General features: G+C 61.4%; 88 protein-coding genes, 1 tRNA gene and 1 riboswitch (2 of these 90 only partly in view). Of the genes, 55 read left to right on the plus strand and 34 right to left on the minus strand.

Annotated elements, in window-relative coordinates; all coding sequences use genetic code 11:
* From ACQK2L_RS28565 to leuS, 8 genes are all read right to left on the minus strand, one after another.
* On the minus strand, positions 1-410 hold the start of the coding sequence (locus ACQK2L_RS28565) for a protein kinase domain-containing protein (RefSeq protein WP_425400457.1). Its footprint begins 2218 nt before the window's first position; the window shows 410 of its 2628 coding nt (coding positions 1-410); its start codon is at positions 408-410; the stop codon falls past the left edge of the window.
* Positions 411-506: 96 nt separating this feature from the next.
* Positions 507-1082 carry an ECF-type sigma factor gene (locus ACQK2L_RS28570; protein ID WP_425400458.1) on the minus strand — a complete coding sequence of 192 codons (576 nt, stop codon included), beginning with the start codon at positions 1080-1082 and terminating at the stop codon, positions 507-509.
* 411 nt (positions 1083-1493) lie between these two features.
* On the minus strand, positions 1494-3704 hold the full coding sequence (ppk1, locus tag ACQK2L_RS28575) for a polyphosphate kinase 1 (protein ID WP_425400459.1): 2211 nt from the start codon (positions 3702-3704) through the stop codon (positions 1494-1496).
* A 252-nt stretch (positions 3705-3956) separates the two neighbouring features.
* Positions 3957-4283 carry a Dabb family protein gene (locus ACQK2L_RS28580; protein ID WP_425400460.1) on the minus strand — a complete coding sequence of 109 codons (327 nt, stop codon included), beginning with the start codon at positions 4281-4283 and terminating at the stop codon, positions 3957-3959.
* 21 nt (positions 4284-4304) lie between these two features.
* Entirely contained in the window at positions 4305-6566 is a 2262-nt protein-coding gene (ftsH, locus tag ACQK2L_RS28585) for an ATP-dependent zinc metalloprotease FtsH (protein ID WP_425400461.1), read from the minus strand.
* A 187-nt stretch (positions 6567-6753) separates the two neighbouring features.
* Complete coding sequence (locus ACQK2L_RS28590; RefSeq protein ID WP_425400462.1) at positions 6754-7614, minus strand: toxin-antitoxin system YwqK family antitoxin; 861 nt, start codon at positions 7612-7614, stop codon at positions 6754-6756.
* A 180-nt stretch (positions 7615-7794) separates the two neighbouring features.
* Positions 7795-9090, minus strand: coding sequence for a glucose-1-phosphate adenylyltransferase (locus ACQK2L_RS28595; protein WP_425400463.1), 1296 nt, complete (start codon positions 9088-9090; stop codon positions 7795-7797).
* Positions 9091-9128: 38 nt separating this feature from the next.
* Complete coding sequence (leuS, locus tag ACQK2L_RS28600; protein ID WP_425400464.1) at positions 9129-12065, minus strand: leucine--tRNA ligase; 2937 nt, start codon at positions 12063-12065, stop codon at positions 9129-9131.
* A 247-nt stretch (positions 12066-12312) separates the two neighbouring features.
* On the opposite strand from leuS, the gene ACQK2L_RS28605 reads away from it, so the two are divergent.
* From ACQK2L_RS28605 to ACQK2L_RS28625, 5 genes are all read left to right on the plus strand, one after another.
* A complete protein-coding gene (locus ACQK2L_RS28605) occupies positions 12313-13605 on the plus strand; it encodes a homoserine dehydrogenase (protein ID WP_425400465.1) in 1293 nt (430 codons plus the stop codon).
* A gap of 57 nt (positions 13606-13662) precedes the next feature.
* Positions 13663-14892 carry a cofactor-independent phosphoglycerate mutase gene (locus ACQK2L_RS28610; protein WP_425400466.1) on the plus strand — a complete coding sequence of 410 codons (1230 nt, stop codon included), beginning with the start codon at positions 13663-13665 and terminating at the stop codon, positions 14890-14892.
* A gap of 81 nt (positions 14893-14973) precedes the next feature.
* Positions 14974-16773, plus strand: a complete 1800-nt coding sequence (locus ACQK2L_RS28615; protein ID WP_425400467.1) for an aspartate kinase — start codon at positions 14974-14976, stop codon at positions 16771-16773.
* A gap of 592 nt (positions 16774-17365) precedes the next feature.
* Positions 17366-17764, plus strand: a complete 399-nt coding sequence (locus tag ACQK2L_RS28620; protein ID WP_425400468.1) for a hypothetical protein — start codon at positions 17366-17368, stop codon at positions 17762-17764.
* Between the two features lie 46 nt (positions 17765-17810).
* Entirely contained in the window at positions 17811-18134 is a 324-nt protein-coding gene (locus ACQK2L_RS28625; protein WP_425400469.1) for a hypothetical protein, read from the plus strand.
* Between the two features lie 12 nt (positions 18135-18146).
* Here the strand turns inward: ACQK2L_RS28625 and ACQK2L_RS28630 are convergent, their stop codons facing one another.
* The 3 genes from ACQK2L_RS28630 to ACQK2L_RS28640 form a co-directional block, all read right to left on the minus strand.
* The gene (locus ACQK2L_RS28630; protein ID WP_425400470.1) at positions 18147-19475 is read right to left on the minus strand and encodes a tRNA modification GTPase; all 1329 of its coding nucleotides are present in this window, start codon (positions 19473-19475) and stop codon (positions 18147-18149) included.
* Between the two features lie 8 nt (positions 19476-19483).
* On the minus strand, positions 19484-21829 hold the full coding sequence (locus ACQK2L_RS28635; protein ID WP_425400471.1) for a YidC/Oxa1 family insertase periplasmic-domain containing protein: 2346 nt from the start codon (positions 21827-21829) through the stop codon (positions 19484-19486).
* Positions 21830-21958: 129 nt separating this feature from the next.
* Entirely contained in the window at positions 21959-22711 is a 753-nt protein-coding gene (locus ACQK2L_RS28640) for a metallophosphoesterase family protein (RefSeq protein WP_425400472.1), read from the minus strand.
* 220 nt (positions 22712-22931) lie between these two features.
* Here ACQK2L_RS28640 and tsaB point away from each other — a divergent pair, with 220 nt between their 5' ends.
* Positions 22932-23630 (plus strand): tRNA (adenosine(37)-N6)-threonylcarbamoyltransferase complex dimerization subunit type 1 TsaB, encoded by a 699-nt coding sequence (tsaB, locus tag ACQK2L_RS28645; RefSeq protein WP_425400473.1) that lies wholly within the window; start codon positions 22932-22934, stop codon positions 23628-23630.
* A 5-nt stretch (positions 23631-23635) separates the two neighbouring features.
* On the opposite strand, the gene hemL is transcribed toward tsaB, so the two are convergent.
* Positions 23636-24931 (minus strand): glutamate-1-semialdehyde 2,1-aminomutase, encoded by a 1296-nt coding sequence (gene hemL / locus ACQK2L_RS28650; RefSeq protein ID WP_425400474.1) that lies wholly within the window; start codon positions 24929-24931, stop codon positions 23636-23638.
* A 40-nt stretch (positions 24932-24971) separates the two neighbouring features.
* Positions 24972-26759, minus strand: coding sequence for a serine/threonine protein kinase (locus tag ACQK2L_RS28655; protein ID WP_425400475.1), 1788 nt, complete (start codon positions 26757-26759; stop codon positions 24972-24974).
* 192 nt (positions 26760-26951) lie between these two features.
* Here ACQK2L_RS28655 and ACQK2L_RS28660 point away from each other — a divergent pair, with 192 nt between their 5' ends.
* On the plus strand, positions 26952-28184 hold the full coding sequence (locus ACQK2L_RS28660) for a hypothetical protein (protein ID WP_425400476.1): 1233 nt from the start codon (positions 26952-26954) through the stop codon (positions 28182-28184).
* Between the two features lie 47 nt (positions 28185-28231).
* Here ACQK2L_RS28660 and ACQK2L_RS28665 read toward each other — a convergent pair whose 3' ends face one another.
* Positions 28232-29509: a hypothetical protein gene (locus tag ACQK2L_RS28665; RefSeq protein ID WP_425400477.1), complete on the minus strand. Its 1278-nt coding sequence runs from the start codon at positions 29507-29509 to the stop codon at positions 28232-28234.
* Positions 29510-29748: 239 nt separating this feature from the next.
* On the opposite strand from ACQK2L_RS28665, the gene ACQK2L_RS28670 reads away from it, so the two are divergent.
* Positions 29749-30627, plus strand: a complete 879-nt coding sequence (locus ACQK2L_RS28670) for a hypothetical protein (protein WP_425400478.1) — start codon at positions 29749-29751, stop codon at positions 30625-30627.
* A gap of 215 nt (positions 30628-30842) precedes the next feature.
* On the plus strand, positions 30843-32882 hold the full coding sequence (locus ACQK2L_RS28675; protein ID WP_425400479.1) for a hypothetical protein: 2040 nt from the start codon (positions 30843-30845) through the stop codon (positions 32880-32882).
* A 151-nt stretch (positions 32883-33033) separates the two neighbouring features.
* Here ACQK2L_RS28675 and ACQK2L_RS28680 read toward each other — a convergent pair whose 3' ends face one another.
* Positions 33034-34413 carry a hypothetical protein gene (locus ACQK2L_RS28680; protein ID WP_425400480.1) on the minus strand — a complete coding sequence of 460 codons (1380 nt, stop codon included), beginning with the start codon at positions 34411-34413 and terminating at the stop codon, positions 33034-33036.
* A 182-nt stretch (positions 34414-34595) separates the two neighbouring features.
* On the opposite strand from ACQK2L_RS28680, the gene ACQK2L_RS28685 reads away from it, so the two are divergent.
* The 3 genes from ACQK2L_RS28685 (at position 34596) to ACQK2L_RS28695 (ending at position 40110) form a co-directional block, all read left to right on the plus strand.
* Positions 34596-35717, plus strand: coding sequence for an FHA domain-containing protein (locus ACQK2L_RS28685; RefSeq protein ID WP_425400481.1), 1122 nt, complete (start codon positions 34596-34598; stop codon positions 35715-35717).
* 46 nt (positions 35718-35763) lie between these two features.
* Positions 35764-38070, plus strand: a complete 2307-nt coding sequence (locus tag ACQK2L_RS28690; protein WP_425400482.1) for a protein kinase domain-containing protein — start codon at positions 35764-35766, stop codon at positions 38068-38070.
* Positions 38071-38625: 555 nt separating this feature from the next.
* Entirely contained in the window at positions 38626-40110 is a 1485-nt protein-coding gene (locus tag ACQK2L_RS28695) for a hypothetical protein (protein WP_425400483.1), read from the plus strand.
* 201 nt (positions 40111-40311) lie between these two features.
* On the opposite strand, the gene ACQK2L_RS28700 is transcribed toward ACQK2L_RS28695, so the two are convergent.
* From ACQK2L_RS28700 to ACQK2L_RS28710, 3 genes are all read right to left on the minus strand, one after another.
* Positions 40312-41490 carry a PEP-CTERM sorting domain-containing protein gene (locus tag ACQK2L_RS28700; RefSeq protein ID WP_425400484.1) on the minus strand — a complete coding sequence of 393 codons (1179 nt, stop codon included), beginning with the start codon at positions 41488-41490 and terminating at the stop codon, positions 40312-40314.
* Positions 41491-41558: 68 nt separating this feature from the next.
* On the minus strand, positions 41559-42590 hold the full coding sequence (locus ACQK2L_RS28705) for a DUF1559 domain-containing protein (protein WP_425400485.1): 1032 nt from the start codon (positions 42588-42590) through the stop codon (positions 41559-41561).
* A gap of 111 nt (positions 42591-42701) precedes the next feature.
* On the minus strand, positions 42702-43625 hold the full coding sequence (locus ACQK2L_RS28710) for a PEP-CTERM sorting domain-containing protein (RefSeq protein ID WP_425400486.1): 924 nt from the start codon (positions 43623-43625) through the stop codon (positions 42702-42704).
* Between the two features lie 443 nt (positions 43626-44068).
* Here ACQK2L_RS28710 and ACQK2L_RS28715 point away from each other — a divergent pair, with 443 nt between their 5' ends.
* Together ACQK2L_RS28715 and ACQK2L_RS28720 are read left to right on the plus strand one after the other, a co-directional pair.
* Entirely contained in the window at positions 44069-45313 is a 1245-nt protein-coding gene (locus ACQK2L_RS28715) for an ADP-ribosylglycohydrolase family protein (RefSeq protein WP_425400487.1), read from the plus strand.
* Between the two features lie 239 nt (positions 45314-45552).
* Positions 45553-46407 (plus strand): hypothetical protein, encoded by an 855-nt coding sequence (locus ACQK2L_RS28720; protein WP_425400488.1) that lies wholly within the window; start codon positions 45553-45555, stop codon positions 46405-46407.
* A gap of 9 nt (positions 46408-46416) precedes the next feature.
* On the opposite strand, the gene ACQK2L_RS28725 is transcribed toward ACQK2L_RS28720, so the two are convergent.
* Together ACQK2L_RS28725 and trxA are read right to left on the minus strand one after the other, a co-directional pair.
* On the minus strand, positions 46417-47910 hold the full coding sequence (locus ACQK2L_RS28725) for a hypothetical protein (protein ID WP_425400489.1): 1494 nt from the start codon (positions 47908-47910) through the stop codon (positions 46417-46419).
* A 217-nt stretch (positions 47911-48127) separates the two neighbouring features.
* Positions 48128-48451: a thioredoxin gene (trxA, locus tag ACQK2L_RS28730; RefSeq protein WP_425400490.1), complete on the minus strand. Its 324-nt coding sequence runs from the start codon at positions 48449-48451 to the stop codon at positions 48128-48130.
* A gap of 251 nt (positions 48452-48702) precedes the next feature.
* On the opposite strand from trxA, the gene ACQK2L_RS28735 reads away from it, so the two are divergent.
* Complete coding sequence (locus ACQK2L_RS28735) at positions 48703-49281, plus strand: thioredoxin family protein (protein WP_425400491.1); 579 nt, start codon at positions 48703-48705, stop codon at positions 49279-49281.
* Between the two features lie 97 nt (positions 49282-49378).
* Complete coding sequence (locus ACQK2L_RS28740; RefSeq protein ID WP_425400492.1) at positions 49379-50131, plus strand: hypothetical protein; 753 nt, start codon at positions 49379-49381, stop codon at positions 50129-50131.
* 298 nt (positions 50132-50429) lie between these two features.
* On the opposite strand, the gene ilvE is transcribed toward ACQK2L_RS28740, so the two are convergent.
* From ilvE to ACQK2L_RS28760, 4 genes are all read right to left on the minus strand, one after another.
* A complete protein-coding gene (gene ilvE / locus ACQK2L_RS28745; protein ID WP_425400493.1) occupies positions 50430-51287 on the minus strand; it encodes a branched-chain-amino-acid transaminase in 858 nt (285 codons plus the stop codon).
* A 471-nt stretch (positions 51288-51758) separates the two neighbouring features.
* On the minus strand, positions 51759-52775 hold the full coding sequence (locus tag ACQK2L_RS28750; RefSeq protein ID WP_425400494.1) for an AAA family ATPase: 1017 nt from the start codon (positions 52773-52775) through the stop codon (positions 51759-51761).
* Between the two features lie 128 nt (positions 52776-52903).
* A complete protein-coding gene (locus ACQK2L_RS28755; RefSeq protein ID WP_425400495.1) occupies positions 52904-55984 on the minus strand; it encodes a VWA domain-containing protein in 3081 nt (1026 codons plus the stop codon).
* Positions 55985-56101: 117 nt separating this feature from the next.
* Entirely contained in the window at positions 56102-57061 is a 960-nt protein-coding gene (locus ACQK2L_RS28760; RefSeq protein ID WP_425400496.1) for a hypothetical protein, read from the minus strand.
* Positions 57062-57223: 162 nt separating this feature from the next.
* Here ACQK2L_RS28760 and ACQK2L_RS28765 point away from each other — a divergent pair, with 162 nt between their 5' ends.
* The 3 genes from ACQK2L_RS28765 to ACQK2L_RS28775 all read left to right on the plus strand — a co-directional run bounded on the left by ACQK2L_RS28765 (position 57224) and on the right by ACQK2L_RS28775 (position 60405).
* Positions 57224-58375 carry an L-threonylcarbamoyladenylate synthase gene (locus ACQK2L_RS28765; RefSeq protein ID WP_425400497.1) on the plus strand — a complete coding sequence of 384 codons (1152 nt, stop codon included), beginning with the start codon at positions 57224-57226 and terminating at the stop codon, positions 58373-58375.
* A 157-nt stretch (positions 58376-58532) separates the two neighbouring features.
* Complete coding sequence (gene rpiB, locus ACQK2L_RS28770) at positions 58533-58985, plus strand: ribose 5-phosphate isomerase B (RefSeq protein ID WP_425400498.1); 453 nt, start codon at positions 58533-58535, stop codon at positions 58983-58985.
* Positions 58986-59049: 64 nt separating this feature from the next.
* Positions 59050-60405 carry a glycerate kinase type-2 family protein gene (locus tag ACQK2L_RS28775; protein ID WP_425400499.1) on the plus strand — a complete coding sequence of 452 codons (1356 nt, stop codon included), beginning with the start codon at positions 59050-59052 and terminating at the stop codon, positions 60403-60405.
* On the opposite strand, the gene ACQK2L_RS28780 is transcribed toward ACQK2L_RS28775, so the two are convergent.
* Positions 60402-61295, minus strand: a complete 894-nt coding sequence (locus tag ACQK2L_RS28780; protein WP_425400500.1) for a cation diffusion facilitator family transporter — start codon at positions 61293-61295, stop codon at positions 60402-60404. The genes ACQK2L_RS28775 and ACQK2L_RS28780 overlap by 4 nt on opposite strands.
* A gap of 266 nt (positions 61296-61561) precedes the next feature.
* Here ACQK2L_RS28780 and ACQK2L_RS28785 point away from each other — a divergent pair, with 266 nt between their 5' ends.
* Both ACQK2L_RS28785 and ACQK2L_RS28790 read left to right on the plus strand, forming a co-directional pair.
* Positions 61562-62701 carry a prenyltransferase/squalene oxidase repeat-containing protein gene (locus ACQK2L_RS28785; RefSeq protein ID WP_425400501.1) on the plus strand — a complete coding sequence of 380 codons (1140 nt, stop codon included), beginning with the start codon at positions 61562-61564 and terminating at the stop codon, positions 62699-62701.
* Positions 62676-63446, plus strand: a complete 771-nt coding sequence (locus tag ACQK2L_RS28790) for a hypothetical protein (protein WP_425400502.1) — start codon at positions 62676-62678, stop codon at positions 63444-63446. The genes ACQK2L_RS28785 and ACQK2L_RS28790 overlap by 26 nt, the downstream gene beginning before the upstream one ends.
* 73 nt (positions 63447-63519) lie before the next feature.
* On the opposite strand, the gene ACQK2L_RS28795 is transcribed toward ACQK2L_RS28790, so the two are convergent.
* Positions 63520-65037, minus strand: coding sequence for a DUF1598 domain-containing protein (locus ACQK2L_RS28795; protein WP_425400503.1), 1518 nt, complete (start codon positions 65035-65037; stop codon positions 63520-63522).
* Between the two features lie 405 nt (positions 65038-65442).
* On the opposite strand from ACQK2L_RS28795, the gene ACQK2L_RS28800 reads away from it, so the two are divergent.
* Positions 65443-67932 (plus strand): hypothetical protein, encoded by a 2490-nt coding sequence (locus tag ACQK2L_RS28800; protein ID WP_425400504.1) that lies wholly within the window; start codon positions 65443-65445, stop codon positions 67930-67932.
* A gap of 47 nt (positions 67933-67979) precedes the next feature.
* A complete protein-coding gene (locus ACQK2L_RS28805) occupies positions 67980-68357 on the plus strand; it encodes a hypothetical protein (protein WP_425400505.1) in 378 nt (125 codons plus the stop codon).
* 26 nt (positions 68358-68383) lie between these two features.
* On the opposite strand, the gene ACQK2L_RS28810 is transcribed toward ACQK2L_RS28805, so the two are convergent.
* Positions 68384-69103, minus strand: coding sequence for a hypothetical protein (locus tag ACQK2L_RS28810; protein ID WP_425400506.1), 720 nt, complete (start codon positions 69101-69103; stop codon positions 68384-68386).
* A gap of 282 nt (positions 69104-69385) precedes the next feature.
* On the opposite strand from ACQK2L_RS28810, the gene lysS reads away from it, so the two are divergent.
* From lysS to ACQK2L_RS28950, 28 genes are all read left to right on the plus strand, one after another.
* Complete coding sequence (gene lysS / locus ACQK2L_RS28815; protein WP_425400507.1) at positions 69386-71050, plus strand: lysine--tRNA ligase; 1665 nt, start codon at positions 69386-69388, stop codon at positions 71048-71050.
* A 14-nt stretch (positions 71051-71064) separates the two neighbouring features.
* Positions 71065-71463 carry a DoxX family protein gene (locus tag ACQK2L_RS28820; protein ID WP_425400508.1) on the plus strand — a complete coding sequence of 133 codons (399 nt, stop codon included), beginning with the start codon at positions 71065-71067 and terminating at the stop codon, positions 71461-71463.
* A 124-nt stretch (positions 71464-71587) separates the two neighbouring features.
* Entirely contained in the window at positions 71588-73105 is a 1518-nt protein-coding gene (locus tag ACQK2L_RS28825) for an ABC transporter permease (protein ID WP_425400509.1), read from the plus strand.
* A 63-nt stretch (positions 73106-73168) separates the two neighbouring features.
* Positions 73169-73894, plus strand: coding sequence for an ABC transporter ATP-binding protein (locus ACQK2L_RS28830; RefSeq protein WP_425400510.1), 726 nt, complete (start codon positions 73169-73171; stop codon positions 73892-73894).
* 175 nt (positions 73895-74069) lie between these two features.
* Positions 74070-74249, plus strand: coding sequence for a hypothetical protein (locus tag ACQK2L_RS28835; protein WP_425400511.1), 180 nt, complete (start codon positions 74070-74072; stop codon positions 74247-74249).
* Positions 74250-74302: 53 nt separating this feature from the next.
* Positions 74303-75196: a DUF58 domain-containing protein gene (locus ACQK2L_RS28840; protein WP_425400512.1), complete on the plus strand. Its 894-nt coding sequence runs from the start codon at positions 74303-74305 to the stop codon at positions 75194-75196.
* 70 nt (positions 75197-75266) lie between these two features.
* Entirely contained in the window at positions 75267-75671 is a 405-nt protein-coding gene (locus tag ACQK2L_RS28845; RefSeq protein WP_425400513.1) for a DUF4259 domain-containing protein, read from the plus strand.
* Between the two features lie 71 nt (positions 75672-75742).
* Entirely contained in the window at positions 75743-77899 is a 2157-nt protein-coding gene (locus tag ACQK2L_RS28850; protein WP_425400514.1) for a vWA domain-containing protein, read from the plus strand.
* A gap of 230 nt (positions 77900-78129) precedes the next feature.
* Positions 78130-79458: a Gfo/Idh/MocA family protein gene (locus ACQK2L_RS28855; RefSeq protein ID WP_425400515.1), complete on the plus strand. Its 1329-nt coding sequence runs from the start codon at positions 78130-78132 to the stop codon at positions 79456-79458.
* A 94-nt stretch (positions 79459-79552) separates the two neighbouring features.
* Positions 79553-79634 (plus strand) — tRNA-Leu (locus ACQK2L_RS28860).
* Positions 79635-79717: 83 nt separating this feature from the next.
* Complete coding sequence (locus tag ACQK2L_RS28865) at positions 79718-80149, plus strand: hypothetical protein (RefSeq protein WP_425400516.1); 432 nt, start codon at positions 79718-79720, stop codon at positions 80147-80149.
* Positions 80150-80239: 90 nt separating this feature from the next.
* Entirely contained in the window at positions 80240-80794 is a 555-nt protein-coding gene (locus tag ACQK2L_RS28870) for a methyltransferase family protein (RefSeq protein ID WP_425400517.1), read from the plus strand.
* Positions 80795-81046: 252 nt separating this feature from the next.
* Complete coding sequence (locus ACQK2L_RS28875) at positions 81047-81799, plus strand: flagellar hook-basal body protein (RefSeq protein ID WP_425400518.1); 753 nt, start codon at positions 81047-81049, stop codon at positions 81797-81799.
* Positions 81800-81848: 49 nt separating this feature from the next.
* The gene (flgG, locus tag ACQK2L_RS28880; protein WP_425400519.1) at positions 81849-82652 is read left to right on the plus strand and encodes a flagellar basal-body rod protein FlgG; all 804 of its coding nucleotides are present in this window, start codon (positions 81849-81851) and stop codon (positions 82650-82652) included.
* Between the two features lie 35 nt (positions 82653-82687).
* The gene (gene flgA / locus ACQK2L_RS28885) at positions 82688-83878 is read left to right on the plus strand and encodes a flagellar basal body P-ring formation chaperone FlgA (protein WP_425400520.1); all 1191 of its coding nucleotides are present in this window, start codon (positions 82688-82690) and stop codon (positions 83876-83878) included.
* Positions 83879-83923: 45 nt separating this feature from the next.
* Entirely contained in the window at positions 83924-84640 is a 717-nt protein-coding gene (locus ACQK2L_RS28890; RefSeq protein WP_425400521.1) for a flagellar basal body L-ring protein FlgH, read from the plus strand.
* Between the two features lie 63 nt (positions 84641-84703).
* Positions 84704-85828, plus strand: a complete 1125-nt coding sequence (locus ACQK2L_RS28895) for a flagellar basal body P-ring protein FlgI (RefSeq protein ID WP_425400522.1) — start codon at positions 84704-84706, stop codon at positions 85826-85828.
* Positions 85829-85864: 36 nt separating this feature from the next.
* Positions 85865-86272: a rod-binding protein gene (locus ACQK2L_RS28900; RefSeq protein ID WP_425400523.1), complete on the plus strand. Its 408-nt coding sequence runs from the start codon at positions 85865-85867 to the stop codon at positions 86270-86272.
* Between the two features lie 67 nt (positions 86273-86339).
* Complete coding sequence (gene flgN / locus ACQK2L_RS28905) at positions 86340-86861, plus strand: flagellar export chaperone FlgN (protein WP_425400524.1); 522 nt, start codon at positions 86340-86342, stop codon at positions 86859-86861.
* A gap of 149 nt (positions 86862-87010) precedes the next feature.
* Entirely contained in the window at positions 87011-88714 is a 1704-nt protein-coding gene (gene flgK / locus ACQK2L_RS28910) for a flagellar hook-associated protein FlgK (RefSeq protein ID WP_425400525.1), read from the plus strand.
* A gap of 127 nt (positions 88715-88841) precedes the next feature.
* The gene (locus ACQK2L_RS28915; RefSeq protein WP_425400526.1) at positions 88842-91184 is read left to right on the plus strand and encodes a hypothetical protein; all 2343 of its coding nucleotides are present in this window, start codon (positions 88842-88844) and stop codon (positions 91182-91184) included.
* 186 nt (positions 91185-91370) lie between these two features.
* Positions 91371-91799 (plus strand): flagellar assembly protein FliW, encoded by a 429-nt coding sequence (gene fliW, locus ACQK2L_RS28920; protein ID WP_425400527.1) that lies wholly within the window; start codon positions 91371-91373, stop codon positions 91797-91799.
* Positions 91800-92108: 309 nt separating this feature from the next.
* Complete coding sequence (csrA, locus tag ACQK2L_RS28925) at positions 92109-92330, plus strand: carbon storage regulator CsrA (RefSeq protein WP_425400528.1); 222 nt, start codon at positions 92109-92111, stop codon at positions 92328-92330.
* A gap of 585 nt (positions 92331-92915) precedes the next feature.
* Positions 92916-95858, plus strand: coding sequence for a flagellin (locus ACQK2L_RS28930; RefSeq protein ID WP_425400529.1), 2943 nt, complete (start codon positions 92916-92918; stop codon positions 95856-95858).
* A gap of 270 nt (positions 95859-96128) precedes the next feature.
* Positions 96129-99233, plus strand: coding sequence for a flagellar filament capping protein FliD (gene fliD, locus ACQK2L_RS28935; protein ID WP_425400530.1), 3105 nt, complete (start codon positions 96129-96131; stop codon positions 99231-99233).
* Positions 99234-99275: 42 nt separating this feature from the next.
* On the plus strand, positions 99276-99761 hold the full coding sequence (gene fliS / locus ACQK2L_RS28940) for a flagellar export chaperone FliS (RefSeq protein ID WP_425400531.1): 486 nt from the start codon (positions 99276-99278) through the stop codon (positions 99759-99761).
* Positions 99762-99859: 98 nt separating this feature from the next.
* Complete coding sequence (locus tag ACQK2L_RS28945; RefSeq protein ID WP_425400532.1) at positions 99860-100723, plus strand: menaquinone biosynthesis family protein; 864 nt, start codon at positions 99860-99862, stop codon at positions 100721-100723.
* A 680-nt stretch (positions 100724-101403) separates the two neighbouring features.
* Positions 101404-101481: riboswitch (cyclic di-GMP riboswitch) on the plus strand.
* A gap of 467 nt (positions 101482-101948) precedes the next feature.
* Complete coding sequence (locus ACQK2L_RS28950; RefSeq protein ID WP_425400533.1) at positions 101949-102575, plus strand: hypothetical protein; 627 nt, start codon at positions 101949-101951, stop codon at positions 102573-102575.
* A gap of 5 nt (positions 102576-102580) precedes the next feature.
* Here the strand turns inward: ACQK2L_RS28950 and ACQK2L_RS28955 are convergent, their stop codons facing one another.
* From ACQK2L_RS28955 to ACQK2L_RS28970, 4 genes are all read right to left on the minus strand, one after another.
* Positions 102581-103033: an ATP-binding protein gene (locus ACQK2L_RS28955; protein WP_425400534.1), complete on the minus strand. Its 453-nt coding sequence runs from the start codon at positions 103031-103033 to the stop codon at positions 102581-102583.
* 147 nt (positions 103034-103180) lie between these two features.
* A complete protein-coding gene (locus tag ACQK2L_RS28960) occupies positions 103181-103534 on the minus strand; it encodes an STAS domain-containing protein (protein WP_425400535.1) in 354 nt (117 codons plus the stop codon).
* Between the two features lie 164 nt (positions 103535-103698).
* Positions 103699-103983, minus strand: coding sequence for a hypothetical protein (locus tag ACQK2L_RS28965; protein ID WP_425400536.1), 285 nt, complete (start codon positions 103981-103983; stop codon positions 103699-103701).
* 188 nt (positions 103984-104171) lie between these two features.
* Complete coding sequence (locus ACQK2L_RS28970) at positions 104172-104489, minus strand: hypothetical protein (RefSeq protein WP_425400537.1); 318 nt, start codon at positions 104487-104489, stop codon at positions 104172-104174.
* Positions 104490-104725: 236 nt separating this feature from the next.
* Here ACQK2L_RS28970 and ACQK2L_RS28975 point away from each other — a divergent pair, with 236 nt between their 5' ends.
* Positions 104726-108289, plus strand: coding sequence for an acyl-[ACP]--phospholipid O-acyltransferase (locus tag ACQK2L_RS28975; RefSeq protein ID WP_425400538.1), 3564 nt, complete (start codon positions 104726-104728; stop codon positions 108287-108289).
* A 29-nt stretch (positions 108290-108318) separates the two neighbouring features.
* Here ACQK2L_RS28975 and ACQK2L_RS28980 read toward each other — a convergent pair whose 3' ends face one another.
* The 3 genes from ACQK2L_RS28980 to ACQK2L_RS28990 form a co-directional block, all read right to left on the minus strand.
* Positions 108319-110682: a hypothetical protein gene (locus ACQK2L_RS28980; protein WP_425400539.1), complete on the minus strand. Its 2364-nt coding sequence runs from the start codon at positions 110680-110682 to the stop codon at positions 108319-108321.
* Between the two features lie 124 nt (positions 110683-110806).
* Complete coding sequence (locus ACQK2L_RS28985; protein ID WP_425400540.1) at positions 110807-111145, minus strand: hypothetical protein; 339 nt, start codon at positions 111143-111145, stop codon at positions 110807-110809.
* Positions 111146-111256: 111 nt separating this feature from the next.
* Positions 111257-112729: a right-handed parallel beta-helix repeat-containing protein gene (locus tag ACQK2L_RS28990; protein WP_425400541.1), complete on the minus strand. Its 1473-nt coding sequence runs from the start codon at positions 112727-112729 to the stop codon at positions 111257-111259.
* A gap of 241 nt (positions 112730-112970) precedes the next feature.
* On the opposite strand from ACQK2L_RS28990, the gene ACQK2L_RS28995 reads away from it, so the two are divergent.
* The 3 genes in view from ACQK2L_RS28995 to ACQK2L_RS29005 are tightly spaced (each overlapping or abutting the next) and all read left to right on the plus strand, a layout consistent with a single transcriptional unit that may run on beyond the window.
* Positions 112971-113366: a GntR family transcriptional regulator gene (locus ACQK2L_RS28995; protein ID WP_425400542.1), complete on the plus strand. Its 396-nt coding sequence runs from the start codon at positions 112971-112973 to the stop codon at positions 113364-113366.
* Positions 113363-114298 carry an ABC transporter ATP-binding protein gene (locus ACQK2L_RS29000; protein WP_425400543.1) on the plus strand — a complete coding sequence of 312 codons (936 nt, stop codon included), beginning with the start codon at positions 113363-113365 and terminating at the stop codon, positions 114296-114298. The genes ACQK2L_RS28995 and ACQK2L_RS29000 overlap by 4 nt, the downstream gene beginning before the upstream one ends.
* Positions 114295-115343, plus strand: the 5' portion of a protein-coding gene (locus tag ACQK2L_RS29005; RefSeq protein ID WP_425400544.1) for a hypothetical protein. The gene runs 364 nt beyond the window's last position; the window shows 1049 of its 1413 coding nt (coding positions 1-1049); the start codon lies at positions 114295-114297; the stop codon falls past the right edge of the window. Before ACQK2L_RS29000 ends, ACQK2L_RS29005 begins: the two co-directional genes overlap by 4 nt.

The raw sequence follows: 115343 nt of genomic DNA on the forward strand, positions 1-115343 counted from the left end.
GCCACATCGCGGTTCAGGCTGCGCTGATACGCGCGATACACGGTACCCATGCCGCCTTTGCCGAGTTCGTCGCGAATCTCGTAGTCGCCGGCCAACAACGTAGTGGGTTGTTCGCCAGCATGAGGACGGCCGAAGCTGGCGCCGCTCACGAAGTCGACCGTGTTATCGTCGGGCGAACGCCGGGCGTCGGAAACGGTGTCTCCCACGTTGCCCGCGGGGAGGGCCGGCGAACTAAGAAAGCCCGCCGCCTCGGCAGCCTGGTAGTCGTGGAGCATCTCGCGCAAGCGAGTCGAGACTCCCTCCGGCTCCTCGTGCGAAGCCCGATCCACAAGCGCCTGCACGTCGCTCTCGGGCAAGTCGATGGCCTCAGCAAAGAGCTGTTTGGCGCGGTCGATTTCCTCGGGCGTCATTGGCTACGGCAGGCGGGGCGAAAACGAACGGAAATTCACTCCAGAAGTATACGAGCCGGGTTTCCGCTGCGAGCAGAAAACAGCGTGCAACTGGCACTAACTGGGCGAGAGTTCGCGGAACAGCCAGGCCTTAGCAGCCGCAAAATCGGCTTTTACCGTGCGAGGCGAAACATCCAACAAGTCGGCCGTTTCTTCCACGGTGTAGCCGCCAAAGTGTCGCAGCTCGACAATTTGCGCCTGGCGACTGTCGATTTCGGCCAATCGCTTCAGCGCGTCGTGCAGCGCCAGCACGTCCTGCTGGATGGCCGCGTTGCGATCGGCGATCTGGCCCACGTCGTCCGCGGTCCGTTGCCGGTCGCCGCCACGCTTCAGCGCTCGGCGGCTGCGAGCGTGGTCGACCAGGATGTGCCGCATCGCCTTGGCCGCCATGACGTAGAAGTGCTTGCGATTGCTCCAATCGATGGCCTCCTCGCGGCCGATCAACTGGATGAACGCATCATGCACCAGGGCCGTAGCTTGCAGCGTGACGCCGGCGTTCTCCTGCCGGAGCCGCTGCTTGGCCATGGCGTGCAGTTTCTGCTCCACCTCGCGGTACAGGTCGCTGCGGGCGTCTTCGTCCCCTCGGCACGCCTTGTGCAGCATCAGCGTCAGTTCCGTGGGTTCTTCACTCATCGGCAGGGTTCCCGCTGTCAGGGCCGGCGTAATCTCGCTCGCCAGTACTCCGATTTTAGCAGTTTGCCGCAATCAATTGAAGCAATCCGATATGGGGGCGACAGCCTCGTCAAATTTTTTCGAGAACCTTTGCCCCTCCGAAGGGCTCTCTGCGCTTGGTTAGTTGATGGGCAACTAACGGACGATAGCACCAGCATAGTAGGACGCAGCGATGACCCGCTGGTATTCCGTACAATCGGGCAAGCCACTTACCCCACGATCGGGGCGGTGGGTAGTCCAACAAGCTGCTCTGGGGGAGGTTCGCCTGGCGGACGTCGTCCAGTTGCGACGCGTACGCCGGTCTGCATTGGTTCGCCGAGCGCCCAGCGCTCGGCGGGCCGATGCTTTGAGCGCTTAATCGCAAGTGCGCGGTCAGGCGCGCTTGCGCGCACGCGACTTCGACTTGGTGTCCTTCTTCGACTTGCCCGATTTACGTGTTTTCGCAGGCTTCGCGGTGGAGTCGGCCAATTTGGGGACCGATGGCTCGCCATCGACCGCCGGCAGTCCCAGCAGTTGCAGTTGGCTGCGACACGGCGTTTCGCCACCGCTGCAAACCACCCGCTGGTAGTTGCCATCGGCCAACAGCGTTCGCGCGCGCTGATTGTCGGCCAGGTAAACCGGCATGATCTCCTCGACGATCCTTTCGCGCGAGCGGGGATCCTCGATGGGGAACATCACCTCCACGCGGCGTTCGAAGTTGCGCGGCATCCAGTCGGCACTCGACGCGAACACCTTTTGCGACTGGCCGCTGCCGAAGATGGCAATGCGGCTGTGCTCGAGGAACCGATCGACGATGCTCCGCACGCGAATGTTCTCCGAGATGCCCGGCAGTCCCGGTCGCAGGCAGCAAATGCCGCGAATCACCAGGTCGATCTCTACGCCAGCCTGGCTGGCGCGATACAGCGCGCGGATTGTGGCCGGATCGACCAGCGAGTTGATCTTGGCCAGGATGCGCCCCTCCTTACCGGCCTTGGCCCGCTCGGCTTGTTCGTCGATCAGTTCAATCGTATGGCGGTGCAAATCGAGCGGACTGATGACCAGCTTCTTCCAGTCGTAGTTCTGCGAGTAACCCGTCAGGAAGTTGAACAGCGCGGTCGCGTCGTCGGCGATGTCCTTATCGGCGGTGAACAGTCCGATGTCGGTGTAGAGCAGCGCGGTGGTGGGGTTGTAGTTGCCGGTGCCCAGGTGGATGTACCGGCGGACCTTCTTGCCTTCCTGCCGCACGACCATCGCCAGCTTACTATGCGTCTTCATCGCCATGAAGCCGTACACCACGTGCACCCCGGCGCGTTCCATCTGACGGGCCCAGGAGATGTTGTTCGCTTCGTCGAACCTCGCCTGCAGCTCCACCAGCGCGGTGACTTGCTTGCCGTTCTCGGCGGCCTCGATCAAGGCCTTGATGATCGGGCTATCGCCGCTAGTGCGATACAGGGTCTGCTTGATCGCCAGCACATCGGGATCGCGAGCGGCTTGCTGGACGAAGCGCACCACCGGGTTGAAGGAGTCGAACGGGTGATGCAGCAGAATATCCCGATCGGCAATCGTGGCGAACAGATCGTTGCCGGTGCCCAAGCCATCGGGCGTGCGCGGCGTGAACGGCGGATCGAGCAGGTCGTCGCGGCTCACTTGTTTGAGCAGCTCGAACAGACCGGTCATATCGAGCATGCCGTCGATGGGATAGACCTCGTCGTAACCGCGCGACTCGATCTGCGAACCGCTGTGGATATGCTCCTTCTCGACAATCATGTTGCGGAGCGTCCGGCTCAGATTGTCGGAAACTTCCAGCCGCACCGCCTCGCTTCGCTGCCGGGCGCGAAGGCGTGCTTCGATCGCCCGCAGCATGTCGTCGCCCTCTTGCTCAAGCAAGTCGACGTCCATATCGCGAGTGATGCGAAAGGTGCCGTACTCTTCGATCTCGTAGCCGCCGAACAACTGCGACAGCCGCGTGCCGATCACGTCCTCCAGCAGGATGAACTCGTTGTTGCTTTCCGGATCAACCGGCACAAATCGCGGCAACACCTGTGGCAACTGCACCACCGCAAACATGCTGGCCGGCCCGATGCCCGCCCGCCGCTTGAGGTTCGCCGCGAGGTAAAGCCCGCGGTTGTGGAACCTGGGCGTGGGGTGGCTGGGGTCGATGGCCATCGGGGTGACCACGGGAAACACGCGCTGTGTGAAGAACTTGTCGAGCGACTTCTGTTGCGCAGCGCTCAGTTGTTTGGTCTTCAGCAGTTTGAGTCCGGCGCGCTCAAGGCTGGGAACGATCGACTGGTTCCAGCAGGCGTACTGTTCGGCGACCAGTTCGCGGGTGCGATAGGCGATGCGGTGCAGTTGGGTGAGCGGCTCCAGGCCATCGGCAGCCACGTCTTGCGGAGCGATGCCGCCGAACGACTGCTCGCGCAGCCCCGCCACGCGGACCATGAAGAATTCGTCGAGGTTCGAGGCGAAGATCGCCAGGAACTTTGCTCGCTCGAGCAGAGGATTCGACTCGTCCTGCGCTTCCTCCAACACGCGCGCATTGAACTCCAGCCAACTCAGCTCGCGGTTGAATACATGCTCCGGAAGAAACTTCGTGTCGCTCATCACCGACGCCAATATGCGTTATCCTGCCCCCGCCGCCCGCAGTGTGATGCGCCGGCGACAACTGTACCTAACTTGTGTCCAACCGAATTCTTAGGGCCTGCGACCTGCGATCAAGCCCGCTCGGTTCGGGCCGGTAAGATCACCCGCCCGAGGAGATTCGACCGTTATAATAACAGTGTAGCCCGCCGAATGGAGCCGGGGGATTTGGGCGAATTTCGCAATTTGGGGCAGATTTGCCGATTTGCCGTCGAGCTACACGACTTCGGCGTCGAAAACGCGCACCTGGGCCCACTTTTCCTTGTTCGTGGAGATGTACGACTGGTGCCGGTCGGATACCTGGTACATGTCGTGGGCCGCGCGGTTCTCGAAAAGCAGGTACAACGCCACGTCGAAGTCGTTGTCGTTCACCGGGCGGTCGAAGCCCGTGCCCAGCACCCCCACGTTGAACGCCAGCACGCCAGGATGGCCGTCCAACTTCTCCTTGCACTCGGCCACCAGCGCCTCGGCGGCCTCCGGCGTGCGTTCGTTGAGCTTGAAGTAGACCGAGTGGCTAACGGGACGTTGCGCAGTTTCCGACATGATTTCTTGGGCTTGGTGGGGTTAAGACTTTTCGCGGGAAGTGGTCGAAGCGGCGGGCGTAGGGGGTTGAATCTCGACGGTCCGCTCGGCGCCTTTGCTGCTGTTGGGCGAATCGCCGAGGATGTCTCCGATTTCGTCCTCGTCCAGCACTTCGCGATCCAACAACGCTTCGGACAACTCCACGAGTTGATCGTGGTACTCCGCCAGGCAGCGTTTCGCGCGGTCGGCGGCGGAGTGCAAGATCTTGGCCACTTCCTCGTCGATAATCTGAGCGGTGTGCTCACTATAGTGGCGATGCTCCTGGACAATCTCGCGACCGAGGAACGGGTTATCGCCGCTTTGCTGGAACGCCACGGGACCGAGCCGTTCGCTCATGCCCCACAGCGTGACCATCCTTCGGGCGAGTTCGGTGGCGCGCTTCAGGTCGTTCTCCGCACCAGCGCTGTATTCGTCGAACATCATCTTCTCGGCCGTGCGACCGCCGAGCGCCATGGCCAGCATGGCGTACATGGCCGACTCGCTCATGTTGTGCCGATCCGCTTCCGGCACGAGCTGCGTGACGCCCAGCGCGCGGCCGCGGGGGATGATGGTCACTTTGTGCACGCGGTCGTTGCCGGGCACTTTCCACGCCACGACGGTGTGCCCCGCCTCGTGGTAGGCGGTAATGCGTTTTTCTTCTTCGGTAAGCACGTCGTCGCGCGGCGCGCCCATCAGCACCTTGTCGCGGGCAAACTCGAAGTCGTCCATGCTCACATTGTTCTTGTTGTGACGCGTCGCCCACAGGGCGGCTTCGTTCGCCAGGTTACGCAGGTCGGCGCCCGTCAGGCCAACGGTCGCCCGCGCCAGGCGGTCGAAGTCGACGTCCTCGGCCAGCGGCATTTCGCGAGTGTGCACTTCGAACAGCTCTCGGCGTGCTTCGAGCGAAGGGCGATCGACCGTAATGTGGCGATCGAACCGTCCGGGTCGCAGCAGGGCCGGATCGAGCACGTCGGGGCGGTTGGTGGCCGCCATCACGATCACGCTGGTGGTGGGCGTGAAGCCGTCCATCTCGCTGAGAATCTGGTTGAGCGTCTGCTCCCGCTCGTCGTGCCCGCCGCCGAGTCCGGCGCCACGCTGCCGGCCGACTGCGTCGATTTCGTCGATGAACAGGATGGCCGGCGCGGCGGCTTTCGCCGTTTTAAACAGGTCGCGCACGCGACTGGCGCCGACGCCGACGAACAGTTGAATGAACTCCGAACCGCTGATCGAGAAGAACGGCACGCCCGCTTCGCCGGCGACCGCTTTGGCCAACAGCGTCTTACCGGTACCGGGCGGGCCCATCAACAGCACGCCCTTGGGCACGCGGGCGCCCAGGCGTTGGAACCGCTCGGGGTCTTTCAGGAAATCGACCACTTCCTCCAGGTCGCGCTTCACCCCTTCCAGGCCAGCGACATCGTCGAAGGTCACCTTGGGACCTTCGCCGCTTTCGTAGCGTCGAGCGGGGCTGCGGGTAACGCTGCCGAGCATGCCGCCGCCCATCATCTGGTCGCGCGTGCGGCGCATGAAGTACCACATGCCAACCATCATGGCGATGAACACGGCAAACCAAATCGCGTACAGCAACGTGCCGTAGTCGGTAGGCTTTTCGGCCCGGACATCCACGCCGTGGTCGAGCCAGAACTGCGCCACGTCATGTTCGATGTAAGGATTCAGCAGCGTAACGACGAACTCCTTGTCGAGTCGTTCGTCGTTCTCGCCTTCCGCAGCCTTCTTCTCCTCTTTGGGAGCATCCTTGCCCGAATCGTCCTGCTTAGGAGCTTCGGTCGACTCCGACTTCTCCGTCTCGCTGGGCTTCTCGTCCTCGGTTGTGGTGTCCTTCTCTGGCTTGGACTCTTCTTCGGTCGCGTCCGGCTCGTCCGCCGGCTTATCGTCGGTTTCAGGGCGGTCGCTAGGCGAGCTTTCCTCTGGTTCGGGCTTCTCGCTACTCTCGGCCTGCTTGGCCTTGGAGGCCTCCAATTCCGACTTCAGCGGCGGGATGCGGAACTCGCCATACGCTTGCTGGCCGCGAACTTCCAGTGTGCGGACGTTGTTCTTCTCGACTTGCTCGTGGAAGAACTGATAGGTGATCTTCGACTGCGACGATCCAAACGGGTTGGCGAGCAGCAGGATGCTGGCCAGCACGAGCACGATCAACAGCCACCCCGGTGGGGGACCGGTTCGGCCGGTACCTTTCCCCTCCGGCTTTTGGCCGGCAGGGCGTGGACCGCCGGACTTGGGGGCAGGCGAGTTGGGCTGTTCCGACATGGGTCAGGGGCTCTGGGCGATTGAAGCGTAGCTGTGGGGGCGATCAATCAGGTCGCCCAAAAACACATGCGGCCCAGGCAATTTTGCCCTGGGCCGCTGTATTGTAGCGCCGATGGGCGTGGGGAGTACACCGGCCACTCCGCCCATTTGTGCTATTTGCGTACTATTTTCGGAACGGCGAGCGAGTTTACTTCTTCAGTTCCTTGCTCGAAACCATCTTGCCGCCCTCGTACTGGCGTTCGAATTCGCGGCCATCTTTGGTCCAGACGTGCATCACGCCTTCGAGCAGACCTTCCTTGAACGAACTCTCCGAGCGCTTGTTGCCCTCGTCGTCCCACTCGATGGCGGTGCCTTCGCGCTTGCCATCGACGAACGGAATCTGGGTGCGTTGCTGCCCGTTATCGTACCAGGCTTGCCAGACGCCGTCCGCCTTGCCTTCGGTGTAGTGACTCTCGAACAGCTTCTGCTTTCCGTCGTCTCCGTAAACGGTCCACTCACCCTGCCGGCGGCCATTGGCGTACGCGCGTTTGGCCTTGAGCGTGCCATCGGCGCGATAGACGTCCACGGCGCCCTCAGGTTGGCCATCTTCGTAGTTCACCACTTTCGCAACGGTGGTTCCGTCGGGGTGATAGTACTTCCACTCGCCAGCCGGCGCGCCCAGGCGGTATTGGCCTTCGACGAACACCTTTCCATCGGGGTAGTATTCCCTGTAGTCCCCATCGCTCTTGATACTGTCGTCCGAGAATCGCACCACGTTGCGAACCACGTAGGGTTGCTTCTTGGTTTCTGGGTCGTAGTAGTCGATGTGCTCCTTCGACTCCACACGCTGCGCGGGCGGGGGCTCGGTCGGCTCGGGCAGGTAGATAGGCGGGCCCTTGTAGGGCTCGATGGCAACGCTTTCCTGCTGGGGAACGACATCGGGCGTATCGTCCGTGGTGCCGTCTTCAGTGGGGTCTTGGGCGATCGCCAGCGAAGCGGCTACGAAGGCAACCGCGAGCGTCGATAGAAAGCTCGCCTGGGGAATCATTCGCGATAACACAATACGCATGGTTCTTTTTGTCTTGGATGGGGACGTAGGAGCGTCGAATAGACCACTCGCGGCGCACCACTCGCGCGTCGCGGCGGAAACCTCTAATATGCCATACGCACTGCGAGGCGTCCACGTTCGCGTCCAACTAGTAGGTTTTGGGAGATTTGGCGCGATTATGCGGCCAGCCGACGACCGTTTTCACCCCGCGATCCAGCCTGGCGGAATCACGGTCTCCTTGGGCACGACCAGGATGCCGTCGCGGACGCAGCAATCGAGGTCGAGATCGACGTCCTTGTCACTCTTGCACGACACCTTGGCGCCCGCGCCGATGCGACAGTTTTTGTCGACAATCGCCCGCTCGACAACGGCTCCCTCGCCGATGCCGAGCCAGGTGCCGCCTTGGTTGGCGTTCTTGGCAACTTGTTCAGGCGTCTCGAAGTAGTCGGCACCCATCACGATCGAGTCGCGGATGGTCACATTCGAGCCAATCTGGCATCGCAGGCCGATGATGCTGTTTTCGATCTTCGCACCCGGGTGGATCGTGCACCCGTCGGCGATCAGGCTGCCTTTGATCTGGGCGCCGTCCGCCCGAGTGGGGGGCAGGAACCGCGGCCGGCTGTAGATCGGAGCGTCCGCTTCCGCCAGGTGAAACGGCGCGTCCGGGCGGCAGAGCGCCAAGTTTGCCTCGTAGAACGAGCCGATCGTACCAATGTCCTCCCAGTACCCGTCGAACGGATGCAACTGCACGCGCCGCTCGGCGATCGCCCTGGGCAGCAGTTCCTTGCCAAAGTCGGAATCGGACGTGGCACCCAAGGCGTCGACCAGCACATCGACCGAGAACAAGTAGATACCCATGCTGGCCATGCACTCGCGGCCGTTGGCGGTAACACCTAGCGAGTCGATCCAGGACGGATCCATCGCCACCTCGTCCAGTTGAGCATCCGTGGTGGGCTTCTCCACAAAACCGTTGATACGGCCCGACTCATCGACCTTCATGATGCCCAAGCCGGTCGCTTCGTGGCGGTGCACCGGTTTGGCGGCGATGGTGATGGCCGCGCCGCTCTCCTGATGCGTCTTCAGCATCTCGCTGAAGTCCATCCGATAAAGCTGATCGCCCGACAGGATCAACACGTACTCGGTGCGATGGTCGGTGAAGTAGCGAATGTTCTTTCGCACCGCGTCGGCCGTGCCCTGGTACCAACTCGAATGGTCTTCGGTGTACAGCGTCTGCTGGGCGGCCAGGATGTCGACCAACCCATTGCTGAAGTTGTCGAACCGATAGGTGCCGCGAATGTGGTTGTGCAGGCTCACCGACAGAAACTGCGTGAGCACGTAACAGCGGTTAATCCCGCTATTGATGCAGTTGGAGATCGGAATGTCGATCAACCGGTACTTGCCCGCTAGCGGCACGGCCGGCTTCGAACGATGCGTGGTGAGCGGCTGCAGGCGAGTGCCTCGTCCACCTCCGAGAATGACTGCCGAGATGCTTTTCATGGTTTGTATCCTTCCTGGCTGTCTGAGACGCCTGCGGGTCAGCCCTTTACTACAAAATTCACGAGCTTGCCGGGCACGACGATCAGCTTCACCAAGTCCTTGCCGCTGATCAATTCGGCCACTTTGGCATCCTCGCGCGCTGCGGCCTCGGTGGTGTCCTTGTCGGCACCGGCCGGGACACTCACCTTGGCTTTGACTTTGCCGTTCACCTGGACGGGAATCTCGACCGATTCGTCCTGAGCGAGCGACGCGTCAAACGCCGGCCACGTTTCATACGCTAGTGTATCTGCGTGGCCGAGCACTTGCCACATTTCTTCGGCGATGTGGGGAGCGAAAGGAGACAACAATAGCACGAATGGCTCGATACAGGTCTTAGGAACCTCCTTCTCTTTGGTGAAGAAGTTGACGAACTCCATCATGCGGGCAATCGCAGTATTGAACGACAACGCGGCAATGTCTTCGGTCACCGCTTTGATCGTCTTATGCAACGTGCGTGCTTGCGCATCGGTTGGCTCGGCGTCGGTGATGTTCGCGGCCACGGCCATGTCGTCGGCTCGCTCGTCGACCACCAACCGCCACGCGCGACCCAGGAAGTTGTACACGCCCGACACGCCCTGCATGCTCCACGGCTTGGTCGCTTCGAGCGGCCCCATGAACATTTCGTACAAGCGGAGCGAGTCGGCCCCGTACTCCTTCACCACGTCGTCTGGATTGATGACGTTGCCGCGGCTCTTGGACATCTTGAAGGCGCGGCTGTCGAGACGAATCGACTCATCACTGGTAAGCACAAACGAGTCGCCCTTCTTGGTCGCGTTTTCGGGCTCCACGCCAACAGCTTGAAGCTGCGACTTGTCGCTCTTGCGGATCGGGTTCTTCTCTTCGTCGTAGCCGACGTCTTTAGCGCTGACCCATTTTCCATCCAGATCTTTAAAACCAGTGAACTCGACCTCGCCGAGGATCATGCCCTGGTTCACAAGCTTCTGGAACGGCTCGGGCGTCGACACCACGCCGCGGTCGTAGAGCACCTTGTGCCAGAAGCGACTGTACAGCAAGTGCAACACCGCGTGCTCGGCTCCGCCGATGTACAAGTCGATCGGCATCCACGCCTTCTCGATTTCCGGGTCGATGGCCGCCTTGTTGTTCTTGGGATCGAGGAACCGCAAGAAGTACCAACAACTGCCAGCCCACTGCGGCATGGTGTTCGTCTCGCGCTTGTAACGCACCCCATCGATCACCGGGTACAGCCATTCCTCGGGCGCCTTGTCCAACGGTGGCTCCGGCCGGCCGTGTGGTTTGAAGTCGTCGAGGTGCGGAAGGTCGACCGGCAGCTCGCACTCGTCCACAGCGATCACGTGACCGGTCTTGTTCCCTTCGTCGTCCAACTCGTGAAGAATCGGAAACGGCTCGCCCCAGAAACGCTGGCGACTGAAGAGCCAGTCGCGGAGTTTGTAGTTCACCGCTTCGCGACCGGTGCCATTCTTTGCAAGCATCTCGATGATCTTCGGTTTGAACTCGTCGGTAGCGAGTCCGTCGAACATGACCGAGTTGATGGCTGTCCCTTTCCCGGAGTAAACCTCCTTGCCAGCCAGTATCTGCTCGCGCTGTTCCGGCGATACGTTCTCTCCAGGATCGACAACCGCCTGGACTTCGATACCGTACTTCTCGGCGAACTCGAAGTCCCGCTCATCGTGAGCCGGCACGGCCATAATGGCGCCGGTACCATAGGTGCTCAGCACGTAGTCCGCAATCCAAATCGGCACATAGAAGCAGTTCACCGGGTTGATTGCGTAGCTGCCAGTAAACACTCCGGTCTTCTCTTTGGAGAGTTCCGTGCGATCGCGGTCGCTCTTCATCGCGGCCGCTTCACAATACGCCTTCACAGCTTCAGCGTTGTCGGGCGTCGTGAGCTTCTCGACGTAAGGATGCTCGGGCGCAATCACCATGTAGGTCGCCCCGTACAACGTGTCGGGTCGCGTGGTATACACCCGCAGAACGTCCTCGCTAGGTTTGTCAGTGAAGCCTCCTGCGGCCTGATTGGGAATTGGCAACTTGGTGCTTACGGCGCCGCCCTGCGCTTCGCTTTCCCGGCGTTGGGCATCGAACCGAAGCTTCTCTTCCCAGTTGGTCGCCTGTCCTTGCGACATGAGCCCGGCAGCAATCTGAAAGTCGACCTCCGCGCCGGTGCTCCTGCCAATCCAGTTTCGCTGCAGCGCCTTGATGCCTTCGGACCAATCGAGCAGTTCGAGGTCCTTTTCCAAACGCTCGGCGTAGGCGGTGATGCGGAGCATCCACTGCCGCAGCGGCATGCGAACCACCGGGTGGCCGCCGCGTTCGCTCTTGCCGTCGATCACTTCCTCGTTGGCCAGCACCGTGCCAAGTTCGGGGCACCAGTTCACCGGCGCCGAGCTTTGATACGCCAGGCGTTGCTCGTCGACCCACGTGCGGGCGAAGTCGTCCCCCATCTCGGCGACGTGCTCCGGCACTTCAAGTTCACCAATCGAGCGGCCCTTCTGCTGCTCTTCGTCAAACCAAGTGTCGTACAGTTGCAGGAAGATCCACTGGGTCCAGCGGAAGTACTCGACGTCGGTGGTGGCAATCTCGCGGTCCCAGTCGTAGCTGAAGCCGAGCATCTTCAGCTGCCGACGGAACGTGTCGATATTCTGCTCGGTCTGCACACGAGGATGCTCGCCGGTCTTGATGGCGTGTTCCTCGGCCGGCAGCCCGAACGAGTCGAACCCCATCGGGTGCATCACGGCCTTGCCCTGCATCCGCGCGGCGCGGCTCATGATGTCAGTCGCCGTGTACCCTTCGGGATGCCCGACATGCAGCCCGTTGCCGCTGGGGTAAGGAAACATGTCGAGGGCGTAGAACTTCTCCTGACCGTCGGCTGGCATCTCCGGCGAGCGGAAGGTCTTGTTCTGGTCCCAAAAGTCTTGCCACTTGGGCTCGATCACTGCGGGGTTATATCGGGGCATGGATGGAGTGCGGTAGGCGGAGTTCGGAATGCGGAATGAACAGCAGCGAGCCGGGTCGTCCTCGACCCCGGTTAGAGTATCCAGTAAGCGACAATCCACCGATTCTACCGGTTCGCCCCCGAAGCGCAAACCGCCGCGCCCGTTGACGTTCGGGCGATGGGCCAACTACCATACAAGGCTGCTCGCGGGCCATCGGCGAGCACCTGGACATGCGGCTATTCTCCCTCCTCAGACCTCGGCTACCATCGTGGAAAAGACCAAAGTAGGCATCATCGGACTCGGCACCGTGGGCACTGGCGTCGCCCAGTTGCTCTTGGACCATGGCGACCGCACCGCTCGGCACGCGGGCCGGGTGTTGTGGCTCGAGAAGGCCGTGGTCCGCGACCTCAAGAAGCCCCGCGACTGCGACCTGCCCGATGGCATCCTGACCGACAGCGTCGACGAGGTGATCAACCACCCCGACATCGAGGTCGTCGCCCAATTGATCGGCGGTATCGAGCCGGCGCGGACCATCATGCTCAAGCTGCTCAAGGCGGGCAAAGACGTGGTGACCGCCAACAAGGCGCTCTTGGCCGAGCACGGCGCGGAGATCTTCGACGCCGCCCGCGAGTTGGGCCGCAGCGTGGCGTTCGAGGCCTCGGTGGCCGGCGGAATTCCGATCATCGCGAACATCGGTCAGTGCCTGAGCGCGAACCAGGTTACCTCGCTGCACGGCATCCTCAACGGCACCAGCAACTTCATCCTCTCGCGGATGCAGGCCGGCGACGACTACGCGGCCGCCGTGGCCGAAGCCCAGCGACTCGGCTACGCCGAAGCCGATCCCACGATGGATGTCGACGGAACCGACGCCGCGCAGAAGCTCTCGATCCTCGCGCACCTGGCCTTCGGCGCCCGGGCGCAGTGGAACGACATCCCCTGCACGGGCATCGACACGCTGGACGTGCAGGATGTCGAATTCGCCAGCGAGATGGGCTACAAGATCAAACTGCTGGCCGTGGCCGACCTGGTGGACGGCGGGCTCGAACTGCACGTGTCGCCCACGCTGCTCAAGGCCGGCAGTCCGATGGCGGAAGTCAGCGGGCCGTTCAACGCAGTGCGGGTCGACGCCGACGCGGTGGGCCGATTGATGTTCTACGGCCCCGGCGCCGGGCAGATGCCCACGGCCAGCGCCGTAGTGGCCGACATGATCGACACGGCCGTCGGTCGCACGAAGCTCACCTTCCAGACGCTCGAACTGTGGTCGAACCGCCCAGCCCGCGTCTCGGCCGCCGACTACGCCAACGCCTGCGGTCGGTTCTACATCCGAGTGAACGTGGAAGACCACCCAGGCGTGCTGGCTCAAATCACCAAGGCCTTGGGCGACCAGCAGATTTCGATCTCCTCGGTCCTGCAACACGAAGCCACGACGCCCGGCGCCGACATCCCGCTGGTGATCATGACCCACGCCACCACCGAAGGCTCCGCTGCCAAAGCATGCGAAGCGATGGCCGCACTGAAATGCGTCAGCGGCCCACCGGTGCGGATGTGGGTGCGAGACTGAGTTTGAGTCTGGCTGTATTCTGATTCCGCGTTCCGCAATCCGAACTCTGCATTCACCATGAAATACATCATCATCATCCCCGACGGAGCCGCCGACGAGGCGCAGGAGGCGCTCGGAGGCAAGACGCCGCTCGAAGCGGCGGCGACGCCCAACATGGACGCCATCGCGGCGGCCGGTGTCGTCGCGAGGGCGTGCCATACGCCCGACGAACTGCCCGCCGGCTCCGAGATCGGCAACCTCAGCCTGCTGGGTTACAACCCGTTCGAGCACTTCACCGGCCGCGCGCCGATGGAAGCCGCCGCGCAGGGCATCGAGCTCGGGCCGAACGACTGGGCCGTGCGGTGCAACGTCGTGACGGTCGGCGATACGGTGGATGGTCAGACGATGATCGATTTCACCGCCGACCATGTGTCGACCGAAGAGTCGACTGCGCTGTTGAAGTCGCTTCAGGAAGAGGTGGCCAGCGATCCGAAGTTCCGCGGGGCATTGGAGTTCGTTCCCGGCGTCAGCTATCGCAACTTGCTCATCTGGCGAGGCGACAAACTGCCCGCGCCGTTCACCGCCGAGACTCGCACCGAAGCGCCGCACGACTGGACCGACCTGGCCATCACCGACGCGTTTCCTCGCGGCCCAGGCAGCGACGTACTGGACGAACTGATGACCGCCTCGGCACGGCTGTTCGACAATCATCCAGCGAACTTCGCCCGACGAAAGGCTGGGCGGCGTCTGGCGACTAACGTTTGGCTGTGGGGCCAAGGCGGGGCGCCGAGCCTCGCGCCTTTTGCTCAAGAATATGGCCCCCGCGGGGCGATGATTACGGCCGTCGACCTGTTGCGGGGTATCGCGGCGCTCGTGGGTTGGGACCGCATCGAAGTGCCCGGTGCGACTGGCTACCTCGACACCGACTACACGGCCAAGGGTCGCTATGCAATCGATGCGTTGGATAAGTACGATATGGTCTGCGTTCACGTCGAAGCTCCCGACGAAGCGTCGCACGAAGGCCGCGTCGAGGAGAAGGTGAAAGCCATCGAGGCGATCGACCGCGAAATCGTCGGCCCGGTGAGCGAGGCACTCCAAGCGCGGGGCGACTGGCGGATGATGATCAGCCCCGACCACCCGACGTTCCTCAGCACCAAAAAGCACACGCACGGCGACGTGCCCGTGGCCATGGCCGGCACCGGCATCGACGCCGACGAATTCACCGCCTACGGCGACACCAACGCCAGCCAGTCGAGCCTGGCCTTCGACCAAGGCTGGGACACCATGCGATGGTTCGTAAAGAAGTAGAACGGACGCGATTCCGTTACCTTGCTTGATCAAAAGACTATCCCTCTCAACCACAAACGGAATAAATTCCGTTCTACGTTTATGTCTCTCATTGTTCAGAAGTTCGGTGGTACCAGTGTCGCGGACGCGGAGAAGATTCGCACCGCCGCGCGGCGTGCAATTCGTGCCCAACAAGCCGGGCACCAAGTGGTGATGGTCGTTAGCGCCATGGGCAAGAACACCGACCTGCTGGTCGACCTCGCCAGCCAGGTGTGCCAAGGCGGTGGTGATCCCCCGGCCCGCGAGATGGACATGCTGCTCTCCACCGGCGAGCAAGTCTCGGTGGCCCTGATGGCCATGGCCGTGCACGACCTCGGCGCGAAAGCGGTGAGCCTGACCGGCGGGCAGATCGGTATTCGCACCGACAGTTCGCACACCAAGGCCCGCATCCGTTCGATCTCCACCGAGCGGATGAAGAAGCTCTTGGACGATGGCAACATCGTCATCGCCTGCGGCTTCCAGGGCATCGACGACGATTGGAACATCACCACGCTCGGCCGCGGCGGCAGCGACACTTCGGCCGTCGCCCTGGCAGCGGTGCTGGGCGCCGATCAGTGCGAGATCTACACCGACGTCGATGGCGTGTTCACCACCGATCCCCGGCAAGTGGCCGAGGCCCGCAAGATGGACCGCGTAAGCCACGACGAAATGCTCGAACTCGCCAGCCTCGGCGCCGGCGTCATGCACAGCCGCTCGATCGAGTTCGGCAAGAAGTTCAACGTGCCGATCCACGTGAAGAACAGCGCGGTGTTCACCGACGAGCCCGGCACCGTGATCGGCCCCGAGAGCGAGTCGGCCGATCGCCCGGTGAGCGGCGCCGCGCTCACCAAGGACGAGGCCCGCATCACCGTTCGCAACGTGCCCGACCAACCGGGTACCAGCTTCGGCATCTTCTCGCGTTTGGCGGCCAAGAACGTGGCGGTCGACATGATCGTGCAGAACGTCGGCGCAGGCGGCACCGCCGACATCAGCTTCACCGTGCCCGAGGGCGACCTGAAGCGCGCCCTCGAAGCCGTGGAAGCGGCCGTGGCCGAACTTGGCGGCGGCGACGTTTCGCACGACTCCGACGTGGCCAAGGTGTCGATCGTCGGTCTCGGCATGGCCACCCAAAGCGGCGTGGCCGACCGGATGTTCCGCGCGCTCGCCGAGGAGAGCATCAACATCACCGCCATCACCACCAGCGACATCAAAGTCTCGGTGCTCGTCGAGCGACCTCGCATGACCGACGCCCTGCGGGCCGTGCATCGCGAGTTCGAACTCGATCGCCCGCCGCACGAGCGTTCGACTTTCGGCGAGCCCACCAAGTCGAGCGCGCCGCCCAAAGTGCACAGCGCGGTGGACGTGGTTGACCGCTTGCAGCAGATGGAAGAACTCACCATCCACGGCATCGAACTCGACCCCACCCAGGCCCGCGTCGCCCTGACCGACGTGACCGACACACCCGGCATCGCCGCCGAAGTGTTCGAAGCCGTGGCCAGCGAAGGCGTGCTGGTCGACATGATCGTGCAAAGCGTCGGCGAGCAAGGGCATACCAATCTCAGTTTCACGGTTCCTCAGGACGATCTGGCAAAAGCGACCGCCACGGTCAAGGAGCTGATCGACCGCGTCGGCGGCACCGTCTCCAGCACCGACAAGATCGCCATCCTCACCGTGACCGGCGTTGGCATCCGCAGCCACACCGGCGTCGGCACCCGCATGTTCCAGGCGCTCAACGCCGCGGGGATCAACGTCGACATGATCTCCACCAGCGAAATGCGGGTGAACGTGGTGGTCGACGCCCCCCAAGGCGACGCCGGCCTCAAAGCGCTGAAACAGGCCTTCGCCGACGTGCTGGAAAGTTAGGGCTTTACCACTAATTTCCGCTGGTGCAGCAACGACTCAGTTTTGTCCGTTTTGGGCCAACACTCGATTCGTTGGCCCAAAACCCCACACGTCTTTGGTCCTCAAAAGACTCAAAAACCCTTTGTTTTCCCGGCCGAACCATTCGGGGGGTGCGACAAAACCCACCACGTTGTTCCCCGCATGTCTTCGGTTGGGGCAAAACCCGATAGTCGCCGTTCGCTCCGCCGAACGAGTGTTCCCCTCCCCCGGACGATTTCGCGCGTGCGCACTCCGACTCGCCGATACTTTATTCGCGAAATCGTTTGGGGGAGGGCTAGGGTGGGGGCTTACTCAGGACCACCCCGCATTCTCCCACAGGTGGTGTAAGAAAACGACAACTACTGGCGAAGATAATGGGAATAATTGGTTGACCAGAACTTTGTGAACAGGAGGGCGCAGAGGGAACAGAGAGGATGGTAACCTTCTCTGTTCTCTCTGTTGCCTCCTGTTTTCAAAACTCACCAAACTGTAGCAAACGACTCTACGTACTCTTCTAAGTATGCGGCGAGAACCAAAGACCAGACGAGTACTAACCCTTGCCGCGCTCATCGCAGTGTCGGCACTACTCTACACTGTGTTCTGGAATTTCCTGGACACCAATCAACGTCGCGTGGGCCAATCAACTGGCTTGCCTTGGCCTGCGTCGTGTTCTGTGGTCGGGAGTGAACACATCGAAACCGGTCCGTTTGGAACCGATTACGTCGAGACGATCCATTTGCAGATGAGTCCTGCGGATGCACAATCATGGATCAACCAGCCACCGTTCGGAGGCAAGGCAGCCTGGAAGACACCTGTTGAGAGTATTGGTCTTATCGACACGGATTTGGTACCAAAAGGACTTGAACATCGCCGTTCGATTTGGGTCGCAGAATCAAAAGCGAATGGAGAAGGTGCTACGGTAGTCGTTGACTCGGCGTCAGGAGACGCGTGGTTTCAGCGCTGGAGCGAGTAGTCGACCTTGGGCAAGCGCGCAGTCATAGCTGAGAAGGATTAGGCATGTGATCATCCAATGCACTACTCATGGTCTTCAAAACGGGCTGTTGACTTCTGCCGATCTCTTGGCAGAGGATTCAAGCAACCTGGAGATTGTAGATCTACTCTACGAACTTGAAGGTGAGATCGCCGCGGCATTCCATGTTTCGCGCGAGTTTGCTGATGCTCATCAATTGCGAGGAGGAACCGAACCGCTACCGGAAGATTACGGCGAGTGGGTACACGAGTTGGCTTGTTGCTGCATGAAGTGTTTCGAGGAACGCCACGGTAGCACGTTCGATGGCAAGCATCGTTGGATTCCCACAGGTGGAGAAGAGGATTCGTGCTAGTTCGTCTCGAGCTCACTTCCCAATACAGAACCGACTAAACACCCGGTCCAGAATATCGTCGGTGTAAACCTCGCCCGCCACTTGCGCCAGTTCGTCGAGCGACACGCGGAGTTCGGTGGCTACGAGTTCTTCCGATTCGCCGCTGGCGGCTAGCGTTTGGGCGGCGGTTACCGCTTCGAGGGCTGCGTGCAGGCTGCCGCTGCTGCGCACGGCGGTGCTGGGGACCAGGTCGCCGTGGCCGGCGGTGAGTCGTTCGGCGATGGAGGTGGCCAGGGTGTCGAGTCCTTCGCCGATTGTCGCGCTGGTTGCAACGACGGCGTGCGAATGGCTAGTATCGCTCGCCAAGTCGCACTTGGTTCTCACGAGTAGTTCGCTTTCACTCTCGGCAAGCGGATGCAACTCGTCGCTACACTGCACGATCAGGTCGGCCGTGTCGTACGCTTCTTGCCGCTTTGTTTGCGCCGCGGAGCGCGGTGAGGCTTTGCCTGCGGTGACTTCCGCGCCGGCGGTGTCGATGAGCGTGCACTCGACTCCTGCGAGCGTGACAATGGCCGATAGATAGTCGCGCGTCGCGCCGGGTTCGGGCGATTCGATCGCCTCGCTGGCGCCTACGCGACCGAACTTTCGCACCAGGGCGTTATAAAGGCTGCTTTTGCCGGCGTTCACGGGGCCTGCGAGCACCACGCGCGGCAGCTCGTCGGCCACGCTGCGACCTTCGAGTTGCTCGACCAGCCGCTCGATCGCGGCCGCCACGGTTTGGAGTCTCTGAGCCAGCACCTCCGGAGCGATGAACTCGATGTCCTCGTCGGCGAAGTCGAGCCCCGCTTCCAAGTCGGCCAGCAGCAGTAGCAGCTCTTCGCGCAGTTCGGCCAGTGGAGTGGCCATGCCGCCGGCCAATTGCGCCAGTGCGGTGTGCAGCGCGCGGTCGCTGCTGGCATCGATCACACCGAGCACCGCTTCGGCCTGCGTCAGATCGATCCGCCCAGCCAGGAACGCCCGCAGGGTGAACTCACCCGGCCGCGCGAGACGCGCGCCGAGCGTCGCTGCGCGGCCGACCACCATCGACAACAGCGGCGGAGAGCCGATTGTGTGAATCTCGACGGTCGGCTGGCGGGTGAAACTCCGCTCGCCCGGCCAGATGAATAACGTCGCGGGCAACTTCCGCTGCGCGTCAAGCGGGATGGCAGCTTCGATCGCGGTGGCGCGCGTCACTTCGGCCAGCGATCCGCCCACCAAGTCGCCCGCGAGCGCCACCGCCCGCGGGCCGCTGATCCGCACCACCCCTCGCGGCGAGCCACCGGTGGCGGAGGCAACAGCCACGATGGTGTCTTCGAGGTCCATGCGGTGCTCTAGCGTTTCTTTTTCTTGTTCTTAGCCGCCTTAATGGCGCTCGCGTTGGGTGTGCTCTTCTTGCGTCGCGAGGATTCCTTCTCCGGTGCGGCCGGCTGGATGTTCACGTTCGGCTTGGGCACCAACTTTCGCTCGGCCATGCCCCACAAGCTCGAAGCAATGAAGTACAAGCACAAGCCCGAGGCGACCTTGAAGAACATGAAACTCATGAACAGCATCATGAACTTCATCACCTTTTGCATCATCTCTTGCTGCTCGTCGGCTGGCGGCGGCATGAACATCTTCTGCTGCAGCAAGAACAGACCCACGGTCACCAGCGGCAGGATATTCAGGTACGGCCCCAAGGCGAACATGCCCTCGCCATTGAGGAACCACTGCGGCCAGATGAAGTTCCTCCAACTCATCAGCATGTCGGGCGCGGCCAGGTTCGAACACCACCGGATGCCAGGAATGAGCGCCGCTTCGCGGAGGTCGACGTCCACCGACAGCGCGCGATACAAGCCGATGAAGATTGGCAGTTGGATGAACATCAACAAACAACCGCCCATTGGGTTGTAGTTGTGCTTGCCCCACAGTTCCTGCTGGGCCTTCATCCGCGCCTGGGGATCGTCCTTATACTTGCTGGTGATGCGATCCATCTCCGGCTTGAGTTCCTGCATCATCGCCATGTTCTTGGCCTGCTTGCGGCTGAGTGGCAGCATGCAGCTTCGCACGACGACCGTCAGCAGGATGATGGCCAGGCCGTAGTTGCGAACGATGGAATAGAAGAACGCCAGAATGGAGACCATCGCCTGCGGAATGCCCAGACTGCCAAACCAGCCGTAGTACACGAACCCTTCGAGGGAGTAAGCTGGCGCGGCGGGAGACTGGTACTCGGCGAGCAATTCGGGGTGTTTGGGGCCGGCGAACAATTGGTTCTTGCGACCCGCGGTGTCGCCTTCCTCGCCAGCGGCCGCGAGTTTGAGCGGGTTGCTTTCGAGCGTGAAGCTGGCGTTCTGGTAGCGCTCTTGATAGCTGCTCTTCGCCTCGAGTTTGGTGCTCCCCAGGCTTGGATCGAAGCTCGTATACCAGCGGTCGTCCACTTCCATCTTTTGCGGAATCATGGCCGCGGCAAAGTACTGCGCGTCGACTCCGATGTAGGCCAGCGACTGCCCATCGCCATAAGGTTTGACGTCGTCGTCGGCAATGTTGCGGCAGGCGTCGTCACTCACGCTGTTGCCAAAAGTGCGCCGCACCACGTCGCGGATGCCATACCCCGACCAACCGCGCCCAACCTTCTGGGCGTACCAGAATCCTTCGATTGGCAGGCCGTTGGGGCCCTGCAGTTCGTAGCTCACCGTCTGCGGGCTCGGCAACAGGTTGCGTACCGACACCTCGACATCGACGTGGTAGCCAGGATAGTCGCGGTCGTCGAGCTGCTCCTCGGGCACCGCGGCGATTGTAAACCGCTTGATCACTTCCAGGCCCAGATCCGGCAGCACCATGCTGAACGTCAGCTGGTCGGCCTGCGTGTCGTCCACAGCCCACACGCCGGTGCGGAGTTGCTCGTTCGCCAGGGCGAGGGCCACTTTGCCAGGCTCGTTGGGCCCCACCGAGGTGAGCGAAATCTCGCAGGTCGGGTGCTGCTCGAAATCGTCCGGCACCTTCTTGCTGTGCAGCAGGATGTTCTCCTGCTCCGGGCGAATCACGTCGAGCGGCTTACGGATCAGCGTGGTCGTGAGCGACTGCTTGTTCCCACTTCGTGTGACCTCGATGGAGACGCTTTGGCCCGGCCTGGTCCGCTCAAGCAATCGCTCGACATCCGCAACTTCGCCAATTTCGACCGCTTCGGAAGTGCCGACCGTGATGGCCGTGATCAGGTCGCCCGGCTCGAGGTTGGCATCCGCGGCGGGGCTGCCGGGCGGGACGACTTGCACTTCGACGCCCGCGGGCTTCGACTCCAATTCAAGTTGGCCCAGGAACCCATGACGTTCATGCAAGTCGCGATATCGCGTGCTGGAGAGTTCCAGTCGGCGAATCGTCGCTCCGTGGCTATCGAAGGTGGCAGCGAACCGATAAGGGCCCTGCGGCGCGATCGAGCCCAGCGTCAGGTAATGGGGAGAGTCGACCACCGGCGCGGCAATCACCGGCGGAGCGGGCGCGGCCTCGTCGCCTTCGTCTTCCTTCTCTTCCGCGGCCGGATCCTGCTGGCCTTCGTCACCAGGGTCCTTCTCATCGCCACCCTCCCCCGCAGCGGCCGCAGCCGGATCTTTCGGCTTCACCGGCACTGGCGGTGGGAACAAGATCTGCCAGATCACGATAATGGCGAACGACCCGGCAAAAAATGCGATGTATTTCCGGTCCACTTGGGTTTTGTCCTGTGAGGGGCAGTTGGTTTGGTGCCGCCGGGGCCGCGAACCGAGGGCGGTCAGCGGGCAGATGTCGAGTCCATCCGCGTGATTCGCTGTGCCAAGGCAGTTCTTGGCCTTCCCGGCTTAGCGGCCTTGCTTGATGCGATCGCCCAAGAAATTGTCGAGATCCGGGATGTCGTAGATCTTCCCCGCCGTGGTGTCGCGGTCGTAGTCGATGCGGTGGAACGTCACCTGGTGAGGCTCCTGCACCACGTAGCACGAACGGTTGTCGCCATCGCGAGGTTGGCCCACCGACCCGACGTTGATCATGAACTTCTGGTCGGTGACGTGATACACGTAGTTGGTTTCTTCGGGCGAGACGAAGTTGCGGCTCTCGGTGAACACGCCTGGCACGTGGGTGTGACCCTGGAAGCAGCCCAGCGTGATCAAGCCGAACAGCTTGTCCATCTTCTTCTGGTTATAAATGTCTTCGGGGAAGACGTACTCGTTCACCGGGTTGCGGGCCGAACCATGCACGTACAGCCAGTTGCCGTCGCGGTGCACCCGGGGCAGCGCGCCAAGGAAATCCCAGCGGGCGTCGGTGGCGTCGCGGCTGCCGGTGCCGTTTTCCAATTGGCTGCGAGTCCAGAAAATGGCCCGCTCGGCGCCGCTGTTAAAACCCTCGGGGTCGAACAGAGCGCCCTGGTCGTGATTGCCCAGGATGCAGACCGCGGTGTTCTCGATCACCAGATCCAGGCACTCGCATGGATTGGGCCCGTAGCCAATAATGTCGCCCAGGCAAAACACCTCGGTGATCCCCTGGCTGCGGATGTGGTCCAGCACAGCCTGCAGGGCCTCGAGATTTCCGTGAATGTCGCTGATGATCGCCCGCTTCATCACGCGTATTGCCTCGCGCCTGTTGGTGCACCATTGGTTTTCCCGCAGACGCAATGCGATGCGGAACAGAACCGTGAATATAACGAATAAACGGCTTTCGCCCTAACCCCAAGAACCTTGATCGGCCATTGGGGACAGACCAGCAGGTGACTGTCGATCGGAAGCCTCGGCGAAACCCTCAAATCTAAGTCTCCATTGGACTTGCGTCAAGCCGCACACCATGAACTACTGCCCGCTACTTGCTGTGGAAACCTCCGGTCGCACCGCTTCGATTGCGCTGTTTTGCAAGGGGACACTCGAGCGACACGTCGCGCTACCAGCCAACGAACGGGTGGCGGTGGCCCTGGTGCCGGCTGCCAAAAACTTGCTGGCCGAGGCCAATGTTGCGCCGGCAGATCTCGTGGCCGTGGCCGTGGCCAGTGGCCCGGGGTCGTTCACTGGGCTGCGTATCGGCATCACGGCCGCCAAAACTTTGGCCTATGCCACGGGGGCCAAGCTGGTGGGCGTCAACACGCTGGATGCCCTCGCCACGCAGGTTCCCACGCCCGACAATAGCAGTGTGTGGGCGGTGCTCGACGCCCAGCGGGGCGACGTGTTTACGGCCAAATACGACAGCGCGGTCCTCGATCAATTGGGCGACGCCGACCGCACCCAACTACTGGCGGGCGCCGATTGGCTCCAGCAACTACAGCCGGGCGATGTGGTCGTCGGCCCGGTGGCTGCGCGGTACGCCAAGCAAATTCCCGCAGGTGTCACCATCGCCACCGACGACCAATGCCAACCGCACGCCCAATCGGTCGGGCAGTTAGGGCTGTCGCTGTTGGGGCGTGGCGAGTCGGCCGATCCGTTCCAGTTGGTTCCTCATTACCACCGCCTGAGCGCCGCGGAAGAAAAAGCACGCGCCCAGCGCCAAGGCTGAGGCTCTCACACCGCCGCCAGCACCTCTTCGGCCGCGGCGATCGTATTGTCGATGTCAGTCTCGGTGTGGGCGGCCGAAACGAACAATGCTTCGTACTGGCTGCACGGCAGGTAGACACCGCGGTCCATCATGCCCCAGAAGTAGGCCGCGAATCGCTCGGTATCGCACTTGGCGGCCGACGACCAGCTGGTGACCGGCTCGCCGGAGAAGAACAACGTCAGCATGCTGCCGACGCGGGCGAGCGTCGTGGGCACGCCCGCTGCTTCGGCTGCCCTCTTGAGTCCCGCTTCCAATCGTGCCGAAAGCCCTTCGAGCTCGTCGTAGGGTGGATCGTCGCGCAGCGTGCGAAGTGTCGTTGCCCCGGCTGCCGTAGCGAGCGGATTGCCGCTCAGCGTGCCGGCCTGGAACACCTTGCCTTCGGGCAGCACTTGGCTCATCACTTCGGCCGAGCCGCCGTAAGCTCCCACCGGCAAGCCGCCGCCAACCACCTTGCCAAGCGTGGTGATATCGGGGTGGATGCCGAGTAGCTGCTGCGCTCCGCCCGGCGAGAGCCGGAAGCCGGTCATCACTTCATCACAAATCAGCAGCGCGCCGTGCTGCTTGGTGACCGCGTGCAGCGCGCGGAGGAAATCTTGCGTAGGCGTCACCACGCCCATGTTGCCGCACACTGGTTCGAAGATCACCCCGGCGATCGTCGCGCCGTGCTCGGCAAACGCGGCTTCCAGCCCGGCCGCGTCGTTGTACTCCAGCACCAGCGTGTCGGCCGAAGCGCCGTCCGTCACGCCGGGCGAGTTCGGCACCGCGAGCGTGGCCGCCGCGCTGCCCGCGGCGACCAGCAGGCTATCGACATGCCCATGGTAGTTGCCGGCGAACTTCACGATACGATCGCGCCCGGTGATGCCCCGCGCCAGGCGAATGGCGCTCATCGTGGCTTCGGTGCCCGAGTTCACCAGGCGGACCTTCTCGACCGACGGCACCAATTCCACGATCAACTCGCACAACTCGTTCTCACCAGGCGTCGGTGCGCCGTAGCTGGTGCCGCCATCCACAGCCTTGTGTAGTGCTTCGACCACGGGCGGGTAGGCGTGGCCCAGAATCATCGGGCCCCACGAGCCGATGTAGTCGATGTACTGGTTGCCATCCAGGTCGTGCAGATACGCACCGGCGGCATGATCAATGAAGATCGGCTCGCCCCCCACCGCGCCGAACGCCCGCGCAGGACTATTCACCCCACCGGGCATCAACTTTTGGGCGCGGGCGAACGCTTCTTGGCTCTGGGAACGATTCACGACGGGTGGCATTCGATGGTCCTTTTCGAGTGGATGCCTAACGTTTGAGTTCTTAAGGTAACGACTCCGCTAACGCCTGCGCACGATCCACCAACTCGGTGGCCCACGCCTGCTCTTCGTACAACTCGATCACCGCGAGGCAAATCGCCTTCGCCTGCTCGGGATTATCCTCGCTCAGCTTTTCGGCCGCGTCGAGCCGCGCGGTCAACGTCGCCAGGTCGGTCTTGTTCTGTTTGGCGACCACGGACTCGAGATTCCCTAGTTGCCGGCGCGCCAGTTCGACCACCGCCGCGGTGCTTTCGCGCTCCGACTCTTCCATTTCATCCGTGCCCGAGCCGAACAAACTGGCGAGGCTCGATAGTTCCTCGGCTGCGGTGCGAGGATCGCTTTCGGCCTTCTGCAACGCCGACAAGTACAATCGCTCGGCAGTTAACAACCCGCGATCATCGCCCCGCCCTCGCGCCATCGCCTCAAAACGGCGCTGCTCGCGGTCGAGCGCCAACTCGTCCTGATACTCCTGCAGCAGATCGGTGCGTGGATCGTCGGGGAACCGGGTAACGAACTGTTCGATTTCGCTCGAGTGCGGGCGGAGTTCGTCGACCGAGGGGCTCTCGCCCTCGGCGTGGATCATCTGGTACAGCGTATCGGCGTCGTACGGACGGGTGATGTAGTACACAAACCACACGGCCGCGACGCCCATCGCCACCAGGCCAATGGCCGCCGCCCACATCGACGGAGTGAATACGGGAAGCGCACTGCCGCGTTCCGCGTCCACGGTGGTGAAGTGCCCGCCAGTGGGTCCCGCAAGGCCAGCGCCGGATGGTTCGGGCGCTTCGGTGCTATCGATCGTCTCGGCGTTGCGAAGCGACGTGGGCACCACGTCGATGTCGATCGAATCGCCCTCGTCAGCTGAGCCTTGTTGCGTGGCGGGCTGCGTCGCGTCAAGCGGCGCGGGCAGAGCCGATTTCGGCTTGCCCTCGGCCTCCTCGCCGGGCATGGGCTGCGATGGATCGAACGGACGGCTGAGCGCCCGACGCATTGCTTCCAGATGTCGCGCCAGCACCATCGTATTGGGAAAACGATCGTCAGGATCCTTCTTCAGCAGTTGCGCGATGCAGTCTTCCAACTGCTCCGGCGCTTCGGGTGCGTAGCGCCGCACTGGTTCGGGCTCGGCGAAGCGTTGCAGCTGCAGCATCTCCGGCAAGCTCTTCGCGCGAAACGGCGGCCGCCCCGCCAAAAGTGCGTACATCACGCAGCCGAGGCTGTACTGGTCGCAACGTTCGTTCACTGGCCGGCCATCGGCTTGCTCCGGCGCCATGTAGTCGGCCGTGCCCAGCACGCCGCCAGCCATGGTGAGTTGCGTTCCGCCGAAAAGTCGCGCGATGCCGAAGTCGGCCAGCTTCACCCGCTCGTCTTTGTCCAGCAGGATGTTGGCGGGCTTGATGTCGCGGTGGATGATGCCGTGATCGTGCGCGTGCTTCAATGCCTTGCAAACCTGGATGGCAACGTCGACCACCTCGCGCCAGGTGAACCGCCGCCCGGCCTTCAGTTCCTCCTCCAAGCTATGCCCTTCCACCAGTTCCATGGCGTAGAACAGCGTGCCCTTGTCCTCGCCGTACCCGTACAGGCGGACGATGCCATCGTGGCGGAGCGTCTTGAGCGACTCGATCTCGGCCTCGAAGCGCTCGCGAAAGCCCTCGCTGGTCGCCAACTGCGGCGCGAGCGCCTTGATGGCGGCCACCTCGTGCGTGTCGACGTTTTCGCCGCGATACACCGAGCCCATGCCGCCTTTGCCCAGGCGGGGGCCAATCTTGTACGGGCCGAGTTGGTTGAATTCCATCAGGCGTAGCGTAGCGTTCGACTTGGGCTGGGCCCTGCACGCTAGCAGCACCCGATTGGTAACTACTTCATCCTACCTGCGATGGGGCAAGCTTGCTAGCAACGCTCGTTGGTCTTGAGCACCCCGACGCGATGCTCTACAAGCCTGCGTGAGTCTCTCCCCAACGCAACTCCCAGAGAGAGTGAGATAGCGATGCGCCCCACGAGCGAATCGAAACGCCCCTTTTTCGTGCTGCTGATCCTGGCCGCCGCGACGACGGTTTCGCAGGCTGAGCCACTCGACAAGCCGTACAGCGTGTGGATCGGCCCCACTGGCGCAAAGGTCTTCAGCGGGCCGGGCGACGACTATTACGCAACGCAGCGACTGCCCGAAGGCACCGAGTGCCAGGTGTACGAGGAGCTTCGCGACGGTTGGTTGGCGATTCGCCCGCCGGAAGGCAGCTATAGCCTGGTGCTGGCATCGGCCTTGGGCGAAGAGAAAGACGGCGTGGCGGAAGTTCGCCGCGACTCGACTCCCTCGCGCATCGGCAGCGTGATCAACGACAGCTACAGCTCCGTGCATGTGCGCCTGGAGAGGGGCGAGTTGGTGCAGGTGCTCGACAAAGCCGCCTCGCGCGACACGCAATGGGCAACCATCGCTCCCCCGGCAGGCGAATTCCGCTGGGTCCGCAAGGTCGACGTGACGCAAACCGCGCCCCGCCGCGTAGCGACCCTGCCCGGCGACGACAGCGGCAACGACTGGCGCGGCATCGAAGTCCAAACGGCCGACGATCCCAACAACGACCAGGAAACGATCCGCGTGGTCGCCCACGACGAGCCCGAAGCTCCGACCACCGACGCGGCGCCACTGCCGCAGCCGCAACCAACTGAAACTCCACTCGCGGCCGATGCCCCGTTCACCAAGAAGCTCGACCGGCTGGAGATCCAACTCTCGCGCCGCGTCGCCGGGCCGGTGAATTTGTGGCGATTCGACGACCTGGAACGCGAAGCGGCCACGCTGCTCAGCCAGGCCACGTCGGCCAGCGAACAACAAGCGGTAACCAGCCTTGCCGGGCGGATGAGCCGCTTTAGCGCGATTGGCGAGCGTTACCGCAACGCCGCGCCCAGCACGAACACCAGCGGCGTGACGCAGAGCATTGCCACGGCCGACGCTCCCATCACGCCGGATCCGGCGCTGGGCCAGTTCGACGCCGTGGGTGTGCTGCGCCCCGTGGTGTCGAAGAACGGCAACGCCCCGCCGTACGCCCTCGTGGACGACTCGGGCCAGGTGGTGACGTTTATCACCCCGTCGCCCTCGCTCAACCTGCAACAACTGCTGGGACAACGAGTCGGCGTGAGCGGCACCCGCGGCTTCCTGCCCGAGTACCGCAGCCGCAACATCCAAACCGCTCGCGTCGCGCCGGTGGATGGAACATTGCGAAGGTAGGCTCTCCACCCGGCGTAGAACCGCCTAAACACGAGGCCTGACGAGGCTCACCTCAACCGCTTCTTCAGCATCTCGGCTTGAATGGCCACGCGAGGATCGGTGTCGTGCAGCGCCAGCTCGAGAGCCTCGGCGATCAACTGGCGGTCGTTCGTTGTGGCGATGCTCAGCATCGCGGCCGCGCGAATTTCGGCCGATGGATCGTGGGCAAGCCGCCACAACCAAGCGCTCGGTTCCAACCGTGGCGAGGTGAGCGACAAGTTCACCAGCGCCAGTCGGTCGGCCATGCTTGCGGAAGTCGCCATGCGGGCGTCGCGGTGGGTAACCAAACCATAGCCGCGCTGTTCGAGTTGCTTGGCCGCCGCGCGTTGCGAAGGCTCGTCGCCGCTGGCCAAAGCGGTAAGCAGTTGGTCGTCGGTGGGAGTTCCGTCGTCAGCAACCTTTTCGCTGGCCGGCGGCTCGCTTTGGCGCTGGGTGCTGGCCGAATGAGCCGGCACTCGCGGCGCAGGACCATCGCGTACTTCACGAAGCCGGCTGGCTACCCAGTCGTCGTTCCACTGGTCGACCGCAGCTTCCGCCGCCAGCTTGTCCTCCAGGGGAATCGCCTCCAGCACGATCATGTTCCGATCGGGTACTTCTTGCTCGCTGACATCCGCTGACTGGGCTGGCTCCGCCGGAAGCTCGGCTGGAGGGAGCGTGAGGTCCACCGACCGCGGCTCGCTCACAAACGCGTCTTCCGGCAGCGGCGAAGTGTTCGGTGGGGCGAGCGTCAAGCGATAATCGACGTCCGACTCGAACGCTAGCGGAGGATCGTCCGCTGGCAAGCTCGAGATTGCGCGGTCGCAGGTCTGCACCAGCGCCAGGCGATGGTCGAAACTCTGTTGTTGGGCAAGGTCCACCAGCGCGACCAATATGCTTCGGGCCCATCGGCGGCCGCTGGCGGTCGATCCCGGCAGTTGTCCTTCGATGGCCTGGGCCAATGGCAGCGCCTGGGAATCGAGCGAGAAGGTCGCCGGGTGCAGGTACGCTTGCTGCTGCCACTCGTCGATCAACTTGTCCACTTCCGCTCGCGCGGCCAGGGCCACGGCCGAGCGCTCGCTGTTGGCCGCGGCCAGCAGGGCGGGATAGGCCGTTTCGCCGAACGTGGCAAGCTCGCGGACCAGGCGTCCGGCAGTGGCGTCGTCGGCGCTGCGAACCCGCGCCGCGAGTCCTTGCACGGCAACCCACTTGCCAGTCAGCGCCACCACTATCACCACGACCACCCCCGCTAGCGTCACCAAAGCGGCGCGGATGTATAGCGTCTCGGCGGGCAGAGCGGACTTAGCCATGGTGCGGGATTCTGGTGGGTTCCGCCTGGGATCGCAAGAGCAATCGCCCACTCCACTGGTGGCGGTGTCGATCGTTGGACGTTGCCTATGCCAGCCGTTGCTCGCGCGCTTGTAGTGCTAGCACGCGAATCTTCCTGTTTCGCCTGACCTTCGCCCCCGCCGCGCGCCGAAATAACCGTTGAGATCGGCAAAGTTTGCCAACGAGGGGCACCGTGCGCCCGATACCTGGGGGGACAGGGATGATACATGTTGGAGTAAGGCTCGTGCGAGTGACCGGCGTCATGCTGATGTGCCTCGTACTCGCGTCGGCGGCCCGTGCCGAAACCGACGCGATGAAGGCCACCGGCGGACGGGCGGCGCGGGACGAGGCCATACGCTCAATCCCCTGGCGGAAACTCGACAACACCCAGCGGCGAGCCGTGGAGTACGTAGTCAACAACGCCACGCTCTATCGCCGGATGCCGACGCGCGTGATCGACTGCGATCCACAAGTGTTCAACTTCCTTGGTCAAAACCCCGAGGTGGTGACCGAACTCTGGAAGCTAATGGGCGTGGCGGATCTCGAACTCGAGAAGGTCGGCCCCGATACCTACCACGCCAAGGACGAGGCGGGCACCAGCGGCACCATGAAGTTCCTTTCGGCCAGTTGGAACGACAACGCCCAGAACACCGTGCTCATCTTCTGCGAAGGCACGTACCACGGATCTCCGGTGCCGGCGCATGTCACCGCGCGGAGCGTGCTGTTGCTGCGCAGCGGTTCGATGATCGAAACCAACGGCCGACCTTACGTCACCGCGCGGCTCGACTCGTTTGTGCTGGTCGACCGCTGGGGCGCGGAGATGGTGGCCAAGACCATCAAGCCCATCCTGATCAACACTGCCGACCACAACTTCACCGAGACCATGAAGTTCGTGGGCACCTTTTCGAAAACCGCCGAGAACAACCCTTCCGGCATGCAGCGTCTTTCCGAGCGTCTGGAGAAGCTCGACGAACCAACCCGCCAGGGAATGGCCCGCGTGTGCGCCGCCACGGCAGCCCGCTACCAGGCCATCGGCCGGGTGCACCAGGACGCCGAGGTCCGCCTCACGGCTCGCACCGAAGAGGCGCGGGGCCGTTAAGACGCTACTTCTTTAGCGTCACACTCTGTGTTGGGGACTCGTTGGCCTCGCGCTGTGCTACGTCACGACTTGCGGTCGTGCCGCTTTTGCGGGTTGCGCGGCCGGAGTGTCTCAATCGACAAGACTGCCACGAAGAGTCCTGTCGAATCGGCACTGTGAGGTAGGCTTTGGCTGGAGAATTAGCCCAGCCATCCCTTCCTCAAGGCACAGCGCCGATGCACACTATCGAGCACTCTGAAACGCTTCCCGCCGAGCATCAAGCGGTGGTTCAACTGGCTGCCAAGAACCGCGGCTCGTTCGAAATCATGACCCGCTCCGACACCCGCGGACCAGCCATCCATGCGGGCCGGGATAAGCTATACGATCCCAACGACCCAGGCTACGCAATGCGCTGCCTGGAGACCATTCCGCAACTAATTGAGCTACAGTTGGTGCGACAGTCGGGTGGACCCAAGCGGTTTGAGCTGACCAATTTTGGCTGGCAACTGAGCCGCAACCTCACGCAGAAACTCAAAGAACAACAAGGGGGAGTGGTGGAGCAATCGCAAGACTCGAGGAACGTAACGGCCCCCATCCAACGCCCACCACAAGCCCCTGCCGAGCCGCCGGAGTCGCTCGAGGGCGCGCTGACCTATGCGCAATCGGCGGTATCCGCTGAATTGGCGGAAGAAAACCAGCGGTCGGTCACTCAGCCGAAACCTGCTGCGGCCGAACAGCAGCGGTATGTGACAGAGCCGATCTCGGCCGCCCCCGAACCGCAACCCATGGTCACCCAGCCCAAGCCATCAGTGGCCGAGGCAGCTCCACCGATGCACGAAGAAGCGCCTCCGGCACGCGACGAAGCGCCGGCGGAGGTCGAAGAGCCGCCGCGCGAGGAACAGTCGTTCGCGGATCGATCGCAGTCGCCGCCTTCGCCGCTGCCACCCGACTTTGGTGGCGGAGCAAAGAAGACCGATAACGGTTTGGTCGCGGCGCTCGGCCTGGACGACGGGTTCTTGCCACCCGAGCCCCGTTCGCTGGAAGAAACCGGCCTGACCGGAGCGATTGTCGAGGACCTGATTCTGAAGACCGTCGCCAACGCCGGCTCGAAGACCGGGCGGCAGATTTCCGAGTCGCTGTGCCTGCCACTGCCGATTCTGGAAGATTGCTTCACCACGCTTCGCAACCGTCAGCACCTCGCGCCCACGGGTTCGGCCATGCTGGGCGACTACGTTTATCAGCTCACCGATCAGGGTCGCGAGCGGGCGCGGCTGGCGATGAAAGAATGCGCCTACACTGGCCCGGCGCCGGTGCCTCTGGAGGACTATGTCGACTCGGTCGAAGCCCAAACCATCCGCACCGAAAAGCCGAAGCGCGATCGGTTGGTGCAGGCGTTTTCCGACATCAACGTCGAGCCGGAGATGCTCGAACAACTGGGCCCCGCCATTAGCGCCGGCCGCGGTATGTTCATTTACGGCCCACCTGGCAACGGCAAGACCACCATCGCCCAGCGAATCACGCGGTGCTTCGGCCAAAACGTGCTGATCCCCTACGCGATCGTCGAAGACGGCCAGATCATCAAGCTGTACGACGCCGCGTGCCACGAACGCGTGGGCTCGCAACTCTCCAGCCTGCTGAAGGACAACGAGCACGACCAACGCTGGATTCGAATCCGCCGGCCAACGGTCGTGGTGGGCGGCGAGTTGACAATGGATAGCCTGGAACTGAAGCACGATCCGGTCAGTCACATCAGCGAGGCTTCGCTGCAGCTCAAGAGCAACTGTGGCAGCCTGCTGATCGACGACTTTGGCCGGCAGCGAATCAATCCCACCGATCTATTGAATCGCTGGATTATTCCACTCGAAAACCGCATCGACTACCTTAGCCTGGCCAACGGCAAGAAGATTCAGGTGCCGTTCGAGCAGCTGATCATCTTCTCGACGAACCTCGAGCCGCACGACCTGGCCGACGACGCGTTCCTGCGGCGGATTCCATTCAAGATCGAGATCGGCGCCCCGTCGCGTGAGGAGTTTATCAAGCTGTTTGGCATGTTCGCCGGCAAGCTGAAGGTCGAATGCCCGCACGACTCGATCGAGTATCTGCTAGCCGCGCACTACGACGCGTGTGGACGGCCCTTGCGTCGGTGCCAAGCGCGTGACTTGCTCGACCAGGCCTTGCACTACTGCGAGTACAACGAACTGCCCATCGTGGCCACTCCGCAGATCCTCGACCACGCGGTACACAACTACTTCACCGCCATGACCGGTCAGGAGTAGGAGAGTCTAACCAGCAGCCGACTCTGGAGTTCCATCGCGCCCTAGCCGACGAGCTATGCCTAGTCGTGAGATGTGATTGCGAGGAGTCCTCCGACGACGCGTAAGTCGTGGGCTGGACTAAGATCTGCTTGAGTACGCTTCAACTCGCGGCTCAGTGCGTAGCCCCCACCGGCTTGGGAGCATCGGCGCGATTCGGCACCACGGGCACCACCATGGAGGCCGTGCACGACTGGCCCGTTTCCACCGCACTGTAGCGGTCCACATGCATCTGGTCGAGCACCAGGCTGGCGAGGCCTTCGCAGGTGAGATAGCCGATGGGGCGTTGCTGCTGGTCGACCACGACCAGGTAGTCGCTGTCGGTGGTGTTGAACGCCTCGAACAGCTCGCTGAGTGGTTGGTGGTACTCGATGGTGTGCGGCTGGCTAGTCCCGCCTGGCAGGCCGAGCTGGACATCGGCAAAGTGCACCACTTTCTGCAGCTTGCCCTCGTCGTCCACGATCGGCAGGCAGGGGAGTTGCAAGCCCGAGGCGGAGAGCGCCGCCTCGTAGCCCGATTCGATCTGGTCGCGAGTGAGGATGGCCGGGAACAGTTCCATCATGTCCTGCGCCACCGCGTCCTCGAACGGCACACCAGCGTCCATGTCGGCACGCCACTCGGCGATACGCCCTTGGACATCGGCTGCCATGGCAATATGGTTGCCGCCGAACCAACGCACCTGCTGGAGGGTTGATTCGCAGCGATCGAGTTGCTCATCGGCCGCCACGTTGGGGTCCCACTCGACGATAATGGCCGACAGCGTCGGCAGCGAGCGGATCTCCCGCACCAGCGTATCGCTCGCAGCGAACGCCGCGGCGACCGAGTCGGCAAACTGCCGCGCGTCGTCGGGGCCGCGGCTCAACGTGGTCAGCAGCACGTTGTCTTCCAGCACTCCACACAATTCCCCGTGCTGCACCTGTTGCTGCATGCAGCGGGCGAGCATCGTTTTCAGGTGGCGGGCGGCGTGGTCGCCGTACTGGCGATGGATCTGGTCGAGGTAGTCGATGCCGAAAACCACGCAGGTGGTCGGTGGCTGGGGCGCTTCGCTGAGTAGTTTGCCAACACCTCGACGGGTGAGCAATCCGGTCAACGCGTCGCGACGCGCACGTCGCGCGAGGCGGTGCTCAAACTCCAACCGGCGGACCCCCGCCCGCAACCGCGTGAGTAATTCGCCGGTGTTCACCGGAAAGCGAATCACGTCGTCCGCCCCATCGAGGCATAGTCGCTCGGCGGCTTCGGGCTTGTCGATGGCAATGCGATACACGTACCCCGGTTCACGGGGCAGCGAAAGCACTTCGGCTGCATTTGGGTTGTCGCGAGTATCCAGCAGCAACAATCCCGGCTGCTTGTTGCGGCGACAGGGGCTCTCGTCGCTGAAGTCGCAGGTTGCGGTAACCTGATACCCGAACAACGAAAGCGTCCACGAGAGATTGCACAGCAACTCTCGATCGGTCGACACGATGGTAACGGACAGATCGGTGGTAGGGGTGCTCACGGCCTGACGGCTCCAGGGAGGAAGAGGAATTCGCTATGGCACTTAGGGAAGTCTAGCATTCATCCGGCCTCGCAGCGCCGCAGGAGGCTCAATGAGCTAGAGTTTTCATGCGGAGGTGATTGCGCAATGGGATGATTGCGCTCTCCAGCAGTCCTACTTTGAAGCTCGACGAGGTTTACCCGGTGTTCTCAACCACCCCCCCGGATGGAGACGTACGACCGCGCTTCGAGTACTACCCACTCGACAGCACGAAGCTTCAGACCGTTGAGATCGACGAGTTTCCGTTCGTCATCGGTCGTTCGGCGTCTGCCTCTTTCCAAATCAACTCGACGTCGGTTTCCCGCGAGCATGCGGAAATCGTGCGCACACCCACTGGGTTTTGCGTTCGCGATCTGGGCAGCACCAATGGCACCTCGGTCAACGGCCGCCCGGTGCGCGAAACCCCAATCGTCGATGGCGACTCGGTGAGCATTGCGGACGTGGAAATGACGTTCGTCTGCACGTCGATGAACCGATTGCAACGAACGCTCACCAAACCACTGCCGCGTAAGAAACCCGCGGCGGAGCTACCCGGCGCGTCGCCCGAACTCTCCGCCACCCGTAGCTTGAGCGAGGCCTTACTGCTGCAGGCGATACCGCTGGAGTGGAGTCACTTGGCCGACACCGCCTCTGGCGAAGTGCTGATGAGTACAGCCCGAGTGATGCCCCCGTTGGACGACCAACTGAGTCAGGCGGACGCAAAGACGCCCACCCGCGTGGCCGCGCGGCTCGAACTCTTGGCCTGGCACCTGGCGGCCGAACAAGTCGACGACCGCCCACAAGCCGAAGGCCTGCTGCTGCGCGTCACGCAGCAAGAGTCGCTCGACCAGCGCCTGCTGAACGCTGTGGATGAAGTGGCGGGAGTACTGGCAGCGCCAAGACCGATTGGTGTGATCGTTAACTGGGAATGGGCCACCGCCACGCCAGACACACTGCGACTATTGAGCCACTTGCAGCAACAGGGACATCAAGTCGTGTACGACGAATTCGCCGGCGGCGGGGGCGGCATCGAGGCGATGGAACTCGCCGTGCCGGACTACCTGGTGCTGTCGAGTCAGATGGTACAAGACGTGGCCAACCAGCCACGGCGGATGCAGCGACTCGAGATCGTTCACGCGGCCTGCTCGGCCCAGCACATTGAGATTGCCCTGCCGGCGAGCATCTCGGCAGCCGACCAGCAAGCGTGCCGCGACCTGGGCATTCACGTTGCCCAACAACGTACTCGCCTTGGTGCCGGTAGCGAACTTCTCGCAGCGGCCCACTGAGACATACAAGAGATAGCTTACTCCCCCGCCTGACACCGATCCTACTATGTCTACTGCCACCGCCAGTTCCCTGCAGCTTCCCGACGGCTACGTCGCTATCGAACGTATCGGCTCGGGTGGCTATGGCGAGGTGTGGCGCGCGACCGCGCCGGGTGGCATGGAGAAGGCGGTGAAACTTGTCTTCGGGCAGTGCGAAGGCGAGCTTGCTGAGCGCGAAATGAAAAGCCTGGAGCGGATTCGCGACGTGCGGCATCCGTTCGTACTGTCGCTCGAACGCTTCGACGTGGTGGGCGGTCGACTGGTGATTGTCACCGAACTGGCCGACATGAGCCTCGACGATTGCTTCCGCAAGTACGTGGCCGATGGCGAGCCGGGCATTCCGCGGGACGAGTTGATCGTCTACATGAAGGACGCCGCCGAAGCACTCGACTGCCTGGTCGAACGCCATTCGCTACAGCACCTGGACATCAAGCCTGAGAACCTGCTGGTGGTGGGCGAGCACGTAAAGGTGGGCGACTTTGGCCTGGTGAAGGAACTGGCCACGCGCACGCTAAACTCGATGATGGGCGGCATGACGCCGCTGTACTCGGCACCGGAAGTGTTTGACGACGCTCCCTCGCCGCGCAGCGATCAATACAGCCTGGCGATCGTGTACCAACACATGCTCACGGGCAAGCCGCCCTTCCCTGGGCGAACCCCGGCCCAACTGGCCAAACAGCACACACAGGCCGAACCCATCCTGCAGGGTTTGTCGGATGGAGATCGGCAAGTGATTCGCAAGGCCCTGGCCAAGCGGCCCGAGCAACGCTTTGCCTCTTGCCGCGAGTTCGTGGCAGCGCTCGACGCCGGGGGCGTACAACCGCCCAAGCCCACAGCGAGCAACAACCCTGCACGTCCGCCCGTGGAAGTGCAGCACAAAGACGACGACACCCAATCGAGCGCCGCCTCGCTGACTCAAGCGGTCGCCCAGTCACCGGTCGCTGCAGCGAAGCCGCAACCTCGAGTCGCACCAACGGACAGCCAGCCGCTGCACTTTCCTTCCGTCTCGGCCGTGGTCGAGGACATGACGTTTCCCGAAGTGGACCTCTCCACCGCAGCTACGACTCCTACGCTGTTCGTCGGCGTCGGCGGACTGGGCATGAAGTTGCTCAACGCCGTGCGTGGAAAAGTGCTGGAGTCGCGGGACGGCGAAACGTGTAGGTCGCATGTCGGCTGGTTGGCGATCGACACCGACCGCGAAGCGTTGAAGGAAGCCGCCAGCCAACTGAAGGAAGACCTGCTGCACAGCGACGAGATGTTGCACATCCCGCTCCGACGCCCGAAAGAGTATGGCGATCGGTCGCGGCAAATGCTGAGCTGGGTGAGTCGCCGCTGGTTGTACAACATCCCCCGATCGCTCGAAACACGCGGCTACCGCCCTCTGGGCCGAATCGCTGCGGTGGATCACGCCGAATCCATACTCAGCAGCTTGTATACCAAGCTGTATCAAATGGTGGAGTCGAACCCCGGCGTCACGACGCTGCGTGTGGTGGTGCTCGCATGCACTAGTGGTGGCACCGGCGGTGGCACGCTGATCGACATCGGCCAAGCGGCCCAATCGCTGGCGGCTGATTTGAACGTTTCGATCGAAGTCGATGCAATGCTCGCCATGCCGGAACGAACCGCGGGCACGACGGAGTCGCTAGCGATCGCCAACACCTACGCGCTGTTAACCGAGCTGGCGCACGCGCAGCGCCATGGCAACGCCAGCCTCAATCCGCCCTCAGGGCCTGCGGCGAGGTACCAGGCCGCCGGCGAACCGTTCGATACAGTGTGCTGGCTGCCGATTCCCCCACGAAATCAAACCACCGACCACGCGCAGACATTCGCCTCGATCGCCGAAACACTGGCGTTCGAAGCATGCGTGCCTGAAGCCGCCCAGTCGCTCAAAGTGTGCCGCGGGAATCGAACCGGCGCCGACTTCCGTCTCCAGTCGTTCGCGGCCACCTTGATCGGTCCGTCCGACTCCGCCGCAGATATCGTCGGGCGCACCAAGCCCGACCTCAGCGGCTACGCCTATCAACGGCGAAGGCTGGCAATTGGTCTGTCGATCGAAACGGTGGCCGACGTACTGCGGAGCGATCTACCCACCCTCGGTACGTGCGAGGCTTCCTCCGCCAGGGCGGTGCTGGTGACCATGGCGTCGGGAATCGACCCGCTTCACATCGCGGCGAACCTGGCCGAGTTCTATCCCGACATTGCTGAAGCCGCCAGTCGACTCCACGCGCGCGACGACATCGAGTGGAGCGACCTTCGCAGCGAGGTTGGCGCTGCGGCGAATTCTACCTCCGGTGTCGACAATGTAGCGCCGTAAAAGGCAGCTTGCGCATGGACATTTCTGCGTCGGAAAGTGTGCATCCGACAGCTCTGTGTTATAGCTTAACTAGCCGTTAACTTCAGGGTTCTCCTAAGGCGAGGTCGTGGCCTCGCGCAAAAAAAAATCTGGGTCGCTTAGCGACCACCCCTAGTCCTCGTCGTAGTAGCCGCGCGTCCGAAATTACCAGTTGCTTTATTGCATTAAACGGCGCTCCTGGTTTAGCGGACGAAACGATCAGAGTTGTATCTGTCGCAGCGCATGCGCCAGTGCACACAATGATGCCTCTGGTGTGTTGTGTTGCGGTTTATCCGCAAGTGCCGCCAATACTAGCTTTGCAGATTGGGTACAGAAAGAGCGGTTATAGGAACGACACTAGGTACTGCTCGGCGTCTCGCCACCTTCCCCCCATTCCATCCTACCTGCAACAGCCGGCGTCCCCCCGTCTTGCCTGTGCCGGTTGCCTTCGTGCGTTCGTTTCCAAAGCGAAGTACGAAGCTGCGCGCCTTTGAGGTGTCGAAGCGTGCGCGGAAACTTCCAACCCAGGGGTAACCAATGAGAACGACTTTACGACTGTCTCGCGGTCTAATGGCCGCGAGCATCATGGTGATATTGCCGACGTGCACATCGGTGAAGGCCGACACGCCGTATTGGCTCAAATCGAATGCGACAACCCAGACGGTGTCGCAGCCAACCATCGCAGACACGACAGAAGACATTGAACCGGAGTTGCCTCTCGATGGAGAGACACCGGTCTCTGAGCCGGTACCAGCTCCGGCAGTTCAATACGACAACGACTCGATCGAGGCCATTCTGCTGCGTCTGGAGGAACTCGAACGCTCCGTCGCCGGAGCCGACGCGCCGCTGCCCCCGGATGGTGCGCCCGGAGCCTGCGGCGAGGCGGTCGACGATTGCTGCGATTGCTCGAAGTGCGCCGGCTATGACAGGGGTTTCTACATCCGCACGATCGACGGCAACTTCAAGCTCAAGATCAACGGCATGATCCAAACCCGGTACTTCGCCAACTGGCGCGAACTGGATCCCGGCGACGGCGATGAATTCGAAGGCGGGTTCGTTCTAGCCCGTGCACCTGTCATTTTTAGCGGTAATATCATCTCGCCCAAGCTGACCTACTGGATGATTCTTCAGAGCGGCCGCGTGGACGGGCATACCTTCATGGAAGAATGCCGCATCAACTACGAGTTCGACAACGGCCTGTTTGTGCAGGTCGGTCGTTTCCGCGACCCGTCGTTCATGCGCGAACTCGACATCAGCTACGCGCGGCAGATGGGTGTCGATCGCTCCTACTCGTACGCGATTTTCTCGACGGGTGTGCAGGAAGGTATCTGCTTCTCCAAGCAGAACGACGACTTCCGCGTGCTGTCGTTCATCACCGACGGACGTCATTCCGGCAGTGTCGCTCGCTCGAAAGACTTCTTCCAGGACAATAGCGACTTCGCCATCTCGTCGGGCATCGACGTGAAGCTCGTCGGCGATTGGACTCAGTACGGCGACTTCGCCTCCTGGTCGGATGAACCACTGGCCGCCTTCATTGGTGCCGACATTCACTACGAAGGCCCCGAAACGGGCGACGACGATCCCGCCAATAACCTTAACGAGTTCTTTGCATGGACCGTCGACGCGACGGTGGAACGTTGCGGCTTCATGGCCTTCGGTTCGGTAGTGCAGCGACACGCTTTGGCCGACACCCAGGACTTCACCCAAACCGGCGTAGAGTTCATGACGGCCTACCAGATCATACCCGACACGATCGAGCCCTTCTTCATCTACCAGTACATCGACTTCGATGGTTGGACCAACGTGGGCTCGGGTGCCACGCCAGTGGCGGACAGTTCGGTCAACATCCTCAGCGCCGGCCTCAACTGGTACTTCAAACGCCACGCCTGCAAGCTCACCTTCGAGGCGTCGCACGCTCTGGATCCGATTCCTGTCGCCGTTCCCTACACTGGATTCCTGCAGGACGTGTCCAACAACTCTGGCCAAACCGTGTTCCGCACGCAGCTGCAACTGCTGTTCTAATGGGTGAAGACGGACCCAAGAGGAAACGCACGAACGCGAAGGGTGAATGACGAGTCTTTTCGGGTAGTGATCTCGGCTGCGGGATTGCTACCCGAAGAGTTCGGCTTGCCTCACAACCGAATGCAAATTGCACGGGGGGTGTAGCGTCGAGGGACTACGTCGCCACACCCCCCAATTTTAATCTGTCGAAACTCGAACGTCTCAACCGTGCCGACGACGCAAGGCGCTCGCCAGCATCAGGCCACCGGCGGCGACAAGTGCCAGGCTGCCCGGCTCGGGCACTTGCGCTCCGGCGACCGCGGCCATTTCGGCTTGGCCAAAGTTGTCTTTCCACACGGTATAGTCACCCGCGTCGATGGTGCCACTGTTGTCGCCATCGGCCGCTTCACCCGGGGTGACCGTCGCGCCAAGCGTGTTCCGCCACACCACGTAGTCGGCGATGTTCACAATGCTATCGCCGTTGTAGTCGCCAACAAGGCCACCGGTATCGGGAAGGATGTCGAAGGTGATGCCGGAGATCGCGGCAACCCTACTATCGGACTTAACTCCCACTGCAAAAATGTCGCCTTCTTGGGCGCCAGTGATGTCGAAGAAATGGATGTCGACGAAGCGATTTCGCGTGACTTCACCCGAGGATATCAGTTGGGTGTCGTCCCACACTCCCACGGTGGAAATCTGGCCCAAGAATACCTCCGTGGGGGCAAACCCGGGAAGATCGAGGCCGTCGGTCATCACTCCTATCCGCATGTTGGCAGGTGGATCTGCACCCACCTGGAAGCCCCACCGGCCCGCGGGCGACGCATCCGGATCAGTGTTGTCCGGAAAATTGCCAAATTGATCCCAGTCGCTCAGGATGCCGATCTTCGTATACGGGGCCTGCCCAGAAGAGGTGGGAGTTTGTGATTGCCCCCAGTCCCAGTCTCGTATGCCTTCGGTCAGCACCGGATCATCTACAAGTGCGTAGGCCCAGCCACCTCCTCGACGGTTTGCTAGGACCTGCGAATCGCCGACAAATTCGGGGAGATCAATGATGTCGGGGTAGTTGTCTGTGAAGAACTCAGAATCCCAGTCGTCATTTGTGCCTGGCGCAAAGTTCGCGTTTGGATAATCGGTTCTGGTACTGAACAGGACATAGCCATCTCGTCCATAGTACCGCTCACCCGGATCGTCACTCGCGCTGAATGTATTTCCAGCACCATCTGTTCGCCAGGGCACCACCACGTATGCACCCACGTCGGCAGGGCCACCTCCGGGGAAAAACGTGCCACCGATGTCGTAATCAGTTCCCGCGTAATTTAGGTCGGCTGCATGAGTTCGGATGCCGCTGAAAGCACAAACCGCAAGTGCGAGCAGGCCGATACCGAGGGAAGAACGTTTCATCTTTTAACCGCCGTGTAAGTGATACTTAATTGGTGAATTCTTCAATGCGACACGCTGCCGCGGATGACTTATTCGAGTGTAACGGTCTCGCCGTTGGCGCGGGTCGAAATCGCCTGCCACACGTCGATGTTTACGTCGTCGTTTACTAACGCCACGTGTCCGTCACAGAATGCCACGTTTACGCCACCCGGATGCTGGCTGCGCGAGGTCTGCGACATGGGACCACGAGGCAGCGCCATGCCTTTCTGACTGCAAGGAGCTTCGGGATACAATTCGCCGTTCGGGTCGTCGGCGCCACCGGGGCCATCGGCGCAGTACTCTAGTTTGTCAGCAGCATCGGAGTTAGGCGCATACTCATGCGAGTACAGACAGCTGGCCAGGTACAGCAGTCCGCGCGAATCCTCGCCCGAAAACTGCCGGCACTCACCCAGCATCACGGTATTGCTAGTCCCATCAGTGATTTGCCGCAGCGGAACGCCCTTGTTGGCAGCGCCGTACACTTTGCCGAACGGCCCCAACTTGTCGATACCGGCTTTAAAGCCAGCATCGCTGTTTCGATAGAACATCCACGTCTGCTCAGGAAGCGCCTGCCACCACACCCACCATCCCTGGTTAGCAAGGTAATTTCCGTGAGCAAAGCATGCTGCATTACCCGTGTGGCTTACCTGCCCATCAGATGGACACTGAAAGATGTCGATATTCGTGTAGGTCCAGGGGGCCGCGTTGGGGCACGATCGTCCGGCGTCCTCCCAGGCCTTGAAGACGGGTACCTCGAAGTCGATCTGATCGTAGATGGCCGTTTGCTCCATGTACGGCAAGATGTACGACGCCCAGGTATGCAACACGTCGTTCGACTGGTACATCGTGAAGCCGGACGGCAAGCGTTGGTTGGTGCTCTCGTGGTTTATACACCCGAGCGATAGTTGCTTCATGTTGTTGGTGCACGCACTGCGTCGGGCCGCCTCGCGGGCGGCCTGGATCGCAGGCAACAGTAGTGCGACCAAGATGCCGATGATGGCGATCACCACCAGCAGTTCGACCAGCGTAAAAGCCGTCGTCCGTGCATGCGTTCTGTATCCGTTACTCTCCGCCGTCCTCATCCTGTCCTCGATTCGTATTACAAGCCTCTTCTATTCGTGAAACGCCGCAGGGGATCCGTGCCCGGCGTCCCCCCTGCGGCGTGCTCAAACTCAGTTTTCAAACAACTATCGTTATCGGCGACGACGCCACAAAGCCGCTCCGCCAAACATGGCCACTCCTACAATGGCGAGGGTGCTCGGCTCGGGTATAGCCTCGAAGGTGAATCCAGCGATACCAGCACTTCCACCACCTGGGTTGGAGGCAAGGAACACGAACTCGTCACCAGCCTGACCGTCAATGATGTCGAAGAAGTGCATGTCGATGAACCGGTTCTTTGCCACGGTTCCTGTGGATACCGGAGCACCCATCGGCACACCGCCAATCGTGTGCTGCATCAACACCTCAGACGGTGCCCAGAATTCCGAATCCAGTCCATCGGTCATCACTCCCACTCGGATCTTCGAAGGAGCATCGGGACCAAGGGCGAATCCCCAACGCTCGGCCGGAGCCACAGTTGGGTCGTTTTGCGTCACGATTCCGGTACCGTCGAGAACGCCCAACTTGACATAGGGAGCCTGGAAGGTCGAAGCGGGTATTTGGGACGCGCCCCAATTGAAGTCGCGTGCACCGTTGGTCAGTTGCGGGTCGTCAATCAGTGCATAAGCCCAACCGCCGGCCTTACGGCTCGAGAGAATCTGGTGACCAGCAACCCAACTTGGTAGATCAATGATGTTAGGATAAACCGAGTTGTCAGTTGGATTGACAAACGCATTTCCGCCCGTGGCGTTTGCGTTGGGATAATCGAACCGCGTTCCAAACAACGCGTAGCCAGCGCTGCCGTACACGTCGTTCCCATCCAGGTCGAGAGTCTTCGCAACGTCGTTGCCACGCCAACCCGCAACGTGGTAGTTCTGTACATCTGCCGGACCACCACCGGGGAAAAACGTTCCGCCGACATCGTACTGGGTGCCCGCGTAACTCATCGTCAGGGCGGATGCTCCGGGTGCTAGGACCACGGCCGCCAAAGTTGCCAATACCAGTTGCCTTACAAACATTAGACGACTCCTGAAGTAACACTAAGAAAAGTACTTTACCACAAGCACTCACAGTTGCTTATACAGCACTAACTCCTGGGGGTCACGAACCCGGGATCAAAGTCGGAGAATAGAAGCCGCCAGACTTCGGTCATCGGTTCGAGAATCACGCCTGCGGTGCTCCGTGCACCACCGGAAGTTTGTCGCGATGTTCGTTACGGACTTGCGAAAGCACGTGAACAAGGCATAAAACTACATTTCTGATTGTCGCGAGGAACCCACTACTTTGTCAATTAACTTTTCAAGTATTTGAGCAGGCCTCAATGCGATTGTATTCAAAGCGGAATCACCTGTCACGGAAAACGGATGCACGGTCTTCCGCACGTCGAGCCCCGGGCCGCCTACTCTTCGGGAGTCCGACCTACGCAAATCACCCTACTTTCTCGGTACATAAGGGCGCCACTATGCGATATCTCACCTGCCTCGCGATTCTCTCCGTTGCCACTTCCACCAGTTGGGCCGAGCCGGCTCGGCAACTAACGACCGCGGAGTATGTTAACCGAATGAAGGCCGGGTGGATTGGACAGATGGTTGGAGTCGGCTGGGGCTTCCCCACCGAGTTCAAGTTCAACGGCCGGATCATTCCCGCGGACCAGATGCCCAAGTGGGAGCCGGCCACGGTTAACCAGTTCCAACAGGACGACCTGTACGTCGAAATGACGTTCCTGGCCACACTCGAAGAGCACGGCCTCGACTGCTCGATCCGCCAGGCGGGGATCGACTTGGCGAATAGTCGCTATCCGCTGTGGCACGCCAACCGGTTTGGCCGCGAAAACCTGCGACGAGGCATCGCACCGCCCGCGTCGGGTCATCCGCAATTCACACAACACTCCGACGACATCGACTATCAGATCGAAGCCGACTACAGCGGCTTGATCGCGCCTGGAATGCCGCAAGTGGCGATCGATCTAGGCGACAAATTTGGCCGCCTGATGAACTACGGCGACGGTGTTTACGGGGGCCAATTCGTCGCCGGCATGTACTGCGAGGCATTCTTCGAACAGGACATTCATCGCATCATCGAAGCCGGTTTGGCCTGTATTCCCGCCGAAAGCCAGTATGCCGAGATGGTCCGCGACGTGGTCGCGTGGCACGCGGAAGACCCCGACGACTGGCAGGCCACGTGGCACAAGGTCGAAGCCAAGTATCACAACAACCCCGAATACAGCCACGGCCTATGCTGCGGTCATGGCGGTGAAGACCACTTCTCCATCGACGTGAAACTCAACGGCGCGTACATCCTGATTGGCATGCTGTACGGCGATCGCGATCCCGATCAGACCATTATCATTTCCACCCGTTGCGGCCAGGACTCCGATTGCAATCCGTCGAACGCGGCGGGCATCCTATTTACCACGATCGGATACGACAAACTGCCCGAGCGATTTACTTCGGCACTCGATACCCAGACGAAGTTCGCCCACACCAAGTACGACTTCCCCAAACTGTGCGAAGTGTGCGAGACGCTGGCCATTCAAGCGGTGGAGCAGTCGGGCGGAAAGGTCGAGGAGATCGGGGGCAAACGCACTATGGTGATCCCCCACCAACCCCCGAAACCCAGCAAGCTGGTGGCAAGCCGCCAGGCCGAACCGACCGAAAAGCTGCGTTTCACGGCAGAGGAGATGGCTCAGATTGAGGTCCGCGAGTAGCAGTGGACCCTCCAAATCGGCAGCGAGTGCCAAAAAGGCCCCGAATTCTGGTGATTCTGGTCTCCAGATGGTCTCCGGCCCCGGCGGCCTGGCAGGGGGGAATAGTTTGGCAGTCGTCGGCCGAGAGATTATGCTAACAGTAGTGCTGTTGGCGCATTCCCGTGCTGGGACTGCGCCGCGGCGCCAATCAACGGAACATCCCCATTTGCCCGCCCAACTCGCCCGCCGGAGCGAAACCCATGCTTTCCACGTTCAGCCGTTACGCCACTCTGCTCGCCCTGCTGTTGTTTGCGAGCAATGCTTCGTTTGCCGATAACGCTGCCGAGGAAGCCGCGGCTCCCGAGGCGAAAGAGAAGGCCGCTCAAGCGGGCGAAGTCCGCGACTTGTTCGAAGCGCGCGACGCCGGCGACATCGAGGTGAAGTTCATCGCCAAGAACGACCACCAGGGCCGCATCCTGATCACCAACAACAAGTTGCCCGAGGGCGTGAAGATTCGCATTCCCGACGCCTTTGTTGGCGATCCGGTATTGGCTCAGAATTTTGGTGGCGGTGGTGGCGGTAACTTCGGTGGCGGCGGTGGCCTCGGCGGTGGCGGTGGCAACCAAAGCGTCGGCGGCGGTGGTGGCGGCTTCGGCGGTGGCGGTGGCGGTGGCAACTTCGGTGGTGGCGGCGCGTTCAGCATTCCGCCCGATCGCGTGACCAAGATCGACGTCCCGCTGTTGTGCCTGGACCACGGCAAGAAAGACCCATCGAGCAGCAACACTTACGAATTGCGCCCCGTGAGCCCCGAGACCGACCGCCCAGAAGTGGTCGAACTGCTCAAGGCGTTCGGCAATGGCGACCTGCAACACAACGCCGCACAAGCTGCGGTGTGGCACCTGAACAACGATCTCACGTGGGAACAGTTGGCGGCCAAGCTCACCGGTACCCGCCGCAACATCAGCCGCTCGCCTTACTTCAGCCGCTTCGAGTTGGAAGCTGCCTACGCGTATGCCAACGAAGCAGTGCGCCGTGGCAAGTTGTCCCAAGAAGAAGCCAAGACCGAGTCGCCCGGCTACACCCAGAGCGAAGAAGCAGCGATCACCGAAGAGTAGCCAATCCGGTTACGCGGCTTCGAGAATTCCCTTCCGCAACTGCGTGAGCAATTGGCGAATCTCGGCGCGGTAGTCGTCGCGTTCCAGACGCCACTTGGCCTCGGTGGCCTCGTAGTGCATTTGCTGGCGATCGAGTTCTTGCTCGCGTGCGATGAGCCTGCCGGCTTGCTGTTCGATTTCCTGCTCGCGCCGCCGCTGCCATTCCTGGAATTGCGTTCGACGCGTCTCTAACTGCACGTGCTGCTCTGAAAGTTCGGCTCGGAACTGCTCCAACTCCTCCCGGCGTTCGCAAAGCTGCTGCGCCTGGTGCTCGTAATGGTCCGACAGCCGAGCACGTGTCTGCGCGATAGATCGCGTGAGCGCCGCTGGTGCCAGCGCACCGGTGAGTTGCGCCCAGGTTTCCTCGGTGGCGAGCCGCATCTCGAGCACCTCACGCTGCGAAGCTTCGAGCTCCAATCGCAAGACGGATAACGACTCCTCGCGTTGGTCGAGTTCGTTTTCGCGCTGATCCATTTGCTTCGTGCGACGCGTGGCCGTCTGAGTGAACGCTTCCTGGTCGGCCAGCAGTTTTTGCCGATCGGTGCGAATCTGCTCCAAAGCAGCGCGATGCTCGTCTTCCAACTCGCCGCGGCGTTTGGTGAGCTTCTGCGTGTCTTCCTTCAACAGTTGTTCGGCCTTGTCGAGATAGCGCGAGCGCGTGTCAAACTCGGCCGCCTGGCAGTCGAGCGCTTCCATCCGCTCCTGCGTTACGCCCAGTTTCTCGAACCGGGCGACGGCCGTCTCGATTTCGTGCCGCCGAAACGCCATTTGGGCTTCGCGGCTACGGAGTTCGGCGTCGCGAGTCTCCAGCTCTTCGGTCCGGCGGTGAAGCTTCGCGCGCCGCTCGTCGAGTTCCTGAATTTGCAGCACCAGGTCTTCCCGCTCGTCGGACATCGACTTGTGCCGCCGCTCGACCGACTGTTCGAACTCCTTGAGTTGCAGTTCGAGGGCTTCGAGCCGTTCGGTCTTCTGCTCGACCTCGATCGATCGCTGAGAGAGTTCCTCAATCTGCTGATAGAGGTCCGCCTGCCGCGTGTCGAGTTCGCGTTGCCGCTTCTCCACGGCTTGCTTTTCCTCTTCGCGCTGCGCGTTGTCTTCAGGCGCAGGGCGGGGCGACTCGAGTGCTTGTTCGCGGGCTTCCAGCTCCCGCTGTTGTTCTTCGATCCACAACCTTGCGTGGCGGACCTTGTTCTCGATCTCCGCTTCTTGCGCAGCGAGCATCGCGGCGCGACGATCGAGATCGGACTGCCGGCGCTGCAACTGTTCGGCAAGCTCTGCCGCGTGACGATCGACCGGCGGCGGAGCCGTTGTGGTGGCTGCAGGCGCTTCGCCCTGTGCGGCGGCCGAACTAGCAGCGACCGCTGCTGGAACAGGAGCACCTTCGTTGCGCGTAGGGCGTACCGCGTGCGGAGCATCGATCCGTGCGGTGATTTCGCTGCTGGGATTGTTGGGGGAGTCGCTCATGCGCCGAGTCCTTCCGCCGCAAAGTTTCGCTGATTGCGATGATCCGTATATTCCCCCTAGACTGCCATCGACCAGTCGGGTGTCCGGACTTTAGGGTCAAGATTAAAGAATGTTGGCAAACGAACAAAAAAACGAGGCCGCCCCCCAACACTGGTGACGGCCTCGTTTGAATACTGTTTGTTAACGCTCTCGATTTGCCAAGTGCTAGCAGAGACCCTTAAGCCTTGGCGGCGTCGATCGCCTGCTGCAGCTTTGCCTTGGGCTGCGGACCGACGAAGGTTTCGACTGGTTGACCATCCTTGAACACCATCAACGTGGGAATGCTGCTCACGCGGTACTGCTCGGCCAGGTTCTGCGAGTCGTCGATATTTAGCTTGGCGATCTTGGCTTGGCCTTCGTTGTCGCCAGCCAGTTCCTCCACCAAGGGAGCAATCATCCGGCACGGGCCGCACCAGGGAGCCCAGAAGTCGACCAGCACAGGCTCGCTGGCATTCAGCACTTCGGCTTCAAAATTCGTATTATCCAGTTCGAGAAGTGCCATGGTTTCTTGCTCCTATGCTCGCGGGGAAGGTGGGTGTATCAGTATTACGCCTGATGATTGCAATTGGTTCGCCGATGGGCGCTGCTGTCTTGCGCGGTTTGCGCAAAGTGTTACGTCGCCAGATTATAGCGCACACCCACACAGTGTCAACGCGGCGGAATTGTGACCGTTGCCAGCGTGTGGGTCATCCGCAATACTTCCTGCAGACGCTGCGAAAAACGACACCCTTCCAACCAGCGAGGTTCCCTCTAATGGCCCGAACTCCAAGCACCATGTTGCCACTGGGCACCGAAGCGCCCGATTTTTCGCTTCCTAACGTCGATGGCAGCACGGTCTCGCTGTCCGAACTCGCCGATGCGCCGGCGTTGGTGGTGGCTTTCACCTGCAACCACTGCCCGTTCGTAAAGCACATTGCCGACGAGTTTGCGGCTTTTGGCAACGAGTACACCGACAAGGGCGTGGCCGTGGTGGCCATCAGTTCGAACGACGTGGAAAACTACCCCGACGACTCGCCAGAGAAGATGGCCGCCGAAGCCCAGGCGCGGGGCTTCAAGTTCCCCTACCTGTACGACGCCACGCAGGACGTGGCCAAGGCCTACGCGGCGGCCTGCACGCCCGACTTCTACGTGTTCGACAAGGACCGCCAACTGGTCTACCGCGGCCAGTTCGACAGCAGCCGGCCCGAGAGCGGCATCCCCGTCACTGGCGAGGATCTGCGGGCGGCGGTCGATGCGGTGCTAGCAGGCAACACGCCCAGCGAGCTGCAGAGCCCCAGCATCGGCTGCAACATCAAGTGGAAGCCAGGCTCCGCGCCGAGCTACTTTGGCTGAGATCTAGTCAAGCCGAGCGGGTTTGCCGTTTACAGGATTGCCGCAGGCTTCTAATCTTCGCGCGAACGATTCTCGCCCGAAAGATCGGAGGCTTACCATGCTGCGCGCCATCGCCATCCTGCTGCTCGCCATTGCCACGTCGCCCGCCTGGGGCGTCGACTTTCGCATCGAAACCAAGATCTTCCGGGGCGACGAAGAGACACCGATCACGCAGAACACCACGCTGTTCCAAAACGGTGCGATCTACGATTTTGTAGAGAGTACCGGCCGCGTGGCCATCTATCGCGACAAACAGGGCGATACGCCAGCGCGGTTCGTGTTGATCGATCCGGCTCGGAGTCTGAAGACCGAGATCTCCATTGAGCGATTGGACACCGCCATCAAGAAGCTTTGCACCTGGTCGCGGGCGCAGCAAGATCCGCTGCTGAAGTTCGCCGCCGACCCGGACTTTCTTCAGACGTTCGATGAGGAGGCGGGTATCCTGACCCTTGAAAGCGATCCGATGACCTACCGTCTGGCCACGGTGCCGGTGAAAAAGGCCGCGGCGTGGAAAGACCTGCGGAACTACTTCAACGGCTACGCCAAGCTGAACTGCATCCTGGCTTCGAGCATGCCCCCGATGCCCCGCCTGGCGGTGAACGAGGCCTTGGAAAAACGCAACGTGGTGCCGGTGGAGGTGAACCTGAAGATCGCTGGCGACGATGGCCAGAAGCTGCGCGCCGAACACTTGTTTACCTGGATGCTCTCCAAAGAAGACCGTGCCCGCATCACCCTGGTAGGCCAACAGATCGTCAACTTCCGCGACGTCTCGAACAGAGAATACCGCGGCGAGTCGGTGGCTGCGAAGTGACTCCCTGACTACAGAGGTCACGGAGGTGAAATTCGACGCGGATCAGCGCGGATTTTGGCGGATCGTCGCGGAGACAGTGGTGAGCTCCAATCGGCAACGATCGCCGCTTTATAGGCCCGTCGTTTACGGCGGGTGAATCGTTGGTAACCTGGGGCCGAAGGCGGTCTCGGTCACATTCCGGATGGTGGACCACGTACAGCTCGACCGCCGCTAGGTGATGCACGACCCAACCCGGCGTAAACGCCGGGCCTAACATCCGCGACTAACAGTCGCGACTTGGTAGTTCGCGTGACCCCTTCTAATTGCGCACCAACTCGTGAAACGCGCTGGTGAGCCGCTTGGTCACGGGGCCCGGTTTGCCGTCGCCGATGGGGCGGCTGTCGAGCTTCACTACCGGCACCACTTCGGCGGCGCTACCAGTGAGGAAGCACTCGTCGGCCACGTAGATGTCGTGCTTGGTGAGCACTTGTTCGGCCAGCGGGATGTTGAGCTCCACCGCCAGGTCCATCACCGCTTCGCGCGTGACGCCTGCCAGGATGCCCGCATCGAGCGGCGGGGTGAGCAGTCGGCCGTCTTTGACAATGAAAATGTTATCGCCAGTGCACTCGGCTACTTCGCCCTTGTGGTTGAGCATTAACGCTTCGACGCATCCGCCCTGCAGGCCTTCGATCTTGGCGAGGATGTTGTTCAGGTAGTTGAGCGACTTGACTCGTGGGCTGAGCGCGGCCGGATGGTTGCGAATCACGCTCACCGTGATGATCTCCAGCCCGTTGTCGTAAAACTCTTTTGGGTAGAGCGTAATCGTGTCGGCGATGATGATTACCTGCGGATTGCTGCAGCGATTGGGGTCGAGCCCCAGCGTACCAGAGCCACGGGTCACCACCGCCCGCACGTAGCCGTCGGAAAGGCCATTCTTGGTCACAGTCTCATTGATGGCGTCGGCCATCTCGTCGTGGGTCATCGGAATCTCGAGCCAGATCGCCCTCGCCGATTCGTACAGCCGCTGGATGTGCTCGCCGAGTCGAAAGACCTTGCCCGAGTAGATCCGCAGTCCTTCGAACACGCCGTCGCCGTACAACAGACCATGATCAAAGACGCTAATCTTCGCGTCTTCGGGAGAGAAGAATTTGCCGCCGATGTAGATTTGTTTTGCCATGAAGTTAGCGACGCACGACGCGCCGAAAGGGTTCATCAAGTTACACAAACTGGCCGGGCCGCTGCAAACGAACGCTGCGCAAACCCGGGATTCTCACTTGAATTAGTCTAGGTTATCCGCCAGCCGCGGGTGTTCTAGATTGTGGCCTAGATTGGGCCGCTGGAGAAGGTGGGTTCTTGGCCCATTCTGGGACAGAACACCTCGAACTGGGTGCCTGGGGACGAGCTCCGCGAGCCCCCAGTTGGAGAAGTGCTGGGGGCTCGTTGCACTCGACCCCAGGCACCCTTCGGGTCATAGCAGCAACAGTACGAGCATCAGAGCCACCAATCCTCCTACGATGGCAACGTCGGCGCGGTTGATTGCCCAGAAGTTTTTAATCCGTGGCTTGGACCTCGGATCCGGCTTCGATTCTGGGGAAGCGAAGGGGTTCATGGCTATGGTCCCGCAACGGAATGAATTTCGTTCTACGCGCTAGGCCGCAGCGCTGTCGTCGGCCTTTTCGGGCACCTTCTCCAGCAGTTCTAACAGCACGTTGTCGGGGTCGATGCTTTCGGCTTCGGCCTCGAAGTTCAGGATCACGCGATGCCGCAGCGCGGGGAGTACCACGCGGCGGATGTCGTCGAAGCTCACGTTGTACCGGCCGCCCAGCAGTGCTCGCACTTTGGAAGCCAGGGCGATGGTTTGCGCGGCGCGGGGGCTAGCGCCCCAGCGTAGATACTGGTTGGTGACCGGCGGGGCGAACTCGCCTTCGGGGTGCGTGGCGAGCACCAGCCGGCAGATGTAGTCCTGCACGTGCGGGGCGATGATCACCTCGCGCACCAACTGCTGCCACTGCACGATCTCGCGGCCATCCATCACCTTTTCCGGCGTGATCACTTCGCCGCGGGTGGTGCGATCAAGAATCGTGTTCAGCTCCGCCCGGCCGGAGTAGCCAACCATCAACTTGAAGAAGAAGCGGTCGAGCTGCGCTTCGGGCAGCGGATAAGTGCCTTCCTGTTCGAGCGGGTTCTGCGTGGCCATCACAAAGAACGGTGCGTCGAGCTTGTAGTGATTGCCGCCAGCGGTAACGGCCTTCTCCTGCATCGCTTCGAGCATAGCCGACTGCGTCTTCGGCGTCGCGCGGTTGATTTCGTCGGCCAGGCAAATCTGCGTGAACACCGGTCCCCGCTGAAACTCGAATCGCCGCCGCCCGTCGGGGTCTTCGACAATCATGTTCGTGCCAAGGATGTCGGCCGGCATCAGGTCGGGCGTGAACTGAATGCGCGAGAAGTCGAGGCTCAGTGTCTCGGCCAACGTTCGCACCAGCAGCGTCTTACCCAGACCCGGCACACCTTCGAGCAGGCAGTGGCCGCCCACGAACAAGCACGTCAGCACGCCGTGCACAATGTCGTCGTGTCCCACAATCACGCGGGCGATCTGGTCGTGTACAGCCTGGTAACGCGTGGCAAACTCTTGGGCACGCTTTTCAATCGATTCGGCGAGACTCATATGCGAAGGCTAGGGGCTGGGGTCTGAGGAATGGGAACTTTCGATTTGGGGCCGCTCGCAAACTTCGGCGGCAACGAAGCTGACCAATAGGCTAATTGGACATTGGTCATTCGTAATTGGTCATTAGTCTACTGTTTGTCTTTCCAAACATCTTTCTTGGCTTTCAGCAGCCGCGAGGTATAGCTTTCTTCTTCCTTCTCGCCTTCGCCCACCTTGGGGGCGGGGGCTTGTTTAGGTCGCTCGGCCGCCGGGCTGTCCATGGCTTCCAGTGGCGAAGGCTCGTCGGTGGGCTCGACTTCGTCTGGCGCTTCGAAGCGAGTTTCGGCGCGGCGCGATTCGTACTGTTTCTGGACTTCGGCTTTGCGGCTTTGCAAGCGGCTCATCGTGGCGGGCACGGCGGCTTCGCGTTCGCGGCCCAGAAGCTTTTCGTCGATATACGCCCACATGGGCTTGAGCCACTCGAACCCAATTTGCACCCGGCGGATGAACACGTCGCCGAAGAACAGCGTCGAGGCCAGCACCACCATCCACGGCCAGATGCTTTGCGTCGACACGGCCGGTGGCATGTCGCGGCGGTAGGGATCGAAGTTCAATAGGTTAGGCAGTGTCGTGGGATCGCCGGTCAGCATGGTGTTCTGCTCGCCCCCCACCAAGACGCCCGGCTTGCCTTTGTTCGGTTCGAGGCCCGCCATCGTTTCCAACAGCGGCAGGTTGGTCTCGCGATCGCGGAACTCTTCGCTGTAGCCGACGTTCACACCGGTGCGAATCATCCCCTGGTCGCCGCCGGGAAGGACCGACAGCATATAACTGCCGGGCAGCATCGAGTCGAACTCGCCGACATAGCGGCCCGGCGCTTTTTGCTCGATCACCAGCGGAACGGACTCCATATCGGGTCCGACCACCGTGGCGTTCATCGATGGCACGTTGATGAAGTTCTCGTCTTTATCCAACGCGTCGATGATCACGCGCGTCTTGCCATCCTCGGTGGTGGTAACGACGCTGAAATTGCCCGTGTCGCCGGTGGGCCGCATCGACCAGCGAATCATCTGGCTGAAGAACTGATCGTAGCGATCCCAACCATCCCAGGCCTTGGCCAGTTGCCGACCCCCGTCGGTGGTGAACACGACCGATTTGCCCAAACCATACGGCCAGGCGGCCAATAAGGTGCTGTTAGCCTCGACCGCAGGTTGGGGCGAGCGCAAGATCACTTCCACCAGCGCGCTGTCTTTCAACGTCGTCAGCACCAAGCCATCGATTGGCGGAAACTCCTCTGGGCCGATGCCGCTGACGATCTCATGCTGCGCGGTCAGGATGGGGCGTTGAGGCGGTTCGAGGTCTTTGACCAGCGGCCGCGCCACGCGGCGGGCTTCGCGCTGGTAGATGCGCGGCAGGGCGCGGGCGTTGCGGACTTTGTAGTACTTGCCGCCGGTGGCCTGGGCGATGTCGCGCATGGTCTTGGTGCCCACGGTGCCATGCGCGCCGACGGCCACGGTGGTGATCTTGACCTGCATCTTCTTGTACTGATTGATCACCTGCCGGCTGGGAGGCGAAGGATCGCCGTCGGAGATGATGATCATGTGCTTCACGGCCGGCTTGTTGGTCTGCTGGTCAAGACGGGCGAAGCTGTTGGCCACCTTCTTCATGGCGCCTTCGAATGCTGGCATGTCGCCGACGCTCATCGTGTCGACCCGTGCGAGCATCATGTTGCGATTGTCTCCCACAGTGAGCATGCCACCCTGCGATTGTCCCCACAGCCACTGGTCGCTCATATTCCACTGGATCATGCCACAATAATCGCGATCGCCGAGCACCTTGATGGCCTCGATGGCGATGCGCTTTTGCCAGTAGTTGCCTTGCGACATTTCGCTGGCGTGCATCATCAAGGCCAGCGCACCGACCGGCACCACCTTGGCGCTTTTGATCTGGAAGTCGACCGGCATGGCTTTTTCCAACTCGGTGTTGGCCCAGCCGCCGGCGCCGAAGCTGTTCCGGCCGCCGATCATCACCAGCCCGCAACCGAGTTCCTCGGTGTTGCGGACCAGCATGGCGATCTGAGCGTCGGTGAAGTTAGCGCCGGTGCCGTCGTCTTCAAAGTCGCCGCCGCTGCTGCTGCGTGGCACGTTGGCCAGTACCACGGTGTCGTAACGCTGCAAGTCGGCCAGTGTGCTGAAGAGTTGATTGCTGGGCATCAACGTGACTTCCAGGCCGCTGGTCCGCAGGCGGTCGACTAGATAATCGAACTGGCCGGGCTCGGCCCAATCTTCAATCACCAGCACGTGCCCCTTGCCACGAACGTGTGTGAACGCGGTGGCCACGTTATTCTGCGCGGTGCCGTCGCTCGCCGGATCGGCGGGAAAGAACTGTGCCTCGTAGGTATAGAAATCGGGCCGCTCGATTGTCTCATTTACCACCAGGCGCGTCTTGCCGGGGGGCAATTCCACGGGGCCTTCGGTTAACGTCTCCTGGAAGTCGCCTGTCTTACGAACGATCTTCAACGTGCCTGGCAGCGGCGGCGCGCCTTCGGGTGCGTCGTGATTCAGCACCACACGCAGGTCGAACGGCTGCCCTTGCCGAACATCGCTCGCCAGCGTGACCTTCTCGACCGACGCTTCGCTGCGTATTGGCAGATCGACCGGCAGCACGTCGATGCTGATCCCGGCATCGGCCAGCGCGCGAGCTTCGCTCAACGCGTCGCCCAGATTCTCGTTGCCGTCGGTCACGACCACGATGCGCCGCGCGGTCTCCTCGGGGAACAACGCCCGGGCGCGCTGCAGCGCGCTTTCGAGATTGGTGTACTGCGGATCGAGCAGGCTGGTGAGCTTCGATAGATCGACAAAATACTCTAGCGGCGGAGTCTCCACCTCGGCGTCGCGTCCGAACACGATCACGCCAACGCGATCGTTCTTCTCGGAGCGAAGGTGTTCGTTCACCGATTCATTGACGAACTCCATCATCAACTCGCGCCGATCCTCCGGAATGCTCATCGATTGATCGAGTAAGTAGATGACCGTCATCGCATCGTTCTTCTTGCGATACTGGATGTCGGCCAGAGCAAACACCAACAGCGCGAAGACCAAAGTACGCAGCGCAATGGCCGTAAGCCGCCGCCAATGCCCCAAGCCCGCAAGACTGCGATAGCTGGTCAGCCAGATCACCGGCAGCAAGAGCAGCAGCAACAGGTACCACGGACTGTCGAAGGCAAAAGGCATTGGTGGAGGAGTCGGGTATTAGGTATTCGGGGTCAGAAGAAGTGCTGTGTCATTTCTAAAGGAGTCTAGAATCCTCAGCCGCTTAGACTCCTTCGAACTGACAGTGGTTCCTTGCTTCTAGATGCTAAATCTCTGCACGCGATGATTATAGGTATCCAACACAATGGTTTTTCGCTTTGAATCCTGAACGATGGCCCAAGGGTTATGCAGTTGTCCGGGTTGGCGGCCCTGGCTACCCCAAGTGGCCAGCGACTCGCCTTCGGTAGTGAACTTCTGGACGCGGCTGTTTCCATATTCGCACACCAGCACGTGGTCTTGCGAGTCGATCCACATACAATAGGGATACGACAGTTGTCCCGGTTCGATTCCCTCCTCGCCCCATTCAAAAAGTTGCTCGCCGTTGGTGTCGAACACCTGCAGGCGGTGATTGCCGGCATCGCACACCCAGATGCGATCCTGGGCGTCGACCCACATGTTCTGTGGGCGGAGAAAGTGCCCCGCCTCGTTTCCATGAGTGCCCCATTGTAGGACAAAACTGCCGTCGGGGGCGAATTTTTGAATTCGGTCGTGCTGGCCGTACTCCGAAACGTACAGATTGCCAGCCGAGTCGCGCACAATGTCGGTGGTCCAACCTAACTGCCCGGGACCGTCGCCTTCCTCGCCGAAACTCTCCTCCTCCAGCAGTTTTCCGTCGGGTGTGTAGACCAAGACGCGAAAATAGTGGGTATCCGCCACGTACAGCTTGCCATCGATAAACGACATGCCGGTCGGGCGGCCATCCTTGCTTTTGGGAGTTCTCCAACCGCGGAGAAACTTGCCATCGCGGTCGAACACCTGGATGCGGGCGGTGATGTCGACCAGGTAAATTAGGTCGTCCGGGTCGATACACATCGCCCGAGGCTTCTGCAGTTGCCCGGGCTTGAGTCCCCGCTCGCCCCAGACTTTTTCGGGACGTGGGCTGCCCGACGCCGAGGAAAAACAGCCTGCCGCCGGCCCCAGGGTAGCGGCCGCCAGAGCGCCACGCAGCATCGTCCGCCGACTGATTCGGTGGTCTGCGGCGTCGGAGGGTATGGACAACTTGCGATTCACTCTATTGATTACAACCGCTGGACGTGGTGCTTGGCAACAGTTAACCGCATTTTTCGCGCCGCCGCAGCGAGGTTCTCGCGGTTGCCCCCGTTGGTTTCGGGCTCTATAACTTGGGATGCTTTACCCAGTTGCCCCCGTTTTCTCCTCGCTATGCCGCCGCTCCGCATCGACGTTCACCGCACCGACGATCTGCGTGATGTGGTCCACCGCGCGGTTCAAGCGTTGGTGGAAGGTAAATTGGTAGCCTTTCCCACTGAAACCGTGTACGGCGTGGCGGCCAGTGCTTGCAATGCGGCCGCGGTCGATCGACTGCTGACGGCCAAGAATCGCAATCCGGGGGCCCCGTTCGCCCTGGCCATCAAAAGCGCTGCCGAAGCCCAGGACTACGCCCCCGACATGGGCCCCCTGGCCTGGCGACTGGCGCGGCGGTGCTGGCCCGGCCCAGTTACGCTGGTGCTGGACTGCGACCCCGAGCGGGGACTCACCGGACAACTGGCCGAGAGCGTCCGGCAGGTCGTCTGCCCCGAGGGCACCGTAGGCCTGCGGGTGCCTGCCAACCAACTGTTGCTGGACGTATTGTGTATGATCAATGGTCCGTTGGCGCTCACCAGCGCCAATCGATCGGGCCAGGCCGATGCAGTGAATGCGGACGAAGTGATCGAGGCCATCGGCGAGCAAATCGACCTGGTGCTGGACGACGGCCCAGCCAGGTATGGACGACCGAGCACCGTGGTGCGGGTGTCGGGCAATGAACTGAAAATACTACGCGAGGGCGTCGTGGGCGCAGCAACATTGGAACGACTAGGCAGGTACATGGTAGTGATGGTCTGCACCGGCAACACCTGCCGCAGTCCGATGGCGGAAGCCATGTTGCGCAAAGCCCTGTCGGAGGAACTGGGCCTGTCGGACGACGAGATGGATCAAAAAGGCGTGCAAGTGCTGTCGGCCGGCTTGGCCGCCGCGCCTGGCGCCCCGCCCAGCCCCGAAGCCGTGACGCTGATGCACGAACATGGTGTCGGCATCGAGGAGCACCGCAGCCAGCCGCTGACCGATCAGCTGCTCCGCCACGCCGACCTGGTACTGACGATGACCCGCGGCCACCTGCACGCCATCGTCCAGTCGAGCCCCGAATGGGCCACTAAGACCGCCCCGCTGATGCCTGAGGGCGACGACGTGGCCGATCCGATCGGGGGCCCCCTGGAGGTGTACCGCACGTGTGCCTCGCAGATTGCTGACGGAGTGGCCTATCACGCGAAGCGAATCGCCGAAACGTTCCGAAAATCGGAAGGCCCGGAGAGTTAGGGCAACACGGCCCGATTGGTGGCAAACCGTCCAGATAGCATGATTGCCCCCTCATAACACCTTTTCGCTCGTTCTGCTATAATCGGGGGGCTAAGTAGCCCGGTCGGACGTCCGCTGGGCGTCTGCCCCACTTGGCGTTGTCAGAGGACCCGACCGAATGCGTATATCTGTTGCGAGCGACCACCGAGGATTCCAAATCAAGGAGCAGATCTGCCAACTGCTTCGCGAAAAGGGGCACGAAGTGGACGACGCAGGGACCTGCGGGCCGGAGAGCGTCGATTATCCCGACTTTGCGGCCATCGTGGCCAAAAAGATCAGTGACCACACGGCCGACCGGGGCATTCTGATCTGCGGCACCGGCATCGGCATGGCCATCGCCGCCAACAAGTTCGCCGGCGTCCGCGCAGCGCCCTGCACCGACGAGGTAACCGCCGAGATCAGCCGTCGACACAACGACCTGAACGTCCTGTGTTTGTCGGCCGACCTGATCTCGCCTCGCACCGTGGAACGCATGATCGAGACCTGGATCAACACCGATTTCGAAGGGGGTCGCCACCTCCGTCGAATCGAGAAGATCAGCGCTCTGGAGAAGTGCGAACACGAGAAGTAGCGTTTCACGAGCCCGCCAGCGCGGCAAACCTCAGGCGACCTAGCCCCCGGCGAATGGCACCGCGATGTCCTCTGCCTCCCAACTTCGCCAAGACGCCCTGCGTATCTGGCGAGCCGGCGTCGAGGCAGTGCTGCCCGATAAGCTCCTCGAGCGCGAGGTGAGCGTTGCCGGCGGTGTGCTCAGCATCGGCGATTGGGAAGCGCCGCTGGACTCGATCGGTCGAATTGCCGTGGTGGGCGGAGGGAAAGCCGGCGCGGCGATGGTGCGTGGACTCGAAACGGCACTCGGCCCCGAAGTCATTGCCAATCATCAGGTGGGCGGCTGGGTGAACGTGCCGGCCGGCACCGTCGAACCGACCATCGCCGTGCACCTGCACGCTGGCCGCCCCACTGGCGTGAACGAACCGCGGCCCGAAGGTGTCGAGGGCACGCGCCAGATTCTGCGCGAAGTTTCCACACTTGCACCCGGCGACCTGTGCATTTGCTTGCTCTCAGGCGGCGGTTCGGCCCTGCTGCCGGCGCCGGCGGCAGGTATTTCGCTCGAAGTGAAAGCCGCCATTACGCGACTGCTTTCCGCCTCGGGCGCGACGATCGACCAACTAAACTGCGTCCGCCGGCAACTCAGCGACATCAAGGGCGGCGGACTCGCCAGGGCGTGTACTGCGGGTACGCTACTGACACTGGTGGTGTCGGACGTGCTGGGCGATCCGTTGGACACGATTGCCTCGGGTCCGACCTACCCGTGCCACGAAGGGCCGCAGCATGCGCTCCAAGTGCTGCGCGAACTCAACATTGCCGAGCACTCCGACGCACAGCCGGTTGTCGAATTCCTGCAGCGGCGAATCGAAGCAGGCGATGGGCCAAAGCCAGAGCCCTCGTGTCAGGTGGAGCACCTGGTGCTGGCGAACAACGCCACGGCGGTCGACGCGGCAGGCATCGAGGCCGAGCGACTGGGCTACAACCACGCTATGTTGTGTGCAACCGAGTCGGAAGGCCCGGCCGAGGACGTTGGGCGCCATTTGGCCGAGATGGCCATTACCATGCGCGACCAGCCTGGGCCCAATTGTCTAATCACCGGCGGCGAGCCAACCGTCACGCTCGCCCCGCCCGAACGGCGTGGCAAAGGTGGTCGCAATCAGCAGTTGGTGCTGGCCGCTATCGAAGAACTGGAGGACTGCCACCGCGTGGCGCTGCTCTCCGGCGGCACCGATGGCGAGGACGGGCCTACCGACGCAGCCGGTGCGTTGGTGGATGCCGACGTGGTGGCAGCCGCCGAGCAGCAGGGACTGAGCCCGGCCGACTACCTCGCGCGCAACGACGCGTACCACTTCTTCGAGCCGCTCGACGCCCTGGTGATCACCGGCCCCACCGGCACCAACGTGTGCGATATCCGCGTGGTGGTCGTCGACCAGGTTTGCTAGTCGTGATCGTGGGCATCCGGCACTTCAGCGCCGCACTGCTCGCCGACCAGTTCCACCTCAATGGTCACGTGATCGAATTGCTGCGACTTGAGCAATTCGTGCACCTGTTGTTTGGCGGCTACGATCTCCTCTCGGCCGGTGCCCGCCTGCATCACCAAGTGGGTTGAAAACACGTGACGCTCACCGTCGAGGGTCCAGGTGTGCGTGTGGTGCGTAGCGATTACTCCCGGAATCTCAGCGAACAACTCATCGAGCGCCCTGGCGTCGAACTCAGACGGTGCGTGCTGGAGAAACACCAAGGCAACCTGATAGAGATTCCGCGCGACGTTCCACAAAACGAAGCAGGCGATGCCAATCGCCAGCAGTGGGTCGATCAGGTAATTGTCGGTCACCATCATGACGGCGCTGCCAATCAATACGGCGATCCATCCCAGCGTGTCTTCCAGCAAGTGCCAACTGGCGACCTTCTCGTTCAGCGAAGTGCCGCCACTCAAGAGCCAAGCCGCACCGCCGTTCATCGCAATGCCAAGTATGGCCAAGCCCAGCATGCCGGGTGCGTACACGGGTTGCGGATTTTGCAGTCGACCGGCGGCACCCCAAACCACGACAATCAAGCCAATCAGCAACACCACCCCGGTGGTGAGCGCGCCCAGACTCGAGAAGCGGCGATAGCCGTAGGTGAACCGCGCATCGGCCTGGCGCGCCGAAAGGCGCTGCAAGTACCACGCGATGCCCAGTGACAGCCCGTCTCCAGCGTCGTGCAGCGCATCGGTAAGGATCGCCACGCTATTGGTCCACAGTCCGCCAGCAATCTCGATCAGCACGAAGGCCAAATTCACCAGGAAAGCAACCGCCAGGTTGCGTGCTGCATGCTGGTGAGAATGGGCCATTTAGTTTGTGGCGGGTTGCTAGGCAAGCTCGTGGACACTCGGTTTCCTGCAGAAAATAGCGAACGGATAGAATCTCTTCTAGTGGTCGCCGACGTGCGCTCCCTGTCCAAACAACCGACACGAGTGCCTAGCCAATCGACACCTCGGTGTCGCAAATGAGGAGTATCGCCCGCAAAATGCAGGGTTTCTGCCTACATCGCCCACGCTGGCCTGGCAGTTGCACGGTGTTTCTCGTTTCCCACCCACTCCCTGGAGGATCGTCGAAGATGAAGCGCAGTCCGTCTGCCTGCTGGTTTTGCACCGCCGCCACATTGATTGCCACCTCGGTGGCACACGCTCAAGACACCCAGACCGCACCGAAACTCGACGAGGTAGTGCAAAGCGGTCTCGCCTACCTGCGCGACACGGGCCAAGGAGAAAATGGCATGCTCTCGCCCCGCGCCGGCTCGGGCATCACGTCGCTGGCCGTGACTGCTGCGCTGCGGCACGGCTGCGGGCTCGACGATCCGCTGGTGGCCCGTGGGCTCAAGGCGCTCGAGGGCGTGGTGCAGGCCGACGGCGGCATCTACGCCAGCGATCGTTTGCGGAACTACGAGACCTGCGTCGCCATCATGTGTTTCGCCGAGGCTAACAAAGTGGCCGGCGACGGGCGATACGACGAGACGCTGAAGAACGCCGAGAATTTCGTCCGCGGGCTGCAAATCGGCTCCGATGGCGAGGTGGGCGAAGACGACGAGCACTACGGCGGCGTTGGCTACAGCGGCAAGGAACGCCCTGACCTGTCGAACACCGCTTACCTACTCGAGGCGCTGCACTCGCTCGACGCATCGGCCGACGATCCCACGGTGCAGCGGGCGCTCGTGTTCGTGTCGCGGTGCCAGAACCTCGACACCAAGTTCAACGACACGCCGTTCGCCGGCAAAGTGAACGACGGCGGCTTCTACTACGTGATTCCGACCGAGAACGTCGACCCGACCACCTCCGAACGTTACACGGAAAACGGCGGTTTGAAGAGCTACGGCTCGATGACGTACTCGGGATTCAAAAGCCTCATTTACGCCGGCCTCTCGAAGGACGATCCGCGGGCCAAGGCCGCTATGGGGTGGATTGCGAAGCACTACGACCTGGAGCAGAACCCCGGGCAGGGAACCGCTGGACTGTTCTACTACTACCACACATTCGGCAGCGGGCTGGCGGCCAGCGGCTCGCCGCTCGTCGAAACCGCCGATGGCCACGAGCACAAGTGGCAAGAGGATTTGCTAGCCCAACTGGCGAGCACCCAGAAAGAAGACGGATCGTGGGTGAACACCAATCGCCAGTGGTTCGAAAACGACCCCAACCTGTGCACGGCGTTCGCTCTGATGGCGCTGTCCTACTGCGATGACCAGTTCCAAAACGGTGAATGAGCCGCGCGCAGCCGTGCAGCGGATTGCCAGTGCGCTGTGCACCGCCGCCTGGCTGGCGAACCTTGCGCTGCTGGTCGGCGTGGCATGGTGGATCGCCAGCGACGCCGCCTCGCTGCGCACGCTCGAAGCTGCCTGGCGATCGGCGTCTTCGTCGAGAAGCAGCGTGCTACCGCAACTGCCCGACTCGACCAGCATGCAGTTACTGGCCGCCGGAGTCATGGGAACCGGCCTGATGATGCTGGCCAGCGTTCTGGTAGGTCCCCGTTCGTTTCGCACGGTCCGCTCCTGGCTGCTGCTGGTGGCGGTGATCGCCATGTGGACGTCGCTCGGCATCGCCCGTGGCGACCTGTACTGGCTGGGACAACAGCACCGCCTTGCGAGCGAACTGCCGGCGCTCAACCAACTGGTCGACCATCTGCGAACCGACTGGCCTGAGGACGAAACGGGCACCGAAGTGCTCGGGCCGTACCTGGCTTACCCTAAGCCGAACCCCACCACATTGCTGCTGGCCACTAACGCACCGCTGGCAGGAAGCAAGCTCACCATTTCGGCAGTGGAGCGCTCTCCCGCGGGCTCTATTTGCCTCGAGCTGGCCCAGGAAGAAAGCCCTGCGTGGATCGAGTGGCGACCAGCTCGCGACGACCCAAGCTCGTTCATCAGCGGGCTGGAAACTCGATACGAAGTGGACGAGTTTGCCGAGATCGCACCGCACTGGTTTCTCGTGCGGTATGAGGTTGTTCGTTAAGAACTGAGCAATGAAAAAGGCCGCGAAGCCTAGCACTTCGCGGCCTTTGTGTTGTTAGTTTTTACAGCGGGAATCAGTCCCACCACCATTGGCCATCGGCCAGTCCGGTGGGGGCAAGCTTCTCGTGCTGGGCGGCAACTTCGCCGTTCTCGTCGGACAGCAGTGCGTCGGACTCGAGTGCCTTGGTGGGCCGCATCTCGACGCCGCCACCGATGGGGGTCATCAGCGTGCGTCCCTTCCAAATGGCGTTCACCGCAGTGGCAACTTGCTCGGGAGCGTTGAAAACCTCGACGGGGAACTTCTCTTCACTGGCAAATACGTCCGGTGTCCAGCCGACCACGCCGTAGAGGTCGCGTTGCTGCATGAACGCGGCCGCCACGGCCATGTCGATGCAATTGCGAAGCTGGGCGTACACTGGCGACTTCTCGGCCAGTTCGGGGTAAACCTTGGTGAAGGCGCTGGTGTAGTGCTGGCTGGCGCGATTCACCGAACCCGATATTTGCCGGCCGCCCTGCTGGTTGATCAGTTCGTTCTCGCCGATGAGCTTCACGCCTTGGCCAACGATCTGCATCGACATCGAGTCTTCGGCCACGCGAACGCACTCGTAATCAGGCACGAAGTACCAGCGTTCCAGGGCGTTGCGCGACACAGTGGCCGGGTTCGCCCGATCGACGTAGCTCTTCAGTCGCACGGGCGGCTTCTCCAGGTTGATGCCCATGAGCTTCATCCGGTAATCGGCTTCCACCATCACTTGGGCGAAGTGGGTTGTCGCGGGAATGCCGCCGACGGTGATCACTTGCAGGCCCATTGCTTCTTGCAACTTGTCGACGATGATTTGAGTCTGGTTGGGAGTTGCCGAGCGGCCGAACTGCCTCAAGAAGTTCTGCATCCGCTCGAGGCCTTCGGTCGTGGGATCGATCGAGCAATACAGCGTGGGCGACTTGCCGTTGCCCTCGGGTGGGAAGGCACGTAGTGCGGTGACCACGTCTTGCAGTTCCACCACGGGTCGGCCGGTGGCGATGCCACGCATGCGGCCAGCGAGATCTTCAGCCCACGGTTCGGCCGGGCCAGCGATCACAATGTCGCCCGTCTCGGGATAGCAGAACACGTACTCAATGCGAGTGAGCCCTGCGAGATTCTTCATCACATTATCGGGTCCGCTGCCGGCCGCGATCTTCTCGGCAATGGCTTTCTCCAGCCGGGTGAGCGAAACCTTGCGCATCTCGCTGATTTGTCCGAGGTTGCCCTCCAGACCGGCCAGCGCGTTTTGAATGCGAGCCTTGGTCAACTCGCCGGTAGGATCGTTCACGAAGTTGCGCTCGAGCACACCGTCGGCGTCGACCATCACACCGCCAGCACGGGCGCCCTGCTGGCCACCAACGCCGCCGCCGCCAAAGCCACCGCCGCCGAGGCCGCCGCCACCAAAGCCGCCGCCGCCGAAGCCACCACCGCCACCTCCAAAACCGCCACCGCCGCCGCCGAAGCCGCCACCAAATTGGGCGCTGGCGGGCAGGCCGATCGTCGTGGCCAATGCCAGTAGGAGTGCGACGAATGTGTTACGCACGAGTTGTCGGGAGATTCTCAAGTCCATTGCGGGACCTCTATGGTCGTGGTGGGTGCCTTCTTCGGTTCACGGTGGGCAAACGCGGACGAGACCGCCAACGGCTCGAGGTGCGGAAACACCTTGGGCGGTGCGGCGGCAAGTTGCCCTAACCTGATGGTAGTCGGGCGCTTTGGGCAAAGCAAGCAAACCGCCGCACAATGCTTCTATTCTGGGCCTCTATCCTCGTTCGCCCCGCAGCGGCCCAAATCTTCCGCACCACCTCTTCGGCCCCCCCTGCGGGTCGCTGGGCCTCAGAATCGACAGGATCGCTACCAGCCGGCCCTGATGTTGCAAAATGTCACCAGGGGCTGTCGGAAAACGGCATCACAGTCCTCGTCAGGCGGCATATTTTAACACGCCGACCTCCGTCTGGCGGCCTCCCCCAAACCTCCCATGCTCCAGCCGATCCCTCCAATTCGTCTGCTGCCGCTTGCCGCGCTCGCCCTGGCGACGCTGGTGCTGAGTGGCTGCGCGTCGAATCGGGTGCCACGGATCGACCCCACCGGCCAGAGCTTGCTGCTGTGGCCGGGCGAGCCGACCCCCGTGCTCACTACCTCTCCCCAAGCGGCTGCCCCCACGCTGCCGCCCGGCGCCACGGCCGCGCTGCCGCCGACACCGTCGAACGTTGTCGCGCCGCCGGTGTACACCGATCCGTTCCTGCCAGGTGGCCCCAACACCACAGCAAGCACCGACTGGCTCGGCCGCCCGGTGGTGGTTGGTCCGCCGGTGGCCAGCAGCACCGGTCAACCGGTCGCCGGAGCGGTGGCCATGCCAAGCGTGCCGGGCGAGGCGCTGTCGATCACTCCGTCGAGAATTCTCGCTCCGGTGGGCAGCGAAGTGATCCTAATCGGCGGCGTCTGCGCCGAGAACGGTCACTTGCGAACCAACGAACGCATCGAGTGGATGCTCGACCGAGCGGGCACCGGCCAGATTGTCACGGTGGGCGGCCGCGGCGAGTTGGACATGTTCCGCATGCCGCAAAACATGCCGCGCAAGATCGATAACTTCTTCGCGATCGGTGCAACCTCGCCCTACCGGGATTGCCTCGACCGAGGCACGCCCGATCCGAACGACGATGTTCAGATTCGCCGCGGCGACGCGTGGATCACCATTTCGTCGCCGGCCGAGGGAACCAGCTACGTCACCGCCTATGCACCGAACGTGCCGAACTGGGCGGGGCGGACCGCGCGGGCCACCGTTTACTGGATCGACGCGCAGTGGGCATTCCCGCCATCGGTGACGCTGGCGCCGGGGCAGAGTCATACGCTCACCACCACGGTCAGCCGCCAGAGCGATGGCGCGCCGATCGCCGGGTGGATCGTGAAGTACACCGTGGTGGGAAATGCCGCGGGATTGGGGTACGAAGGCGGGCAGACCTGCGAGCGGCCGACCGACGGGCAGGGTCGGGCCAGTGTGGAGATCACTCCTACCGACGATCGCCCCGGGGTGACGAATGTCCAAATCGAGATTGTCCGCCCCGAGCAAGCCGGCGTGGCCGCCAGTCCGCGAGTCACCCTGGCCACCGGCGCGGCGAGCATTTCCTGGGCCGACGGTGGCATCAGCGGCACCCCCCTGCCCTCGACTACCCCGCCGGCGCTGGAACCAACGCCGGTTTCGCCCGGCGCCGGCGATTGGGTTCAGCCCACCCCGCCAACAACGCCGGAACCGACACCAGAACCAACCCCCGCGGAGGGTCGCGCGGATTTGAGCCTCGAAGTCACCCAGATTTCGCCAGGCCCATTCCAAGTGGGCGACACGGTTGAATACTTGGTCACGATCAACAACCTGGGCACCGCAACCGCGCGAAACGTGCAGATCCGCGACGACTTCGATGTCGGTCTCACCCACGCCATCGCTCCGCCGGGACAGCAGTACATTGTCGGAGACGATACATTCGATGTGGAACCCGGCCCCGATAACAAGGTCGAAGTTCCACTCTCGTTCGAGATACAAGGTGCAGGACGGCTTTCGCACAACGTGACCATCACTTCCTCCAACGCCGAAGAGCGCTTTAGTCGGTCGTTCCTGAATGTCGAAGGAGGCGGTGGATTGGGGGGCGGTTTGGGCGGCGTTGGCGCCGAGCCACAGTTGCAGGTCACACTGCGAGGCCCCGATCGCCGCACCGTGGGCGAAAGCGCCGATTTCATCGCCGTGCTGAGCAACACTGGCAGCGTGCCGGCCAATAATGTGGTGATCGACATGTCGTTCGACCCGCAACTGAAGATCCTCAGCGCCAGCGAAGGACGCGAAGACCTGCGACAGAACGCAGAAAGCACAGCACAACTGCGATGGCGTGCTACGCGTCTCGACCCGGGGCAAAAAATCGAAGTCCAAGTCTCCTGCCAATGCACCGCAGCCGCGGCCAGCACGTGCGGGGAAGTGGAAGTAACCGCCGACGGACTTACCCAGTTGATATACGACCGAAAGTGTCTGGAAGTACGCTCGCAACTCACCGCTCCCCCGCTCGATGGCGGAGTGGGCGGCGCTACTCCCCCGGCGGCCGCCCAACTGTTCAACATTAGCATCCTTGAGAACGCCAACCCGACGCGGGTCGGCGCACGCTCTACCATTCAGGTTTCGGTGACCAACGTTTCGCAGCGACCGCAGCGGAACGTGCGGGTGCGAATTCTCGTTCCGCCCGTCCTGCGAGGCGATTACGCCCTTATCCCTTCGTCGCATACCGAACCGTGGGGAGAGCAAGTCGGGACTGGTCTGTTGATCGACCCGATTCCGGAACTCGCTGCGGGAGCCTCGTACCGTGTGGCCATCCCCGTCGACGCGATTGCTCAGGGTACCGGCAAGGTGTTCGTCGGCGTGATGTCGGACGAGAAACCGACCGAAGGGCAGGAAGAAACGGCCAATCGCGACGTCCAAGTCCAGTAGTTCTGCAGGCTGTGGGCAGCCAGCGGCGCCCCAGGTAGGCTGTGGGGATGACCACTCGCTTTGTTTTGCTTCGTCACGAGGTGCCCGCCGACTATCCGCGCGGCGATCATTGGGATCTGCTGCTCGAACGCGGCGAGATGTGCTGGACCTGGGCGCTCGATAAACTGCCCGGTCGGCTTTCATCCGACGCCGGGCCCGACGAAGTCGACGCGGTGCGGCTCAACGACCACCGCAAGCACTACCTGCAGTACGAAGGACCGGTGAGTGAGAACCGCGGCAGCGTACAACGAGTGCTCGAAGGCGTCTGCGAGTGGCTGGAAATCGCCGACGATCGAATCGAGGTGCGGCTCGTGCACAGCGGAAATGGCTGCGCGGTACAACTACAACACATCAGTGACGACCACTGGATTCTTGCAACCCAATAGCCGTCGACCTCGACGGAATGTGCACGCTACTTGCCCAGCGGCGCATCGGCACTCGAAGTCTCCGCCACTCCCACTTCGACATCCACTTCTTCGGTGCGTCCGGAGAGGAACAACTCTCCCTCCGAAAGCTCGATTGCTTCCAGCGTGCGATGCTGGGTGATTTCGTGGTCCCACAATTCGCGATCGACGATCATCACCGTGTTCGCACCGTTGCGACTCCAGCGAATTGGCAGCCGCGCGCGTCGCACTGCAATTTGCAGGCGGTCGACGATGTCCTTGGTCGGCACCGGCAACATGCCCGCCAATACCTGTTGCAACTCGATCGCCAAGTCGCCGTCTTCGGTAACGTACGGCTCGACCAGCACGCTCACCACCGTGTCGACCCCCGCCACGTCGGAACGGGCGGCCAGGATCAGTTGTTCGGGCGTGATCGCCACGCGCGGGTCGCGAATCTCTTGCGGCAGCAGTTCGGGAAATGACTCGGGCAGCTTGTAGGCCAACCAGCCATTGACTTCGTCGGCCGAAACCACGGTGCGCCAATCGCCTTCGTGCTCTAGGTCGCTAGAGAGCGTGGTGAATCGGCTTTCCAACTGCCGGCTGCCTTCTTCGAGCACCTCGGGAGGTTGCTCCAGGGCCACCGCGTAATAAGGCTGGCTACTGGTGACTGCCAAGTACATGCTTCCCGCGCCCAGAAGAAGAACCGTCACCACGGCCAGTAGGACCAGCAGAATTACGCGTTTGATCATACGGTTGCCTGCCTTGGTGCGGGGTCGGGCGTCTGGGTCGAATGGTAGGATGGCGGGCCGCGCCGGTCAACGCAAACACGATTTCCACATTCCCCCGAAATTGCCTGGTCGCGCGCAGCGAGCCGGCTCGTCTCCGAGGCCGCAATCGCCGCATCGCCCATTGGTGGATCACCCGAGGACGGGAAAGCCCTGACTCGCTGGGACTCGGCGGCTTTCTCGAACCGCTTGCCGCCACTAGAATTACGGCTTTTCCCGCCCCCTGGTTCTGCAAGCAGTGGTGTCATGGCCGACGAATCCGACAATAACGACGAAAACCTCACCGATCCCCGCGCAGCGCGGCGCAAGAAGCTCCAGGCCATTCGATCCCTGGGGCTCGATCCCTGGGGAGGACGGTTCGAAGGCCATCAGTCGGTCGTGGCGATCCGTGAGCAGCTCGACCAGGTGGTTTACCGAACCGAGGACGGAAAAACCGTACCGCTGCCCGACTTCGACGCGCAGGGCGAGGACTTCAACTTCCGCCAGTGGAAGGCCGACCAAGGCAAGGGCGAACTCGTCGGGCCGAAGGTCCGCGCTGCCGGACGCATTGTGCTGCACCGCAATAAGGGAAAGCTGCACTTCATTGACCTGAAGGACATGACTGGCAAGATCCAGTTGATGGTTGGCCAGAAGCAGGTGGGTGACGACTGGAAAGTGGTCGAGCAAGTCGACCTGGGCGACATCATCGGCGTCGACGGAACCTTGACCGTCTCAAACACCGGCGAGGTGTCCATCAGCGCCGAGCGCGTGCACTTCCTCACCAAAACACTCGACCCGCCGCCCGAGAAGCATCACGGGCTGAACGACCCGGAACTCCGCCAGCGGATGCGGTACGTCGACCTGATCCACACCGACGGCGTGATGGACACCTTCCTCGCCCGCACGCGGATCGTCCGCAGCATTCGCGACACGCTGGCCGAGCGCGATTTCGTGGAAGTCGAAGGCCCGACACTGCACTCCATCGCCGGCGGCGCGGCGGCCCGGCCGTTCAACACCCACCACAATGCGCTCGACATCCCGCTGTTTTTGCGTATCGCGTTGGAGCTGCACCTCAAGCGATTGTTGGTCGGCGGCATCGAGCGTGTGTACGAACTGGGCCGCGTGTATCGCAACGAAGGCATCAGCCCCAAGCACAACCCCGAGTTCACCATGCTCGAGGTGTACGAAGCCTACGGCGACTACAACACGATGATGGACCTGACCGAAGCGTGCATCGTCAACGGGATTAGAGCAATGCGGAACTCGCACCCCCACCCCAGCCCTCCCCCAAAGGGGGAGGGAGCAATGTCTTCCCCTCCCACCTGCGGGGAGGGGCTAGGGGAGGGGGGAAATCTCGTGCTACCCTGGAAAGACACGACGATCGATTTCACGCCGCCGTTTGCGCGCAAGACGTACGACGAGTTGTTCGCCGAGCATACGGGCGTCGACCCGCACGACGCAGCGGGCGTTGCCGCGTTGGCGGAAGAGATTGGCTTCGAGACCAAGGGCCGGCACCCGGATGTGATCAAGAGCGACGTGTTCGAAGAGAAGGTGGAAGACGCCCTCGCCGGCCCTGTGTTTGTCACCGACTATCCGGCCAGCATTTGCCCGCTGACCAAGCGTAAGCGGGACAACCCCGAAGTGGCCGAGCGGTTCGAGCTGTTCATCGATGGCATGGAAGTGGCCAACGCCTATACCGAGTTGAACGATCCCGACCTGCAGGAAGAGTTGTTCAAGACACAGCTCGACGGACTGAGCGAAGAAGACTCCATGGCCAAGATGGATACCGACTTCATTCGCGCCCTGCGAAACGGCATGCCGCCCGCAGGCGGGCTCGGCATCGGCATCGACCGCCTGGTGATGCTGCTCACCAATTCGCAGAGCATTCGCGACGTGATCTTGTTCCCGCTGCTGCGGCCCGAAACTTCCTAGTCGAACCACGCATCATGGAAGATATCGGAAAACTCCTGCTGCGGGTGTCGCTGGGCGTGCTGATGCTGCCGCACGGCATGGCGAAGTTCAGCAACATGGTGCTGGACTACATGCAGGGCCAACTCGCCAAACAGGGCCTGCCGGAATTCTTGGCCTATGGCATTTACCTCGGTGAAGTGCTAGCACCGCTGCTGATGATCGTGGGCTACTATACCCGTCCTGCTGCGACGCTATACGCTGCGACCGTGGCGATTGTGATCTATCTGGCCCACCGTCACGAGTTGCTCGATATGCAGCAGTACGGCGGCCTGACGATTGAAGCGCAGTACTTGTTCCTGTTCGGCTCGATCGCCGTGGCGCTGCTCGGCGCTGGCAAGTATTCCATCAGCGGCGGCAAAGGCACGTGGGACTGAACGCCCAATTGCTAGCACGCCAAACCGCTATGGGCGCATGACACCGCTGGCTAGTATGCTGCGTGCCCCACCGGTTGCATGCACACGGATAGTGCACGTCTCGACTTCAGCCACGGACCTGGCGATGTATAAACTGCTCCTTTGCTGGCGGTACCTGCGAACGCGGTACATTGCGCTAGCTTCTATCGTTAGCGTTACCCTCGGTGTGGCCACCATGATTGTGGTCAACAGCGTAATGGACGGCTTTGCCCACGAAATGCAAGGGCGGATGAACGATGTGCTTTCCGACATCATCATCACCAGCCGCAGCATGGAAGGCATGGGCAACCCCGAGTGGCACATGAAGGAGATCCGCAAGGTGGTGGGCGATCAGGTGGTCGGCATGACCCCCACCGCCCAAATGCCCGCGGCGCTGGGCTATCACTTCCGCGGACAGTACTTCACGCGACAAGTAACTGTGATCGGCATCGACCCGGAAAGCTACTCCAGCGTGAGTAAATTCGGCTACTACCTGCAACACCCTGAACATCGCGAGAAGCTCGACTTCCAGCTCAAGGAGAAGGGCTACGACGTGATGGACCACCAGGCCGAGGACATGCGCAAGGTGCAACCTCGCGAGCAGATGGCAAACGCCGGCTGGGGGCATCGCCGCGCCAATGCGGAGTTCGAAAAACGCATCGCCCTGCAAGCACCCATCGAGCCGCAGGAAGAACCCGAAGCGGATAACAACAGCCCATTCCAGACCGCCTCGCCGGTACAAGAAGAGACATTCGACCCCGCTACCGAGCAGTTCACGGGCACCATCCTCGGCATCAGCTTGTGCAGCCACCGCACCGTTGATGGCAGCGACGTGTTCCAACTGCTGCCTGGCGACGACGTGGAGATCCACTTCCCAACGTCCGGTCGCCCGCCCGAGTTTCGCAGTTCGAAGCTTACGATTACCGACTTCTACGAGAGCAAGATGGCGCAGTACGACATGCAGTACGTGTTCATCCCGCTCCACGAATTCCAGCAGATGCGCGGCATGGTCGATCCGCAAAGCGGTATCCGCTACGTCAACGCCATTCAAATCAAGCTGGTCGAGGGCGCCGATCTGAACGCGGTCCGCGACAAACTCCGCGAACATTTCCAGCTTCATTTGTACGACGTGAGCACCTGGCGCGACATGGAAGGCCCGCTGTTGGCCGCCGTGCAGACCGAAACGCTGGTGCTAAACGTGCTGCTGTTCCTGATCATCGCGGTTGCCGGCTTCGGCATCCTGGCCATCTTCTTCATGATCGTGGTGGAGAAGACGCGGGACATTGGCATCCTGAAGAGCCTTGGCGCGTCGAGCGAAGGCGTGATGGGCATCTTTCTAACCTACGGCTTCAGCCTCGGCATTGTCGGCGCTGGCTTGGGCATCATCGGCGGACTGTTGTTCGTGAAGTACATCAACGAGATCGCCGACTTACTCGGACGAGTGACCGGCACGCCGGTGTTCGATCCGGCGGTGTACTACCTGTACAAGATTCCGACCATTGTCGAACCCTTCACCGTCGGCTGGATCGCGCTGGGCGCGATGCTCATTGCGGTGCTCGCCAGCGTGATGCCAGCCATACGCGCCGCGCGGATGCATCCGGTTCAGGCGCTACGGTTCGAGTAAGCGAGTCACGCGCCAAGCCGCCAGCGGTTACTTAAAATCAATTCCTGCAACCTAACGAACATCATGTCGACCGCCACCTACGAGTCGCTACTCTCCGCCCGCGGCGTCAAAAAAGTCTACCGCAAGGGAGAAGTCGCAGTGCCTGTTCTCAAGGGCGTCGACTTCAATGTAGCGCGCGGAGAACTGGTCTCTATCGTCGGACAGAGTGGAAGCGGCAAGAGCACGCTGCTGCACCTGTTGGGAACGCTCGACAAGCCTGACGCAGGCGAGATCTACTTCGATGGTCGGCGCACCGACAACCTCGGCGCTGCGGGACGCGATTTGCTGCGCAACCGTCACATCGGGTTGATCTTCCAATTCTACCACCTGCTGCCTGAGCTTACGACGATCGAGAACGTGCTCTCGCCAGTGATGATTCGGCACTCGGTGTGGAGCTACTGGTCGAAGCGCCGCGAGTACCAAGAACGGGCCAAGGAGCTTTTGGAAACCGTCGGGCTCGGCCACCGTTTGAACCACAAGCCGCGCGAGCTGTCGGGCGGCGAGATGCAGCGGACGGCCATCGCCAGGGCGCTGATCGCCGAACCGCAACTGCTGCTGGCCGACGAGCCGACTGGCAACCTCGACCGCCAGACCGGCGAGGAGATCCTCGACGTGCTTCGCCGGCTCAATACCGAGCGCGGCCTCACGATCGTGATGGTCACGCACGACCCCAACATCGCTGCCGGCGCCGACCGAACTGTCCACCTGGTGGAAGGTCGCGTGAAATCGGCCAATCAGGCCGCCGCGTAAGCGATTCATTCTGTAGTATGGCCGCGTGCGGCTGTACCTCTTCTCTTGCCCTTGGCGCCTCTGTGTGTACGGCCGAGGCGGCCATACTACCTTGGCAGCCTCTCAATCGCCGCCGCCCGATTTGCGGTTCCGCGCTCGCCGCGGTATCCTTGGTTAACTCCACGTCGAGCAAGCCATGGAACACGAAGAAGAACCCATCGTTAACCCATTCGCGTCGGCCACGTCCGAAGACTACATCGACAAGCTGGTGGCCGACAACCCGGCGGCACTCCAGCGGAAGTCGGCGGCGGGCTTGATACTATGGGTTGGTTGGCTTCTGGTGGTGCTCACCGCGATTGTTTGGTTGGTAGGATAACTTTGCCGGAAGCTGCCACAGCAGCGCCCGCCGTTTGGGAACATTGAATCGATATGCCAACCGCCGACGTGCAATCTCTGCTCGATCCGCAGCTCATGAGCCAGTTGGAGCGGATGGAACTAGTTTCACGAAAAATCTTTCGCGGCCGGATGAAGGGCGAGCGCAAGAGTAAACGGAAGGGGCAGAGCGTCGAATTCGCCGACTTTCGCAACTACGTGGCCGGCGACGACCTGCGCACGCTCGACTGGAACCTCTACGCCCGGCTCGACAAGCTGATCGTCAAGCTGTTCCTCGAAGAAGAAGACTTGCACTTCTTCACGCTGATCGACTCCAGCCCGTCGATGGGCTTCGGCGATCCCACCAAATTGCAGTACGCCAAACAACTGGCGGCCGCGCTGGGATTCATCGGCCTGATTCGCAGCGACCGCGTGGTGATCGAATCGCTGGGACAATCCGTCCACCAACGCGGCCCCGTGCTCCGCGGTCGCCGTAGCGTGTGGCGGATGCTCGATACGCTCAACGCCATGGAGCCCAACGAGACCGTTTCGCTGGTCGACGGGGTGAAACGCTTCTGCCTGCGGAATCAAGGCAAAGGAATCGTCGTACTGATTACCGACCTGATGGACAAGGAAGGCTACGAAGCGGCCCTGCGTTATCTGGTCGCCCGCCGAGTGGACGTGTACGTGATGCACGTGCTGAGCCAGGAAGAGATCGACCCTGACGTGAAGGGTGACCTGAAGCTCGTAGACTGCGAAGACCAGGACGCTGCCGAAATCACCGTGAGCGCACCGCTGTTGGCCCGCTACAAGAAGACACTCGACGCATTCACACGCGGCGCGCAAGACTTCTGTAGCCGCCGCGGCATGCACTACCTGCTAGCCCACAATCAATTGCCGGTGAAGGACTTGATGAGTAACTACTTGAGACGTCGAGGACTGATTCGGTAGAGATGTAGATGTAGGCCGTAACAAGCATAGCGCCGTTACGGCGAACAACCACGCAATCAAGGAACGGACAATGGGTGCTTGGGGAATGGGATCGTTTGAGAACGATGCCGCTTGCGACTGGGCATGCGACCTGGAAGACGCTGAGGACTTGAGTGTCGTCAGCGCTGCTTTCGAGGGAGTCTTCGAAGAAGATTACCTCGACAGCGACGAGGCTGCGTTTGCAATCGCCGCCTGTGAGGTACTGGCGGCATTGAAAGGGAATCCTATTACCAAGTACGAAGCCTACCCTACGGTGAACGACTGGGTGAAGGCGCACCCTCAATCGGTTCCGGCAGATTTGGTTTCCAAGGCCAATCTCGTGCTCGATCGTATCTTGGCGGCCGATTCGGAGATGAACGAACTGTGGGAAGAATCCGACAACTACGAGAGTTGGAAGTCGGCGGTCGACGACCTGCGAACGCGATTGAATACGTGAAATGCATCTATGTGCCGTAACGGCGCTAAGCTTGTTACGGCCTACTAGCCTACTGCTAACCACTCGGCAACATGTCCCTGTTCCGCAACGCACTCGAACCTTACGGCTTATGGGCACTGATGGCCCTGTTGCCGCTGGCGATTTTGGCGCTGTACTTCTTGAAGCTCAAGCGAGAGCCGATTGAAGTGCCGAGCACCTATCTGTGGCGGAAGAGCATCGAGGATTTGCATGTTAACAGCCTATGGCAGAAGCTGCGGCAGAGCTTGTTGCTGTTCTTGCAGTTGCTGCTTTTGGGGCTGGCGATCCTGGCGCTGTTGCGACCCGGGTGGAAAGGCGATCGGCTTGAGGGGCAGCGGATTATCTTTGCTATCGACAATTCGGCCAGCATGGGCGCGACCGACGTCGAGACCGAAAACCGCTTAGCCGAAGCCAAGAAGCATGTGATTCAACTGGTCGAGCAGATGGACTCTGACATGCTCGCCATGGTCATCAGCTTTAACGACGAAGCCCGGGTGGTGCAGAACTTCACGTCCAACCGCCGCAAGCTCCGCGAGGCGGTGGAGAAAATCGAGCTTACCGCCAACACCACCAATCTGCTGGGTGCGCTGCAACTGGCCGACGGGCTGGCAAACCCTGGGCAGGTGGTCGAGGCCGAGTCGAACGTGGCGATCGATGTCGGCACGGGCGAGAAAACTACGCTGTACATCTTTAGCGACGGGCGTTTCCAGGACGTGAAGGACTTTTCGCTGGGCAACCTCGAGCCGCAGTTCTTCATTCCCTTGGGGAAGAGCGAATCGGGCAACCTGGCGATCACTGCTTTCAGCACTCGCCGGAACGAGAACCGCGGCGACGAGCGACAGGCGTTTGCCCAGGTGAGTAACTACTCGGCCGACCCTCAGAAGGCAGTGGTCGAACTTTCGCACAATGGCCAGTTTCTCGACGCCCAGGAAGTGGAGATTCCCGCAGGCGAGGCCCGCGGCGTGACCTTCTCGCTGATCGGCGTCTCGTCGGGCAAGCTCGAAGCCAAGCTCGCCAGCTCCGCACTCACCGCGGTCGGCGACGCCCTGGCCGTGGACAATCACGCCTACGCGGCGGTGAACGACTCGGGCACCGGTCGCGTGTTGCTGGTGACGCCGGGCAACCGCCTACTGACCACCGCGCTGGCCACCGAGCGCATTCGCCGCTATGCCGAAGTGGAGATTGCCAATCCGGAAGTGCTAACCACCAAGGAACATCAAGAGCTCGCGGACAACGGCGCCTACGATTTAATTATCTATGATCAATGCGCGCCTGAGAAACGCATGCCCAGATCGAACACGCTGTTCATCGGCACCTTGCCACTCGATTGGCGAACCACCGCCCAACCGGAAGCGGCGAGCGAAGAAGAGACCGACGAAACAGAAGCCACTGGCGCGGGAGAGGAAGAGGCGCCTGAAGGCGACGAGGCTGCTGGAGACGCCGAAGGAGACGTTGTCGAAATCTCCCGCGTGAACAACCCGCAGATCATCGATCAGGCGCGCGAACATCCGCTTATGGCCTACGTGGAGTTGGGCGACATCTACATCCGTGCCAGCAATATCGTGCCGCCGGCGCTGGGCGGCCAGGTGCTGGTTGAGTCGACCAATGGCCCGATCGTATCGATTGCTCCAAGGGAAGGCTTCGAAGACGCCGTGCTAGGGTTCGAGGTTTCGATCTTCCAAGACGGCGGCGAGTACCCCAACACCAACTGGTATCGACGCTACAGTTTCCCCACGTTCCTCTTGAACACACTGAGTTACTTTGTCGGGCAGCGTCAGGACGGGCTCTACCGCACCAACCTGCCGGGCCGCTCGCTAGAGCTGCGGACCAAGTCGCTGGCCAAACAACTGACCGTCACTGGGCCGAATGGGATCAAGGAAGTCATCAAGCGAAACGCCGACGGATCGTATCTGTTCCACGACACCGACCAGCCAGGCTACTACGAGATTCTGGACGGCGAGCAGGTGGAGAACCGGTTTACGGTCAATCTGTTCGATGGCCAGGAAAGCGATGTGCGGATTGCCACTGCGCCGGACGACAATCCGGACGACAACGTCGAGTCGGCGGCCAGTTTGCACATCGGGCACGTGGAAGTTGCGGCCGAGTCCGCCCGACCCGCTCGAAAAGACCTGTGGCGGCCGCTGCTGTTGGTGGCCGTGGGCGTACTGCTTTTCGAGTGGTACATCTACAATCGCCGGGTCTATCTGTAGCGGCCAGGTTCCAGACCCGAAGGTCCTTGGATCGCGAATATTTGCGTCTTATGGGCCATTCGGCTAGAATGTGCCTCAAATCGACTGGTCGGTGCGCGACCGCCGCCGATCGGAGATTCCCACCTGCCAGCCTACCTCCCTTGGCCCAAGGTCACCCTCGGTTAGCATCCCACGATAGCCCCCGCTTCGTGGCTTTCCATCTTCAATCACCACCATACAGGCCCCTCCCTATGTCCAAGCCGAACAGCACGCCAGCGAACTCCGGGACCGATCGTCGCAAATTCATGGCCGGCACATCGCTCGCCGCCGCAGGCCTTGCTCTAGGCGCAAGCAAAATTGTCGGCGCCGCGCACCCCTTCGGCGACGAGACAATTCGTATCGGGTTGATTGGCACCGGCGGACGTGGCACGCAAGCCGTGACGCAAGCACTCCGCACCTCGGAGAACGTGAAGCTGGTGGCCGTTGCCGACGCGTTCCGCAATCGCATCGACGGGTGCATGAACGATCGCAGCCTGAAGGAACTCTCCGCACAGGTCGACGTTCCCGAAGAGCGCAAGTTCGTGGGCTTCGACGCCTACCAGAAGGTGATCGACTCGGACGTCGACATGGTGCTGCTGACCACCCCACCCGGCTTCCGTCCGATGCACTTCGAGGCGGCCGTGAAGGCGGGCAAGCACGTGTTTATGGAGAAGCCCGTGGCCGTCGACGCGCCAGGCATTCGCAAGGTGCTGGCCGCCGCGGAACTTTCCAAGGCCAAGGGCCTGGGCGTGGGCGTCGGCCTGCAACGGCGGCACGATCCGCTGTACATCGAAACGGTCCAGCGTATTCAAGATGGCGAACTGGGCGACATCGGCCTGACTCGCGTCTACTGGAATGGCGCCGGCGTGTGGGTCAAAGGCCGTGAGAGCAACGAAACCGAGATGCAGTACCAGATGCGAAACTGGTACTACTTCACCTGGATCTGCGGCGACCACATCGTCGAACAGCACATCCACAACCTGGATGTAAGCAACTGGGTGAAAGACATGGTGCCCGCTAAGGCACAAGGCATGGGCGGACGCGAAGTTCGCACCGGCAAGGATTATGGCCAGATCTTCGATCACCACATGGTCGAGTTCACCTACCCGGACGGCAGCACCATGCTGAGTTGCTGCCGCCACATTGGTGGGTGCTGGAACCAAGTCGAAGAGTATGTCCACGGCCCGAAAGGTTCGTCGCACGTTGGCCGCGGCCAACTCACCGGCACCGACGGCAAGACGAACTGGCGCTACAAGGGTCGCCGCGTGAACCCCTACCAACAGGAGCACGACGACCTGTTCGCCAGCATTCGCAGCGGCAATCCCATTAACGAAGCCGAGTATGGCGCCACCAGCACCATGACCTCCATCCTGGGGCGGATGGCGACTTACTCCGGCAAGGTGGTCACCTGGGAAGACGCTACCAATTCCCAGATCGACCTGTCGCCGGCCGAGTACTCGTGGGACGCCACCCCACCGGTGGTGCCCGACTCCACGGGCAACTACCCGATCCCCGTACCCGGCAAAACCGTTGTAGTTTAAGGCGAACTTGGAGCGTCCACACCAGGTCCTAAGGCAGGGCAATTGCTTTGCCGGCCAAGTGGACTAGGATATTACACGTGCGCAAAACTCGTGAGGGGATGTGGCGGAATTGGCAGACGCGCTGGATTTAGGTTCCAGTTCCTCCGGGAGTGCAGGTTCGACTCCTGTCATCCCCATTACGAGTTATCATCGAAAGATCCCACCCCAACGGCCGCCCATCGGGCGGCTGCCCACCCCTGATTCCCAAGAGGTAACATCTATGCGACGACTCTGTCTGACTATGCTGCTGATGTGTCTAGCGACGATGGCCACCAAACAGGCCAGCGCATTCGTCGAATTCCACAAAGAGTGGGTGAAGATGTACATCGACGACTCAGACGAGTCGGAGGAGATGAAGGAATACCAGAAGCTCGTGGCCAAAGGGAAGTACCGCTGCCTGGTTTGCCATCAAGGCAAGAAGAAGCAAAACCATAACGAGTATGGCAAGCACTTCATCGGCAAAATCGGCAAGGACGACAAGAAGGACACCGACAAGATCGTCGAAGCCCTGAAGGAAATCGGCAAGATGAAGTCGGATTCCGACGACGAGGATTCGGCCACCTACGATGAGCTGATTGAAGAGAAGAAATTCCCGGGTGGCGAACTGGAAGACTTGGAGAAGGAACCAGAGACGGAGGAAGAGACCGAGTAGTCGCTTCTGCACTGGTATCGATAAACGCTTCGCACACGAGCCTCGTCCCGACCGGGTCGAGGCTCGTTGCATTTTCAGCGGGACGCTGCGATGTCCGATCTGCCTACGGTGCTGGCTGTGGCCATTCCGCTGGCGCAAGGTCTGGCCGAGAAGGCGGCCATGGTCCGTACCGGCACCGACACCCGACGGCGTCAACCGGAGTGGACGTTCTACGCAGTGAACATCCCGTACTGGTTGTTGATCACGCTCGGCATCGCCGAACACTGGTCGCGCCCCACCCATCCAGGATGGCCGATGGTTCTCATCGGTGCCTCCTTGGCTGCCGCCGGTGTAGCGGTTCGCGTGGTGTGCCACTATCAACTCGCCGGTGGGTTTTCGCCGTTCGTCGAACTCGCACCAGAGCATCAATTGATCGACACCGGCCTGTACCGCCGGGTGCGGCATCCGATGTACCTTGGCACCCTGCTGATGCTCGTCGGCTTGCCTCTGCTGCTCGCCTCGCCGGTGGCGGGAGTTTGCGCCTCGGTGGCAACCGCTGGCCTCGTGTTGCGGATCTCGAAGGAAGAGCGACTGCTCCGCGCCGAGCTTCCCGGCTACGCGGAGTACATGCAGCACACTTGGCGGGTACTGCCGGGCATGTGGTAGCGACTCGCTCATAGCAACGCAAGCGGCACATTTTGCCGACGTAACTCTGCCGAGATCGGCAACCACTGCCGATCGCCGTGCTGGCTGCGGGCGTGAGCTAGCACGTCTAGCAAGTGCGGCTGTTTGTCGTTTTCTCTTGGCAATTCGCCACTTACGACGATTCTCAAAAACTCTTCTTCCGTTTGGCACGCCGGCTGCTTAACAGGCGTGGCACGTCCAAAGGGGGGCATGACGCTAGCAGTGTAGATAGTCATGCCATACGGAATGTACATGTCGGCCGAAGGCGCCCAAGTCCAGCAGCAACGGCTGGAGGTGATCGCCAATAACCTGGCCAACGTCAACACGGTGGGCTTCAAGCCCGACGTGGCGAGCTTCCAGTCGCGCCTGTCAGAAGCCATCCAGCAGGGCGACGCCTACGAAGGCGATCGCTCCGACGATAACGTCGGCGGCGGCGTGAACGTGTTCGACACCACCACCGACTTCACTGCCGGCCGGCTCCAAACTACAGGCGCCGCGTTGGACATGGCCGTGATTGGCGAGGGCTTCTTCGAGGTACAGGACCAAGGCGGTCAGCGACTGCTTACGCGGGCGGGCAACTTCTCGATCGATAGCCAGAATCGCCTGGTCACGCAGAACGGCATGCTAGTGCTCGACAGCGGCGGCAGCGAAATCACGATCGACCCGCAGCTTCCCTACGAGATTTCGGCGACCGGCATCCTGTCGCAAGAGGGTTCTCAGGTGCCCATTGGCATCGTGGCGCCCCAGTCGCTCGGCGACCTGGTGAAAGTGGGCAACAACCTGTTTCAGCCGCTCGCGCCGGTCAATCAAATGGAAATCGGCCGGCGAGAGATTCGCTCCGGGGTCCTCGAGATGTCCGGCACCCAGTCGGTTCGCCAAATGACCGACATGATCGAAACCCAACGCGCCTTTGAGGCCAACGTTCGCATCATTCAAAGCCAAGACAGCATGTCCGGCAACTTAATCGGCCGAGTGCTGCAGGCGTAGTGACCAATCCAATCTATCGCACACCAAACTCCTCACCCCCTAACGAATCATGAGTGTTCAAACCCTCTACACGGCCGCCACTGGCATGGAAGCGCTCGAGACCAAGCTCGACGTGATTGCCAACAACATGGCCAACGTCAACACGACCGCTTTCAAGAGAGATCGGGCGAACTTCGAAGACCTCTTCTACCGGCAGATTCGTGCACCCGGTGCGGAGAACGCCGACGGCAGCCGCGCTCCAACCGGTATTGAGGTGGGTCTGGGCGTTCGCGTCTCCAGCACCCAAAGCAACCAAGTCCAAGGAGCGTTTCAAACCACCGAGAAACCACTGGATGTCGCCATCGAAGGCGCCGGCTTCTTCCAGGTACAGAACCCCAATGGCGGCGACCCGTTCTACACTCGGGCGGGGAATTTCAACGTGAACGCCGATGGCGAACTGGTGCTTGGTTCAGCCAACACCGGCTATCGCATCCAACCCTCGATCAACATCCCGCCCGATGCGGTCGAGATTCTGATTTCCAGCGACGGAGTCGTGCAGTATCGCACCGCTGGCACCACCGAGTTGCAGCAGGGCGAGCAGATTCAAATCGCTACGTTCATCAACCCCGAAGGCCTGATGAAGCTGGGCGACAATCTGTACAGCAAGACGGTTGCCTCTGGAGATGAGCAGATCGGCAATCCCGGCGACCCTGGCTACGGGCAGCTTCGCCAAGGCTTCCTCGAGGCCTCGAATGTCGAGCCGGTCACCGAACTGATCGACCTGATCACCACCCAACGAGCCTTCGAGCTAAACAGCCAGGTGGTCCAGGCGGGCGACCAGATCATGCAGGTCGTGGCCAACATTCGTCGATAGTCCCCCCAGCAAACTCTAACTCCTGAAGCGGTATCGTGAATCTCCAACTGACAACCAAGTTGATCGCCCTGGCAACCTTCATCGCGATGATGGTCGATGGCAGCCGCGCGCTTGCAGCCGACATCGTGCTCCGCGAAAAGGTGACGCCGGTTAAGTCGGTCATCTCGCTGGGCGACATCGCCGACATCCGCGGCGCCAGCGAGGCCCAGCAGCAGCGTCTGGCACTGGTGCCGCTGTGGGTGGCCCCACCAGTTGGAGAGAAGCGTTTTGTAACAACCGAGCAGGTTCGCGAAGTGCTCAAGAGCCGAGGCTACGCAGCCACTGCCCTGAATGTCTACGGCGCGCCGCGCGTGGCCATCGGCTGGGACGACAAGCCTCGGAGCGAGCAGGCCGAGGTCGATCAGCCCACAGCCGAACCGAGCCCAATCGCGAGCAACTCGATGGGCTTTCGCGTGCCATCGACGGTAGGTCCGCTGGATGCAGTTCCGACCGCCACTCGCCGCGACCCGTTGTTCCTTTCGGCCGAGCAGCAGGACCAATTCACCGATCAGGTACGCGACGCTGTGGTGCGGTACCTGGAGGATCAAACTGGTAAGATCGGCCTGGTGGACGTCGAGTTCAAGTTGCCTCGTCGCCACGGCGAGTTGCTCGCCAAGCAGCAGGGCGAAGTCGTGGCCAGTGGTGGCCGCAGCCCTTGGTTCGGTCGGCAGTTGCTCGAGCTTTCGTTCGACAGCGAGAAGGGAACGCTGAAGTTGCCCCTCAACGTAACCGTGTACGATCAAACCCCCGTACTCGTCGCCAAGCGGCCGCTGGCTCGCGGTCAGTTGATCACAGCCGCCGACGTGGCCATCGAAACTCCTCCGCATGACGCTCGCGTTTCGTCCAATCACACCATGATCTACTCGCTGGAGGAAGCCTTGGGCCACGAAGCCGCCCGGGCGATTCGCGAGGGCGATGTGGTGACGGATGAAATGTGCCTGCCGCCGCTGATGATCTCCCGCAACGAGATCGTCGAGGTTGTCTCGGCTAGCGGCGGGATCTCGATTCGCCGCCAAGTGAAAGCCCTGTCGGATGCCCGCCAAGGCGAAGTGACCGAAGTGCAACTGCTCGATTCCCGCGAGCGACTGGTCGCCCGCGTGGTGGGTCCCGGTCAACTGGCCACACTGGGCAGCACGCTCGCCACACCGCAAAGCGGCAAGCAACGTTCCGCCACGAGCTTCCGCTAGGCCATCCATACTTATCGTTTCCACGCTAACACCTTCGATCGTACCATGACCAAACTCTCCACAACTACTGTCCTGACGCTGCTGGCGACGCCGCTGCTAATGCTGGCGCTGTCGGGGACGATTGCGGCGCAGGAAGGCAGCTTGCTGAGCAACCAGGCCAATGTGAAAGCCGACGACGGCAGCCTGCTTCCCGCTGGCCCATTGTCGCTCGAAACCGCCTCGTTCCTGTTTCAGCCGGTGCCCCCCGAAGCTCAGCGCGAGGTGCGAAAGAACGACAAGATCATCGTGATCGTCGACTACCGCACCGCGATGTACAGCGACGGGTCTGCCCAGAGCCGAAAAACCTCGAACTACAACGCCGCCCTGTTGGACTGGATTGGATGGGATGGCCGTGACATCTTCGCTGCTCCCCAGTCGCGAGGCGATCCAACCATCTCCGGCAGACTGAACAGCCAAACTCGCGCGCAAACCGAGTTGGAACTCGAAGATTCGTTGACGTTCAAAATCGCCGCCACCGTAGTCGACATTCGCCCCAACGGCGACCTGGTGATCGAAGCCCACCGTCAGGTCCGCAACAACGAAGAAGTTTGGATGCAGTCGCTCCGCGGCGTGGTCGCTCGCCAGTTTGTGAATCCCGACCGTACGGTCCGCAGCGACGCCATCGCCGAACTGGCGATCGACAAGCGTGAGATGGGCCAAGTGCGCGACGGCACGAATCGTGGCTGGCTCAGCCGCTTGTATGGTAAGTACAAGCCGTTTTAAACCGTTCGTTGCTTTTGTTTTTCAGTCTTCCGCAATTCCTTCCATCACGAGTGAGTCCCCAGGATGGCCTTCCCTCGACTTTACCACCGAACGCTTTTGCTGTTTGTCAGCGTGCTGTCGCTGTCGTTCGCCACGACTTCGATGGCCGAGACGGAACTGCGGAACATCTGCCGCCTGAAGGGCCAGGAAGAGAACATGCTCACCGGCCTCGGGCTGGTGGTGGGACTCAACGGCACGGGCGAAGCCGGCGACCGCGCCACGATGGAGGCCATCGCCCGGGTGATGGAGTTGCTCGGCAGCCCGGTGGACTCCGCCAGCGGTTACCTGGACGACCGGGCGATCAACGAACTGAAGAAGATCAAGAACGCCTCGCTGGTGATCGTGCGGGCCACGGTGCCGGCTACCGGGGCACGTCGCGGTGAGAAACTCGATTGCACCGTTTCGGCCCTCAACGGCAAGAGCCTGTATGGCGGCCAGTTGGCGTTCGCCGCATTGCAGGGTCCCAACCCTAAGGACGGACAGGTTTTTGCGCTTTGCTCGGGTTCGATCCACGTCGAGAACGTGGACGTTCCCACGGTGGGCTTCGTTCACAATGGCTGCCAAATGGAAGAGGACGTACGCACGCCGTTCTACCTGGAGCGCAACGGTGCGAAGTACATCACCCTGGTGCTCGACCGCAATCACGCCAGCTTTCACACGGCCGCCAACATTGCCACGCGAATCCGCGAGGACTACTCAGGCTACTACACCTCGAATGCCGAATTGGCAGCCACCAACGATGGCTACGACGATCAGTTTGTGCGAGCCATCGACGCCACGAACATCGAGGTCCGCGTCCCTGAGACCTATCTGAGCCAACCCGTGCAGTTCGCCTATGAACTGTTGGAAAAGAAGATCAGCGAAGAAGACGCCGAAGCCCGCGTGGTGATCAACAAGCGTACCGGCACCGTGGTCATCAGCGGCGACGTCCGCATTGGCGACGTGGTCGTGGTGCACAACAACATCGTGGTCGAAGCGGGCACGGCCGTCGAGTTCACCCAACTGGTCGACAGCAATTCGGTGAATCCCAGTTTGCAGCGGCTGGTCACTCAGCTCAACATGCTGAAAGTCAGCGAGGAAGACGTCATCGAGATCATTCAACGGATCGCCGTGGCAGGCAAGCTGCACGGCAAGCTGATTATCGAGTAGCCGACTCCACCGGTCGCCATCCAAGGAACCTCCGCCGTGCAAATCGCCACCCCCTCCACTCACGCCAGTTACGAACTGCCCCAGGTGCCGGCAGCTGCGGAGTCGCTGCGCTCGGCGAGCACCTCGAAGTCGGTGGAAAACGCCCAGCAGGTGCACGATGCCTTCACGAAGTTCGTCGGCGAGACGTTCTTCGGCCAGATGATGAAGTCGATGCGGTCGACGGTCGAAAAGCCCGCCTACTTTCACGGCGGTCGCGGCGAAGAGGTTTTTCAAAGCCAGCTAGACCAGCAACTCGCTCAGGAATTTGCCCAGCAGTCGGGCGACCGGTTTGCTGAACCGATCTTCGAACATCAATTCCCCGAGCACGCCCGCGTGCTTCGCGAAGCACGCGAGGCTGCCCAGGCTGCATCACTCGAAGATTTGAACGGACTACGACGCTACTAATCAACACGGCCGCCGGTGCGAATCGGCGAGCGACCTACTTATGCAACTTTTCACACCAGCCGCCGGTATGTCTGAACAAGCCACCATGCAGCCGACAACCTCCTCCACCACCAATTGGGAGGTGCGCATCGGAGAGTTGCTCACCAAGCTATCCACCGTGCAGGGCGACCTGCTGGCGCTGTTGGGCGAGAAACGCGACTCGCTGGCTGCCGGCCAGTACGATCAGCTTGAAGCATTCACCACCCGCGAGGCGGAACTGGTAGCGCGGCTCGAGCAGTGCCACGCGGAGCGCGAACAACTGCTAAGCGAAGCCCGCAACGAAGGGTTGCCCGCCGGCAGCGTTAGCTCGCTTACGCAAGCATTGCCAGCGAGCGAACGCGGCGCGTTGGAAACCTCTGTCGAGCAAGCCCGCAAGCAAAGCCGATTATTACAGCATCACAGCCTGACCAACTGGGTGGTGGTGCAGCGAACGTTGATTCACTTGTCGCAGATGATCGAGATCATCGCCACTGGCGGACGCATGAAACCGACCTATGGCTCGAGCGCCCACGCCAATAGCAGCGGGGCGCTGGTCGATCAAGAAGCGTGATGGAAACTCAAGAGACGAACAACGACAAGCCATCCGACGAGGCGTAGCTCGTCGGCTATCGGGCTACTCCCATACTCCCATACTCCCTTACTCCCTTACTCCCTTACTTCCTTACTCACCTACTCCTTACTCCTTACTAACCCACAACCATGTCGCTCTTCGGTTCCCTACAAATGGCCAGCAACACCCTGCAAGCGATGCAGGTGGGGTTGCATGTGGTGGGCAACAACATTGCCAACGCCAATACGCCGGGGTTCATCCGCGAAGAGGTGGTGTACGCCCCCGCGCCGGTGCAGAAGAAGGGCGAGTTGGTGCTCGGCCTGGGCGTGGTGGTCGAGGGTATTGTCCAGAAGGTCGACAAGTTCCTGCAGGAACGACTTCGCAACTCGGGCAGCGATCGATCGAACGCCGAGGTGCAGGAGAAAGCCTACGCCGATCTCGAGCAGATTATCGGCGAACTGTCCGACTCCGACCTCAGCACTTCGTTCACCAACTTCTTTGGAGCGGTCTCCGAGGTACTCACCGTGCCGGACGACCTTTCCTACCGCAACCTGGCGGTGCTTGCGGGGCAGAACCTCGTGCGCGACTTTAATCGCTTTGCATCGCGGGCCGAAGACCTGCACGAACGACTCGACGTGCGTGTGAACGAGGTGGCGGGCGAGATTAACCATCTATCTGAGGAGATTCGCAAGCTCAACCTCGAGATTGTCGCCATCGAAGGGGGCGGCGTCTCGGGTAGCGACGCTGGGGGGCTGCGCACCCAACGCGACAACGCCGTGGCCGCCCTCGCCGAAGTGGCCGACATTCGAGTGGTCGAGCAGCCCACGGGATCGCTCACCGTGACGATCGGGGGCGAGTTCCTCGTGACCGACGCCGTGCGCCGCGAGGTGTACGCCGACGATGGAACCACCGCTGGGCGAAACACTTCGACCATTCGTTTTTCCAATACCAACTCGGAACTGGACGTGAGCGCCGGCGAGCTGCGCGGGCTGTACGCCGCGCGCGACGAGATCACCGGCGGCGTGCTCTCCGACCTCGACGAGCTGGCCGGCACGCTGGCGTTCGAGTTCAACAAGCTGTACTCGCAAGGCCAAGGCCTGGAAGGATTCAGCAGCGTTACCAGCGTCGACTCGGTGCTGAGCACCTCGGCGGCACTCGATGAGGCAGGGCTGTCTTTCACGCCGGTCAACGGTGCGTTCGACATCCTGGTTCGCAATACGAACACGACCGCGGTGGTCACGAAGACCATTCGGGTCGACCTCAACGGGCTGGACGACGATACGTCCCTGGAGGACCTCGCGGCTGATATCTCCGCCGTGGCCGGCATCAGCGCTTCGATCACACCAAGCGGCGGGCTGACCATTGCTAGCGATGCGCAGAACACCGAGTTCGCCTTCTCCGGCGATACCAGCGGCGTGCTAGCAGCGTTGGGAATCAACACGTTCTTCACTGGTACGTCCGCCGCTACGATGGGCGTCAACCAACAGCTCGACGGCATCGACAACGCCAAGCTGTTCGCCGCCAGCCTGGGAGGAATTGGCGAAGACGCCCAGAACACCGAACGTCTGGTGGAGTTCTATACTCGATCGCTCGACTCGTTGGGCGGGGCCAGTTTGTCCGATAAGTACAGTCAGCTGGCCAACGGCATCGCGCAAGGCTCCGCCGCTGCCCAATCTGTCGCCGAAGGTTTCAGAACCTTCGAGGCGACCTTGGAAGGCGAGTTGCAGGCGCTCAGTGCGGTGAATATCGACGAAGAGGCGGTGAAAATGATCTCGCTGCAACGAAGCTACCAGGCTTCCGCGCGGTACATCCAGACCATCTCCGAGTTGCTCGACACGCTGGTGAATTTGTAGGTAGCTGAGTAGGTGAGTATGTGAGTATGTGAGTATGTGAGTAAGTGGACCCTACATGGGCCAAATAGCCGACGAGCTACGGCTCGTCGGAATTGAGAATTTCACAGTTCAATTTCATCGCTGATCAATGGCAATTCTTCCCATACCGACGACGCGGGTGAGTGACCTGCTGGCGACGCGCCGTATCACTCAACAGGTCCAGTCGGATCAGTTGGACCTGCTGCGCGCTCAGACGCAGATATCCACGGGGCGGCGGATCATCTCGCCGAGCGACGACGCTCCCGCCTCGCTGCGAGCAATGAACCTGCAACGGATCCTGGAACGCAAGCTACAAACCCAGACGAGCTTGCGGGACAGCGTGCTGTTCCTGAGCGAAGCGGAAAAGTCCGTCAACGAAGTCTCCAATATCCTGAACAGTATCAAATCCGAAGCCCTGGCGGTCGATTCCACGTTGACCACCGAGGAAGAGCGGCTGTCGGTGGTGCGCCTGATCGATCGCGCCATGGAGCAACTGGTCAACATCGGCAACAGCCAGTTCCGTGATAGGTATCTGTTCGCCGGATCGCGTTCGCAATCGCAACCCTACGACTACGACGACACCTTCATCTCCTACAACGGCAACGAGGACCACCTCCGCAGTTTTGTCGACGTCGGTTTTCTGTACGAAACGAACATCCCCGGTAGCGAAGTGTTCGGCGGCATTAGCGAGCAGGTGCTCGGGTCGGTCGACCTGAATCCCCAGGTCACGCGCGACACCCAGGTGCAGCACCTCAATGGCGGCGCCGGAATCAGTTCCGGGGCGGTGGAGATTTTCTACGTCAACGCTTCGAATCAGGCCACCTCGTCGGTGGTCGACTTGTCCAACGCGGCCACCATCGACGACGTCGCTCGCTACCTGCAAAGCGGCGTGCCCGAAGGCTCCAACATTACGGTCGAGGTCACCGGCACCGGGCTGCAGCTTTCGACGGCCACTGGCGCCGAAGGCGTGTTCGTTCGCGAAGTGGGCGAGGGTCGTGTGGCGCACGACCTGGGCATTCGCAGCTCGACGCCTCAGTCCACGCTCACCGGCGACGACGTCACGCCAGCGGTACTCAAGACCACGCGTCTTGAGGACCTGCTCGGCACCAAGGCGCAGACCTCGGTCACCTCCGCGGGCGATAACAACGACTTCTTCGTCACGGCCACGCAAAACGGCGCCGCTGCCGGGACCGACCCGCTGAATGGCGTGACCATTCAGTTCCTGGACGGTGCAACCGCCGGTAGCGAGTTGGCCACGTATGATGACGTCGCCGGAACACTCACGGTAACGATCGAGGCGGGCGTTTCGACAGCGGCCCAAGTGGTCGACGCGATCAACGCGGAGGCCAACGGACTGTTTAGCGCCGAGGTGGACTACCGCGACTCGACTTCTTCGACCTCGGCGGGGCTCGGCGTCGTGGCGCTGAGCTCGACGGCGGTAACTGCCGGAGGCAGTGGCGACGTGCTCGACCAGACATCGGGCCTGATGGTCACCAATGGCGATCAGAGCGTGACCGTCGACATCAGCACGGCCGAAACGGTCGAAGAATTGCTGAACATCCTCAACCAGGACGATCTCGGTCTGCAGGTAGAGATCAACGAGGCGGGCACCGGCATCAACATCCGTTCGCGGCTAAGCGGCGCCGACCTGACGATCGGCGAAGTGGCCGGCGGGCAGACCGCCACCCAACTGGGCGTCCGCACGTTGACGGGAGCCACGCTACTGGAAGACTTCAACCGCGGTGGGGGCGTGCCTAACGGACTTGGCCAATGGGCCAGCAGTACTAACGAAGGGCTCGAAATCACCGTCAACGACGTTGCCAACGTCGACAACGACGGCACCAGCTTTTTTGTCGATCTCACCGGCGCAATCACCGTCGACGATGTCATCAACTTGATTAACAACCATACTGACAATACGTCCCTTGTTACCGCCGACCTGGCCCCTGACGGAAACGGTATTCGACTCACCGACATCAGTGGCTTGCCCAACGACCTGACAGTCCGCTCACAAGGAACCTATAACGCCGCTGAGTTATTGGGATTCGTCGCCGAAGGCGAGAGCGAAGCTCGAAGCAGCACCGGAACTCTGGTATCCGAAGATCGACACACGTTGGAAACCGATAGCGTGTTCAACACGCTGCTCCGCTTGCGCGAAGCCCTGGTCGACGAGAACTACACTGCCATCGGGCGAGAGATCAACCAGATCGAAACCGACCTGGACCGAGTGAACTTCGCCCGCAGCGAATTGGGCGCACGGCTGCAGAGCCTCGAAACGCTGCAGTATCGTCACGAAGACGAAGAGGTGGCGCTCCGCAGTGCGCTGTCGAACGAGATCGATGTCGACCTGACCGAAGCCATCTCCGACTTCACCGCACGGCAGTACGCACTGCAGGCTTCGTTGCAAGTGGCGGGCAACATGCTGCAAATGTCGCTGCTAAACTTCATCTAGTGCCATGCCAACTCGTGAACCTGGGGTGCTAGCAGGCGGCGACTTCTACTTTACCCAGGTCCACCTGCGCCGATTTTTGTGATTCGTTCTGCTGTAGCGGCCGATGGTGTTAGCAGGCGCCGGTAGACCGCGCGCGGACCTTGATGCCGCTACCCGCATCTGTATTTGGAGTAGGCGATGTACGTGATGACCACCCGCTTTGGCAATGTGCCGATCGAACCTTCGGATGTTCTGCGTTTCGAGCAGGGCTTAATCGGAATGGAGATGTGTCGCGAGTGGGTACTACTGGCGGACGACTCGAACAGCGCGCTGGCGTGGCTTCAATCGCTCGACCGGCCCGAAGTGGCGCTGGCCGTGGTCAGCCCTCGGCGGTTTGTGCGAGACTACCAGGTCCGCATCAGCAGCCGCGACATCGCACCGCTGGGCCCCGAGGCCTCCAAGGCGTTGCAGGTGCTGGCGATTCTCAATCGTCACCAGGACACGCTGACACTTAACCTGAAGGCGCCGATTGTGATCAATCTGTCGACCAATCGGGGACGTCAGGTCGTGGCCAAGAACGATCACGAAGTGCAGTACGTGCTGGGCGCCACCATCCCCATGCGTCGCAGCGCCTAGGACTTGCCGCACGCGGCGAAGGCCAGCTGTATCGAGGGCAGCGATTCTTCCTTCGTGTTTGGCGGTGGGCACTGCATAATCCCTACCTCAAAGGGGTGATTGCAGTTTTCGTTGCCGGGCATCCGAAGAAGCATGACAGACACCCATAAGTAGTGAAAGCGACGTCGCGTGCCAAACGCCAGTTTGGCAACTGGCGATTGCAGAAGCCGCATTCGACGATTTGGGTGTTCGACCCGTACCATCCGCCCTCACACGACAGCAGACCTGCCACCGCAGGCAAGCGGCCGCCAACCGCCAAGGAGTTCCAACATGTTGGTCCTATCACGACAGCGCGACGAAAGCATTATTATCGGCGACAACGTGGTAGTTACCATTGTCGACGTGCGAGGCGACAAGGTACGGCTGGGTATCGAAGCTCCCATCGAGATCCCGGTACACCGACAAGAGGTGTACGAGGCCATCCAGCGAGAGAACCGCAAAGCGGCAGAAATGAAGCCAGAAGATACCGAAGGCCTGCCGAAGCAACCGTAGTAGCGGTTCCTGCCTCCTCTTGGACTGCGGCTACTACCTATTTATATAGTCGGCTATAAACACTATATAAATATAAATGGGTCGCTGATCTTGAAGTTGCCGCAAGGGCAAATACCTCTCTTCTCAACTAGGTTTTACGCCAATCTTCCGCTGGCGACTCTGACATTTGCCAGCCAGTAGGTGCTCTCTACGCAACCTGCATCCGCTCCTGCTAGCACGCGCGCGAAGGTGTGACGCTTGTACCGGTTACGCGATCGGTCATGCACATGAAAGATCGAAAACAGGGGCATGCCGCGTAAAGCCCCCAAATTGTCAGGCCGATAGCTTTGTGTAGACGGTAAGGTCGTGCCGAACCGTCGCTGGCCGTGGCATTGCAAGTGCGTGAGGCGGCTAACAGCTATGTGAAGAAAAGTCGACATTTTTCTCCACACACGCACTGAACGCAACCTAGTGTTGCACAGCAAGCCGACATGTAGGCCGACTTGCGATACCGACTAGAGAGACAGGCCGGGGCGTTCACTCCCCATCCAACGTCCAGTCCGGTCATATTTCAGAACAATTTTGTTTGTTTAAGGGGTGTTTGCAATGACTCGAATTAACACCAACGTGAGCTCGCTCGTCGGCCGCAATAACCTGAACCGGGCCAACGCGAGCTTGTCTCAAGCTCTTACCCGCCTGAGCACAGGTCTTCGGATCAACACTGGTAAGGACGACCCGGCCGGTTTGATCGCTAGCGAAAACCTGCGTAGCGACATCACCTCCATCAAGCGTGCGATCAGCAACACCGATCGTGCCAACCAGGTGATCGCCACGGCCGACAGTGCTCTGGGCCAGGTCTCCTCGCTGCTGAACGATATTCGCGGTCTGGTAACCGAGTCGGCCAACGCCGGTGCTCTCTCGGATGAGCAGATTGCTGCTAACCAGTTGCAGGTCGACTCTTCTTTGGAAGCGTTGAACCGCATCGCCCAAACCACTACGTTCCAAGGCCGCCGTCTGCTCGACGGTAGCTTGAGCTTCCTCACCGACGCCGGTGCTGAGTTCACCCGCCTGTCGAACCTGCAAATCGACCAGGCCAACCTGGGTGCCACTGGCGAAGTGGGAGTCGAGATCAACGTTACGGCCGCTGCCACGCAAGCTTCGGTAGCCGTCGACAACTTGCCGGACGTCACGCCAACCGCAACCGCCAGCGTCGACTTCGACGTTGTCACCACCGCAGGCGTGGGTGCTTCGGCCACCGGTGTTTCGTTCACCGCGATTACCGCCGACACTGGTCAAGGTACTGCCACGCTGGGCCTCACTTCGCAGGCTTCGGGTACTTTCACCATCGGAACTGAATCGGTTACCATTGGTGCAGTGGCTGGTGGCTCCTTTGACGGCGCCCTTGGCAACGGTGCGATCACCGCCATCAATGTCGACGTCGACCAGGCTAGTGCCACTGCTGGTAACGATGTAACTGTTGACCTTACAGGTACCACGCTAACGCTGACCTTCGACGCCGACGCGATCACTGTCGACGACGTGATCAACGCCATCAACAACAATGGCTCGACGGGTAACGTCGGTACCATTTCTTACACCGGTTCCATCGCAGCCAGCGACTTCACCAGTAGCACAGCTGGTCCTGGTACAACCGCCATCGCTGCCGACGAAACTGGCGTCACGCCCGACACTGCTCTGGCTGGCGGTGGCACCGAAACGCTCACGCTGGTGGCTTTGGAAGACACCGACGCCGATGGCGCCGAGATCTCCTCGGGCACGGCTCCGACGATCGTGTTCACGAGCAATGCTGCTGCCGATTCGGCCGATTACGATGAGTCGACCAACCAGTTGAACGTGAACATCAACAGCGGCGACACTTCGGATCGGACCTTCCAGGACCTAGCCGACTTGATCGTCGCTTCGGGCGAATTCTCGGTCAACGGTTCCACCACTACCCCAACGCTGACCAACGGCTCGTTCGTACTGGGTGGTGCTGGTGCGGGTGTCGATACCAACACGGGTGCTTTGACCGTGACCGTGGATGGTACCGACGCGACCACCACGGCTGTGACCATCGACATCCAAGCCCTGGCCTCAGAAGGCACCGATGGCGAGATCGACATCGACTTCGTCGAAGCTTCCTTGGGTGCGAGTGCCGGTGCCGTGCAGATCATCGGCAACGCCACAAGTGGCTACACTGCCCAGATCAACACCGACAATGCCGGTGGTGTGACCATCGAGCAGATTGAAACCGCTCTGGAGACTATCTCTGAGGTCGATTCGGTAACAATCACCGCCGGTGCTGGTGCGACATTCAACGCTCACGACGTCGCCGCGATCAACGAGTTACCCACCACCACCACTTCGCTGTCGGGTGGTGTGGACGAAGTGGTCACGACCTCCACAATTGACCTGGTCACCGCCGTAGGCGTAACTGGTGACATCGACATCGACTTCTCCGAAGTCAACCTCTCGGGCACCGGCACCAACGTGGTCGACAATGGTAGCGGCAGCTATACCGTTCAGATCGACAACTCGGTTGGCGTAGCGGTAGACGACATTCGCGCAGCCATCGCGACAATTGCTGAAATTGGCTCGGCGACATTTGCCTCGGGATCGCCCACCACGACGACGTACAATGCCGCCAACGACACGGAGCCGACGGCTTTAAACATCGTGGGCGTCGGTTCGGCCGCCGCCACAAATGGTATCGACCAGGACGTTGTGCTCCAACTGGCCGGTTCCACCGGTGCAGAGGTGTTGAGCTTTGAGGCCGGCACTTCGCTCGAGTTGCTCGTAAACGGCATCAACGCGGTGAGCGACGCCACGGGCGTGACCGCCGAGGCTAATGGCACAAACGACGGTTTGGTATTCACCTCCAGCGGCTACGGTAGCGGCGCCATCGTCGATGTCGACATCATCGAAGAAGACGCCAGCGGTGCGTTCACGGCTGCTTTGGATCAAGGAGCTCGTGCAATTGGTTCGGACATCGTCGCCACAGTCAACGGTATTACCGCTACCGGCGACGGCAATCGTCTGTCGATCAACACGGCTACGCTCGACCTGTCGACTAGCGTCGAAACCGACTTTGTCGGTGCGATCGAGTTCGACATCACCGGAGGTGGTGCCCTGTTCCAACTGGGTCCCGACGTTGTGTCGAACCAGCAGGCACGTCTGGGTATCACCAGTGTGAACACTGCGGCCTTGGGTGGTGCGAGCGGTCGACTGTACCAGCTCGGCACCGGTGGCTCTTCGCAGCTGTCGGGCGACACCACGGCAGCTGCTCAGATCGTTGGTGAAGCGATCGACCAGATCACTTCGCTTCGCGGTCGACTGGGTGCGTTCCAGCGTACGACGCTCGAGACGAACAAGAACGCCTTGAACGACACGCTGACCAACCTGACCGAGGCCGAAAGCACGGTCCGCGACGCTGACTTCGCCGCGGAAACCGCCGAGCTGACTCGGTCGCAGATTCTGGTCCAGTCGGGTACGCGAGTCCTCGCGATCTCGAACCAGAACCCGCAAAACGTGTTGGCCCTCTTGGGTTAAGCGAAGAGCGACAACTGAAATCCGATACACCGGTCCGGTTCGCAAGAGCCGGACCGGTTTCGTTATGGAGGATCGCAATTCCCACAAGTGACAGCATTCACTCTCCGCGGCGGCGGCTTCCAGTTCAGATTGGCCACTTGCCTGGTCGATAATATCGTTAGAGTTACGCGCGCGGCGGCGATGCATGCACTGCGCGCACGTGGGTGAGCTACCCTTGGGCGTCGACTGTCGGTTAGTCGGATCCCACACGAGACCAATCCGCGAGGCGGTATGGGACAGTTTCAATCCAGCGTGGGCCTGATTACCGGTATCCCTATTCAGGATACGGTCAATCAGCTTATGGAGATCGCGTCCGTGCCGCGCGACACGCTGCAGTCGCGTACCGACGGGCTCACCGCTGAGCGCACCGCGCTCGACCAGCTCTCCTCGCTGCTGCTGGGACTCCGCTTCTCCGCCAACAGCCTGACCAACACCAGCAACTACACCGCGACCACGGCCAGCTCGAGCGACAGGTCGCTGCTGACAGTCAAAGCCAGCAACAACCCGCCACCCCAGCCTGGCACCTACACGTTCACCCCACTGCAAACGGCCACCACCCATCAGGCGGTGAGCAGTTCGTTCACCGACGTGGCCAGCCAGTTGTCGAGCGGATCGTTCCGCATCGGCGTGGGAGGTCACGTCGACGGTGGGATTCGCTTGAGCGAACTGAACTCCGGTGCGGGGTTCAACGCGGGCTTCATTCGCATCACCGACCGCAGTGGCGACTCGACCGAAGTCGACCTCCGCGCCGCAGTGACGGTGGACGACGTGCTGGACGCCATCAATAGCAATGGCAACATCGACGTCACCGCTTCGGTGGATGGTGATCGGTTTGTGATCACCGACAACACCGGCGGCAGTGGCAACCTGCGAATCAAAGAAGTCGGACTGGGCACCACCGCCACGAGTTTGGGGCTCAACAACATCAACGTGGCCGCCGATTCGGCGACGGGCTCCGACGTGGTCAGCTTGTACGCTGGCACGCGGCTCAGCTCGCTGAACGATGGCAACGGCGTACAGATTCACAGCGTGGGCGACATCCTGACGGTGTCCCTGGCGGACAACACCGAGTTGGACATCGACGTCAGCGACACCTCGACCCTGGGCGAGATTGTCGACGCGATCAACGCGGCAGACAACACGAAGCTCACGGCCGCCATCTCGGCCGACGGCAATCGCCTGGAACTGACCGACCTGTCGGATGACCTGGGCGGCACGTTCGCCGTGACCGGCACCGGCACGCTGGCGGAGGACCTGGGGCTGGACAACACGGCAAGCGGCGGAGTGATCACTGGCGACCGCTTGATCTCGGGCTTGCGCGATACTTTGGTCTCGTCACTCAACGGTGGCCAAGGTTTCAGCGAGCTGACCAGCATCGACATCACCACGCGCGACGGTGCACCGCTGGTGAACGTCGATCTCTCCGCGGCCGAGACCTTGAGCGACGTGGTCGAAGCGATCAACAGTTCAGGCGCCGACGTAACCGCGGCGATCAATAGCTCGCGGAGCGGAATCACGATCACCGACACCTCGGGCGGATCGGGCAACCTGGTGATCGCCAGTAGCGACTCGACCGCCGAGAACTTGGGCCTGGCCGTCGACGACACGGTGGGCTCGGTGAACTCCGGCAGCCTCAACCGGCAGATCGTCAGCGAATCGACGTTGCTTACCGATTTCAATGGCGGCAAAGGAGTACGGCTGGGCGACTTCCGCATCACGGACTCCGCCGGCAATCAAGGCACGGTGAGCCTCGACAACACCGACGCCGAGGCAGAGACCATCGGCGACGTGATCGACGCAATCAACGCCCTGTCGATCGAAGTCGAAGCCCGCATCAACGACACGGGCGACGGCATCCTGATTACCGACCTGGCGGGCGGCACGGAATCGCTTACGATCGCCGACCTGAACGGCGACGACTCCGCTGCCGATCTGCGCATCGCCACGGTGTCGACTTCGGCGAACGACAGCGAGCAACAGGTAATCGACGGTCGAACCAGTTTCGAGGTCGACCTGAGCGAACTGGAAATACCCGACAGCATCGCCCTGAGTTCGCTGAACAACGGCAACGGTATCACGCTCGGCGTGTTCGAGATTACCACCAGCAAGGGCGAGTCGTTCTACGTCAACCTGGGCAAGGCGGGCGAAGAGGCGTTCACCATCCAGGACGTGGTAGACAAGATCAACGCCGCCGCCGGGGATAAGAACGTCGAGGCCAAGATCAACGACGCGGGAACGGGCATTGAGGTTATCGACTCGGAAGAAGGCACCGAAACGCTCACGATCACCGACGTCGGATCGGGCACGGCCGCGGCCGAGCTGAAGCTGACCAACGCGTCGAAGTCGAACAGCTTCAACGGCACTCAGACGGTCAACGGATCGGGATTGTTTACCACCCAGGACGAAGACCTGAACGCTCTGGAGATCCTGGTCGAGCAGATCAATGAGTTTGACGGCGGCTTCGTCGCCAGCACCTTCTTTGACGGCACTGGCTACCGGCTCTCCATCACGTCGGAGAAGACCGGCGTCGATCAGGAATTGCAGATCGACTCGTCGCTCACCTCGTTCAGCTTCCAGGACGCCACCCGACCAAAAGACGCGGTGTTGCAGTTTGGCAATTCGGCTAGCGGCGGCATTGTGGTGACTTCGAGCAAGAACAAGTTCGACAACGTGGTGCAGGGACTCACAGTGGACGTCGTCAAGTCGTCGACCTCACCAGTGACCGTGGAAGTGGCGACCGACACTTCGAAGATCACACAGAGCGCCCAGAATTTCGTCGATTCGTTCAACTCGCTACGCACCACGATCGAACAGCTAACCACGTTCGACGCCGAAGCCAACACCACTGGCATCCTGTTCGGGCGGAACGAAGTGCTGCGGATTGAGACTTCGCTGTCGCGCGTGCTGACGCAAGCGTTTGGCAGCAGCAGCCAATACCGTTCGCTGGAGACGCTGGGAATCAGCCTGAACCAAGATGGCCAACTAGAACTCGACTCGAACAAGCTCACCGAGGCGTTCCTGGACGCCCCGAATGAGATCCAGCAGTTCTTCTCCCTGGACGGCGCGGGGGCTGTCGACAAGATCCAAGACGTCATCGATCAACTGGCGGGCGAGGAGAACTCGCTGATCGCCCGTCGCTACGACGCCCTCACGTCCACCATCGAGAACAACGAAGCGAGAATCGAAACGATGACCGCCTCGCTCGAGCGCGAACGTGAGCGAACGCTGCTGGAGTTCTACGCACTGGAAGAAACGGTGAGCCAACTGCAATCGAACATCAGCGTGATCGAGTCGATTCAGTACATCCAACCAGTTGGTCGCTCCAGCAGCAACTAATTAACGATACTGTGACAGTTCTTCACAAGGAAGGTTTTGAATATGTCCCAAGCAAACCCCAGCACTTACCTCGAATCGAAGGTAATGACGGCGTCGCCTGCCAAGCTCCACTTGATGCTCATCGAGGGCGGACTGCGATTCTGTTTGAAAGCGCAGAAGGACCTCGAAGAGAACAACGAGGGCTACGCCAACGACGCCATGATGCGGGCGCTGGACATCATTGGCGAGATGCTGGTGGGCGTTCGCGGCGGCCAGAGCGACATCAATCAGAAGCTCTGCGATCTGTATCAGTTCCTGTTCTACACGCTCACTTCGGCCTACGTGAACACCGACGCGGTGAAGCTGGCCGACGTGATCCGGATCCTCGAATTCGAGCGGGAAACCTGGCAACTTGCCTGCGAGCGGGCGCACGCCGACGATAGTAGCGAGCCGCCGGCGGAGCATAAAAAACCCGCCAAGACACCCGTGATCGCACCGCACGTCGCGCAGGCGACCACGCCGACGCAGGGCCTGTCGTTCGAGGCCTAACAGGCACCGGGCGGGGGCACTCGAAAAACCACGCGCAGCCGGGTAGGCTAGGGCTTTCTACAAGCCTTTCCGATCCGACTACCCTGCGAGTGTATTCGATGCCCGCCACCAAGCAGCTGATCCGCGTGGGACACAGCCCCGATCCCGACGACGCCTTCATGTTCTACGCCCTGGCGAAGGACAAGATCGACACGGGCGATCTGGAGTTCACCCACGAACTGGTCGACATCGAGACGCTCAACCAGCGGGCCTTCAACGGCGAGTTGGAGCTGACGGCCGTCAGCCTGCACGCGTACGCGTTCCTGCAGGACAAGTACATGCTGTGCACCTGTGGCGCCAGCATGGGCGACGGTTATGGCCCGATGGTCGTGGCTAAGGACGAAATGAGCCTGGAACAAGTCGCCACGAAGACGATCGCAGTGCCCGGCAAGCTGACCAGCGCGTTCCTGTCGCTACGGCTGTGCCTGGGGACCGAGTTCAACTACGTGCTGGTGCCGTTCGACGAGATCATTCCTGCGGTCGCCGCCGGTGAGTACCAGGGCCAGACGATCGAAGCGGGCTTGATCATTCATGAAGGGCAACTGACCTACAGCGAGCAAGACCTGAAGCTCATCGTCGACCTGGGCGTGTGGTGGCAAGAGGAGACAGGACTGCCGCTGCCGCTGGGAGCGAACGCGGTGCGGAAGGACTTGGGCGACGAGACGATCGGCGAAGTGCAACGTCTGTTGCGCGAGAGCATCGACTACGGACTCGAGCACCGCCAACCCGCGCTCGACTACGCCCTGCAGTACGGACGCGATCTGGACAACCAGAAGGCCGACAAGTTCGTGGGGATGTACGTGAACGAGTGGACGCAGGACTTTGGTCCGCGGGGTCGCCAGGCGGTAGCCGAGTTCCTGAAGCGGGGACACGAAGCCGGAGTACTGCCACAACTGGTACAGCCGGAATTCGTCGGCGACTGATTTGGTCAAGCCGAACGATGCCACCTGAAGCTCCCAGGTAGTCCCAACTCGACGTGTGGAAGATGTTAAACACAACGGCGCCGCCAATCGATTTATAGCCGCGCTGCTACCTGATTCTGTACGGCATGGCGGTCCAGCACAGCATCGACTAGAGAGTTAGCTGTTTACACATCAGCTTCTCCATCGATGAATTCTACAAGGTTTGCGTCTTCTATCTCTTCGTAGGTCGCCCACCCTGAAACCTCGCCTCCAAGCGAACAACCGTGCCCAGGCAACGGTGGGTCTGCAGTATTGAGATATTGTATTGGCCTATTTGCATCGATTGTAGGATCGTCCCATACGGTGCCACACTCCGTACAGACAAATGCGATTGACTTCCCATCCGAGCAACGAAACATGCCAACTACACCATTGTCGCAGATGGTACAGCTTCTTGCCAAATAGAACATTTCAACCCTTTCTACGGCTTCACATCTGGTCAAGCCGAACTTCTCAGCGGGCGTCCCTAGGCGGCTAACAGCCACTGCGCCACTTCTATTTTTGAAAATCCGAGGCGAATTGCCCGGCAGCGGTCGGAGTGTGACGTAGGCTTTTAATAGCCGGAGTCCTCTCCTGGCCCCCTTTTCCCGTTTGTCTCACCTTTCTTTTCTCACTGCAATGGGCGCCGCACAACGGCCGCCCACCGACAAAGGCAAACCTGTCGCGAGACAGGGACGCAAAGCCGTGGATCTCCTTCGGGAGACAGCCAGGTTACCGGACAATTTGCCCAACCGTCCGCGTCCGGACTGCAGGCACCCCATGTACTTCCTCCCTGGCCAGGTTCGCTCGTACGCAACCGCTTCTGACGTCCCGTTCCGCGATCTCATTAGTTGCGAATCGACTGCAGCGGCAGCAGCGATCGATGTTCGTAGCGAACATCAGCAACTGGTGCACCACTTGGAATTCCCGACGGAGGACCCAGCGGATTGGCAAGCTGCCAGTCCCACCACTTCAGGTGGGTAATCCCCTGGCCGGGGCAGCCTCGTCCCCTGTCCTGGGATAGGCCCGGTCGCAGACGGCAAGTAGTCCCCCCAACAGCTTGTTCGCTCACCGGGTCTATCCCTCTACATTTGGCGGTAATGCAGTAGCCGCCCGAAAAATGTTTGCACGGTCGGCTGCCCTTGTGGTAGGCTCGGTTGCTGTGTGGATCGCCCACTGCAACATGTGCCTCCCCGAGGGATCGACCATGTCAGTTTTCCGAACCTCCTTCATCGCGTGCCTGGCGTGCTTCTTGGTGAGTACGGAGGTCGCCCAAGCCGACTGCTGTGCAGGCCATCGCTCTGACTATTACGTCAGCCTCAGCGTGCGCGTGGGACCGAGCAGGGCCACGCCGTTTGCGGGCACCATCAACCCGCGGTACGCCAATCCAGGCTATGCGGCGACGCGATCCATCGGCGGGCCAGTCGCGACGGCGGGGCCAACCGACTTTCTCGTGCGGCAGGCTGCACTCGAGCAGGCCGCGCGGTACGAGTACGAGCAGTCGCTCCAGGCGCCAGTGCTTCATTCGCCAGTCACGCAATACGCTTCGGACGTGGAGTTGATGGATCAGCCGGCGAGCGAGGAAAGCGACTCGGACGAAGAGCCCGAACAAGAATGGTCGCCCGCCTATCCAGGGCAACAAGCACCGCGACACATCGCCGCGCAGGATTCACCGCGGCGGGTCGCCACCAAGCAGGTGACCACAACGAAAGCAGCGGAGCCGCGCCGCAGAACAGTGTCTTCGCGTCCCGCCACCAAGAGCGTGGGCGCGTACAGTTCACCGGCCGCGATGCGATTGGCCAACAGCCTGCAAAAGGCCGGCTTGGGTGGCTAAGCCCCTCAAGAAGAGACGTCCATCAGTTCGCTCGATTGCTCGCCGCGAACTTTCTCCATGGTCACGCGATTGCCGCGCTCGTTGTACACGACGGTGGTCATGTACGCCTTGATGAGCATCAGCCCGCGGCCGCCACAGGCTTCGAGCTGTTTTGCGCTGCGACAGTCGGGCACGTGCTCGGGAATGAAGCCGGGGCCTTCGTCCTCGACCTGCAGCCAGAATCGCTCGGGGCTCACTTTGCACCCGAGCGTCACCTGCTTCGATTCGTCGCACTTGTTGCCGTGGCGAATCGCGTTGGTGAGCGACTCCTCCAGCGCCATTTGCACGCCGAACAGTTCGCGGTCGCTCCAGCCAAGCTTGGTTAGTTGGCCGAGGATCTCCTCCATCGACTCAAGATGAGCATTCCTGCGGCTGGGAATGCTGCGCTCGAGTGTCCAACTCCAGTTGTGCTGGTCCATGGCTCGCCTTATCGCGGTTGCCACGCTGTCGACCGACAACCAGTCGTGGCGAAGGATGAAACGTATACCTGCCGGTGCGATGGTGGCCGCGCTTGCGAGCCTTGCCGTGCGCGGTGCCCATGCTGTGAACTTTCGACCCCCTGAACGTTATAAAACTGCCAGGGCGTCTGCCTCGTCGTCCTTTATTTGGAACAACTTGGTGAGCTTGGTGATGGCAAACACCTCGTAGATTTCGGGGCGTATGTTGGTAAGGATCAGCTCGCCATCGTGAGTACTGACCTTCTTCTCAAAGCTGATGAGCTTTCCGAGCGCGGCGCTCGAGAGAAACTCAACGTGCGAAAAATTCAGGACGAACTTCCGGTAGTCGTGACGTTCGACCAGGTCGTACAGCTCCTGGCCCAACTCTTGAATCTCGTCTTCGTCAATGATCTTCGAGTCGGCAAACGTCACGACGGTTACGCCGCCGGAATCGCTCGTGTTGATTCGCTTGGTATCAGGCATCGGCCGGGGCCTTCAGGAACTTGGTGGAGGGCAGGAATACGCCGCGGTTGGGCGCGGATGGTGGCTGTTTTTGCCGTAAATAATAATACTCGCGGCCCACCCCGCCTGCAAGTCGAGCTGATTCGACGGCCCCAGGTGCGCATAGCTGCCCGCTGCGGCTCGCACTAACCGGGCCGCGGCATCGCCAGACTGTGCAGCACCAGCACCGCACCGATCGAAATCAGGCACCAGCCCAGCCATTCGGGTGGCTGGAAGGTTTTGTTGCCGATGGGGGCGACCGAAGTGGCCACGCTGTTGTCGCTGGCCGAAGCCACAGCGCCGCTGGAGCGATCGGCCAGGAATTTTGTGGCTTTCGCCGACAGCGTGTACGAATCGACCATCCGCACTTGAATGCCGATCAGCAGGATGAAAACACCCAGAAAGAAAAACTGATTGCGATTGAATTCCATGGCGGCGATCCTCCTTGGAGGGTTGGTGCGATGGCGAACGACAGCCGTACAGCAACGACGGACCCTCATCCACATTTATCGTGGATTACTGACTCCCGTAATGAACAAGACACCTCGGCGCGCGGTGCTAGGAGTGCTGCCCGGCAGGAGGGTTGCGCGGGTTGTGCCGCTCAGAGAGAGGGAGGACTTTAGTCCTGCGCTGGCGGTGCGGCAGGCAGGATTTTTTCCAAGCCGCGACCCACCGCGTCGTTCACCGCATCGACCGCTGCGCCTTTGATGATCTCGTCCTTGCCGGCCGTCATCAGGTCAACGACCAACTCCGGGTGACTGCGCCAATCCACCGGCTTGAAGTCGCTCACGTTTACGTAGATGTCCGACATTCGGGCGGACTGCTTCGGCACCAGGTGCAGTCCGTCGTCTGCATGCACCACGCTGTAGTGCGACATCGCGTGGTACAAGCCGAATCCCACCGCCAGGCCGAGTAGAAAGTTGTATAGTTTTCCCACGGCAAAACTCCAGGAAGCAGGCACCAGATGCGGACTTTTCTCACGAACATTATAAGGTACGCCCGAAACTGGAACACGGGCCACCTTGTGCGCAGGTGCTTGCAGATAGGGTTTAGCGCCGTGTGCACCCCTTAGACGGGCACCGGGGTAGCCGGTACAACTGTATCTCTCGGCAAACTCGCCCCTCCCTGCCCCTGCTCCCCTTCCCCCCTGCCCCCACATCCTCGCCGCCTGCCATGTCCGCCGACGCCACCGCCGACGCGATGAGCCCACCGAGCGATTCAGGCGAATACGAGGAGCCAGCGCCCCAGGCGGGTCTGAAATCGGCCACGTTCATCGGTTTGCTGCTCACGCAGCTCTTGGGTGCGACGAACGATAGCATCACGCGCTGGCTGGTGATCGGCATCGGCAAAGAGAACTTCACCGAAGAGCAAGCGAGCCAGATGCTGGTCGCCGGATCGGTCTGCTTCATCCTGCCCTACCTGCTGCTCGCCGCACCCGCGGGTTACCTGGCCGACCGGTTTAGCAAGCGCGACGTGATCATCTGGTGCAAGGTGGCGGAGATCGCCCTGATGGTGCTCACCGTGCTGGCGGTGCACCTGAACTGGAACTGGCTGCTGTTCACCTCGGTAGCGTTGATGGGCGCGCAGAGCGCTTTGTTCGGACCTTCGAAGCTGGGCAGCATCCCCGAGATGTTGCACCAAAATGCAATCTCGGCCGCTAATGGTCTGATCGGTTTCGTCACGGTGTTCGCCATCGTGATTGGCACCGCCATCGGTGGTTGGCTCGCCACGGCCCACGTGCACAACCGCTTTGGCAGTTACGACTGGTTGGTAGAACTCAGCGTACTGGTGGGCATCGCCGTGGCGGGATGGTTCACCAGTTTGTGGATCACCTTCCTTCGCGCCGCGCAACCCGAGATGCCGTTCCCGTGGGACTTCGTCAAACGCACCTGGGCCGACGTTAAGATCCTGGCGGCCGATCGCGCGCTGTTGCTCGTAGCGCTCGGCAGCATGTTCTTCTGGTCGCTCGGTACGCTATCGCAACTCAACATCGATCAGTTGGTGTACGAACATGGTGGCAGCGATCAGGTGCAGGTCGTACCTGGACTGGTGGCGCTAGTGATCGGCATGGCGCTCGGTAGCTTGCTGGCTGGCATGTGGTCCAACGAGCATGTGGAACTCGGCATCCTGCCGCTGGCCGCCGGTGGGCTAGTGCTGTTCACGTTTCTGCTCTACCCGCTGGATGGCAACTTCATCATCACCGGCGCGGCCGGCGACGACTGGCAGATGACACCGCACTACATGCTCGCCTGCTTCTACTTCGCCATGCTGGGCATCAGCTCCGGCTTGTTCGTGGTGCCGATCACCGCCTTCCTGCAACATCGCAGCAAGCCCGAAGTGCGCGGCGCGATCCTCGCCGCTTCGAACTTCCTGATGTTCTCCGGCATGTTGTTTGTCACCTTGGGATACCTGGCCTTGCGGACCCCGCGTTTCACCGGCCAACCGCTGTTCGACGCGCAGCAGATTTTCCTGATCTGCAGCCTGCTGACACTGCCGGTGATGGTTTACATCGTGTATCTGATTCCGCAGTCGACCACCAAATTCGTCGCGTGGCTGCTGGCCCACACGGTGTATCGCATCAAACTGGTGAACCGCGACAACCTGCCGATCGAAGGCGGGGCGCTGCTGGTGGCTAACCACGTGACCTGGGCCGACGGCATTTTGCTGATTTCCAGCTCGACACGCCCCATCCGGCTGATGATTAAAAGCGACCTCCTGAACGCCCCCTGGAAGCGGCGTTTGGCCCGCATGATGGGCGTGATTGAGGTGCCTAGTTCGCCCAGCGCCGCCCGCAAAGCGATCCGCCAGGCACGCGAGGCCCTGGCCGGCGGCGAGATTGTCGCCCTGTTCGCCGAGGGCCAAGTGACCCGCAGTGGGCAGCTCCAATCCTTCACGCGGGGGCTGCTCTCCCTGGTGCGAGGCACCGGGGCGCCGGTAATTCCGGTCTATCTCGATGAACTCTGGGGCAGTATGTTTAGCTATCGTGGCGGGCGACTTTTTGGGCGTTGGCCTTCGCAATGGCCTCACCGCGTCTCGTTTTGGTTTGGTCGCCCCATCAAGAATCCGACTAGCGTCGCACAGGTCCGCGAGGCGGTACAGCAGTTAGGAGCCGAAGCTGCCGTGAGTCGACACGCAAGAAGCACCAATGTCATCCGAACCATGATCCGGACGTGCCGCAAGGCGCGATTCCGCTGGAAAATCTCCGACACCACCACCGACGGCGTCACCGGTGGGCAACTGCTGATGCGGACCATCATCCTGCAGCGACTGCTGGTCCGCGAGGTGCTATCGGCCGACGATCAGTACATCGGCGTGCTGATCCCCCCGTCGGCCGGCGGAGCGATCGTGAACGCCGCGCTCACCCTGTCGCGCCGCGTGGCGGTGAATCTGAACTACTCGGCCACCGAAGAGGTCATCAACAGCTGCATTCGCCAGGCTGGCATCCGCCACATCCTGCTCACTCGCCAAGTGGCCGAGCGGCTGCCGATCGACGTTTCGAAGCTCGACGCCAAGCTGGTGTACCTCGACGACCTGCGCGAAAAGCTCACGCTGGGCGACAAGGTGCTCGGCGCGCTGAACGCCTACGTCACGCCGGCATGGCTGCTCGACTCGATGTACGGTCTCACGAAGATCCAGCCCGACGATGTGCTGACGGTCATCTTCACCTCCGGCTCCACCGGCGAGCCGAAGGGTGTAATGCTCACGTTCCGCAACGTGGCCTCTAACGTCGATGCGATCGACCAGGTGATTCAACTCCGCTCCGGCGATACGATGCTGGGCATTTTGCCGTTCTTCCACTCGTTTGGCTACACGGTCACGATGTGGGGCCCGCTGTCGCTCGACATCCACGCCACGTACCACTTCAGCCCGCTCGACGCCAAGGTGATCGGCAAGCTGGCCGAGAAGCACAAAGCGACCATCCTGCTGGCCACGCCCACGTTCCTGCGTTCGTTCACCAAGCGCTGCACTCCGGAACAATTCGCCACGCTCGACGTGGTGGTGGTCGGTGCGGAGAAGCTGCCCAGTTCGCTATCCGACGCCTTTGAACAACGCTTCGGCGTGCGGCCGGTCGAAGGGTACGGCACCACCGAACTTTCGCCGCTGGTGAGTGTGAACATCCCGCCGAGCCGCTCGCACCACGAAGAGGTCGACTCGAAGGAAGGCACCGTCGGCCGCCCCGTGCCTGGCGTCGCGGCCAAGGTGGTTCACCCCGAAACGTTCGAAGACCTCCAAGGCGGCCACACCGGCATGCTGCTGATCACCGGCCCCAACGTGATGAAGGGCTACATGAACCAGCCGCAGAAAACCGCTGAAGTGCTCCGCGACGGTTGGTATGTCACCGGCGACATCGCCCACATCGACGCCGACGGGTTCATCCAGATCACAGGGCGCGAGAGTCGCTTCAGCAAGATCGGCGGCGAGATGGTCCCCCACATTGGCGTGGAAGAGGCCATCGAAAAGTGCGTCGGCATCGAGGACGACGACGAATCGCCCCGCGTGGTGGTAACCGCCGTGCCGGACGAGCGAAAGGGCGAGCGACTAATCGTGGTGCACCGCACGCTGGAGAAAGATGCCGAGTCGATCTGCGCCGAACTCAAACAGGCCGGGCTTCCCAATCTATGGATCCCCAACATCGACAGCTTCATGCTGGTCGAAGAAATCCCAGTACTCGGCTCCGGCAAGCTCGACCTGAAGGGCATTGCGATGCTGGCGAAGGAAAAGTACGCCGCAGGGTAAGCCAAGCATCCCGGCAAGCGATGCACCGCCTAGCGGTACTCCAACTGCGCGGTCGCCGTGGTCGTGGCGGACGACTTGATGCGGAGCCAATAGGCACCAAAGCCGTCCGCGAAGTCGTACTCCAGGTCTTCGGCTGGCGAAACTTCGAGTTCCACCACGGTCGCCCATTGGCCTGTCCCCGTGTAGTCGGCTTCGATAGTGAATGTCACCGCTTCGGGGTGTTGGTGAGAGAGGTTGAGCGTCTTCTGGTCGTAGCCGGTCGCCAAGTAGGCATCACTCGCCTCGCCCGCTTCGATACGGCTATCGAGCCAAGGTCCGCCCACTCCGCGGGGCTTGCCGAAAGACCACAGGTCGTCGACCGTGCCGACCCACAGGGCGCACTGGCCATCGTCGCTACGCACGATGTGCTGGCCCTCGCTTTCGGCCGCCAGGCCGCTCATCACCAGCAGGCCACGATAGCTGGCGTAGTCGTGGATGTGCCGGTTGTGCGTGGCTATCGGCCGCAGCTTGGCGAAGCCTCCCGCGTTGGTAGCCGGCAACTCGAAGAATGTGCCTCCCGCGTTGAGCAGGTTTCGCTCGGTACAGATCTCGCGGCACCGCCGAACTTGTGCGAGCGCTGCAGGCTTGTCGATGGCCGCATCGCCGCGCGGCAGTCGCCAGCGATTGCCCGCTTCGTCGACGTACAATAACGAAGCGGCATCGGCCTCCAAAAGCGATGGAGAGATGCCTACGTGTTGCTTCATCCACTGGGCGGCCGCCTGGTCGTCGACTCGTTGCAACGACAGCTCGCCGTCCAGGTCATAGCATCCCAACTGGCCAGCGTCGTCTGCGGCGAGAAAACGCAGCGCCCGCGCGTTGTCGCCTCGTGCATACAGCAGCCCTCCGGTATTCGCGTGCTGCTGCGGTGGGGCAAAGGCACGAAATATCTCCGCGGGTTCCTCGGGGCGAGGATCCTCGTTGCGGTAGTGGAAAAACGCGGTTACCTGCGAGCTGGCGCGGTCCAGCGCAAGACGAATCCACTCGCCCTGCTGCGCTTTCTCGAATTCCAGCCACAGGGCTTCTCCGGGTGCAACCGTTACGCTGCGGATCTCACGCCAGTTTGGTTTGCCGTCCACATCCACTTCTAGCTTCAAGGTCACCGGCTCACGGCCTTGGTGCGTGAAGTACAGCGAACGCTTGTCGAAACCGGCAAACAGGAACGGATCGCTCGGCACGTTGGCTGGCGCGTCGTCCTGTAGCCACACGGCACCACGACCGAGGGGTGGACCTAACGAGTCGAGTTGATCGGGGGCAACAAACCACAGGTTCGACTGCGATTGCCCAGGAGCGGCTAGATCGCCCTTCAGCGGCTGCTTGTTCAGGAACTCGCTGCGAGCGGTATCGTCGCAGCCAAACACCACGCGATCCTGCCAACAGCAAAAGTCGCCCACCACTTTCAGATAGCTCGATCGTGGCATGATGCCGGCTGTGTCGGCAGCCGAGAAGGTCTTGGGAAATTGCCAAAACTGCCCGTGCATGGTCATCAGCAGTTCGTCCTCGCCGATGTCGCGGATACGCGGCCACTCGGTGTTCCAGCCGTGCGCGCCGTCGTAGCAGTGCGAGGTCTTTGGCAGGCGGAATGAATGCCACTGGCCCTGATCCAGCATCATTAGAATCAGCGAACGATGGTCCCAGCCAATCGTCCACAACCGGTCGTCATCGGGGCGATTTCCTTCAATGCCTCCTGGTCCGGTCACTTCGGTGAACTGATTCCGACGGACGATCGTCCATTCGCCCGCCTGCCCGTCCCAAGTCGCCAGCACTCCGCTCGGTACCGTCGGGTCGACGCGCGCGGCGGGGGCATGGTCGCCATTGTTGGCGTACACGTATCGGCCTTGGGCGGAGTAAAAACCCTTGCCATGGTAGCCGGGCAAATCGGCTTTGCGACCGCTATCGAGATGTTCATCCGCCCACAGCTCGCGCACGGCGAGCGTGTCGACGTCCACTTCGTAAACTCCCTCCTCCATGGTCGCCAGCAAGATCTTACTCGCCGGTTCGGTTAAATGCCGGGCGAGTCCCGTGGGGCGGCCAAACATCACCGAGTAAGGAATCACGCGGACCTTGCGCTCGCTGTCGATCGCGTAAGGGCCGATGAACAACTGCCGCGACTCTCGATGAATCATCCGGTTCGCAGGAGTCCCACCGATGCTCTCAGGGCAAACTATTTGTTGCAACTCGGGCGTGATCTCGTAGAGCTTGTCGCTCGAACCTCGGGGGCTATGCGGTGCGTACGTTACCACCCAGAGTCGATCCGCCCACGGAACCACGGCCCCCGTACCGCACTCCTTTTCGTCGTTGAACATCGCCAGGTGCGGGTAGATGCCAGAGACCGCGCGAGGACTCGTCGCTGTCACCTCGCAGTCCGTCAACAGGAGGCAAAGAACCGCTAGACAAGAAAATGTTTGCTGGAGCATCACGCCACGACCGGAACCAGTGCTACGGTTGGGAGAATCAGACGCGTCGCATTCGAGCGTTCGATCAACTCTCCGGGCGCTTCCGCCGTTCGGTCCGCGACTTATCCACTATCGTGCCGAGCCGACGCTCCAAAGTGGAGGTGCCTTGAGCCAGGGCCTGCTCCACGGTGCCGGCTCGCACGTCGATACTCACCGGCGACATCCCGGCGGGCCGGGCTTCCATCAGGCAGCGAATCGCATCCGGGCCGCCCTTCGCTTGGCTATTCACATCGTTCAGGTGAACTTCCACCCGGGTCAGCCAGTCGCCAAACCGGGCGAGCGACTCGGCAATCTCGTCGCGCCACTTCTCTACCGACTCGGATTGCACGTCGATGTGACTATCGCTGTTGATGTTGATTTGCATTTCGACCTTTCGCGAGCGTTTCCTGCACTATATCAACCAGACCTTACTTCCAGCGTACGCTTTCTGCAGCCGAAAGTGTAGCCGTCCTTGGAGAGACACTCGGCATTCGACCTATTGCTCCACCTTTTGCTGCACTTCCACTCGGACGTCGCCGCGGAATGGGCCGCCGCCGCGATGCCAGTGCTTTGCTTCCACAGCGTTGGTGGAAGCGCTGATGTCGATCTGCTCGAAGGCAGTCTGATCGCCAACACGGTTCTCGAAGTACACGGCTGATTTGAGCTTTCCGTCATCGCTCAGAATCGTCAGGTTCCTGGCCGTGAGGTTGCCAACCGTTTTGTTGCTGTTTGCACGGTCGGGCCAGATCACTAACGACACGCCGTGCCCGAAGGTACCGCGCGGTTCGCCACGTTGGTTGGGGTTCCGAATCAAAAGCCCCTCGATGCGGGTGCGCAGGTTTCCAGCGGTGCGAAAGCCGTCCTCGCCGGGGTCGACCACCTTACAATCCCGCAAGATTAACTCGCCCTCGGTGTCGCTCGGCCCCAGGTCAAGCCCGAACCCAAAGCCGTCTTTAACGCTCTGGCAGCGGATAAACGACACGGTTGCCTCTTCATCAAGCGAACCGTCGTACGCCAGCGTGACCCCGCCCGTCAAGTTGCCCTCGCTTCGGCAATCTTCGAACAGGATTTCCTGCACCAGGTCCTCACTGCGATTCGGTTCGATGTCGACTCCCTTTCCTGGGCTCACTCCATGCGTGTTCGAAAATGTGCAGCGGCGAAACGCCACGTCGCGGGCAGAGGTAATCGAACAAGCGTTGCGCCGGCTGCGGTCGAACGTGCTGTCGAACACGCGAACTGCGTGCACGCCGTGGCCACCGATGTAGATGCCATCTCCCCAGCAATCCGATACCGTGCAGTCGCTGATCTGGATGTGGTGTGCGCCGCTGGCGACTTCAATGCCATGGCCCCATTCGCCGCCGGTGGCCGTGTGATGTTGCCGGTCGCCGATGATCGTAGCGCCCGAAATCTGCACATGCTGCACGTCGCGTAGGGCGATGATCGCGTAGTGCGGCAGCGCGTTGGGTATCACACGCAATACAGCACCTTCGTCGAACACCAACTGCGTGTGGTCCCTGGGAACCAAACCAGACTCCGCAGCAATGGCGTACACGCCCGATCGAAAGCGTACCTTCCGCGCACCCGAGTCCAACGCCTGCTGGCACGCCGGCGTATCATCTTCTCCGGTCACTGCAGCCCACCACTGAGGATACACTTCGCCAGCGAACGCGTCAGCAAACCTCACCCGGCCTTTGCCCGCAAAGATGGGCTCCAATCGCTCGGTTGAAAGCGAACCCGACACGTTCAGTGTCACCCCTTCCTCGAGGTGCAGCACCGCAGCCGGACTCAACCGAAGGTGGACGTTCTCCGGCACCGACAGCGACTCCGCCACCCGCCATTTGCCTGCCGTCAGGCGAAGCGACTCGCGGGAGTTCCCAATCTCTTCGAAGGCTGCAGCCAGTGCGGCATTCGCCGACGCCTCCCCAGCGGCCAACACGTGCTCGGCGCGTGTCCACGTTGCGTTACACATCCCTATTAGGAGCGTCAGGACGGTGGTGGTGATGGCTACAGAACATCGGGGCGTCGAAGGCATGGAATGGCTTAAATTGGCTTATTGCGGAAATGGACGGTTGGTAGTCATTGTACACAATCGTCGTTCTTGGTTGCGAAGCGGGTCGAGGCGTAGGCACCAGCCATGGTGGCTGCACCGCTTCGTTTTTTGCGGTGGGCTATTGACCCCGCGGGCCCGGTGTATTACTATATTAATACACATGGACACATCGCCTCTCCAGTTCGACATCGCTCCCTCCAGCGGAGTGCCCATCTACCGACAAATTGTCGACCAGGTGGTCGCCTTGGTGGCCGGGGGGCGGCTCGCGCCGGGCGACTTCCTGCCGAGTGTCCGCCAAGTGGCCCAGGCGGCCGACGTGAATCCCATGACGGTCAGCAAAGCGTACGGGCTGCTCGAAGCCGACGGTATTGTCGAGCGGATTCGCGGGCAGGGCATGTCCGTTTCGGCCGACGTGGCCAGCGGTCCCTTGGCCGAACGCCGCAAGCAAGCTCAAGAGCTGCTCGCTCCCGCCATCCATCGCGCCCGACTATTGGGCCTCACCGATAAACAAATTCGTGCTTTGTTCGAAGCCTCACTCAAGGACTCCACAAGATGAACCAGCACACACAACCCGCCGTCCTGGCCGCCAGGCTCTCCAAGAGCTTCGCCAGCAAACAGGTGCTCACCGATCTCGATCTTTCCATCGCACCCGGCACCGTGCTGGGATTGTTGGGCGCGAACGGTTCGGGCAAGACCACGCTGATCAAGTGCCTGTTGGGACTGTTCCGCACTTCCGGCGGCCGCGCCGAACTATTTGGACAGGACTCCTGGAACCTGTCGGCCGGCGTCAAGGAGCGAATTGGCTACGTGCCGCAGGAAGTTGCCACGTATCCGTGGATGCGAGTTCGCCACGTGATCGACTATACGGCCGCGTTCTATCCGCGTTGGAATCGCGAACTGGTGGCCGATATGTGCCGGCGGTGGCGGGTGCCGCTCGACGATCGCTCCGGCACGCTCTCGGTGGGACAACTGCAAACGCTCGGCATCGTGCTCGCGCTGGGGCACGAACCGGAACTGCTGATCCTCGACGAGCCGGTCGCCAGCCTCGACCCTGGCGCGCGTCGTGAGTTCCTGCGAACGCTGATCGATCTGGTCGAGCATCCCAACCGCACCGTACTGTTCAGCACGCACATCACCAGCGACCTGGAACGCGTCGCCAGCCAGATCGCCCTGTTGCGCGGCGGGCAGATCGAATTCTGTGGCGAACTCGACCTGCTGAAGGATCGCGTGAAGCGGCTGCGTATCCTCGCCGATCAAAATTTGCCGTCGAGTTTCGCCGTGGCCGGTGCGCTATCGTGTCAGGTCGACGGGCGATTGGCCGTGGCCACGGTGGCCGACTTCTCGCCACAGGAAATCGACGAGCTCCGCGGCACCTGGAACGCGGAAGTCACCGTAAGCGACCTGAACCTCGAAGAGATTTTCGTCGAGCTGCACGAAAGCGAGTCGCCCAAACTGTCACCCGCCGATCTAGTGGGAACCGCGTCATGAACACTTACCTTGCTGTTGCTCATACCTACACTTCCAGGCGCTGGATGGTGCTTGCTTCAGTCGGAGGCTTGTTATGTTTGGCCGCCATGCTCTTTGCGATGGGCCGTGCCAGCGACACCATGCAGGGCGGAGTGATGGGAATGAACTCCCTCGCTTTGCCACTGATGATCGGCGGACTGCTGTTGGCGATGCAGGCCAAGTACCAGTTCGTTCATCCCCGCGCGCGGCTGACGCCTGGATTCGCCACGCCGCACATTGTTGTACTGATTGTCTTGCTGCTTTGCCTGGTGGTGCTCTACCCCATGGTAGCCAGTTGGCATTTGCACTACGCACCGCTGGGCGCGCTGGCCTTCAGCGCCCTATTCGTCGCGCTAGTCGTGTGGCAAATCCAGGTCATGAGCGGACTGCTTTCCTTGGCAAGTTTGGCACTCTTCTTCAGCTACTTTCAGCCAACCATCGCCGCGTTCTGGGTAGCCGACGCGCCAGGCCTTGCGTTGCCTCGAATCGCGGTTTTCCTCGTCGGCCTGGTCGGCATCGGCGCTTGGCTGTGGCGGCTCACCATCATGCGCGAGCAGGATGGCGACTACCTGGTGCCGGTTCAATCGGGATTCAGCCAGCAGTCGCGGATGGAAAAGTCGGAGGCTCGCCAATTGATAAGTCGTTGGATTTCGCGCAATCCGCTGCAGCGGTTGGCCGTCGATAGCTGGCACGACCGCCTCGCTACGCTTCCGCCGCAATCGGAAGCCGACCGGCCACGACTGCTCCGCTACGGCATGTGGATGGTGCCGATGCCGCTGATGGCCGTGCAGATGCTGGTGATGATTGTGGTGATCGCTTTGGTGCAATTTCTCATGTTCAACAGTATGAAAACGGGCGAAGGTGGCATTCAGCCCGGACCGATGGTGCTCGGCCAACTCGCCATTCTGTCGCTAGTCACCCCCTTTATAGGTTGCCACATGCTGGCCACTCGACGGACGCGTCTGGGACAGGACCTGCTACTGCCGCTCACGCGCGAGGCGCTGATCGACGGATTCCGGCGACAACT

This window comes from Aeoliella sp. (assembly GCF_965227375.1).
Taxonomy (GTDB): Bacteria; Planctomycetota; Planctomycetia; order Pirellulales; family Lacipirellulaceae; genus Aeoliella.

What these genes read in the sequence shown, in the direction of transcription:
- ACQK2L_RS28965 (WP_425400536.1), bottom strand. Translation starts at nt 103,983, where the DNA reads ATGGAATTCAATCGCAATCAGTTTTTCTTTCTGGGTGTTTTCATCCTG.
- hemL (WP_425400474.1), bottom strand. Translation starts at nt 24,931, where the DNA reads ATGCCACCCGTCGTGAATCGTTCCCAGAGCCAAGAAGCGTTCGCCCGC.
- ACQK2L_RS29000 (WP_425400543.1), top strand. Translation starts at nt 113,363, where the DNA reads ATGAACCAGCACACACAACCCGCCGTCCTGGCCGCCAGGCTCTCCAAG.
- ACQK2L_RS28915 (WP_425400526.1), top strand. Translation starts at nt 88,842, where the DNA reads ATGGCAATTCTTCCCATACCGACGACGCGGGTGAGTGACCTGCTGGCG.
- csrA (WP_425400528.1), top strand. Translation starts at nt 92,109, where the DNA reads ATGTTGGTCCTATCACGACAGCGCGACGAAAGCATTATTATCGGCGAC.
- ACQK2L_RS28775 (WP_425400499.1), top strand. Translation starts at nt 59,050, where the DNA reads ATGTCCTCTGCCTCCCAACTTCGCCAAGACGCCCTGCGTATCTGGCGA.
- ACQK2L_RS28805 (WP_425400505.1), top strand. Translation starts at nt 67,980, where the DNA reads ATGACCACTCGCTTTGTTTTGCTTCGTCACGAGGTGCCCGCCGACTAT.
- ACQK2L_RS28870 (WP_425400517.1), top strand. Translation starts at nt 80,240, where the DNA reads ATGTCCGATCTGCCTACGGTGCTGGCTGTGGCCATTCCGCTGGCGCAA.
- flgG (WP_425400519.1), top strand. Translation starts at nt 81,849, where the DNA reads ATGAGTGTTCAAACCCTCTACACGGCCGCCACTGGCATGGAAGCGCTC.
- ACQK2L_RS28660 (WP_425400476.1), top strand. Translation starts at nt 26,952, where the DNA reads ATGCGCCCCACGAGCGAATCGAAACGCCCCTTTTTCGTGCTGCTGATC.
- fliD (WP_425400530.1), top strand. Translation starts at nt 96,129, where the DNA reads ATGGGACAGTTTCAATCCAGCGTGGGCCTGATTACCGGTATCCCTATT.
- ACQK2L_RS28990 (WP_425400541.1), bottom strand. Translation starts at nt 112,729, where the DNA reads ATGTGTAACGCAACGTGGACACGCGCCGAGCACGTGTTGGCCGCTGGG.
- tsaB (WP_425400473.1), top strand. Translation starts at nt 22,932, where the DNA reads ATGAACTACTGCCCGCTACTTGCTGTGGAAACCTCCGGTCGCACCGCT.
- ACQK2L_RS28690 (WP_425400482.1), top strand. Translation starts at nt 35,764, where the DNA reads ATGTCTACTGCCACCGCCAGTTCCCTGCAGCTTCCCGACGGCTACGTC.
- ilvE (WP_425400493.1), bottom strand. Translation starts at nt 51,287, where the DNA reads ATGGCAAAACAAATCTACATCGGCGGCAAATTCTTCTCTCCCGAAGAC.
- ACQK2L_RS28890 (WP_425400521.1), top strand. Translation starts at nt 83,924, where the DNA reads ATGACCAAACTCTCCACAACTACTGTCCTGACGCTGCTGGCGACGCCG.
- ACQK2L_RS28720 (WP_425400488.1), top strand. Translation starts at nt 45,553, where the DNA reads ATGCTTTCCACGTTCAGCCGTTACGCCACTCTGCTCGCCCTGCTGTTG.
- ACQK2L_RS28610 (WP_425400466.1), top strand. Translation starts at nt 13,663, where the DNA reads ATGAAATACATCATCATCATCCCCGACGGAGCCGCCGACGAGGCGCAG.
- ACQK2L_RS28785 (WP_425400501.1), top strand. Translation starts at nt 61,562, where the DNA reads ATGAAGCGCAGTCCGTCTGCCTGCTGGTTTTGCACCGCCGCCACATTG.
- lysS (WP_425400507.1), top strand. Translation starts at nt 69,386, where the DNA reads ATGGCCGACGAATCCGACAATAACGACGAAAACCTCACCGATCCCCGC.
- ACQK2L_RS28655 (WP_425400475.1), bottom strand. Translation starts at nt 26,759, where the DNA reads ATGGAATTCAACCAACTCGGCCCGTACAAGATTGGCCCCCGCCTGGGC.
- ACQK2L_RS28725 (WP_425400489.1), bottom strand. Translation starts at nt 47,910, where the DNA reads ATGAGCGACTCCCCCAACAATCCCAGCAGCGAAATCACCGCACGGATC.
- ACQK2L_RS28790 (WP_425400502.1), top strand. Translation starts at nt 62,676, where the DNA reads ATGACCAGTTCCAAAACGGTGAATGAGCCGCGCGCAGCCGTGCAGCGG.
- ACQK2L_RS28845 (WP_425400513.1), top strand. Translation starts at nt 75,267, where the DNA reads ATGGGTGCTTGGGGAATGGGATCGTTTGAGAACGATGCCGCTTGCGAC.
- ACQK2L_RS28975 (WP_425400538.1), top strand. Translation starts at nt 104,726, where the DNA reads ATGTCCGCCGACGCCACCGCCGACGCGATGAGCCCACCGAGCGATTCA.
- ACQK2L_RS28830 (WP_425400510.1), top strand. Translation starts at nt 73,169, where the DNA reads ATGTCGACCGCCACCTACGAGTCGCTACTCTCCGCCCGCGGCGTCAAA.
- ACQK2L_RS28695 (WP_425400483.1), top strand. Translation starts at nt 38,626, where the DNA reads ATGAGAACGACTTTACGACTGTCTCGCGGTCTAATGGCCGCGAGCATC.
- flgN (WP_425400524.1), top strand. Translation starts at nt 86,340, where the DNA reads ATGTCTGAACAAGCCACCATGCAGCCGACAACCTCCTCCACCACCAAT.
- ACQK2L_RS28780 (WP_425400500.1), bottom strand. Translation starts at nt 61,295, where the DNA reads ATGGCCCATTCTCACCAGCATGCAGCACGCAACCTGGCGGTTGCTTTC.
- ACQK2L_RS28675 (WP_425400479.1), top strand. Translation starts at nt 30,843, where the DNA reads ATGCACACTATCGAGCACTCTGAAACGCTTCCCGCCGAGCATCAAGCG.
- ACQK2L_RS28750 (WP_425400494.1), bottom strand. Translation starts at nt 52,775, where the DNA reads ATGAGTCTCGCCGAATCGATTGAAAAGCGTGCCCAAGAGTTTGCCACG.
- ACQK2L_RS28800 (WP_425400504.1), top strand. Translation starts at nt 65,443, where the DNA reads ATGCTCCAGCCGATCCCTCCAATTCGTCTGCTGCCGCTTGCCGCGCTC.
- ACQK2L_RS28945 (WP_425400532.1), top strand. Translation starts at nt 99,860, where the DNA reads ATGCCCGCCACCAAGCAGCTGATCCGCGTGGGACACAGCCCCGATCCC.
- ACQK2L_RS28670 (WP_425400478.1), top strand. Translation starts at nt 29,749, where the DNA reads ATGATACATGTTGGAGTAAGGCTCGTGCGAGTGACCGGCGTCATGCTG.
- ACQK2L_RS28850 (WP_425400514.1), top strand. Translation starts at nt 75,743, where the DNA reads ATGTCCCTGTTCCGCAACGCACTCGAACCTTACGGCTTATGGGCACTG.
- ACQK2L_RS28950 (WP_425400533.1), top strand. Translation starts at nt 101,949, where the DNA reads ATGTCAGTTTTCCGAACCTCCTTCATCGCGTGCCTGGCGTGCTTCTTG.
- fliS (WP_425400531.1), top strand. Translation starts at nt 99,276, where the DNA reads ATGTCCCAAGCAAACCCCAGCACTTACCTCGAATCGAAGGTAATGACG.
- ACQK2L_RS28835 (WP_425400511.1), top strand. Translation starts at nt 74,070, where the DNA reads ATGGAACACGAAGAAGAACCCATCGTTAACCCATTCGCGTCGGCCACG.
- ACQK2L_RS28795 (WP_425400503.1), bottom strand. Translation starts at nt 65,037, where the DNA reads ATGGACTTGAGAATCTCCCGACAACTCGTGCGTAACACATTCGTCGCA.
- ACQK2L_RS28740 (WP_425400492.1), top strand. Translation starts at nt 49,379, where the DNA reads ATGCTGCGCGCCATCGCCATCCTGCTGCTCGCCATTGCCACGTCGCCC.
- ACQK2L_RS28665 (WP_425400477.1), bottom strand. Translation starts at nt 29,509, where the DNA reads ATGGCTAAGTCCGCTCTGCCCGCCGAGACGCTATACATCCGCGCCGCT.
- ACQK2L_RS28930 (WP_425400529.1), top strand. Translation starts at nt 92,916, where the DNA reads ATGACTCGAATTAACACCAACGTGAGCTCGCTCGTCGGCCGCAATAAC.
- ACQK2L_RS28570 (WP_425400458.1), bottom strand. Translation starts at nt 1,082, where the DNA reads ATGAGTGAAGAACCCACGGAACTGACGCTGATGCTGCACAAGGCGTGC.
- trxA (WP_425400490.1), bottom strand. Translation starts at nt 48,451, where the DNA reads ATGGCACTTCTCGAACTGGATAATACGAATTTTGAAGCCGAAGTGCTG.
- ACQK2L_RS28640 (WP_425400472.1), bottom strand. Translation starts at nt 22,711, where the DNA reads ATGAAGCGGGCGATCATCAGCGACATTCACGGAAATCTCGAGGCCCTG.
- ACQK2L_RS28995 (WP_425400542.1), top strand. Translation starts at nt 112,971, where the DNA reads ATGGACACATCGCCTCTCCAGTTCGACATCGCTCCCTCCAGCGGAGTG.
- ACQK2L_RS28960 (WP_425400535.1), bottom strand. Translation starts at nt 103,534, where the DNA reads ATGCCTGATACCAAGCGAATCAACACGAGCGATTCCGGCGGCGTAACC.
- ACQK2L_RS28865 (WP_425400516.1), top strand. Translation starts at nt 79,718, where the DNA reads ATGCGACGACTCTGTCTGACTATGCTGCTGATGTGTCTAGCGACGATG.
- ACQK2L_RS28715 (WP_425400487.1), top strand. Translation starts at nt 44,069, where the DNA reads ATGCGATATCTCACCTGCCTCGCGATTCTCTCCGTTGCCACTTCCACC.
- ACQK2L_RS28700 (WP_425400484.1), bottom strand. Translation starts at nt 41,490, where the DNA reads ATGAAACGTTCTTCCCTCGGTATCGGCCTGCTCGCACTTGCGGTTTGT.
- ACQK2L_RS28855 (WP_425400515.1), top strand. Translation starts at nt 78,130, where the DNA reads ATGTCCAAGCCGAACAGCACGCCAGCGAACTCCGGGACCGATCGTCGC.
- leuS (WP_425400464.1), bottom strand. Translation starts at nt 12,065, where the DNA reads ATGCCCCGATATAACCCCGCAGTGATCGAGCCCAAGTGGCAAGACTTT.
- flgK (WP_425400525.1), top strand. Translation starts at nt 87,011, where the DNA reads ATGTCGCTCTTCGGTTCCCTACAAATGGCCAGCAACACCCTGCAAGCG.
- ACQK2L_RS28580 (WP_425400460.1), bottom strand. Translation starts at nt 4,283, where the DNA reads ATGTCGGAAACTGCGCAACGTCCCGTTAGCCACTCGGTCTACTTCAAG.
- ACQK2L_RS28735 (WP_425400491.1), top strand. Translation starts at nt 48,703, where the DNA reads ATGGCCCGAACTCCAAGCACCATGTTGCCACTGGGCACCGAAGCGCCC.
- ACQK2L_RS28820 (WP_425400508.1), top strand. Translation starts at nt 71,065, where the DNA reads ATGGAAGATATCGGAAAACTCCTGCTGCGGGTGTCGCTGGGCGTGCTG.
- ACQK2L_RS28630 (WP_425400470.1), bottom strand. Translation starts at nt 19,475, where the DNA reads ATGGACCTCGAAGACACCATCGTGGCTGTTGCCTCCGCCACCGGTGGC.
- ACQK2L_RS28810 (WP_425400506.1), bottom strand. Translation starts at nt 69,103, where the DNA reads ATGATCAAACGCGTAATTCTGCTGGTCCTACTGGCCGTGGTGACGGTT.
- ftsH (WP_425400461.1), bottom strand. Translation starts at nt 6,566, where the DNA reads ATGTCGGAACAGCCCAACTCGCCTGCCCCCAAGTCCGGCGGTCCACGC.
- ACQK2L_RS28955 (WP_425400534.1), bottom strand. Translation starts at nt 103,033, where the DNA reads ATGGACCAGCACAACTGGAGTTGGACACTCGAGCGCAGCATTCCCAGC.
- ACQK2L_RS28615 (WP_425400467.1), top strand. Translation starts at nt 14,974, where the DNA reads ATGTCTCTCATTGTTCAGAAGTTCGGTGGTACCAGTGTCGCGGACGCG.
- ACQK2L_RS28710 (WP_425400486.1), bottom strand. Translation starts at nt 43,625, where the DNA reads ATGTTTGTAAGGCAACTGGTATTGGCAACTTTGGCGGCCGTGGTCCTA.
- rpiB (WP_425400498.1), top strand. Translation starts at nt 58,533, where the DNA reads ATGCGTATATCTGTTGCGAGCGACCACCGAGGATTCCAAATCAAGGAG.
- ACQK2L_RS28895 (WP_425400522.1), top strand. Translation starts at nt 84,704, where the DNA reads ATGGCCTTCCCTCGACTTTACCACCGAACGCTTTTGCTGTTTGTCAGC.
- ppk1 (WP_425400459.1), bottom strand. Translation starts at nt 3,704, where the DNA reads ATGAGCGACACGAAGTTTCTTCCGGAGCATGTATTCAACCGCGAGCTG.
- ACQK2L_RS28765 (WP_425400497.1), top strand. Translation starts at nt 57,224, where the DNA reads ATGCCGCCGCTCCGCATCGACGTTCACCGCACCGACGATCTGCGTGAT.
- ACQK2L_RS28825 (WP_425400509.1), top strand. Translation starts at nt 71,588, where the DNA reads ATGTATAAACTGCTCCTTTGCTGGCGGTACCTGCGAACGCGGTACATT.
- ACQK2L_RS28595 (WP_425400463.1), bottom strand. Translation starts at nt 9,090, where the DNA reads ATGAAAAGCATCTCGGCAGTCATTCTCGGAGGTGGACGAGGCACTCGC.
- ACQK2L_RS28590 (WP_425400462.1), bottom strand. Translation starts at nt 7,614, where the DNA reads ATGCGTATTGTGTTATCGCGAATGATTCCCCAGGCGAGCTTTCTATCG.
- ACQK2L_RS28755 (WP_425400495.1), bottom strand. Translation starts at nt 55,984, where the DNA reads ATGCCTTTTGCCTTCGACAGTCCGTGGTACCTGTTGCTGCTGCTCTTG.
- ACQK2L_RS28840 (WP_425400512.1), top strand. Translation starts at nt 74,303, where the DNA reads ATGCCAACCGCCGACGTGCAATCTCTGCTCGATCCGCAGCTCATGAGC.
- ACQK2L_RS28705 (WP_425400485.1), bottom strand. Translation starts at nt 42,590, where the DNA reads ATGAGGACGGCGGAGAGTAACGGATACAGAACGCATGCACGGACGACG.
- ACQK2L_RS28875 (WP_425400518.1), top strand. Translation starts at nt 81,047, where the DNA reads ATGCCATACGGAATGTACATGTCGGCCGAAGGCGCCCAAGTCCAGCAG.
- fliW (WP_425400527.1), top strand. Translation starts at nt 91,371, where the DNA reads ATGACCACCCGCTTTGGCAATGTGCCGATCGAACCTTCGGATGTTCTG.
- ACQK2L_RS28985 (WP_425400540.1), bottom strand. Translation starts at nt 111,145, where the DNA reads ATGCAAATCAACATCAACAGCGATAGTCACATCGACGTGCAATCCGAG.